This window comes from Quadrisphaera setariae (assembly GCF_008041935.1).
In the GTDB taxonomy this organism is placed as follows: Bacteria; Actinomycetota; Actinomycetes; order Actinomycetales; family Quadrisphaeraceae; genus Quadrisphaera; species Quadrisphaera setariae.
The window spans coordinates 1-115,343 of record NZ_VKAC01000005.1; the positions used below are offsets into that span (position 1 = coordinate 1).

Consider the following 115,343-nt stretch of genomic DNA (forward strand, 5'->3'; position numbering starts at 1 on the left):
GCCCCCGCGGTGAGCAGGGCCAGGGCCCCCAGCCGGCGGCGTCTGCCTCGGTGGCGCGCGCAGTCCGCAGGCCGGGTGGTCGCGGGGGTGGGCACGGGGGCGGGGTGTGGTGCGGAGGGCATCTGCTTTGTCCTTCGACGCATGTGAGCGGCACCTTGCTCCACCGCTCAGCAGATGCATCGGCTGGTTTCTAGAAGTTGTTGAGTCCCCTTCTAGGGGTACCCCTTCCTCGGGGAAGGGCGTCCGGCCGCGGGGAGGTGGTGGGCGGGAGTGGGGTGGCGCAGCAGGGCGGCGCCGCGCAGGGTGGGCTGGTGGGGGAGCACCAGTGAGCCGCGTCGTCTCCGTGGCGCCCGTGCTGCCCGAGCGCAGCTACCCGCAGGAGCAGATCACCGAGGCCCTCGTCGACCTCGTCTGCCCGCCCGGCTCGCCCGCGGCCGCGAAGGCCCCGCTGCTGCGCCGCCTGCACCGCTCCGGCGGGGTCCAGCGCCGCCACCTCGTCATGCCTCCCGAGGACTACGCCCGTCTCGACGGCTTCACCGCCGCCAACGACGCGTGGCTCCACCACGGCGCCGACCTGGGCCTGCGCGCCGCCCGCGCCGCCCTGGAGCGGGCGGGCCTGGCCGCCGACGACGTCGACCTCGTCCTGTTCACCACCGTCACCGGGGTGTCCGCGCCGTCCCTCGACGCTCGGATCGCCGCCCCGCTGGGCCTGCGGCCCGACGTCAAGCGGCTGCCGCTGTTCGGCCTGGGCTGCGTGGCCGGGGCCTCCGGGCTGGCGCGCCTGCACGACCACCTCACCGGCCACCCCGACGACGTCGCCCTGCTGCTGTCCGTGGAGCTGTGCTCCCTGACGGTCCAGCGCGACGACCCCTCCACCGCCAACCTCGTGGCCTCCGGCCTGTTCGGCGACGGCGCGGCCGCCGCCGTCCTGGTCGGGGAGCGCAGGGCCGCGGCGATGGGGCTCGACGGCCCAGCCGGTCGGTCGAGTCCCCGCATCACGGCGACCCGCAGCCACCTCTACCCGGGCACCACCGACGTGCTGGGCTGGGACGTCGGCGGGACGGGCTTCCGCATCGTGCTGTCGGCGTCCCTGGCCGACGTCGTCGAGGCCCACCTGGCCGAGGACGTCAAGCGCCTGCTCGCGCCGCTCGGCCTCGACCGCGGCGACGTCACCCGCTGGGTGGCCCACCCCGGCGGACCGAAGGTGCTCGAGGCGGCCTCCCGGGCGCTGGCCCTGGAGCCGGAGGCGCTCGCGCCCTCGTGGGCCTCGCTGGCGCAGGCGGGCAACCTCAGCTCCGCGTCCGTCCTGCACGTGCTCGCCGACGTCCTCGCAGCCGGTCGGGGAGAGCAGGACGACGACGGCGGGGCGCCGCAGCGCTGCGTGCTCTTCGCCCTCGGGCCGGGCTTCAGCGCGGAGCTGGTGCTGCTGGAGTGGGGGCTGCCCGACGCGGGGGAGGAGGCGCCGTGAGCAGCGTCGGCTGGTACGCCCTGCTGCTGCTCGCCGTGGGGCTGTGGCGGCTGGTGGAGCTGGTCGTCAGCGCCCGCAACCGCGCCTGGGCGCTGCAGCGCGGCGGCGTGGAGACCGGGCAGGGCCACTTCCCCGCCATGGCCGCCCTGCACACGGCGCTGCTCGTCGGCGCCCTGGTGGAGGTGGTCGTGGCCGACCGGCCGTTCGTGCCGGTGCTCGGCTGGGCGATGGTCGCGGTGCTCGTGGCCACGCAGGCGCTGCGGATGTGGTGCATGCACGCCCTCGGGCGGCAGTGGAACACCCGGGTGGTGGTGGTGCCGGGCATGCCGCGGGTGACCTCGGGGCCGTACCGGCTGCGGTGGCTGCCGCACCCCAACTACCTCGTGGTGGTGGTGGAGGGCGTCGCGCTGCCGCTGGTGCACACGGCCTGGGTGACGGCGGTGGTGTTCACGGTGCTCAACGCGGTGCTGCTGCTGCGCTTCCGGATCCCCGCCGAGGAGGCCGCGCTGGCCCGGCTGCACGACGCCCGGGCCTGACCCGTGGACGGCCACGGCGTCCTGGGGCGGGTGGTGGACCTGGCCGTGGTGGGCGGTGGCCCCGTGGGCCTGGCCACGGCCCTGCGGGCCGTCGCCGCCGGGCTGGACGTGGTGGTGGTGGAGCCCCGGGCCCTGTCCGACACGGCTGCGGGCAGCGGAGGGCGTGCCGCGCTCCCCCCGGTGGACAAGGCCTGCGGAGAGGGGCTGCTGCCCGGCGCGCTGGCGGAGGTGCTGGCCCTGGGGGTCGACCCGCCCGGGGCGCCGCTGACGGGGGTCACCTACGTGCTCGACGACGGCCGGACCGCCCGCGGTGGGCGTCCGCTGGAGGTCGGGCACGACTTTTCCGCCGGCGCCGGCCGCGGGGTGCGCCGCACCGCGCTGCACGCCGCGCTGGTGCAGCGGGCCGCGGCGGCGGGCGTGCCGCTGCTGTCCGGGCGCGCGGTCGACCTGGCCCAGGACGGCGCTCGCGTGCGGCTCGACGTCGTCGTCCCCGGCGGCGGCGGGGGGCCGGCGGTGGTGCGGCCGCTGCTGGCCCGCTGGGTGGTGGGGGCCGACGGCCTGCACTCGGTGGTGCGGCGGGCCGCGGGGCTGGAGGTGCGCGGGACCCGCCCGGCGGCGGGGCGCTTCGGGGTGCGCCGGCACGCGGCCGTGGCGCCGTGGAGCGGCCACGTGGAGGTGCACTGGGGGCGCGGCGTGGAGGGGTACGTCACGCCCGTCAGCGCCAGCGAGGTGGGTGTCGCGGTGCTCGGGCCGCGCGGGACCACCTTCTCCGAGGGTCTCGCCCAGCTGCCGCTGCTGGCGGAGCGGCTCGCCGGAGCGGCGTGGACGAGCTCGGCGCGGGGTGCCGGACCGCTGCGCCAGCGCGTGCGGGCCGTGACCTCGGGACGGGTGCTGCTGGCGGGGGACGCGGCCGGGTACGTCGACGCGCTGACGGGGGAGGGGCTGCGGGTGGGGCTCGCGGCGGCGCGGGCGGCGGTGGACGCGGTGACGGGCGAGCGTCCGCGGTGGGTGGCCCGGGGGTACGCCGAGGCGTGGGGGCGCCAGACGCGGACCCACCGGCTGCTGACCGTCGGGCTCCTGGCGGCCTCCGGGCCCCGGTGGGTGCGCGCGGGGCTGGTGCCGGCTGCTGCGGCGGCACCCCCGGTGTTCGCGGCGGTGGTGGAACGGCTCGCTCGGTGACGACCGGAAGGGCTGGAGGTGTTGTCGCGAAAACGCAGCGGTGAACGAAAGGGGTTGGTGTGATTGATGTGACTCATGGGGCTGATGGGTTTTTGATAACGGATCGGTCACGAAGCGGGCAGAGCACGCATGACGGACGCCGGATCGGGGCATCCGCACAGCCATGATGTGGATGGCTCTGGCGCTTCCCCCGCTGCTCCTGCCGGCGCTCCTCGGCTTCTCGCGGTTCGAGTCGAAGATGATGACCGGCCCCACGCGGGCCGACCGCGCGGCGGCACCCGCCGCCAGCGCGGACTGACACCGCTCCTCGGCGGTGCCCCAGGCGGGACTCGAACCCGCGACCTACCGCTTAGGAGGCGGTTGCTCTTCCGCTGAGCTACCAGGGCGCACGCCCAGGGTAGCCGGGAGGAGCCCCCGGCCCGCACCCGCCGACACCCGGCGGCTCCCACCACCGGCCGTCGGCCACCTCGTCAGCGCGGCGCGGTGGCTCGGCCGTGCTGCCCCCCGGTCAGGCGCACTAGCCTTTCCAGGTGACTCAAGGGCTGATGGGCGTGGCGGGTGGGGCTGCTGGTGCCGGCGCGGCTGGGGGCCAGGGGCGCCCGCCGTCGGCGACCACCGGCTCTCCCGGTGCCTCCGGCGGCCCTGGCACCCCCGGGGGCGCCAGCGCCCCGAGGACCGGCGGTGCGCCCGAGGCTCCCCAGGGGCAGCAGCCGACCGCGCAGCCGACCCCGGCGGCGGGTCAGCCCACCCGGCCCGCAGGTGAGCCGTCTCCGGCGCCGGGCCAGCCCGCCGCGCCGGCCGCTGGCCGCCGTCCCGCCGCGGCACCCGCCCGTCCCCGCGGACTGGAGGCGGCCCTGGCCGGGTGGCGCACCGAGCTCGCCTCCCTGGGCGGGCCCGAGCCGCTCATGACCGCCGAGGACCTGCGCGACGGCTCCCTGGAGCTGGCCTCGGCGCACCCCTCCGGCGTCGCCCTGCTCCTCGCCGGCCGCCCCACGCGCCTGTCGCACCTCTTCCGCGAGGCCGGTGCCCTCGAGGAGGCGCGCCGACGAGCCCGCACCATCCGCGGCGAGGCCTCGGCCCTCGCCGACGAGCACGGCCTGCAGGCCTGCGTGCTGGCCGTGGGCCTGGCCTCCTGGCACGACGAGGCCAGCGGCACCACCGTCAGCACCCCGCTGCTGCTGCGCCCCGCGGAGCTGCACGCCCGCGGCTCCGGCCCGGTCGACTACGAGATCGGCCTGGGCGGCCCGGTGCGCACCAACCCGGCCCTCGTGCGCGAGCTGCAGCGCCGCGGCGTCCCGGTGGACCCGGCCGGGCTGGCGGCGCTGTCCGTGCACGCCCACGGCTTCGACCCCGCCCCCGCCCTGGAGCGGCTGCGCTCGCTCACCCGCGTGTCGGCTCCGGACATCCAGGTCAAGCCCGGCCTCCTCGTGACCGTGCTGGTGGACGTCGCCAGGTCGCTCGTCGCCGAGCTCGACCGCGCCGCCGACGACCTCGCCGGCTCCGACGTGGCCCTGGCGCTGTCGGGCGACACCGCGGCGCGCACCCGGCTGCAGCGGCCGACCACCGCCGTCGAGCTGCCCGAGGGCGCTCGCGGCGTCGACCCCGACGACGTCCAGGTGCTCCCGCTGGACGCGTCCCAGCGCCGCGTCCTCGACACCGTGCTCGCGGGCAGGTCGGTGCGCGTGGAGGCCGGCCCCGGCACCGGGGCCACGCAGGTGGCGGCCACGGCGGTGGCGGCGCTCGCCGCCACCGGCCGCAGCGTGCTGCTCGTGGCCGGCCAGCAGCAGGAGGCCGAGGACGTCGCCCGCCGGCTGGCGGCGCGCGGCCTCGGCGACCTCCTCGTCGACGCGACCGGCTCGGTGGACCCCAACAGCACCGGCCCGCTGCCGGTGATCCCCGTCGAGGGCACCTCGCCCCTGGGCGCGGGCGGCACGGGTGGACAGGGAGGCCCCGGCGGTGAGGCCGACGTCGTGGCGGCCCTGGGCCGGCACCGCGCCGCGCTGCACACCCGCCGGGGGCCGTGGGGCGTCTCCGCGCTGGAGGCCATGGCCGCCCTCGCGGTGCTCCCGCCCGGGCCCGACCCGGTGCGCCTGGCCCCCGCGGCGCTGCGCGCCATGGACGCCGCCGAGCGCGAGAAGGCCGCGGCGGAGCTGCGCGAGGCCGTGGACCTGGGCGCGCTGTCGGCGCGCGTCGGAGACACCGCCTGGTCCGGAGCGGCGCTGGCCAACCGCGACGAGGCCGCCGAGGCCCTCGACGAGGCGCGGGCGCTGCGCGACGACCTGCTGCCCGCCCTGCGGCGCCAGGCGACGGTGCTGGCCGGCGGGAGCGGCCTGCGCGTGCCGGGCTGCGTGTCCGACGCGCAGGCCCAGCTCGACCTGCTGGCGCGCGTGCGCGACTGCCTCGACTCCTTCCTGCCCGCGGTCTTCGACAGGCCGCTGACCCCCCTCATCGACGCCACCGCCCCGCCGTCGCAGCGCACGTCCGGGCCGCGCTACGGCGTCTTCGAGAGGCGCCGCCTGGAGCGCGCCGCGCGCGAGCTGGTGCGCCCCGGCGTGGTGCTCGACGACCTGCACGGGGCGCTGCTGGAGGCGGAGCGGTCCCGGCTCGACTGGGAGGCGTGGCGAGCGGAGGACGCCGCCGGCGCCCCGCCCCGCGTGCCGCAGGGCGTGCCCGCCGCCGAGGTGGTGCTCGACCAGGTGGTGGCGCAGGTCAGCGCCCTGTCCGCGGTTCTCGCGCCGACCACTGGCGGGGGAGCCCTCGCCGACGAGCCCTGGCACGCGCTCACCGAGCGCCTCGGTGCGCTCGTGGCCGACTCCGGCACCCTCGCCGACCTGCCCCAGCGCGCCCAGCTGCTCGCGGTGCTCGAGCGCCGCGGCCTGGTCCCGCTGCTGGAGGAGGCCCGCCGCCGCGGCCTCGACCCCGACCAGGCCGTGGTGGAGCTGCGCCGCTCCTGGTGGCGCTCGGTGCTGGACACCCTCGTGGCCTCCGACCCCGCGCTGGGCGCCCTCGACGCGGTCGGCCACGCGGAGGCGAGCGCCGCCCTCGCGGCGCGCGAGAAGCACCGCCGCGCCGCGGCCGTGCACCGCGTGCGCGGTGCCACGGCCCTGTCCGCCAGCGCGCCGTGCCGCGTCAGCGGGCCGCTGGCGCTGTCGGTGGAGCTCGCCACCCAGCGCCGCTACGACGTCGTCCTCGTGCTGGCCGCCCACCGCGTGGGCGTGCCGGAGGCCCTGCTCGCGGCCTCTGCCGGGCGCCAGCTGGTGGTGGTCGGAGACCCGGGCGGCCCCACGCCGGTGCGCGTGGCGCCGCGTCGCGCCGACGAGGCGCCGCTGCCGCGCGGCACCCGCCGCAGCGTCTTCGACGCCCTCGAGCAGGTGCTGCCCACCGTGCGCCTGGCCTGGCAGCACCGGATGCCGCTGCAGCTGGCCGCCCTCGCCGCCGCGGTGCCCGGCACCACCACCGGTGAGAACGCGGTCCCCTGCCCGCCCGGGCGGCAGCCCGTCCGGCTGCGCCGCGTCAGCGACGTCACCGGCCGCCCCGACGCCGACGGCGTGGTCAACAGTCCCGACGGCGAGGTCGCGGCGGTGGTGGACCTCGTGCTCAGCCACGTGCGCGACCACCCCAACGAGTCGCTCGCGGTGGTCGCGCTGACCCGGCCGCACGCGCGCCGCATCGCGGACGCGATCCGCTCCGCGCTGCCCGCCCGCCCCGAGCTCGCGGCCTTCCTGCGCCGCCGGCGCCGCGAGAGCTTCGTGGTGACCGACGTCGAGCGCTGCGCCGACACCGTCCGCGACGCCGTCGTCTTCTCGGTGGGGCTGGGCGTCACGCCCCTGGGACGGTTCGTGCACCGCTTCGGCCCCCTCGACGACGCCGACGGCCACCGTTGGCTCGCGTCGGTGCTCACCCGCGCCCGCAAGCGCCTCACCGTGGTCAGCTGCGTGGCGGGGGAGGTGCTGGAGGCCTCCCAGTGCACCTCCACGGGCGCCTCCTCCCTGCGCCAGCTGCTGCTCTCCCTGGAGGAGCCGCCGGCCGCCGACCCGCTGGAGCCGCTGCGCGCCCACGGCCAGCGGCGGGCGCCGCTGACCGAGCCCCCGGCCCCCGACCCGCTGCTGGCGCGCCTGTCCGACCGGCTCGCCGGCCGCGGTGCGCGAGCGCTGGTCACCGGGACCGTGCCCGACGTCGTGGTGCTCCCCGCGGGGGCCGACGGACCCGCGGTGGCCGTCCTCACCGACATCCCCGCCGGCACCGACGACGATCCCGTGGGCGACCTCGTCCAGCGCGAGCTGGTGGTGCCCGAGCAGCTCGGCCACCTCGGCTGGGGCGTGGTCCGCGTCAGCGCGCGGGAGCTCTTCGACGACCCGACCGGCCCCGTCGCGGCGGTCCTGCGGGAGCTGTCCAGCGGTGCCTGAGCCCGGCTCGTCCGTGGGTGGGCGCCGCCCGGGGCGCGCTCGGCGCCGCGTGGTGGCCCCTCCGACCGGCGCCCCCGGCGAGGAGGTCGAGGTGCCGGCGCTGCGCGAGCCGGGCCCCCGCGCCGCGGGGTCCGAGGACGCGCGGCGCTGGGCCGCTGAGGCCGAGCGCCTGCTCGCCGACCGCCCGCCCCACTGGGGCTGACGGCGAGACGCGCCGCCAGCCCCTTCTCCTCGCGATCACCGCGGGTCACCGTGCCGCGATCGCGACGACGACGTCGGCGCTCCCTCGAGCACAGGGTGGTGTCATGAGGACGAGGCGCTTCCGAGGACGACTGGCGGCGGCGGCGGCGGTGGTGGCGCTCGCCGCCGTCGGGCTGACCCCCGCGGCGGCCCAGGCCGCGGAGGGTGACAAGAACGACCGCGTCGTCGAGCAGTGGTACGTCGACTTCCTCCAGCGCCCCGCCGGCCAGTCGCAGGCGCAGGCCGGACGGCAGTTCTGGACCGACAGGCTCAACGCTGGGGACTCGCGCCTGCGCATCCTCGAGTCCATCCAGAGCTCGCAGGAGTTCGCCGACGTCACCGTCGGCGGCTACTACCGCAAGTACCTGGCCCGAGCCGCCGACGACCGCGGCGCCGACTTCTGGAAGAACGGCGTGCGGGCCGACATGGAGCCCGAGTGGGTGGAGCAGAACATCCTGGCCTCCCAGGAGTTCGCCGACAGGTCGGGCCGCAACCCCGTCGACGAGTGGTACGCCGCCGTCCTCGACACGTCCGGCACCGACCCGGCGAACGCCGGCGAGGAGGAGTACTGGGTGGCCCGCGCCAAGCAGGTCGGCTCCCTGACCGCGGTCCGGGAGATCTGGTACTCCGGCGAGGCGGTGGACGAGCGGGTGCGCGCCGCCTACGCGGGTCTGCTGGGACGCACCGGCGGCTCGGTCAGCACCAACGAGGTCGACTACTGGGACAAGACGGCGGTCGCCGGGCGGCTGGCCTTCCAGGACCAGATCGCGACGTCGGACGAGTACGCGGCCCGGGCCCAGACCCGCTGAGCCCGACGCCCTCGGTCAGGCGGCCCGGGCGAGCACCACGCCCCCGTTCGCCGTGGCGGCGGCCACGCGGGCGGCGGCGTGGTCGTCCAGGGCCAGCACCACCGCGGTGCCGCCGCCCCCGCTGGCGAGCAGCCCCGTGGTGAGCGGGTCGCTGCTGACCACGAGGACCGTCGCGCTGCGCACGAGCACGCCGTCGGGCTGCGGCGCGCCCTCGTCGTCGTCCTCAGCGGGCAGCGGCGGGCCCTCCGGAGAGGCCGCGAGCACCGCCACCCGCGCGCCCGGCACCACCAGGCCGTCCGGCAGCGGTGAGCTGACAGCCACTGGCACGGCCACCTGACCGGGGGCGAGGGAGGCGAGCAGGTCGCCACCGGAGAGCCTCACGTCCGTGATGACCTCACCCCGGCGCACCGGGGCGGCCAGGCGTGCGTCCGCCGCGCGGCCGTCGGCGCCCGCGTCGGCGGGGGCCAGCGCGCCGGACGGCACCGCCGAGGACGGCAGCGTCGCCGCTCGCGAGCCCGCCGCGACCGGCGACCCGGCCGGCAGGTCGTCGGTGGCCACGAGCACCTGCACCCCGTCGACGGCGTCGTCCTGGGGCACCAGCGCCATCGCCACCAGACCCGTCGCGCAGGCCAGCAGCAGCGCGGCCAGCGGCCTGCGCGAGCGGCGCAGCACCCGCCGGAGCCGACGCCGGCCCGCGCCCTGCGCGCGCGGGGACGGGGTGGCGTGCTGGCGCTGGGGCGGTGGCCAGGTGGCGGTGGTCATCACCGGAGCGTCACGGCTGCTCAGCACGCGCCGCTGGGACCGCCGCCGAGCCTGTGGACAGCGCGGCTGCTCCAGCCCCCTGTGGGCGCGCGACAGCACGAGGTCGTCTGCGTGCGACAGCACGAGGTCGTCTGCGTGCGACAGCACGACGCCCCGCCCGGTGGGTCACCGGGCGGGGCGTCGCAGGAGCGTCAGGACGACGAGGAGCTGCTGCTCGCCGGGGTCGAGCTGCTCGAGGAGGTCGAGCTGGAGGACCCGCCGCTCGCGGGCGTCGAGGACGAGCTCGAGGAGCTGTCGCTGGAGGACGAGCTGGAGCCGGCCGAGCTGGAGCTGCTCGAGGAGGAGCCGGAGGAGCTCGACGAGCCGCCCTTGCCCTCCGAGCGGGAGTCGGTGCGGTAGAAGCCGCTGCCCTTGAAGACCACGCCCACGGCGTCGAAGCGCTTGCGCAGGCGGCCGGAGCACTCCGGGCACTCCGTCAGCGCGGCGTCGGAGAACGACTGCCGCACCTCGAGGCTGTGGTCGCAGGCGGTGCAGGTGTAGGCGTACGTGGGCACGCTGGGGCTCCTCGGTTCACGACGACGACGGGCCACCGGGGGTGCGGCCCGCGCGAGGCGCTGGCACTCCGGCTGTCCGAGTGCCAATGCTAGCGCCGCGGGGCCGTCCGCGATTCCCTCACCGCCCACCCGGCCCACGGCGCCGTCCCGCTCGACCGACGCGCTCAGGACCCCGTGCGCTCCCGGCCCGGCGCGGGGCGCAGCTCCGGCACGCGCGCGGCCCCGGGCGCCCGCCACGCGGCCAGCCGGCCGCGCTCGGACAGGGCGAAGAGGCGCTCCTCGGTGAGCTCGCGCACCCCGGAGACCGCCACGACCAGCAGGTCGTCACCGCGCTGCAGAGTGGTGGTGCGGGTCGGCACGCGGGCGCGCCCGTCGCGCACGATCAGGGAGACCTCGGCGCCCTCGGGCAGGCGCAGCTCGAAGACCTCCAGGCCGTGCAGGTGCGAGCCAGGGCCGACCTTGACCTGCAGCACGTCGGCGCCGATCTCCTCCAGCGGGCTCGACTCCACCTCGAGGTCGCGCACGGCAGGCTCGCTGATCCCCAGGCGGCGCGCCACCCACGGCAGCGTGGGGGCCTGCACCAGCGTGAAGGCCACCACCAGCACGAACACCATCTCCACCACGCCCTCGGTGCCGGGCACGCCGGCCGCGGCGGGCACCGTGGCCAGCACGATGGGCACCGCGCCGCGCAGGCCGCCCCAGCTCAGCAGCACCTGGTCGCGCAGGGGCACCTTGAACCACGACACCGACACGAGCACCGACAGCGGCCGGGCCACGAGCAGCAGGGCGAACCCCACCACGAGGGCGGGCACCACCTGGTCGGGGATGTCGGAGGGGGAGACGAGCAGCCCCAGCAGCACGAACAGCCCGATCTGCGCCAGCCAGCCGACGCCCTCGGCGAAGCCGCGGGTGGCCGGGCGGTGCGGCAGCTCGGCGTTGCCGAGCACCAGCCCGGCGAGGTAGACGGCGATGAAGCCGGAGGTGTGCAGCTCCGCGCTCAGCCCGTAGGCGAGGGCGCACACGGCCAGCACGGTGATGGGGTAGAGGCCGGAGGCGGGCAGCGCCACGCGCCGCAGGCCCAGCGCCCCCAGCCAGCCCAGCGCCAGGCCGATGGCCGCGCCGCCCACCAGCTCCGCACCGGCCTCGAAGACCAGGAAGCCCCACCCGTGGGAGGACTCCCCGCCCAGCACGGCGGTGAGGGAGACGACGGCGATGACCACGGGCGCGTCGTTGAAGCCCGACTCCGCCTCCAGCAGGCCCCCCAGCCGGCTGGGCAGCGGCGCGCGGCGCAGCACGGAGAACACGGCGGCGGCGTCGGTGGAGGAGACCACCGCCCCCAGGAGCATCCCGGTGGCCCAGTCGACGTCGAGCAGCCAGTGCGCGACGGTGCCGATGACGACGATCGAGACCACCGTGCCGAGGGTCGCCAGCAGCGCCGCCGGGGCGATCGCCTGCCGGACCGAGGCCCACCGGGTGGTCAGGCCGCCTTCGGCGAGGATCAGCACGAGCGCGGCGTAGCCGAGCACCTGCGTGAGGTCGTAGTCGTCGAACTGGATGCCCAGCCCGTCCTCGCCGAGCGCCACGCCGAGCGCGAGGTAGAGCAGCAGCGACGGGGTGCCGGTGCCCACCGACAGCCGCACCGCGAAGACGGCGACCACCAGCACGAGGGCGCCGACGAGCACGGCGACGTTGAGGTCGTCGACCGTCATGGGGCCTCCCGTCGAGGTTCCGGCGGCGGCCGTGCGGCGCGCGAGGTGGGGTTGGGCGAACCGTACCGGCGCGCGGCCCCCTGATCGCGACGATCACGCCAGATCGGTCAGCCGTCGGTCAGCCGTCGGTCGGCTCGTCGGTCAGCGCAGGCGCGTCCACCCCGCTGGCGTGAGGGCGGCGTCCACGAGGACGTCGTGGGGCTCGCGCGGCAGCGCGCCCGCCGGCAGCAGCTCGGGCTCGCGCACGACCGCGGCGAGCCACGGCCTCTCCGGTGCGCCCTCCGGCGGCAGCAGGGCCAGCGTCCGGTCGTAGTGGCCGCCGCCCTGTCCCAGCCGCGTGCCGCTGCGGTCCACCGCGAGCGCCGGCAGCAGCACCACCGCCGCGCCCTCCAGCCCCTCGGGGCGCGACCCGCTGCCGGCAGCGCTGTCGACGCCGTCGACCTCCCACGCCAGCGGGGCGTCGCCCACGACCACCGGGAGGAGGACGACGACGCCCCGCGCGGCCAGCGCCGCCCGCAGGCCGCGGGTGCCCGGCTCGGTGGGCAGGGAGTCGTACAGCGCCACGACGGCGCCGGGCGCCAGCGCCACCAGCGGCGACCCCTCGGCCAGCGCTGCGGCGGCGACAGCGGCGTCGAGGCCGCAGCGCTCGTCGTCGTCGAGGCGGCGCCGGGCTGCGCGGACCTCGGCGCGCAGCGCCGGCTTCCCGGCCGTCGTCCGGGTGGCCCTGTCCACCGGGTGGCCCTGCGGCGCGTCGTCCACGGTCGCCGATCCTGCCTCGTGTGGCGCCGCCCCGATAGCCTCGACGCATGAGTCCTGCTGGCACGCCTGCTGGTCCGCGTCCGATCCGCAAGGCGGTCATCCCCGCCGCGGGCCTGGGCACGCGCTTCCTGCCCTTCACCAAGTCGACGCCCAAGGAGATGCTGCCGGTCGTCGACAAGCCGGCCATCCAGTACGTGGTGGAGGAGGCCGTCTCCGCGGGCCTGACCGACGTGCTGCTCGTGGTGGGCCGCACCAAGCGGCCCCTGGAGGACCACTTCGACGTGGTCCCCGAGCTGGAGCAGAACCTCGCGGCCAAGGGCGATGAGAAGAAGCTCGCGCTGGTGCACGAGACCACCGAGCTGGCCGACGTGCACTACGTGCGCCAGCACCAGGCCAAGGGCCTCGGCCACGCCGTGCTCACCGCCAAGGCGCACGTGGGCTCCGAGCCCTTCGCGGTGCTCCTGGGCGACGACCTCATCGACGAGCGCGACCCGCTGCTCGCCCGCCTCGTGGAGGTCCAGGGCCAGCACGGCGGCTCCGTGGTGGCGCTGCTGGAGGTGCCGCGCGAGAACGTGGGCATGTACGGCTGCGCCGAGCTCCTCGACGACCCGTCCACGCAGGGCGAGGACGACGTCGTGACCCTCAAGGGCATGGTCGAGAAGCCGGACCCGGCCGACGCGCCCAGCAACCTCGCGGTGATCGGCCGCTACGTGCTCCACCCGGCCGTCTTCGAGGTGCTCGAGCAGACCGCGCCCGGCAAGGGCGGCGAGATCCAGCTGACCGACGCCCTCGAGGCGCTCGCCGGGATGCCCGCGGAGGCCGGCGGCGGCCTGCGCGGCGTCGTCTTCCGCGGCCGCCGCTACGACACCGGCGACAAGCTCGACTACCTCAAGGCCGTGGTGCGCCTGGCCTCGGGCCGCGAGGACCTCGGCGGGGAGTTCAACTCCTGGCTGTCGGAGTGGGTGGCGTCGGGCTTCGACACCGAGCAGCCCACCCACGCCGCCGGCGACGCCCCGAGCCAGCAGGCCTGATCTCCGATGCGCACGGTCGAGGAGCACCTGGCTGCCTGCCTGGCTGCTGTCTCCCCCCTCGCCCCCGTCGAGCTGGGCCTGCTGGACGCCGTGGACTGCGTGCTCGCGGAGGACGTCGTCGCGACGTCCTCGCTGCCCGCGTTCGACGGCTCCGCGATGGACGGCTACGCCGTCCGCCACGCCGACGTCGCCTCGGCGGGCCCTGACGCGCCCGTCTCCCTGCCCGTGGTGGCCGACCTGCCCGCGGGGGTGCGCGAGGTCGCGCCCCTGGCGGCGGGCGCCGCCGCGCGCATCATGACCGGCGCGCCCGTCCCGCCCGGGGCGACCGCCGTGGTGCCCGTGGAGGACACCGACGGCGGCGTGGCCACCGTCCTCGTGCGCCGCGCCGTGCGCGAGGGGCTCCACGTGCGCCGCGCCGGGGAGGACGTGCGCCCCGGTACCACGCTGGTCACGGCCGGCACGCGCCTGTCGGTGCGCCACGTGGCCCTGCTCGCCGCTGTCGGCCGCGAGCGCGCGCGGGTGCTGCCCGCGCCGCGCGTGGCGGTGCTCAGCACCGGCAGCGAGCTGGTCGAGCCGGGCCGCCCCGCGGGCTTCGGCCAGGTGGTCGACGCCAACTCCACCGCCCTGACCGCCGCCGCGCTCGACGTCGGCGCCCGCGCCACCCGCGTGGGCATCGTCGACGACGACCCCCAGCGCCTCATGTCCGTGCTGGAGGGCCAGCTGGAGGGCGCCGACGTGCTCATCACCTCCGGCGGTGTCAGCGCCGGCGCGTACGACGTGGTCAAGGAGGTGCTCAGCCGCCTGGGCACGGTGGAGTTCCACAAGGTGGCCATGCAGCCCGGCATGCCCCAGGGGCTCGGCCTGCTGACGCGCGGAGGCCACAGCGTGCCGATCTTCACCCTGCCCGGCAACCCCGTCAGCGCCTACGTCTCCTTCGAGGTGTTCGTGCGGCCGGCGCTGCGGCGGATGCTCGGCGAGGCCGAGCTGCACCGGCCCACCGTCGTCGCCACCGCCACGCAGGGCTGGTCCAGCCCGCCCGGCAAGCGCCAGTTCACCCGCGCCCTGGTCACCACCGACGACGACGGCCGCCCCCGCGTCCGCCCCGCGTCGGGCCCCGGCTCCCACCTGGTGTTCGGCCTCGCCGGCGCCAACGCCCTCGCCGTGACCGGCGAGGACACCACCTCGGTGGAGCCCGGGGACGTCGTGCGGTGCGTGCTGCTCGAGCGCGGACGACGATGAGCCGGTGATGACGCGATGACGCAGCAGCAGCCGAGCCAGAAGGGGTTCCCCCACCTCGACACCGGCGGCAACGCCCGCATGGTCGACGTGACCGGCAAGGACGTCACCGTCCGGGAGGCCCGCGCCGAGGGGTTCGTCGTCTGCTCCGCGGAGGTCGTGGCGGCGCTGCTCGACGGGACCGTGCCCAAGGGCGACGCGCTCGCGGTGGCGCGCATCGCCGGCATCCAGGCGGCCAAGCGCACCCCCGAGCTCGTGCCGCTGGCGCACCCGGTGGCGGTGCACGCCGTGGACGTCGTCGCCGAGGTGGTCCCGGACGTCGGCGCGGCCGGTGGTCGGCAGGGCGTCGCGCTCATGGCGACCGTGCGCACCGCCGACCGCACCGGCGTGGAGATGGAGGCCCTCACCGCCGTGGCGGTGGCCGGCCTGGCCCTGGTGGACATGGTCAAGGGCCTCGACCGGCGCGCGGAGATCACCGACGTCCGCGTGGTGGCCAAGAGCGGAGGGCGCTCCGGTGACTGGCACCGCTGAGGGCGCCGCTGCGCCGGCGGCCCGGGCGCTGGTCGTCACGGTGAGCAACCGCGCGGCGGATGGCGTCTACGCCGACACCGCCGGCCCTGTGCTCGTCGAGGGGCTGCGCGCCGCCGGGCTGGCGGTGGAGGGCCCGCAGGTGGTCCACGACGGCGAGCCCGTGGGCGCTGCCCTGCGGGCGGCGGTGGCCGCGGGCTTCGACGTCGTCGTCACCACCGGCGGCACGGGGCTGAACCCGCACGACGAGACCCCCGAGCAGACCGCGCCCCTGCTCGACCGGCTGGTGCCCGGCATCGCCGAGGCGCTGCGCGCCACCGGCCTGGCCAAGGGCGTGCCGACGGCGGTGCTCTCCCGCGGGCTGGCCGGGATGGCGGGCCGCACGCTGGTGGTCAACGTGGCCGGCTCGCCCGGGGCCTGCCGCGACGCCGTCGAGGTGCTCGCCGCGGTGCTGCCGCACGCCGTCGACCAGCGCCGCGGCGGAGACCACCCCCGGTCATGACAGGGGCGGGCTGGCCGGCGGTCCTGCACGACGGCGAGGTGGTGCTGCGGCCGCTGCGCGTGCGCGACAGCTCCGCCTGGCGCGAGGTCCGCGCCGCCAACGGCGCCTGGCTGCGCCCGTGGGAGGCCACCAACCCCGACGGCGCCCCACCCGTGCGCACCTTCGCGGGCCTGGTGTGGGAGCTGTCCCGCCAGGGGCGCAGCGGCACGGCGATGCCGTTCGCCCTCGAGGTGGACGGCGCCTTCGCCGGGCAGGTCACCGCCGGGGGCATCGCCTGGGGGGCGATGCGGTCCGCGCACGTCGGGTACTGGATCGACGGGCGCCTCGCCGGCCGGGGGGTCGTGCCGCGGGCGGTGGCGCTCGTCGTCGACCACTGCCTGCGGGTGGGGCTGCACCGCGTCGAGGTGAACATCAGGCCGGAGAACGCCGCCAGCCTGCGCGTGGTGGAGAAGCTCGGCTTCCGCGACGAGGGGCTGCGGGAGCGGTTCCTGCACATCGACGGCGCCTGGCGCGACCACCGCACGTTCGCGCTGACCCGCGAGGATGTGCCCGAGGGCCTCATGGCCCGCTACCGCGCCACCCACCCCTGAACTGCGCCCTTTCCGCACTTTCCGCGGCAAGTGCGCTGCTGCGCCCCCTCCATGTCGCACTTTCCGCGGAAAGTGCGCCTCGCAGGGGCGCGGTCAGCCGAAGACCGTGCGCAGCAGGCCCACCACCCGGGGCTCGTCCCCACCGGCGCCGTCGGCGCTGTCGAGCACGGGCAGCAGCCCCCACCTGTCGAACGCCGTGCACGGGTGCGACAGTCCGAGGCGCACGACGTCGCCCACCGCCAGGTGGTCCGCGCCACCGGTCAGCCGCAGGAAGGTGTGCTGGTCGTTGAGCGCGGTCGTGGTCACCTCCTCGGGCGCCAGCGGCCGCGCCGGTCCGCGGCCGCCCCGGCGCACGGCCTGCGCCACGGGCAGGCCCTCGTCGAAGGGGAGGTCGCGCTTGCCGGCGTCCAGCAGCGCCAGCCCCGGCTCGGGGCGGGAGATGACGCGCGCCCAGCCGTGCAGGCCCGCCCGCAGCGCGGGTCCGGTGCCGCGGGAGGCGGGGGTGACCGAGGCGTAGAAGCCGTCGTCGTGGGCGACGCTCGCGCCGGCGCGCACCACCACGCGCGTCGGGGGCCCGCTCTCGCCGAGCGGGTCGTGCAGGTCGGCCAGCTCCTCGGCCACCAGGTCGAAGTAGGCGCTGCCGCCCGCCGAGAGCACGGCTCCGCCGGGCAGGCGCTCGGAGAGCAGACCCTCCTCGCGCATCCGGGCGTGCAGGGTGCGCAGCTCGCGCAGCCAGGAGCGCACCACGCCCAGCGAGGCCGCCGAGGCGTCGTGCACGAGCGCACCTTCGTACCCGGTGGCGCCGGCGAGCCGCAGCCCGGGCGCTGCCGCCACCGCGCGGGCCACCCCGAGGGCCGCCTCCACCGAGCGCGCTCCGGTGCGCCGGCCGGGAGCCCCCAGCTCCACGAGGACGTCGAGCGGCGGCGAGCCCTCCACGGCGGTCCCGGCGCCGCTGCCCGCACGCGCCGCGGCGGTCGCGGCGACCACGTCCGCGCCGTCGGCCCACACCAGCACCTGGCGGTCGCTGCCGCCGGCCAGCGCCTGCGCCGCCAGCGCGTGGACGCGCGCGTCGAGCAGCGGTCCCGCCACGAGCACCCGGGGCACCCCGGCGTCCAGGGCGACCGCCAGCTGCCACGGCGTCGCCACCGTGACCGCCCACGCCCCCGCCGCCAGCTGGGCCCGCCACAGGGCCGGCGCCATGCTCGTCTTGCCGTGCGGGGCCAGGTCCACCCCCCTGCCCGCAGGGCCTCCGGCGCCGCGCGCCCAGGCGGCCATCGCCGCGGTGTTGTGCGCCACGGCGCTCGCGTCGAGGGTGAGCACGGGCGTGGGCAGGTCGGACAGCACCGGGGGAGCCCCGTCGACGGCGCCGACCCCGTCGACCCAGTCGGCGCCGGTGGCGCCCCACGCCGAGACGGGCACGGCCTTGGCCCACGGCCCCAGCACGCCGACCGCGTCCGCGTCGAAGCGCCCACCGCTCACAGGGCTGCTCACCGGGCCGCTCACAGGGCCACCGCCACCGCGGGGGAGCCGAGGCGCGCGGCGCTGTGCGCCACCACGCGCGGCGGCCCCTCGTCGTCGTCACCCTCGCCCAGTCCGGCGAGCTCCAGGTGGAGGAGGAGGTCGGAGTCCTGGGCGCAGACGTACAGGTGCCGTCCGAGCGCGAGCACGTGCCGGGGGTTCCGGGCGCCGAAGGGGGCCAGGGGCAGGTCGACCAGCGCCCGCGGGGTGCCGTCGTCGTCCACCGCGTGGACCGTGACGGCCGGGTGCTCGCCCCGCGTCGCGACGACGAGGTGGCGCCCCCCGACAGCGGCGACCTCCGACGGCGGGCCCACTGGGCCCGGACCCGCCAGCGCGGGGGAGGAGCGCAGCGCGCCGAGGCGGCCGGCGGTGACGTCGGCGGTGAGGAGGGTCCCGTCGAGCTCTCCGGTGACGTGGAGCCGCCCCTCCCGCACGAGCGCCGTGCGAGGTCCGCTGCCCGGCGGGGTGCGCACCACCTGCACCGGCTCGGGGTCGAGGTGGTCCGGAGCGCCGCTGGAGAGGACCACGGCGTGGACGCGCAGCTCGTCGGTGCCGAGGTCGGCCACCACCACGTGCCGCTCGTCGAGGAAGGCCGCCGAGTGCGGGTGCGGCCCGGCCTGGCGGTCGGCCACCGGGCCGGGTGCTCCGCCGGGCGGCTGCGGCCTGATGACCTGCGCCGGACCCCCGGCGGAGGCCACGGGGCGGCCCCGGACGGGGACCGCGCTGACGACCCCGTCGTAGCCGCTGACCACGAGCAGCAGGCTCGACGGGTGCACCGCCAGGTGGCAGGGGGAGCCGCCCCCGCTGCTCACCCGCGTGAGCTGCCGGAGGTTCCCGGTGCTGCCGAGGTGCCAGGTGGAGACCAGGCCGTCGGGCAGCTCGTGCGCCGCGTGCACCACGCGCAGCGGCCCCTCGCGCGAGGCGACCAGGAACGACGGCGAGGGCGCGGGGTGGACGGCGGCGACGCCGCCCAGGCGCCCGGTGGCGCTGTCGCGCTCGACGAGGGCGATGCCCCGGCCCCGTCCGCCCGTCTCGGCGGTGTAGCAGCCCACGGCGAGGAGGTCGCTCACCCCGGCGACCCTAGGCCGCCCGAGGTGGTGCGAGCGCTTGAGGGCTCGCGGGTTGCGGTTCGGTCACGACGACGACGAGAAGGGGGTGCGAACCGGGTGGATCCGGACTTTCGTCACTCCAGTCACACAAGACACACGAGCAACGTGGTTCACGAGAGTCCCTTGAGCCTCTAGAGTATCGACGTGGGCAGCAGCGGACTCCTCCTCCTGGGGATCGTGGTGCTGTGGGCGTTCGGGGCCGTCCCTCACTGGGTGCAGCGCCGTGAACAGCTCGCCGCCGCCTGGCGCGCCGAGGCGACCGAGGAGGAGCTGCGGCTGCTGGAGCGCCGCGAGCTCTCCCGGACCACCTCGGCCCCCCTCCGCAGCAGCGGGCGCCTCCTGGCCGCCCCCCGCGCCACCGCGCCGGCGCCGGCCGTGTCGGCTGCACCGCCGCTGGCCGCGCCCTCGCACGCCGCCACCGGCTCGGCTCCCTCGGGGAAGGGGAGCCGGCCGGTGGCCCAGCCGGCAGCGGCACGCACCGCTCGGACCGCCGGGGCCGCGCCGGCCCTGGCGCTGCTCGCCGCCACCGGCCTGGTCGCGGCCCTGCCGGCGGTCCTCGCCGTGCTGGGCGTGGTGCCGCTGTCCGCGGCTCCCGCGGGCCTGGCCGTGCTCGGCGCCGCCGTGCTGGTGGCCCGTCGCCGCTCGGTGGTCCGGCAGCGCGCCGCCGAGCGCGCCGCCGCCCTCGAGGCGCAGGCGCGCACCCGCGCCGCCCAGCAGCGCGCCGCCGTCCGCCGGGACGCGCAGGGCCGCGCCGCCGTCGCCGCCCGCGCGGCGTCGGCCAGCGCCGCCGCTGCCGCCGCGACCTTCGCCGCCGAGCGCGCCGTCGCCAACGCCGAGGCAGCACGGCGCGCCGAGCGCGCCCGTGAGCGGGCCGCCGCGGCCGCGGCCGCCGCACCTCGCCGCCGCGCCGTCGGTGAGTGAGCGGCGAGTGAGCGGTGCGCCACCGGCGGGTCAGCCGGTGGCGGCGGGGACCGGGTGGTAACGTTCTTCCGTCCTACGGGGCTGTGGCGCAATTGGTAGCGCACCTCGGTCGCATCGAGGGGGTTAGGGGTTCGAGTCCCCTCAGCTCCACCAGCAGGACGAAGGGCCGGCACCGCGAGGTGCCGGCCCTTCGTGCGTCCCGGCGGGGGATGCCACGGGGGACGGTGCTGCGCCGACGGGGTGACGCAGTCCCCACGACCCCTCCTGGTCCGCCCCGGGGCGCCGATGGAGGGGAGTGACCTCTCGCGCTGCGCACCGGGGCCGTCGCCGCTCCGGTGACCGCTGGCGCTCGCGCCTGTGGCTGCTCGCAGCCCTGCCGGTGCTGCTCGTCGCGCTCGCGGACCCCCTCCAGCGCCTCTTCGACCTGCCACCCACCCTCGGCACGGCGGTGGTCGGCGTCACCGAGGCGGGCGTCGCCGCGGCCGCCGCGGTGCTGGCCGGTCTCCGGGCCCGCCGCGAGAGCGCCGCGTCCCGACCGGGCCGCCGCGCCCGGGGGTGGTGGCTGCTCGCCGCCGCGACCGGCTCCTGGGCCGCCGGGCAGGTGGTGTGGGTGGTCTACGAGACGGTGCTGCGCGTGGAGGTGCCCTCGCCGTCGTTCGCCGACCTCGGGTTCCTCGGGTTCGGCCTGCTCGCGCCGCTGGCCGTGCTGGCCCTCAGCCGCGGCGCGGTGCGCACCACCTCGCGGGTGCGCAGCCTGCTCGACGGCGTGATCGTGGCGGGGGCGCTGTTCCTGCTCAGCTGGACCCTCGTGCTGGGTCCGGTGGTCCACCATGAGGCGCCGTCCGCGCTCGCGCTCGTGACCTTCGCCGCCTACCCGGTCTCCGACATCATCACCCTCACCGCGGCGATCGCGGTGCTCTCGCGCACCCGCGCCGACACCGCCCTGGTGGGCATCGGCGCCGGTGTGGGCCTCATGGCCGTCAGCGACTCGATGTTCGTCTACCTGAGCACCGCGGGGGAGTTCTCCACCGGCGGCCTCCTCGACGTGCTGTGGACCGCGGCGTTCTCCACCCTCGCCGCCTCCACCCTCCTCGTGTCCCGCGAGCGCCGCACCGGGCACGAGCCGGGCGGTCCGGTGCGGGGAGCCGCGCACCTCTGGGGGCGCGGCTCGGTGCACGGCTCGGCGGCGGTGCGGGCGCTGCCGTACGTGCCGTTCGCCATCGCCACCGCCGTGGTGGTGCTGGAGGCCACCCGCCACCCGATGCCCGGGACCACGCTCGCCGTGCTCGTCGTCCTCATGACCCTGGTGTTCGTGCGCCAGGCCCTCGTGGTGCTCGACAACGTCCAGCTGACCCACGAGCTGCAGGAGAGGTCACTGGCGCTGGCGCAGATGGCCTACAGCGACCCGCTCACCGGCGTCGCCAACCGGGCCGCGTTCACCGCGGCCCTCGAGGACGCCCTGGAGGCCGGTGCGCCGCTGGTCACCGCCTTCTGCGACCTCGACTCCTTCAAGGCCGTCAACGACGCCTGCGGCCACTCCACCGGGGACGCGCTGCTCGTGGCCGTCGCCACCCGCCTGCGCGAGGTGGTCAGGTCCCACGACGTCGTCGCCCGCCTCGGCGGCGACGAGTTCGCGATCCTCGTCCGCGACGACGACGACGCCGCCGGCAGCGACGCCGCCGCCGCCGCGCTGCGCTCGCGGCTGGCCACGGCGCTGTCGGTGCCCTTCTCCCTGGACCCCCAGCTCGCCAGCGCCGCCGCGGACCCTCGCGGCCTGCAGGTGCTCGAGGCCGTGTCGGTCAGCCTGGGCGTGGTGTCCACCGCGGAGCTGGGCGGCTCACCGACGGCCGAGGAGCTGCTGCACGAGGCCGACCAGCGCATGTACTCCACCAAGCGCGCCCGCCAGACCGTCCGCTGAGCTCCCCGGCCGCCAGGGCCGGGACACCCGTCACACCTCGGCTCACACCTCGACGAGCACCCTCACGTCCCACGCCCCGAGCTGGACCGCCTCGGACAGGGGCGCCACCGGTCCGCTGGTGAGCAGGTCGCGGACCGCCACGGGCGGGTGCACCGACGCCGGCTCCCAGGACCAGTTGTGGACCACGTGCACGCGGGAGCCGTCCGCCGCCGTGGCCGAGCTCACCGTCACGGACGCGGGGCCGTCCCAGCGCCGTGCCGACACCGACGCCGCAGGCGGGGCTGACGCCGCAGACGGGGCCGACCGGGGGGCGCTCGCGGTGAACGCCCAGTCGACCAGGGCCGCTGCCGTGGCGGGGTCGGGCTCGGTGCCCACCACCGTGACCCGGCCGGCACCTCGCGCGGCCGTCGTCACCGCCGCGAAGCGGCCGAAGTGCGGGTGGTCGTAGCCGAGCAGCACCTCGGCCTCGCCGTGCGCTCCGCCGGTGCGCAGGCAGTCGACCCACGTGGTGGCGACCGCGCCGCCGGGCAGGTCCAGCGCGGGCACCCCGGCCGCGCCCGCAGCGCCGGGACCCGGGACGAGCGGGACCGGCCCCGCCAGGCCGGAGAACTCCTGGTAGGTGGTGCCGGCCGCCTCGGCGAGCCGGCCGGGCTTGGTCTCCAGCCGGGCGCGGGCGAGGGGGTCGGCGTAGCCGGTGCGGATGCCCAGCACGAGGTGCCCACCGGCCTCCGCGTAGGCGACCAGCCAGTCGAGCAGCTCGTCGGAGGCGACGTACAGGCCGGGCACCAGCAGCACCGGGAGCTCCGCGGCCACCGTCGCGGGGTCGAGCGCCTCGCCGTCGCCGTCGCCGTCGCCGTGCGCGGTGCCGGGGACCACCTGGCGGTCGTGGAGCAGGCGCGTGCTCAGCGCCGCGTCGAAGGCGCCGCGGGCCCACGTGCCGACCAGGGAGTCGTAGGCGCCCTCCACCACCGGGTAGGGACCCGGGGCGCTGGACGGGGCGGTGGGCGGCTGGAAGGACAGCCCCCACTTGCTCGGCACCGAGTACAGCAGCCCCACCTGCGCGTCGGGGTGCAGCCCGGCGACGGTCGCGCCCGCCGTGCCCAGCTCCGCGCCCAGCTGCGCCAGCTGCTCGTACACCCGGCCCGGCTGCTGGTCGTGGGGGAGCACGCCGCCCCAGTAGGTCTCCGTGCCGGCGTGCAGCGTGTGCCAGTGCCAGTACTCGACCATGCGCGCGCCGCGGGCCACGAAGGCCCACGCCGCCTGGCGCCACTGCCCGTCCCAGGCGGGGAAGTTGACCGCAGAGCCGCCGATCGGCCCGGCGTTGGTCTCGGTGATGAGGAACGGGGCCTGCTGCGAGCCGAACATCCGGTCCGCGGAGTGCACCAGCGTCCACGTGCCCGAGGAGGTCCACCCCTGCGCGGGGAGGTCGGTGGGAGCGGGCAGGGCCAGCGCGTCCTGCATGGCGTAGTAGGGGTTGCCCGCCGCCACGTCCAGGGAGGAGTTGACCTCGAGCTCGTCGACGGCGGGCCGGGTGTACGACACGCACGTCATGACGAACTGGTCGTCCCGGCCCGCCGCCGCCGCCACCTCGCGCACGATCCCCGCCTGCCAGGAGATCAGGTCGCTGGTGGCGCGGGTCTGGAACTCGCGCCAGGCGAGGTCGTACTGGGGCTGGGCGTTGCCGTGCGGCGTCCACAGGTCCGCCCAGCGGGAGAGGCGGTGCGACCAGTAGGTCAGGCCCCACGCCTCGTTCAGCGCGTCGACGGTGCCGTAGCGGGCGCGCAGGTCGTCGACGAACGCCTCGAAGGTGCCGGCGTTGTGGATGAGGTGGAGGCCCGGCTCGTTGTCGACCTGGTAGCCGATGACGGCGGGGTGCGCGGCGTAGCGCTCGACCACCTTGCGGATGACGCGCTCGGCGTGGAAGCGGAACGCGGGCGCGGTGAAGTCGACCTCCTGGCGGCTGCCCCAGCGCATCGGGGTGCCGGTGCCCGGGTCGAGGGCCAGCTCGGGGTGCTTGCGGGCCAGCCACATGGGGACGGCGTACGTGGGGGTGCCGAGGACCACCGAGATCCCGCGCTCGTGGCAGCCGTCCAGGGCCTCGGCCAGCCACTCCAGGTCGAAGACCCCGTCGCTGGGCTCCCACGTCGACCAGACGGACTCCCCGACGCGCACCACGGTCATCGACGCCTCGACCATCAGGTCGAGGTCGGTCTTCACGCGCGGCGACGGCGTGTACTCGGGGTAGTAGGCCGCCCCGAAGAGCACCCTCGGAGGCAGCCCCCGCTGGTCGTGCTGCGGGTCGAACAGGGTCATCCCTTGACTCCTCCGGTGGACAGGCCCGCCTGCCAGTACTTCTGCAGGTACAGGAAGGCGACGACGAGCGGCACGATCGAGACGAGCGAGCCGGTGATGACGCTGGAGAAGAGCACCTGCCCGCCGGACCCGGCCGCGGCGGCCGACTGCCACTGCGCGAGGCCCACCGTGAGCGGGTACTTCTCCGGGGTGCTCAGCATGATCAGCGGAAGGAAGTAGTTGTTCCAGGTGGCGACCAGCGTGAACAGCAGCACCGTGATGAAGCCCGGCGCGAGCAGGCGCAGCGCGACCGAGAAGAAGATCCGCAGCTCCCCGGCGCCGTCCACGCGGGCGGCCTCCAGCAGCTGGGTGTCGACGGCGTCCGCGGCGTAGACCCGCATGAGGTAGACGCCGAACGGGCTCACGAGGCTGGGCAGGACCACCGACCAGCGGGTGTCGGTGAGGTTGACCCCGGCGAACAGCAGGTACGTGGGGATGGCCAGCGCCGTCGTCGGCACCATGATCGACCCGAGCACCACCGAGAACAGCGCCGTGCCCGCCGGGAAGGTGTACTTGGCGAAGGCGTACCCGGCGGCGGTGGCCAGGAAGGCCGCCCCGACCGCGGAGACCACCGAGTACAGCAGGGTGTTGCCGATCCAGGTCCAGAAGATCCCGCCCTGGGCGGTGAACACCTGCTGCAGGTTGCTGACGAGGTTGATCTGGTCGAACCACAGGCCGAAGGTGGAGAACAGCTGGCCGTTGTCCTTCGTGGAGGCCACCACCAGCCAGTACAGCGGCAGCAGGAAGTACGGCAGCACGAGGATCACGAGCACCGTGAGCAGCGGGCTGCGGCGGTCGGTGGAGCCGCGCCGCCTCCGGGTGCTCGCTGCCGCCGCGAGCGGGGCGGCAGCGGCGCCGGTGGCGGTGCCCGCCGTGGTGGGTGCGGTGCTCACGAGCGGCGCTCCTTCCGCTGGGCCGACAGCTGGACGACGTAGGAGAGGACGGCGATGACCAGGGCCAGGAGGAAGGCGACGGCCGCCGAGTAGTTCACGTTCTGGTTGGTGAACGCGAGGTTGTAGGCGTAGAGGTTCGGGGTGTACGCGGTGTCGATGACCGACGGCGCCAGCGTGCGGAGCAGCTGCGGCTCGTTGAACAGCTGGAAGCTGCCGATCACGGAGAAGATCAGCGTCAGCAGGATGGCGCTGCGGATGGCGGGGATCTTCACCGACCACGCGATGCGCAGCTCGCTGGCGCCGTCCACGCGGGCCGCCTCGTAGAGCTCGGTCGGGATGCCGCGCAGCGCGGCGAACATGATGATCATGTTGTAGCCGACGAACGACCACGTGACGATGTTCATGATCGAGCCGAGCATCCAGCTGGACAGGAACGGCGGCTTGGGCAGGCCGAGTCCCGTGGCCATCTGCGCGAACGGCCCGAAGTCGGGCCCGTAGAGGTAGCCCCACATGAGGGTGGCCACCACGCCGGGCACGGCGTAGGGCAGGAAGACGGCCAGGCGGATGAAGCGCTGGGCGTAGAGCACCCCGGAGTCGAGCAGCAGCGCGATGACCAGCGCCACGCCCAGCATGATCGGCACCTGGACGACGAGGAACAGCGCCACGCGCACCAGGCCCGACAGGAACGCCGGGTCGGACAGCGCGTCGACGTAGTTCTGCACGCCGACGAACGAGACCCCGCCGATGAGCTGCTCGCGGTACAGCGACAGGTAGGCGGCGTACCCCAGGGGCACCACGAGCATGGCGGTGAAGACCACCATGAACGGGAGCACCAGCAGGTACGCGGCGCGGTGCTGGCGGCGCAGCGCCGGGGAGGCGCCGCGCCGCCGCGGCGCCGGCGAGCCCGCCGGCGCCGCCGCGGTGCGGACGGAGGTGGTCACTTGACCGTGAAGCCCTGCGAGGTCGCGAAGTCCTTGATCTTCGTCTCCCACTGGGCCAGGGCGCCGACCATGTCGCCGCGGTTGGTGATCGCCGGGCCCATGACGTCGGTGTAGCTGGAGTAGACGGTGTCCATGAACGGCAGCCACTCGAAGTCGGTGTTGACGTTCTGGGACGCCTCCACGAAGACCTCGTTGACCTTCTGGCCCCCGTAGAACTCCGGCGTCTGGCCGACGAAGGACGAGTCCTGCAGGACCGAGTTCAGCGGCGGGAAGAGGAACTGCTCGGTGGCCAGCTTCATGGCCGGCTCCCTCTCCACGTTGATCCAGCGGGCCAGCTCGGCGGCGGCCACGGGGTTCTTCGTGGTGGAGATGACGGCGTCGGTCGAGCCTCCCCAGTTGCCGGTGGCCTTGCCGCCGGCGGTGAACTGCGGCAGCTGAGCCGCGCGCCAGTTCCCCGAGGTGTTCTTGGCAGTGCCCTGCAGGAACACCGGGCCCCAGGCCGCGGTGAGCCAGGAGGCGTAGGTCCCGGCCGACAGGCCCTGGTACCACTGGTCGGTGAAGTCGGGGTCGACGGCCACGAGGTCCTTCTGCACCAGGCCCTGCCAGAACTCGACCACCTGCTTCGCCTCGGTGCCGGTGAGGTCGACCGTCACGGTCTTGTCGCCGTCGTAGGCGAACGGCTTGGCGCCGTTGGCCCACATGAAGCCGATCATCTGGCCGGCCTGGTTGGGGGGCAGGTCGGTGAGGTAGCTGTTCGTGCTGGCGGTGCGGTAGGTCTGCGCAGCGGTGGCGAACTCGTCCCACGTGGTGGGCGCCTGCACGCCGGCGGCCTTGAGGAGGTCGTCGCGGTAGAGCATGCCCATCGGCCCGGTGTCCTGGGGGACGGCGTAGACCGCGGCGTCGCGGGCCACCTGGTTCCACACCCACTCGGGGTACTGGCTCTCGAGGTCGCCGAAGCCGTTCATGCCGGACAGGTCCAGCAGGTTCTTCCCGATGAGGAAGGAGGAGATGTACTGGTACTCGATCTGGCAGACGTCCGGGGCCCCCTTGCCGGCCTTGAGGGCCGTGCGCAGCGCGGTGTACTGGTCCAGGCCCTGGCCGGCGTTGACGACCTTGACCTTGACCTTGGGGTACTTCGCCTGGAACAGGTCGACCTCCTTCTGGATGTCGGGCACCCAGGTCCAGAAGGTCAGCTCGGTGTCGGTGTCCATCGCCTTGGCGAAGTCGTCGGAGGAGACGGGGGTCGCCGAGGCGCCGTTCCCACCCCCACCGCTGTTGCTGCCGGCGCAGGCGGCGAGGCCCAGGGCTGAGACGCCGAAGAGGCCGGCCAGGGCGGCGCGGCGGGACAGGGGCGTGCTGGCGATCTCGAACAAGGGAACTCCTTCGTCCTGGTGTTCGTGCGGGGCATCGGGTGGTGCTGGTCGGTGGTGGCGGTCGGTGGTGGCGTGCAGCGGGGGCGGGTCTGGTCAGGGGGCGGGCGCGTCTCCCGGCGCCTCGCGCCGGTCGCCGGAGCTGGCGCGGACCACGAGCGACGCGCGGACGTCGACCCTGCGCCGCTCCACCGGCTGCCCCTCCAGGGCGCAGACGATGTGCTCGACGGAGAGCCGGGCCATGGCCTGGAAGTCCTGCCGGACGCTGCTGAGCGGGACCACCTGGAACTCCGACTCCGGCAGGTCGTCGAACCCGACGACGGCGACGTCGCGGGGGACGCCCAGCCCGCGCTCGACCAGCGCCCGCACGGCCCCCACGGCCATCGCGTCGTTGGCGGCGAACAGGGCGGTGAAGCTCTCCCCGCGGTCGAGCAGCTCCTGCGCGGCCTGGTACCCGCTGCGGGCCGACCAGTCGCCGCGCACCGGCTCGACGACGGGGGCGCCCGCGCCCTCCAGGGCGCTGCGCCAGCCCAGCTCGCGCAGCTCGGCGGGCTGCCAGGCCCTCGGCCCCGCGAGGTGCGCCACGCGGCGGTGCCCCAGGTCCAGCAGGTGCTCGGCGGCGAGGCGGCCGCCGTGCTCCTCGTCAGTGGTGACGTGGGAGTGCAGGGGCGAGCGGTCGGCGTCGGGCGCGTCCCCGTGCTGCGGCGAGACCACGGGCACGTCCGCGTAGGGCACCAGCAGCGCCGGGTCGCGGCGGAAGGGCTCGACCAGCAGCAGGCCCTCCGCGCCGAGCGCCAGCGCCCGGTCGATGGCGCGGCGGACCTCGGAGTCGTCTCCGTCCTCCCCGGTGGCGACGACGACGGTCGAGTACCCGCGCTCGCGGGCTGCGCGCTCGGCGCCGATGACGTGCTCGGAGATGCCGTAGAGGGGCGAGCCCATGGCCACGATCGCGATGAGGTGGGTCCGCCCCGCGGCGAGGGCCCGCGCTGCGCCGTTGCGCCGGTAGCCCAGCCTGTCGATGGCGGCCAGGACGCGCTCGCGGACCTCGGGCCGCACCTGGGGGGAGTCGTTGACGACGCGGGAGACGGTCTTCTGGCTCACGCCGGCCTCGCGGGCCACGTCGACCATGACGACGCTGCCGGTGGGGCGCGCGGGGCGGTCGTGCGTGGTGGACACCGGGCACCTCCTCCATGACTGCGCTGTCATCCCTGGGGGTGCTCGAACCGTAGGGGGCCGATGACAGCGCAGTCAAGCAACGATCTGGTCACGCCGGGTAGTCGTGCGTCCGCCGTCCTGCAGACGCGGCGAGGCCCCGCCGGGCGTCCTCCGGCGGGGCCTCGTCAGCGCAGCGCTGGCTGGCCGGTCAGGCGGCCGGGCGGTCAGGCGGCCGCGGCGGCGCGGACCGCGGGGGCCACCTCGGTGCCCAGCAGCTCGATGGCCCGCAGCACCTCGCGGTGCGGCATCGAGCCGGGGGAGACGTGCAGCATGAACCTGTCGATCCCGAGCACCTCGGCGTTGAAGAGGATCTTCTCGGTGACCTCCGCCGGGCTGCCCACGAACAGCGCCCCGCGCTTGGTGCGCCCCGCCTCGAAGTGGGGGCGGTTCAGCGGCGGCCAGCCGCGCTCGCGCCCCAGCTGGTCCATGACCACCTTGTACGGCCCGTAGAACGTCTCGACGGCGGCCTGGGAGGTCTGCGCGACGAAGCCGTGGCTGTGCGAGGCCACCGGGATGCGCATCGGGTCGTGCCCGCCCTGCACCGCCGCGCGGTGGAACAGGTCGACCAGGGGCGCGAACCGCTCCGGCTGCCCGCCGATGATCGCCAGCGCCAGCGGCAGCCCCCGCACCCCGGCGCGCACCACCGACTCCGGGTTGCCGCCCACGCCCACCCACACCGGCAGCGGCTGCTGCAGCGCCCTCGGCTGCACCACGACGCCGTCGAGCCCGGCGCGGTGCTTCCCGCTCCAGGTGACGGGCCCCTCCTCGCGCAGCGCGAGCAGCAGGTCGAGCTTCTCGGTGAACAGCTCGTCGTAGTCGGCGAGGTCGTAGCCGAACAGCGGGAAGGACTCGATGAACGACCCCCGCCCGGCGAGCACCTCCGCACGGCCGGAGGAGAGCAGGTCGAGGGTGGCGTACTGCTGGTACACGCGCACCGGGTCCTCGCTGGACAGCACGGTGACGGCGCTGGTCAGGCGGATCCGCTCCGTGCGGGCCGCGGCGGCCGCCAGCACCACGGCGGGCGCCGAGGAGGCGTAGTCGGGACGGTGGTGCTCTCCCAGGCCGTACACGTCCAGGCCCACCTGCTCGGCCAGCACCACCTCCTCCACCACCTCCAGCAGGCGCTGGTGGGCGCTGGGCGCGACTCCCGTGGCGGGGTCGGGGGTGGTCTCCGCGAACGAGCTGATGCCGATCTCCACCCCCTGACGCTAGGTCACGGACCGGGAAGATCACCCGCAGATCGGCCACGGCGCGCGCCGCGGACCGAGAAGATGGCCCCGTGCTTCCCCTCACGCGCGCTCGTCGGGTCCAGATCGCCGCGACCGGCGTCCTGACCGTCCTCGCCCTCGCGCTGGTCGGCTGGCTCCTGCTGCGTCCGGCGGCCCCCGTGGCGGGCGCCGGCTCCTCGCCGGAGGCCGCAGCGGCCGGGCTGACCACGTCGCTGGAGCAGACGGGCGCCAGCGCTGCGCCCACCGACGCGCCCACCGACGCCGCTCCGTCCGCGGCGCCCGCCTCCCTGGCCCCGGCCCCCGAGCCGTCGGTGACGCTCACCGCCACGACGCCCACCAGCACCACGGCGGGCCCCGAGGCGTCCGTCCCGGGCGGCGCGCCGGTCGCGTTCGTCGGCGACGGCCTCGACCCCGCCGGAGCCGCCAACGACTGGTCCGCGCTGGCCGCGTCGGCGCTGACCGGTGCGGGGGCGCCGGTGGCGCGCAGCGTGGCGGCCGCCGACGGCGCCGGCTGGGCCTCCCGCTCCGCCGACGGCCGCACCTTCGCCGACCTCCTCGACCAGGTCACGGGCGACCAGACGCGCGTCATCGTGCTGCTCGGCAGCCGCAACGATCTCGCCAACCCCGCGGCCGTCGGCCCCGGTGCCCAGCAGGCCATCCGCGTGGCCAAGGCCAAGGCGCCGCAGGCCCAGGTGGTCGTCGTCGGACCCCCGGCCCTCGGGGACGAGGGGTCCGCGGCCCTGACCGCCACCCGCCGCGCGCTGAGCGCCGCGACCGCCGAGGCCGGCGTCATCTACCTCGACCCGGCCGCCACCGGCTCCGAGCTCACCAGCGCCGCCACCACCACCTCTGACGGGTCCGTGCGCCTCACCACCACGGGGCAGGTGGAGCTGGCCGACCAGGTGCTGCCGGTGCTGCAGCGCCTCCTCGTGGTCCCGACCGCCGGCTGACCGGCGTTCTCAGGGTCTTGCCAGGCGGCGGGGCTGAAGGCGGGGGCCCGCCGCGCCGATGCCCTGGGTGTGACCGACGAGAAGGACCTGGCAGGAGCCACCACCGCGACCGCCGCCCGGCCCGCGCCCGCCGCCCGGCCCAGCACCCGCTCGGGAGCACCGTCCGTCAGCCTGTCCACGGCCTCGGCGGAGCTGTCGGTCACGCCCTCCGCGGACGCCGACGGCGCCACGCGCACCGCCGCGCAGCTCGTGCCGACCCGTGACGCCTTCACCTTCACCGCGCCGCCCGTCCACGTGCGGACGGCCCCGGCGTCGTCGTCCGTCCCGACCGCCTCACCGCGGCTCGTGTGGCTGGCGACGGCCGTCGCCGTCGTCGTCCTGACGGGGTTCTTCGTGCTCATCGTGTCCGGGCGCGTGGTCACCGAGGGGCCCGTGGTGATGGTGCTGTCGCGCACCCACGGCATCCACCTCGGCGACCTGTTCGCGCTGGGCGGCTGGTGCGCGGCCGTCGGCGGCCTGCTCGCCGCCGCGCCCGGTGCGCCGCTGCGCCGCCGCTAGATCCAGGAGGCGAACCACATCCGCGCCCGCCAGGCGTCGTAGGGGATCAGCTCGGCCGTCCACACCGGCCAGAAGTACGACGCCGCCACCACGGCCAGCACCACCACGCACCCGCTGACCACCACACCGGCCAGCCGGCGCCCGGTCAGCACGCCCCCCGGCGGTGACCCCGCACCCGCCGGCGCAGGTGGCCCGGTCATCAGCCCGAAGCAGTACACGACCGCCATCACCACGAACGGCGCGAAGACCACCGCGTAGAACTGGAAGATCGTCCGGTCGCCCACGGTGAACCACGGCAGCCAGCCCGCCGCGACCCCCGCGAGCACCGCGCCCGCGCGCCAGTCGCGCTTGAGCGCCCAGCAGAAGAGCACCACGAGCAGCGCGAGGCACCCGGTCCACCACACCACCGGGTTGCCCAGGGACGTGATGGCCTCGGTGCACGAGTCGGTGCCGCAGCCCGTCACGCCCTGGGCCTGGCCCTGGTAGTAGAAGGACGTCGGCCGGCCCTGCACCATCCACGCCCACGGCGAGGACTTGTACGCGTGAGGGGAGTCGAGCGTGGTGTGGAACTGCCACATGTCCTGGTGGTACTTCCACAGCGACCGCAGGGCCGGCGGCAGCCACTGCACGCCCTGGCCGGGGTTCTCGGCCGCCCAGTTCCGCAGGTGGCCGGTGGTGGAGGCGAACCAGCCCGCCCACGTGGCCGTGTAGACGACGACGAGGGTCGGCAGCGCGATGACGGCGGCGGGCACGCCGTCGCGAAGCAGGGCCGTCCACCAGCCCGGCTGGCCCGCGCGGCGCCGCGCGGCCACGTCCCACAGCACGCTCATCAGCAGGAACGCCGCCGTGAAGTACAGCCCCGACCACTTCACGCCGCACGAGAGCGCCAGAGCCAGCACGGCTGCCAGGCGCCACGGCCGCCACCACAGCCGCGGCCAGGCCACCGGTCCTGCGGCGCCCGCGCGGGCGGCCACCGCGGCGACGGCCAGGCGCCGCCGCATCCAGTCCCTGTCGAGGAGCAGCAGCGAGAACGCCACGAGCACCCAGAAGGTCAGGAAGATGTCGAGGATGCCGGTGCGGCTCATGACCAGCGACAGCCCGTCCACCGCGAGCAGCAGCCCGGCGGTGGTGCCCAGCAGCGTCGAGCCGAGCAGCCGGCGCGTGGTGCGCGCGACGACGAGCACGCACAGGGTGCCCACCAGGGCTGCGGAGAAGCGCCAGCCGAAGGAGCTCTGCACGCCGAACAGCTGCTCGCCGACGGCGATCATCCACTTGCCCACCGGCGGGTGCACCACGTAGTCGCCCGTGGAGCTGTACACGTTGACATCGCCGGCCACGAAGCTCTTGTCGGTGTCCGCCGGCCAGCTCATCTCGATGCCGGTGGCCAGCATCGTCCAGGCGTTGCGCACGTAGTAGGTCTCGTCGAACACGAGCGCGTGCGGACGGGCCAGGTCCCAGAAGCGCAGCAGCCCGGCGACGGCGGTGACCAGCAGCGGGCCCAGCCAGCCCCACAGGCGCTCGCGCGGCGTGGTGTCCAGCGGCGGGCCGACCAGCCGCTCGACCTCCGCGGCCAGCGCCGCGTCGTCGACGCGGGCGCGCGCGGAGGAGCGCGGCCGCTGCGCGGGCCGCTCGGCGGTGACGGTCACGGGCCCATCCTCACCCGAGCGCGGCCAGGCGGGGGCCCGCGGCGGCGAGGCGCTCCACCGCGGCGTGGAGCACGTCGTCGCGCTTGCAGAACGCGAACCGCAGCAGCGACGGCGCAGCGGACGGGTCGTCGCAGAACACCTGCACGGGGATCGCCGCCACGCCGACCTCCTCCGGCATCCGCCAGGCCAGCGCCGAGGCGTCGGTCAGGCCCAGCGGGCGCACGTCGGCGGTGACGAAGTACGTCCCCTCGCAGCGGTTCACGGCGAAGCCCGCCGCGGCCAGCCCCTCGGAGAGCAGGTCGCGCTTGGCCTCCAGCTGCGCCGCGAACCCGGTGAAGACCTCCTCGGGCAGCCGCAGCGCCGCCGCCACCGCCGGCTGGAACGGCGCGCCGGAGACGTACGTGAGGAACTGCTTGACCGCCCGCACCGCCCCCACCAGCTCAGCCGGCCCGTGGACCCACCCGACCTTCCAGCCGGTCACGGAGAACGTCTTGCCCGCCGAGGACACCACCAGCGTCCGCTCGGCCATCCCCGGCAGCGACGCGAGCGGCACGTGCCGCGCCCCGGAGAGGACCAGGTGCTCGTACACCTCGTCGGACAGGACGACGGCGTCGTGCTGCACCGCCAGGCGCGCCACCAGCTCGAGCTCGGCGCGCGAGAGCACCCGCCCGGTGGGGTTGTGCGGTGAGTTGAGCAGCACCAGGCGCGTGCGGTCGGTGAAGGCCGCGCGCAGCGCCTCCTCGGTGAGCTCGAAGTCGGGCGCCCGCAGCGGCACCGTGCGGCGGGTGGCGCCGGACAGGGCGATGGTGGCGGCGTAGGAGTCGTAGTACGGCTCGAGCACCACCACCTCGTCGCCGGGGCCGGTGAGCGCCAGCACGGCGGCGGCGATGGCCTCGGTGGCGCCGGTGGTGACGAGCACGTCCGCGGGGGAGACGTCCAGCCCCCAGAACCTCGCCTGGTGCTCGGCGACGGCCTCGCGCAGCTCCGGGATCCCCGGGCCCGGCGGGTACTGGTTGCGCCCGCTGCGCAGCGCGGCCGCTGCGTCGGACAGGAGCGAGGCGGGCCCGTCGGTGTCGGGGAAGCCCTGCCCGAGGTTCACCGCGCCGGTCCGCAGCGCCAGCGCGCTCATCTCGGCGAAGACGGTGGTGGTGAAGGGGCGCATGCGCTCGACCAGCCGCGGCGAGGGGGCGGGCTGGGCGGCAGGCGCTCCTGGTGCTGCTGGACCTCGGGTCACCCGGGGAGTGTGCCAGCGGCTCGGGGCACCACGATGGGGGCGTGAGCGTTCCGGAGCCCGTGCGCGGGCGCGTCGTCCTGGCGGGCACCCCCATCGGCAACGCGGAGGACGCCCCGCCGCGCCTCGTGGCGGCCCTGGCGAGCGCCGACGTCATCGCGGCCGAGGACACCCGCCGGCTGCGCCGGCTGTGCGCCGCGCTCGGCGTGGAGCCGCGCGGCCGGGTGGTGAGCTCCCACGAGCACAACGAGGACTCCCGCGGCGAGGACCTCGTGGCCGCGGCCGCCGCCGGCGCGACGGTGCTGGTGGTCACCGACGCGGGCATGCCGACCGTCTCCGACCCGGGCTACCGGGTGGTGGTCGCCGCTGCCGCGGCGGGCGTGCCGGTGACCACCGTGCCCGGCCCGTCCGCGGTGCTCGCGGCGCTGGCGGTCTCGGGGCTGGCCACGGACCGGTTCTGCTTCGAGGGGTTCCTGCCGCGCAAGGGGGGCGAGCGGGCCTCGGTGCTCGCCGAGCTGGCCCGCGAGCGGCGCACGATGGTGTTCTTCGAGGCCCCGCACCGGCTGGCGGCGTCCCTGGAGGCGATGGCCGAGGCCCTCGGCGCCGACCGGCGCGCGGCCGTCTGCCGCGAGCTCACCAAGACCCACGAGGAGGTCCGGCGCGGCACGCTGCCCGAGCTGGCCGCGTGGGCCGGCGAGCTCGCCAAGATCGGCGAGGTGACGCTCGTGGTGGCCGGTGCTCCCGCCGCGGCGACCGACCCCGCCACCGCCCTGGCCGAGGTGCTGGCCCGCGTGGCCGCCGGCGAGCGCCTCAAGGACGCCGCCGCGGAGGTCGCCGAGGCCACCGGCACCTCCAAGCGCGAGCTCTACCAGGCGGCCCTGGAGGCGCGCCAGCAGCGCTGACGAGCGCTCGTCAGCGCGGACCAGGGCAGGTCAGCGCTCCACCTCCAGCACCACCGCGTCCTCGTCGGCGAAGACGTCCGCGCTGGCTGCGCCGGAGCCCGTGAGCCGCTCGGCGTGGGCGGCCACCGCGGCGTGCACCGCCCGCATCGACGCCGGCGAGCCGACGTGCACGACCGTCAGCACCGGTCCGTGCGGCGGGCGCCGGGCGGTGATCTCACCGTCGGTGCAGCTGTGCAGCGCGGCCGCCACCAGCGCGCGCAGCGGGGGGAGCAGCTCCAGGTCGGCGGCCGGGGCGGCGTGGTCGACCACGTCCACCCGCACCCCCCTCGACCGCGCGGTCGCCGCGCACCGGCGCACCTCGGGGTCCAGGAGCTCCCGACCGCGCAGCTCCGCGCGCAGGTCCTTCTCCACGGCGGTCAGCTGGACCTGCACGTCCAGGTCGGGAGGGCCGTCCGCGTTCGCCACGGTCTCCAGCAGCGGCACCGCCGCCACCTCCAGCAGCGCCCGCCGCCGCTCGTGGGCCTCGGCGCGCTGGCGGGTGCGGCGGCGGCGCTCCCGGGCCAGCGCGTAGGCGCTGTCGCTGCGGAGCAGGTCGATGCGGGTGGTCCTGACGAGGTGGGCCGCCACCTGGCCCCAGACCCACCACACGACCACCGGCCCCAGGACCAGCGCGGTCTCGGGCGCCCACAGGGGGCCCTCGCCGGCCCCGAGGCGCAGCCCGAGCAGCACGGCGACCACCGTGACGCCGCTGGCGTGCGCCAGCCCCCGCCGGTCGCGCACCGCGAGCAGCGCCAGCGCGGGGCTCAGCAGCCCCGGCGCCGACGGCTGGTCGGTGAAGCGCGCGCCAGGGGCGATGGCGTAGGCGTTGACCAGCACCGCGACCGGCAGGAGCACCGCAGCCGCAGCGGCGGGGAGCGCGCCCAGGGCCGCGCCGTGCGGGGTGCTGCTCGTGCCGCCGCGGCGGCGCCCCGGCAGCACGAGCAGCGCCCCGAGCACCGCCGCCGCGCCCAGGGAGGAGGCCAGCGCCAGCAGCGGGGCGTTCGCCTGCGGCAGCGAGGACAGGCACAGCAGCGCCTGCACGGCCACCCAGATGACGCCGGACAGGACGAGCGGCTGCAGCCGCAGCTGCAGGGCCCCGGGGACGGCGCCCCTCACCGCGGCCACCGCAGCTCCACGGTGGTGCCGCGCCGAGAGCTGGAGACGTCGGCCTCCCCGCCGACGCTGCGCATGCGCCCCACCACCGACACGCGGATGCCCAGGCGTCCCGTGGGCAGGGCGTCGGCGTCGAACCCGCCGCCGTCGTCGCTGACCACCACCCGGGCCCGCTGCTGGCCCAGCTGGCCGTGCACGCGGGCCCGCACGCCAGGGGGGTTGTGGTGGACGGTGTTGCGCATGAGCTCGGCGGTGGCGTCGGCCAGGGCCTCCACCACGCGGCCGGGCAGCGAGCCCGGCTCGCTGGTCACGTCCACCACGGCGGCGTCGAAGGCCCCGCGCGCGGCGGCGCCCACCTGCTGCGCCGCCAGCGCCGTCCCCACGGTCAGCGTGGTGGGGGCGGCCGCGATGCTCCGCAGCGCGGCCGCCGCGGCGGCCGAGGCGGCGCGCACCTCCTCGTCGGTGCGCGCGGCGGCGCCCGCGCGCAGGGCGGTGAGGACGTCGTCGTGGACGGCGGCCTCCCAGCGCCCCCGCTCGGCCTCGGCCAGGGCCAGCGCCTCGGCCTCCGCGTCGGCGCGCAGGGCGGCGCCGCGGACGGCGCCCACGCGACCCGTGGTCTGCTCCAGCCCGCGCGCGAGGTAGTACATGGACGCGGCGACGAGGGCGAGGACCGTCCCGTAGAGCACCTGGGCCGTCACGTCCTGCTGGGGGAGCGGGGGCGGGGGTGGGGCGGTGGCGGCCACGAGCGCGCTGAGGGCCGTGGGCAGCGCCACCCCCCAGCCGCGGGGCGCGTTGCGGGCGAGGACCGCGCTGGCCTGCACGGACGCGGCCAGCACGTAGGCGGACCACGCGCCGTGCGTGGGCGCCGGGTCCGTCTGCACGAGCCCGGCGCTCAGCAGCGCTGCCTGCGACAGCGTCGTCACCGCGCCGACCGCCACCAGCGCGGCCGCCGGGGGGTCGGGGGAGGTGCCGCGCACGAGGGCGAGGACCGCGGCGCCGAGCGCCCCCGCGAAGGCGGCGAGCAGGGGCACCGCCCACCACAGCGGTCCGGCCGGCCCGTCGAGGGCGACGGCGCCGGCCGCGGCGGCCAGCGGAGTCGCGCTGGTCAGCACCACGACCACCCCCACCAGCCGCCGCGCGGTCGTGCGTGCGGCGGCGGGGCTCACCGGCGCCGCCCGGAGCGGGCAGGGGCGTCAGCGGGACGGCGCGGCACCGCTCGTCTCGTCGTCGTCGAGCAGGCCCATGGTCTCCGCGACGTTGCGCAGCTCGAGCTTGCTCGACGCCCGCACGTCCACGGCGGCCAGCTTGCTGCGGATGCGCTTGAGGTACTCCTTGACGGTGCCCTCGCCGATGCCCAGGCGGCGGGCCACGGACTTGGCGGGCAGGTCCGCGGCGTACAGGCGCAGCACCTGGCGCTCCTGCGGGGAGAGCAGGTCGTCGAGGTGCGGGGCGGTCTCCAGGGCGCGCGCCATGCGCACCGAGACCACGGCCTCGCCGCGGTGGGCGGCGCGCACGGCCTCCACGAGCACGGGCAGCGGCTCGTCCTTGAGCACCACGCCCAGGGCCCCGCGGGCCACGGCCGAGTACACCTGCGCGGGCTTGGCGCCGTCGGTGTAGACGACCACCTGCGCGCCGGCGGCCAGCAGCCTGCCGGTGTTGGTGCCCGGGGTCGAGGCGTCACCCAGGCGCAGGTCGAGCAGCACCACGTCGAGGTCGTCCCGCTCGGCGAGCAGCTCCTCCACGGTGGGCGCGTGGGCGACCAGGCGCACCTCGGGCGCCGCCTCCTCGATGACCGCCTTCAGCCCCGCCAGCACCACGGGGTGGTCGTCGACAGCTCCCACCAGCACCACTGCGCTCTCCTCCACAGCCGTCCTCCCCCCAGGGGTCATGAGCGTCCGCACGAGGCGTCGCTGGAAGGACTATCGCTCCTGATCCTCTCAGTCCGCTTACCCGATAAGGCGACGTCTGCCTGAGGGGATACCGCTGGGGTCCCTCCTGAGGGGGGACGGTACGCCCTTGAGGCGCATCGCCGGGGCCTCGACGAGGTGCCAGCTGGCCAGGGCCACGAGCGCGGTGGCCGCCAGCACCGCCAGGACGACGACGACGACCGGCGCGCCGGCCAGCGGCGTGCTCAGCACGATCAGCGCCACCGGCCAGTGCCAGACGTAGGCGCCGTAGGACAGGTCGCGCCGCAGGCGCGGGCGCCACGGCAGCCGGGCCGCCGTCGCGAGCAGCAGCAGCGCGAAGCCGGGGGCCCCCAGCGCGCGGTAGTCGTCCAGGAGGAGCAGCCCCGCCACCACCGAGGCCCCCGCGGCGGCCAGGACGACCGGCGTCACCGGCACCCGGTCGGCCACGAGGTGGGCGGCCGCGCCGAGGGCGAACAGGAGCAGCAGCCGGGACAGGTTCTCGCCGGGCAGCAGCTGCGCACCGGTGGCCTCCTGCGCGGCGGTGGCCAGCTGCAGCGCGGCGACCCCGGCCACCACGAGCAGCGGGCGGTGCCGCAGCAGGCCGAGCACTCCCAGCCCGGCGACGGCGGCGTAGCACAGCGCCTCGTAGAAGAGGGTCCACAGGGAGCCGTTGACCACCGGGTCCGGGGTGGAGGCCGGCAGCCCGGCGATGCCGAACTGGGCCATGAACAGACCGGCGTTGTGCAGCACGTAGGTCGTGGCCGAGCCGGGACCGGTCAGCACCGCGGCCGGGCTGCCGCCGCCGAGCACGGCCAGCAGGGGCGCGACGACGACAGCGGTGACCAGCAGGCACGCCCAGAAGCCCGGGAGGATCCGCAGCGCCCGGTGCCAGGCGAAGCGGCCGGGGGAGCGCAGGCGCAGCCAGCTGGCGGTGATGAGGAACCCCGACAGCACGAAGAACCCGTCCACGGCGAGCCCGCCGACCTCGGTCCGGCCGATGGTCGGCTGCCAGCCGAGGGCCAGCTGCATGACGTGGGTGACGGCGACGGTGCCCGCCAGCACGAGGCGCAGCAGGTCGAACGCGTTGCTGCGCGGGTCGTAGGCCTGCGCCAGCGTGCGGGGTCGCCCGGCGGGGGCTCCGGCAGGGGCGCCGGCGGTGCTGGCGGTGCTGGCGCGCGGCGCGGCGGGTGCGGTCACCCCTCCACCGTCCGTCAACCTTCCCCTTACGTCAAGGTGAAGGTGCGACCTTCACGTGAAGGGAAGGTTGCGAGCGCATGACGCAGCCCGCTGCGCGGACAGCGGGGCGGCGAGCCGAGGAGGGGGTGGGGGAGCGGGTGCTCAGGGGAGCAGCGGGCGCAGCGAGGCCAGCAGCTCGTCGGCGCCCGCCAGCTGCTCCACCAGCTTGTCGCGGCGCCGGCGCACGTCGGCCTCCAGCTCCACCAGCCGCTCGAGCCGCTCGGCGCGGTCGGGGTCGTCCCCGGCGGTGGAGGAGGAGACGGCGTCGAGCAGGGCCAGCACCTCGCGCATCTCGTCCAGCGTGAAGCCCAGCGGCTTCAGCCGGCGGATGGTCAGCATCTTGGCCAGGGCGTCCTCGCCGTACAGGCGGTAGTTGCCCGGGGAGCGGCGCGCGGGCAGCAGGCCCTCGTCGTCGTAGTAGCGGACCGTGCGGTGCGACAGGGCCACCCGCTCGGCCATCTCGCCGACCGTCATGAGCCCCGGCGGGAGCCCGGTGGCGGGGATCCCGCCGGCGGGTGTGGTGGCGCCGGTGTCGGCACCGCCGGACGCGGCGTGCGAGGTGGACGGCGTGCTCACGGTGGCCTCCTCACCTCTGCAGCGGTCGGGCGTCCATCCTGCCACCAGGTCAGCGGCGCGCGGCCACCGTCGTCGTCGTGCTCGTCGTGGTGGTGGTCGTGGTGGTGCCGCTGCCGTCGGTGCTGGCGGGGTCCCACGCCTGGAACTCGTCGGCGTGCTCCGGGCAGAGCGAGGCGGTGGCGGACCACTCGACGTCGTAGGCGGCGTTGAGGTCGAGGTCCTCGTCCGCCCAGCGGGACACCAGCGCGGCGTCGGCCTCCGCCGGGGCCTGCCCGGCGTCGAGGTCGGAGCAGAAGCCGTAGGCCATGTCGAGCAGCGTCGCGTCGTCGAAGGCCTGGTAGGTCTCCTCGTACAGGTCGTCGATGTACGCCTGCTCCGGAGCCGACAGCGACGCGACCGTCCCGTCGGCCGACCGGTCCGACCCCGCGGACCCGTCGGCCAGCTCCGCCAGGGCCGCCGCGGCCCCCACCGCCAACCCGACCGAGCCCACGAGCAGGACGACGGCGGACAGCGCCGTCCCCACCACCGCGTGCGCCAGCCCCGCCCCGCCGCGGCGCCGGGAGCGCACCAGGCCGAGGATCCCCAGCACCAGGCCCAGCACCGCGCACGGCACGGCCACCACCCACGACCACACGGCCACCGGGTTGCCCTGCGGCTGGGCGAGCCACGGCGCGGGCTGCGGCAGCGGACCGCGGCCCGGCGGGGGAGCGGCGTACGGCTGGACCTGCTGCCACGGCTGCGGCTGCGGCTGCGGCGGTGCGCCCGGCGGGCCGTAGGCGGGCTGGGGCGCCGCGTAGGGCTGGGGCGTCTGCTGCGGCTGCGTCGCCGCGGACCGCCACGCGGGCGCCGGGTCCACGGGCTGCTGCTGCCCGTCCTGCCCGGGGGCGCGCCACGGGGAGCCGCCCTGGTGCGGCTGGCCGCTCGGCGAGCCCTGCTCGTCCACCTGCTCCACGTCGTCCTCCCCGCCGCGCGCAGGGGAGGCGGCGCGACCAGCGTCGCGACGGTAGGCGCCGTCGCGACCGCCCGGTACCCCGAGCGCGGCCCCACCACCCGGGCGGGTGCAGCGGGCCAGCCGCCCGGAGGAGGCACCCCCGGAGGCACCTCCGACACCGTCCCAGCGCCGTCCCGGCGCCGTCCGCGGGTGGAGGGCGACGAGCTGCGCGGAACCGCCTCCCCGCGGCGACCGCCCGTCCCATACTGCTCGCATCCGGCTCCGGGAGGACCATGGACGTGCAGCGCGCCGAGGCGCTGGGACCGCGCGCAGCGCTCAGGGCGCTCGTGGTGGCCAGCCGCGACCCTCGCGCGCGCTTCCTCGTGGTCGGGGTCGGCTCGACGCTGGTGCACCTGGCCGTCATGACGTCCCTGCTGCCGCTCGTGGTGGCCGAGGCCGCCAACGCCACGGCGTTCGTGGTGGCCACCCAGGCCAACTTCGCCGCCAGCTACTGCTGGACCTGGGCCTCCCGCCGCAGCGGCAGCGAGGGCCGCGCCCACCTGCTCCGCCGCCTGGCGCTGTTCAACGCCGCAGCCGTGCTCGGCTTCGGGGTGAACTCCGCCTGCTTCAGCTCCGCGCACCGCCTGCTCGACGCACCGCCCGTGCTCAGCGCGCTGATGGCCACCGCCGTCTCCGCCGTCGTGTCCTTCGCGGTGACGTCGCGGCTGGTCTTCGCCCAGCGCGCGGCTCGCCCAGCCGGTGCCGAAGGCTCCGCGAGCGCCGCCGTGGCGCCGCTCGCCGTGCGCCGTTCCGCCGCAGCCGCAGCTGGCGCGCCCGCTGCGGGACCGCTGTTCGTGCTGGTCCCGGCCCCGCGCGGAGCTGTGCTGTCCGAGGCGCTCCGGCCCGCGCCGTCGTCACTGCCGGTGCTCTCGCCGGTGCTCTCGCCGGTGTTCTCGGTGGAGGTCGCGCCCGTCGCGTCGGCCCTGACCGCTCTCGCGCCCCGCTCGGTGGTCACCGCCTCCTGAGGCCCGCTCGGTCCGTCGGTCGGCGGACGCCGATGCGACTCCGAGCCAGCCGTGCAGATCTTGGCGATCGGTCGGTCGTGGACGCCGCAGCGCCCCATCGATCGCCAAGATCTGCGCAGTCGGACGCCTCGGCGGCGCAGCCGACAGCGCCTGGCCCGTGCTCGTCGTCGTCCTGAGTCCTCTCAGGCCGGCGGTGGGGGGAACTGGCCCTGTTCCTCGTTGGTGCAGGGTGGCCCTGGTCCCGCAGGAGTGGGCCAGGGCCACCCTGCACCAACGAGGGGGAAGACGGGCGGGCAGCGCCGGAGACCAGCGGCGACCTCAGCGGTGGCGGCTCGGCTCCGCCCGGCGCAGCAGCAGCCGCGCCGCCACGAGGGCCACCGCCGCGACGACCACCGTCATGCCCAGCGCCAGCCACCACTCGCCGGGCGTGGTCGCCCACAGCGGGTCCACGAGGTCCATGCCCGGCACGAGCGCCGGCAGGTCCACCGTGCCGGCCGCCATGTTGAAGCCCCACCGCGCCGGCACCAGCCACGCCAGCTGCTCCAGCGCGAAGCGCCCGTCCACGGGGAACAGCGCGCCGGTGAACACCAGCTGCGCCATGACCAGCAGCACCATGAGCGGCATCGCCTGGTCGGCGGTGGTGGCCGCCGCGGAGATCGCCAGGCCCAGGCAGGCCGACGCCACCGCCACCACGGCCACCGCGAGCACCACCTCGGGGAACGCCCACGGCAGCACCACGCCGGACGACGGCAGGTCCCGGCCCACCAGCGCCAGCACCACGAGCACCACGGACTGCACCACCACCACCGAGCCCAGCACCAGCGCCTTGGACGCCAGGTACGCCACCGGTGACAGGCCGATGGCCCGCTCGCGGCGGTAGATGGGCCGCTCCTCGACCACCTCGCGCACCGACGCCGCCGCGCCGACCAGCGCACCGGACAGCACGAGTATCATGAGCAGCGTCACGGTCTCGGTGTTGAGCCGCTGCACCTCGCCCGGCCCGGGCAGCGGGGGCGGCAGCAGGCCCAGCGGCGTCGGCGCGATCCGCGCGAGCACCGCGAGCGCCAGCGGCAGCCCCACGAGCAGCCCGACGTACTGCCGGTCGGCGGCGATGACGGCCAGGTAGCGGCGCACGAGCACCGCCGTCTGCTTCCACACCGGCTGCCTCTTGGGCGGAGCGCCCCACGCGCCCCCAGCGGCCCCAGCGGCACCGTCGGCGCCGGCCTGCACCGCCGGCACGGCCGACGTCGGCGGCGCCACCTCCTCGGCGTGCGGCCGGAACCTCTCCTTCCACGTGCGCCCGTCGGCGTCCCGCGGAGAGCTCGACAGCGCGAGGAACACGTCGGAGTGGTCGGGCAGCCCGAAGTGCTCCAGCAGCCCCTGCGGCGGCCCGAAGTAGGCCACCGAACCGCCGGGGGCGAGCAGCAGCACCCGGTCGCAGACCTCGAGGTTGGCGGTGGAGTGGGTGACGACGACGACGGTGCGCCCGTCGTCCGCCAGCCCCCGCAGCGTGCGCATCACCGACTTGTCGAGCCCCGGGTCGAGCCCGGAGGTCGGCTCGTCCAGGAACAGCAGCGACGGCTTGGTGAGCAGCTCGAGCGCCACCGAGGTGCGCTTGCGCTGCCCGCCGGACAGCTTCTCCACCGCCAGGTCGGCCTGGGCGGTCAGCCCCAGCTCGACGATGACCTCCTCCACCCGTGCGGCGCGCTCGTCGGCGGAGGTGTCGGCGGGGAAGCGCAGCTGGGCGGCGTACGTCAGCGCGGTGCGGACGGTCAGCTGGGTGTGCAGCACGTCGTCCTGGGGGACCAGCCCGATGCGGTGCCGCAGGTCGGCGTAGTCGCGGTAGAGGTCGCGGCCGTCGTACAGCACCTCGCCGTGCTGGGCGGGGCGGAAGCCGGTCAGGGCGCCCAGCAGCGTCGACTTGCCCGCCCCGGACGGGCCGACCACCGCCAGCAGCGACCTCTCCTCCAGGGAGAAGGACACCCCGTCGAGGAGCACCCTGCGGGCGCCCTTCGGCGCGTCCCGGCCGGGCACGGGGGCGCTGACCTCCAGGCCGCGGGCCTCGAAGGAGACGCGCCCGTCGTCGACGTGCTCGTGCAGGTCGCCCCCGCGCAGCACGAACCGGGTGTGCCCGACGGAGAGCAGGCCGCCCTCCGGCAGCACGGCGCTGCCGCCCCGGGGCACCGGGGAGCCGTCCACGAAGGTGCCGTTGGCGCTGCCGAGGTCGCGGACGAGGTAGCCCGTGCCGCCGGGGGAGCCGTCGGGCACCAGCTCGGCGTGGTGGCGGCTGACCAGCAGGTCGGGCACCACGATGGTGTTGTCGGTGGCTCGCCCGATGCGCACCACCACCGTGGTGGGGGAGTGGACGGCGGTCGGCGGCCTGAAGACGGCTGACGCGCCCCAGCGCCACCGGTCGCCGCTGCCGTCCGCCGGCAGCCCGTCCACCAGCCCGGCCGCCGCACCGGCCGTCAGCCCCGGGCCGGCCACCGACGCCGGCGCGGCCGCTCTCTTCGGTGCGGCGGGAGCTGCGGTGAGCAGCTGCAGCGCCGGGCCGGTGTCGGGGTCGCCCAGGCGCACCTCGACCTCGCCCTCCAGCAGCACCCTGCTGATGCGCTCCCCGCGCCGGTAGGTGCCGTTGCGGCTGGCCAGGTCGGTGAGGAGCCATCCCTGGTCGGTCAGCTCCAGCACGGCGTGGTCGCGCGAGACGAGGGGGTGGTCCACCGGCACGTCGCTGGCGGCCGTGCGCCCCACGGTGAGGCGCCTCCCGACGGCGGCGTGGGAGGGCTCGGACCAGGTGCGGCCGTCCTGGCGGACCAGGAGGGCGCGCGTCGGAGCAGCGCTGACCACGAGCTCCCCTTCCCGGGAGCCGGCGGCGCCCGTGCTTGTGGCAGTGGGCGCTGACGCTAGCGCGTCGCGGGGGCGCCGCGGGAGCTGCGCGGGAGGCCTCGCGAGACCACCGGCGCCGCCCCCACCACGGCGGTCACCCCGACGACCACTGCTACGAGCGCCGTGGCTACCCGGCCACCTCACGCAGCGTGCGCAGGTCCACGGCGGGCGTCCCGGTGCCGCAGCGCTGCGCGGGGCTGAGCAGGCCGAGCTCCTCGGCGAGCACGCGCAGGTCGACCTTGGTGCTCACCGCGATGCCGCGGCTGGCGAGCTTGGCCCGCAGCCGCTTGAGGTACTCCTTGGCGGTGCCGACGGTGATGCCCATGCGCCGCGCGACGGTCTTCACGGGCAGGTCGGCGCCGTAGAGGCGCAGCACCTCCTGCTCCTGGCGGGAGAGCAGGCCCCTGACCTCCCGCACGCGGGCGCTGGCCGCCCTGACCGCCGCGGTGCTGCACGGCTCGCCCGCGGCGGCGGAGCGCACGACGCGCCGCAGCTCCGCGACGGGCTCCCACGCCCCGACCGCGGCGAGGGCACCGCGCACCACGGCCTCCTCGGCCAGGCCCAGGGTCCCCTGGCCGACCAGCAGCACGAGCTGGTGGTCCCGCGCGAGCTGGGCGAGCTCGTCGGCCGTGGGGGCGCAGCCGGCGCAGCTGAGGTCGGCGATGACCACCCCGCGCGGCGTGGAGGCGCTCAGGCGCGAGAGCTGGTGGGTGCCGGCCAGCGCCCCGCACAGCCCCAGCATCCCCACGGGGTGCCCTCCGACCACCGCGAGCTGCTGCACCGCTGCCGGTGCGGGATGCCTGCCGGCTGCTGCGGGCGACTCCTGGCCGACCTGGCGGACGAGCATCCTCCGGTCCGCCTGGACCGTCCCCCGGCCGCCTCTGTCTTCGTGCACGTGTGGTTCCCCCCGAGTGTTGCGCCCTGTCATGGGCAGTGAGATGGTCCGCGACCGCTCCCGCGCGGGCCAGGTCTGGCGCTGACTTCCACGAGCGTTCGAGGAGGTCGACGTCGTGATCTCGAGCGGCGCGGAGCAGCCGGGCGCGCCAAGGTGACCTCCGCCGCTGAGCAGCGGGAACGGCGTGGGCGCGAGAGGGGCGGCCGTGGGTGGGGGCGCTGACGAGGAGGGGCTGGCGCAGGTGCTGGGCAGGCTGACCGACCCGGCCACCTCCACCCGGCGCACCGAGCAGGCGCGCCGCCGCCTCGCCGACGACCCGGTCACCCTGGCGCTGCTCGAGGCCGGGGTGCTCGTGCTGCAGCGCGAGCTGGGCACCCTGGTGCCCTCGGACGGCGACGGCGACGGCGACGGCGACGGCGAGCGCCGGTCGCTGCGCTTCCTCGAGCTCCTCTCGGCCAGCCGCGTGTGCGCCGCCGCCAGCGCGGTCGGCCCGCTGCGCGTGACCCCCAGCCACCTGCGCGACCGGTGGGCGCGCCAGCGCGACTACGGCGAGGACCTGCTGGCGCTGCTGCTGTGGCGCCGCCACTGGGACGACCTGCTCGACCAGCGGCTGCGCCACCTCCCGGCGCCCCGGACCGCGCAGGACCTCGCGGTGACCGGCGAGGCGCTGGCGCGGGCCCACCTGGTGACGGGGGCGCTGCCGGTCAGCACGCGCCTGGAGCTGGTGGCCTCGGCCCTGGCCTCGGAGCACCCCGCGCTGAGGCGCTCCCGCGAGGAGCACTACCGCACCGTGGCCGCGCGCTACGGGCAGGTGTGGAGGCGCTGCTACGAGATGGTCGGCCAGCGGCCGCGCGCGGGCGCCGACCTGGACCGCACGAGCCTCGCGCTGGGCGCGGTCAACGAGGGCGCCAACCTGAGGACGCTGGCCACGGGGGAGGCGCCCGAGCGCGTCGAGGAGGCCGTGAGGCTGCTCCGGGTGGGAGGTGGTGCGCTCACCCGGCGCGCCTTCGAGCCCGACCCCGCGCGGGCCGCCGGTGCCGCTCCTGCTCCTGCCGGGGCGCTCGACGGGCGCCCGCTGTGGCCCGGCCCCGGCTCCGGTGACCTCGCCGACGTGCTCGTGCACCTGACCGACCCGGTCACGGGCTCACGACGGACCTCGGCCGCGCGCCGGCGGCTCGCCCACGACGAGATCACCGCGCAGCTGCTGCACGGCGGCACCGGGGTGCTCGGGCAGGAGCTGGGCGTGGTGGCCAGCGGCCCCGGGCGGCGGGTCAGCACCGCCCTCGCCGCCCCGTCGGCCTTCTTCGGCCTGCTCTCGGCGGCCGCGGTGGAGGCCGCCGGACGGACCCTGCCGGCGGGGTCCCCGCGGCCCACGGCGGCTCAGCTGCGGGACCGCTGGCGCACCCAGGACCACTATGTGGACGACCTGCTGGCCTACGCCGCCCACCGGGTGCGCCGGGTGCGGCGCGCGGTCCTGGGACGGATCAGCGCCGCGGCGCTGGAGCCCTTCGCCGACGGCGGCGGCGGGTGGGAGCGCCTCCGGGCGTCGCTGGAGGCCGCGGCGGCCAGCGTGCTGGCCGACGTCGACCGCGACGGCCACGACCGGCTGCGGCTGCTGCTCACCGCCCTCGCGGCGGCGCGCCCCGTCGTCTCCCAGCGCCTGGCCGAGCTGGGAGCCCAGGAGGAGCACCTCACGGCCGGGCTGCTGGCGGAGCTGCTCGCCCGCGCCGGGGTGGGGCTGCGCCCCGGGGTGGCCGTCGAGGACCTCGCGCGGGCGCTGGTGGCCCTGCGCGACGGCGTGGTGCTGCGCGCCCTGGCCACCGGCCAGCGCCCCGACGAGCACGCCAGTGCCGTGCCGCCGCTGGGGTGGGCCCTGGTCGAGGTGGTGGCCGGCTCCCTCGCCGACCCACCGGGGGCTCAGACGAGGGTCCGCTCGCGCCCGCACCGCTCGCAGTAGTAGGGCGACTCACCGGCCTCGCGGCGCAGCGGCTCGGGCCACAGCACCCAGCGGTGCAGGCCCAGGCGGCAGCGCCACGGCATGGCGCAGATGGTGCTCGCTCCGCCCCGAGATCGCAGTCCGAGCCGGGGTGGCGCCGTCGGGCCGACCTCGCGGTCGGGGCCGCCCGGTCCGTCCTGGAGCGCCCGATCTGCCGGAAACCTCCGCTGTTCCGTCATTCGCCTGTGCGGGGGCGCCCCGGACGACACGATGGGGACACCGGATGCCGTCGTCCACCGGAAGGCCTCCCCATGTCCCCCGCGCCTCGCGTCACGATCGTCCACGAGCGCTTCACCGAGCACGGAGGCTCGGAGGCGGTGGTGGAGGCCATGGCGCGCCACTGGCGCGACGCGCCCGTCCTCGCGCCCGTCGCACGCCGCGGCGTCATCGCCGCGGACCTCGAGCACCGCGTGCGCAGCACCCCGCTGTCGCGGCTGCTGCGCGGCAGCTCGTACTCCCACCTCCTGCCCGCGCTGCCGGTGGCGATGCGGTCGCTGCGGCTGCCGGACACCGACGTCGTCGTCGCCTCCCACCACGCGTTCGCCACGCAGGTGGCGCTGAGCAGCAGCGCACCCGTGGTCGCCTACGTGCACACGCCCGCCCGCTGGGTCTGGGACGCCGCGCTGCGCTCCAGCGAGGGCCGCGGTCCCGGCACCGCGGCGCTCGCGGCGTTCTCGGCGGCGTTCAAGCGCCACGACGTCGCCGCGGCGCAGCGGGTGCACACGCTGCTGGCCAACTCCACGTGCGTGGCCGAGCGGATCCGCCGCTGGTGGGGCCGTGACGCGCACGTGGTGGCCCCGCCGGTGGACACCGGCTTCTACTCGCCCGACCCCCGCGTGCCCCGGGAGGACTTCTTCCTCCTGGCCGGGCGGATGGTGCCCTACAAGCGGCCCGACCTGGCCGTGAAGGCCGCCGCCCGCGCCGGCGTGCGGCTGGTGGTGGCCGGCGAGGGCCGCGCCCGCCACGACGTGGAGGAGCTGGCCGGACCGCGGACCACCTTCCTGGGCCGCGTCAGCGACGCCGAGCTGCGCGACCTGTTCCGCCGCTGCCGCGCCCTGCTCATGCCGGGCGTGGAGGACTTCGGGATCGTGCCGGTGGAGGCCATGGCCTGCGGAGCGCCCGTCATCGCCGCCGGCGAGGGCGGCGCGCTCGACACGGTGCTGCCGGGCCTGTCCGGTGCGCTGGTCGAGCAGGCCGGGCCCGACGGCGAGGTGGACGCCTGGGCGCAGGCGCTGGCCGCGTTCGACCCGGCCGCCTTCGACCCGGTGCGCGTGCGCCGCCACGCCGAGGGCTTCTCCCGGGCGAGCTTCGACCGGCGCGTGGGGGCGGTCGTCGAGGCCGTGGCCAGCGGTGCCGCCGTGCCCCGCCCCCGCGAGAACGCCGAGGACGAGCTGCTGGCCCGCCGCACCGCCGCAGCGGGAGCGGGCCGCGAGCGCATCGTGCTGCCCGAGACCGCGGCCCGCCCCGAGGGGCAGGCCGCGGCCCGGGGTCCCCTGGCCCGCTGAGGTCAGCGGTCGCCGGCGCGGACCTCCGCCTCGCGCTGGGCGTGCTCGAGCTGCAGCACGCGCTCGGCCTCGGCCACGGCCCGCACGGCCTTGACCGAGCTGTGCAGCGCGGGGGCCACGGACTCGCGCAGGTCGATGACGAGGGCCTCGCGGGCGGCTGCTCCGCCGGCGCCGGCGAGCAGGCGGGTGCGGCCGAGCGCCGGGACCGCTGAGGCCGTGGCGCGCAGCGCCGTGGCCCACTGCGCCACGGCGACGCGCAGCGCCAGCCGCGTCCGCGCGGGCGCCTCGGCGATGAGGATCGCGAGCATCGCCAGCGTGGTGAACACCGCCCACGCGAGCATCGCCCACGCGGTGCGGCCCTCGAGCAGGCCGATGGTGATGGCCGTGATCATGCCCAGCGCCAGGTACAGGTGGGTGCGGTAGACGCCCACCGGGGTGATGGTGGCGGTGTGGTCGCCCTTGGGGGTGACGTGGAAGGTGAGGTGGCGGCCCAGCACGGAGCCGACCATCGCCACGGCGTACAGCGGCTGCACCACCGTGCCGACCACGCGGCCCGCCCACAGCCAGCCGCTCTCCTCGCGGGGCCGGACGTTGTAGCGCTGCATGGCGAACCAGTGCAGCTGGCGCCAGACGAGGTAGGGCGCGTAGGCGGCGGCCAGGGGCAGCAGGGGCAGCTGCCCCGGGGAGCGGCCGGTGAGGAAGTAGGCGGCGATGAGCGCGCCGCCGGCCATGAAGGCCACGCCGCTGAAGTAGTTGAGCTGCAGCCACAGGTAGAGCAGCCCGCGCTCCCACCCGAGCCTGGTGAGCAGGCGCGGGGTGACGCGGAAGAGGATGGCGTAGCAGCCGTACGCCCAGCGGAACTGCTGCTTGAAGTACGCCTGCCAGGTGGTCGGTCCCTCGCCGACGGCGAGCGGCTCGGGCACGTAGCGGCTCTTCCAGCCCGCGGCGTGCAGCTTGATGCCGGTGGCCAGGTCCTCGGTGAGGTGGCCCTCGTACCAGCCGACGGACTCCAGGGCCGAGACGCGGACCACGTGGTTGGCGCCCAGCATCAGCGCCGAGCCGCGGCCCGACAGCCCGCGCAGCACGGGGCCGTAGAAGGAGAACTGCTGCTGGGCGGCCCCGGCGGCCACGAGGTTGACGTGGTCGTTGCCGTAGACCTGCGGGGTGACCACCCAGGCGACCTCCGGGTCGCGGAAGTGCCCGAGGGTCGCGGTGAGGAAGTCGCGGCGGACCACGAAGTCGGTGTCGATCTGCGCGACGACGTCGTACGCGTGGCCGTGGGCGACGTACCAGGCGTTGTGGTTGCCGCCCTTGGTGCGCGCGGCGAACGTGCCCTCGTGGGTGTTCCACTCGGCCACGCCCTTGCGGCTGAAGTGGTGCACCCCGAGGCGGCGGCACAGGGTGCGCGCCTCGGGGTCGTCGCCCTCGTCGAGCACCCACGTCTCGTGCGGGTAGTCGGCGGCGAGCATGGCGCGCAGGGTCCGCTCGAGCATGTCGAGGGGCTCGCTGCCGGGCACGTACGTGGTGATGAAGGCCACCGACAGGCCGGCCTCCGGCGGCGGTGGCGGCGCGTCGCGGCTGATGGAGGCGCTGAGCACGTGGGCGAGCGCGTCCATGGCGATGCGGTGCCACACCACGGCGGTGAGCACGGCGAACGTCGCCAGCCCCAGCCACGACCCGGTCCCGCCGACCACGCGCGCGCCGTCGAACCAGAAGTGCGCGAAGACGGCGAGCAGCGCGGCGCCCAGGGTGGTGGAGAGCGCCCAGAAGACGCGGTCGTGCGGCTGCATCGGGACGGAGGACGGCGGCAGTCGCAGCGACTGGCCCTCCGGGGCGGCGGGAGCGGGGTCGCGGGGCGCCGCTGGGCGCGCGCGACCGACGTCGGTGGCGGACAAGCCGGGTCTCCTCGGGTCGAGCGAGGGGCCCGGTTTCGCCTCTGGCTCCACCCCGGCTGCGGCGACCAGGTGATCGCCGGGGTCTCAGTGCCTGCCCCGGCTCGCCGTCGAGCCACCGGTCTTCTGCGCCGGCGGTCGAACGGTAATCACGCAGCGTGATCGAAGACAAGCCTCCCGTGGATGCCGTGCCCGGTTCGTCCGCTTTCCGAGCGTTCTCTGGGGGTGATCCGTGACGGTGAGTCACTGATCCGGTGCTCTCGGGTCACGCGGGGCGCGAGAGCCTGACCCAGTCGACGAGCATCGTGGCCGCGGTCGGGGTGCTCGCGTCCGTCGGGCCGGGCAGCTGACCGCCCACCGCCACGTTGAGCAGCAGGTACTGCGGCCCGCCGAAGGGCCATCGGCGCCCGTCGGCGAGGGCCGAGCGCTCCACGGACCCGGTCACCACGCCGTCGAGCGCGAAGAGCACCCGCTCGTCGTCGACGTCGGCGGCAAAGGTGTGGAACGCCTCCGACAGCGGCGCGGGCTGCGGCGTGCTGACCGTCTCGTACCAGCGCTGCCCCGTCGCGTCGGGTCCGTGCACGGTCTGCAGGCACTGGCCCGCGTCGTTGACGGCCTCGATGACGTCGACCTCCCCGCAGGCCGGCCAGCCCACCGTCTGGATGTCCTGGCCCAGCGTCCACGCCGCCGGCCAGATCCCGCGCCCGGAGGCGACCTTCGCCCGCACCTCCACCCTGCCGGCGCTCAGCGTGTGCAGCCCGAAGGTGGTGACGCGCGCCGACGTCCAGCGCTGGTCGGACCCCCCGGCGGTGCCGGAGACCAGCCGGGCGGTGATGGCGAGGTTCCCCTGCCCGTCCAGGGCGGCGTTGGCGACGTCGTCGGTGTAGGTCTGCAGCTCGCCGTTGCCCCACCCGCCGCCGCCGAGGTCGTAGGCCCAGTCCCGGCGGTCCAGGGCGGTGCCCGCCGCGCCGTCGAAGTCGTCGGACCAGACCAGCTCCCCGGCCTCCGGCAGGGCGGTGCTGGTGGGGGTCGAGGACGACGGCGGCGAGCCGCCGCCCGTCGGCCTACCGCTCCCGCCTCCGTCGTCCTGCCCGGAGCAGGCCGCGGCGCCGGCGAGCAGCGGCAGCGCGGCCGTCGCGCGGGCGGCGCTGACCAGCACGGAGCGCCGTGAGGGGGTGCGGCGGGCGTCCGCCGGGCCGCTCACGACCCGCCGCTGTCGGGGGTGCGCTCGGCGGTGAGCGCCGCGTGGCGCTCCACCAGGCGCGCCCGCACCTGTTCGGGGGTGAGCTGCTGGCGCCTGCGGGTGTCGCGCGCCACCACGGCGCCGGTGGCCACGACGCCGGCCAGCCCGGCCACCCCCAGCAGCTTGAACAGCCTGGCGCGCCGCGAGGTGCGGCCGGCTCGACGTCCGGTGCGGAGTGCTGCACGGTCCTGTGCGCTCGGGTCCACGGCAGGATCCTGCCGTGGACCCGACGAGCCGCGCAGCCAGCAGCCCAGCCAGCAGCCCAGCCAGCAGCCCAGCCAGCAGCCGCCTCCCGCTCGACGAGGCGGTCGAGCTGACCCGCACCGGAGACCTGTGGCTGTTCCGCGGTCGCAGCCCCGCCGACCACGCGATCCGCGCGCTGACCAACGCCCCGGTCAACCACGTGGGCATGGCGGTGGTGCTCGACGACCTGCCGCCGCTGATGTGGCACGCCGAGCTGGGCCGCGGCCTGACCGACGTGTGGACCGGCACCAAGCACCGCGGGGTGCAGCTGCACGACCTGCGCGAGGCGGTCGACCAGTGGCGCGGCCGGTACGCGCAGCGGGCCTGGCTGCGCCAGCTGGAGGTGCCCGGCGGGCTGGGCCGGTTCGCCGAGGACGCGCTGCTGCAGGAGGTCGCGAGGATGGACGGCACGCCGTTCCCGGCGACGGCGGCCCTGGCGGGGCGGTGGCTGCGCGGACGCGCGCGCGTGCGGGCCAGCGCGGCCGAGGCGTACTGCGCGGAGGTGGTGGCGAGCGCCTACCAGGCGATGGGCCTGCTGCCCCGCGACCGGCCGGTGAACGCGTACGACCCCGGCGCGTTCTGGAGCGGTGACCAGCTGCAGCTGCTCCGCGGGGCCCGGCTGGGGGCCGAGGTCGGGGTCGGTGAGTAGCGGCGCACGGCACCGCATGGTGGTACAAATGTGACTCATGGGGCTCATGGGTTGGGTGATGATGGCAGTGACGCCGTCCGCCACGCCGACGCCCAGCCCCAGCGGTGACACCGACTACGGCAGCACCCGCGAGTTCCTCCAGCGGATGCTCTCGGAGGCCTCCCCGACGCCGGGTCCGTTCAGCGGCTTCGCCGGCCCCGCCGGGCGCCTGCTCGGCGTCGTCCTCTTCCTCGTGCTCGTCGCCGCCGTCCTCGGGCTGGCGGTCTCCCTCGTCGCCGCCGTCGGGAGCCTGCGCAAGGGCGGGCGGGCCACCGGGCACCTGCTGTCCGCGGTCGGCTGCGCCCTCGTGATCCTCATCATCGGGACCTTCTCGACCTTCACCCTCGGCTGGTTCGACCTGCTCTCATGAGCCCCAGCGCCGCAGGCACTCCCAGCGCCGTCGGCAGCGCGGGCGCCGCTGCGCGGACGGCCGGCGGCGCCCTGGAGCCCTCCGGCCCCGGGGAGGGGCCGCGCGCTCCCGGGAGCGCCACCGCGTCGCTGCTCGTGGCGCTGCTGCTGGTGCTGGTGCCCACGGGCGCGGCCATCGCCTCGGTGGCGCTGCCGCTGCCCAGCCCCTCCGCGGGCGCCGCGCAGCAGGAGCAGCAGGTGGCGCCCGCCCCCGGCGACACCATCCCCGTGCCCGACCAGAGCCCGAGCCCCGGCCCGACCGAGGCGCCGACCTCGCCGTCGTCTCCCGCGGACCCCGGCGCCCCGGCCACCCCGGGCTCGCCGGCGACGACGGCGGCCGCGTGCCCCAGCGGCCTCCTGGGCTGGCTCACCTCGCCCTACGCCGCTGACGACTGCCTCGCCGCCACCCTCGCCCAGTCCGTGAGCTGGCTGTTCACCTACACGATCACCGCGGTGACCACCTACGCGGCGTTCAACCCGCTGCGGGGGAACTACTGGCAGGTGTACCTGTGGCACTGGGCGCTGCTCAGCGCCGTCGCGCTGGTGGTGGCGGTGGTGCGCTGGCTGGTGAGCCTCGTGCTGGAGGGCGCCGTGGAGGGCGTGAGGTCCGCGGGGCGCTCGTTCGCGCTGCTCGCGGTGGGCCTGCCCGCGGCGTTCTCCGTCCCGTTCTTCCTGCTCCTCGTGGACGCGGGCGTGCTGGCGGTGACCGGCGCGTTCGCCGGCGTCTTCGCCGCCCGCGTCACCGAGCTGACGGCGCAGCTGTCCCACGGCCTGCTCCTGGGCGACTCCCCGGGCGCCCTGCTGGCCACGCTGCTGCTCGCGGCGTTCCTCTTCCCGCTGCTGCTCGTGGTGCTGTTCACCTTCGTGCTGCGGCAGATCGCCGTGTACGCCATCCCCGTCTTCGGGCAGTTCGGGCTGCTCCCCGCGATCGCCGGCGACGGCGGCCACGCCCTGCGCTCCTACGTGCGGGTCATGGCGAGCACGCTGCTGTTCCCGCTGCAGGTGGTGGACCTGCTGGTGGTCGGGGTGTCCTTCATGGACTTCACCACCTACGGCGAGGGCTTCGTCACGCTGCTGTACCTCATCGGCATCGTGCTGTTCGCCCTCATCGGCGGCTCTCTGCTGTCGCTGCTGTTCGGCACCGCGGCGGGCAACGCCGCCTACGCGGGGGCCCGCGCGCGGGCCCGGGGCCGCGGCCGGGGCCGGCTGCGCCTGCGACCGGCCCGCGAGCAGCGCCGCGACCGGCCCTCGCGCCTGGAGGGCACCCGCCTGGGCGCCCTGGTGGGCGGCCGCTGGGAGGCGCGCCGCCGCGACCGGGAGGCCCAGCGCGCCGAGCGCGAGGCCCGCCGCTCGCCGGTGAACCCCCTGTACTGGGTGGGCCGCTCCGCCAGCAGCACCAGCAACGCCGCGGGCACGGGGCCCGCGGCCCGCGACGACGGCGGCAGCCCCGACCGCACCCACGGAGACCGCGCCCGCGAGCGCCGCGGCCGGCGCATCGCCGGGGCGGGCTCCAGCAGCACCAGCAGGACGCCGCCGGCGTCTCGGGGGAGGAGGCCTCGTGGCCCGCGCGCCTGAGGAGCACGTCATCGGCGAGAGGTCGGTGACCTACGCGGCGTTCGCCCGCGGCCGCACGGCGCGCGAGGCGCTGCTGCCGTGGTTCTTCGCCGGGGTGTTCGTGCTCAGCGTGCCGCTGGGCGTGCTGGCCCGCAGCCCCGAGCTGATGCTCACCGGCCTGGTGGTGGCGGTGGTGGGCGTGGCGCTGTTCGCGGCGCCGTTCGGGGTGCGGCCGCTGCACCAGCGCCTGCTGGACGTGGTGCGCTGGCGGGGCCTGGAGCGCACGGGGGAGCTGCGGTACGCCTCGGCCAGCGGGTTCGCGGGCCTGGAGGCGGGCCGTCACGCGCCGGGCCGCCTGCCCGCGGCGTTCGGCACGATCACCTGGCGGGACGTCCCCTTCTCCGACGACGGCGACGTGTGCGTCTTCTTCCAGCCCAGCTCCGCCTCGGGGGGCACGGTCCTGTCCGGCGCGGTGGGCGGGCACTACGGGGTGTGCGTGCAGGTGGACGCCGCGTGGGGCGGCCTGCCCGACGTGCTCCGCCACGACCGGCTGCGCGGTGAGCTGGGGCGGGCGCTGGGGCAGCTGTCGGACTCCTTCGACAGGGTGGCCATGTACTCGGTGTGCTCGTACAGCGACGGTCCGACCGGCCCGACCGGTCCGACCGGCTCGACCGCCGCCGCTGCGGCGCCGCGGGCGTTCCGGGAGGTGGCCGACGCCGTCCGCGAGGACGCCGCCGAGCACCCCCGCTACGAGCACTTCCTCACCCTGTGGGCCACCTCCGGCCCGCAGCTGCGCGCCGCCGCCCGCGCCGGCCGGAGCCGCGGCGAGAGCGACCCGCACCTGGCGGCCGCCCGCGTGGTGGCCGACCGGCTGCGCGCAGCGGTGCCGGCGCTGGAGGCCGCGTCGGTGGCGGTGCGACGCCCGCTGGACGCCCAGCTGCTGGCGGGGGTGAACCGGGGCCTGCTCGACAGGTCCGTGTCGCTGTGGGACCCCGAGCCGACCGACCCCTCCCGCATGGTCCCCGCCCTCGACGTGCGGCCCACGCACGTCGGCGTGCTCGGCCGCCACGGCGACGGCTTCCTGCGCGGCTACGAGGTGACGGGCTTCAGCGACGAGGCGAAGAGCTCGGTGGACCTCGTGCCGCTGCACACCCTCGGCGGCGCCGTGCGCGGGCGGGTGCTGGAGCACGTCGTCGCCGTCGTCGTCGACCTGCGCGACCGGGTGTCCACGCTGGCCGAGGCCCAGCGCCACGACCAGGGGGACGAGCTGCGCCGGCAGGTCCGCGAGTCGACCTCGCACCTGCGCAGCACCCTCGAGCGCCCCGCCGACGAGCGCCGCCTCAACGTCTCCGCCGCCGGCGGCGGGTGGCACGGCGGGTACGGGGCGGTGTTCTTCGTGCTCAACGCGCCGTCCCTGGAGGAGCTCGACGACGACGGCGACGCGCTCGTCGCGGCCGCCCGCGCCTGCGGCGTGCACCTGGCCCCGGTGGCGCCCCGGCGCCAGGACCAGGCCGTGGTGGCCGGCACGCTGCTCGGGCGGGGGCTGGCCCGTGTCCTCTGACGCACCGGTCCGCGTGCACGTCGGCTCCGCCGTGCGCCGGCCAGCGGCGCCCGTGTCCCGGGCCACCCCGCCCCGGCCGTCCGCCGCGGGGACGGCGGACGAGGCCGCTGCGCCACCGCCGCTGCCGACCTGGGACGAGATCGTCACCGGCGGCGCCGCGGGGCCCGCGGCCCCACCGCGCCACGCGCGGCGCCACCCCACCCCGGTGTCACGGGCGGTCGCCGCCGCGGCCCGGGCGGTCGACGCCGCGTGGGACGGCGTCGCCCGCGCCGCCGCCGCCGCGGCCTACCGGCGCCGCGAGCCCGGCGACGGCACCCCGCCCCGCCCACCGGTGCCCGCGGGGACCTCGCTGCCGCCGACCCTCGAGGAGGACCGCCGGGCCCGCCGCGCCTCCGCCGTCCTCGGCTTCGGCGACTACGCCGCCCCGCCCGTCCGCAGCGACCTGTACGGGCTGAAGCCCCTGTTCCCCTACGCCCACGCGCGGGCGTGGGACTCACCGCGCGGGGTGCTCGTCGGGTACGACGTCCACACCGGCGAGCCCGTCCGCCACAGCGGCCGCGCCTGGTTCGACCACGGCACGTCGGGCTCGTCCACGCTGGTGCTGGGCTCGAAGTTCGCCGGCAAGTCCGCCCTGCTCAAGAGCTACCTCGTGCGCGCCGTCGCCGAGCACGGCTTCCGCGCGTGGGTCTACGACACCCGTGCCGTCAACCACGTCGACGGTGAGCGCCGGGTCTCCGAGGGGGAGTTCTGCGCCCTCGGCCGCGAGGCCGGGGGAGCGGTGCACCGCTTCGCCGCGGGCGGCCCGCTGCGCCTCAACCTCCTGGACGCCCGCCTGCACGGCGGTGACGGCGGTGACGTCGGCGAGCGGGCGGGCCGCGAGGGCCTGGTGCGGTCCGTGCTGCAGTTCCTCGCGGGGCGCCGCCTCACCCCGGCCGAGGGCTACGCGCTGCGCGTCCAGCTGGACCGCACGCTGCGCTCGCCCGCGCTCGCGGGGCGGCAGGCCACGGTCGTCGACCTGCGCGAGGCGCTGCTGTCGGCCCCCGCCGACCCCGACGAGCCCGTCGTCGAGGCCCCTGGCGCTCCCGGGCCCACCGGGCGCGCAGGCACCTCGCTCACCGAGGGCGAGCTCCACGCCTGGGGCCGCGACCTCGGGCTGCTGCTGGACCGGCTCGTCTTCGGGGACCTCGCCGGCTTCGTGGACGGACCCACCTCGCCCGAGCTCGACCTCGACGCCGACGTCGTGGTCTGGGACCTCTCCGGCGTGCAGGCCACCCACCCCGACGTCGTCCCCGTGCTCATGGCCGCCTCCGCCGCGCTCATGCTCACCACCTGGACCGCCCCCGGACGGGGCTGGGGGGTGGTGGTGGTCGACGAGCTGTGGAACGCCGTCCGCGTGCCCGAGCTCGGCGCCGTGGTGCAGGAGGTGGTGAAGAAGGCCCGCACGCTGGGCGTGGAGCTGCTCGGCGCCACCCAGCACCTCACCGACGTGCTCGCCGCGCAGGAGTCGGGCCGCTCGTTCGTGCACGACGCCGACGTCGTCGTCTCGTTCCGCCAGGAGCCCGTCAACGCCCGCGTCTTCGGCGAGCAGCTGGGCTTCACCGAGGTGGAGGTGGCCGCGCTGGAGGCCCTCGGCGCCCACCAGGCCGTGTGGAAGGTGCCCGGGGAGCCCGCCCGCGCCGTGCAGCACGTGCTCTACGGCGTGGAGCGGCGGCTCACGGACACCGCCCAGCGGCTGCGCTGACGGTGGTCAGCCGCAGGGCCCTGTGGTGGTTCGCCGGCGCGGTCGCCGCGGTGGTCGCCTCCGTGGCGGTGGTGGCCGTGGTGCTCGTGGCCGTGGTGGTGGTCGTCGCGGTGACCGCCGGGCGCGACGCCGGGGACCGGTGGCGGGCGCCGACGTCGTCGTCGGTGGCCGTGGGCTCGGGAGGCGTGCCCGACCGGTACCGCGAGGCGTTCGACTACGCCCTCACGCTGTGCCCGCAGCTGCCCGCGCCGGTGTTCGCCGCGCAGATCACCCAGGAGTCGGGGTGGAAGCCCGACGCCGTCAGCCCCGTCGGCGCTCGCGGGCTGGGGCAGTTCATGCCCGGCACCTGGGCCGAGCACGCCGTGGACGCCAACGGCGGTGGCGCGGTCATCACCGACCCCGCCGACTCCCTCGCGTCGGCGGCCTCCTACGACTGCTACCTGCTCGAGCAGGTCACCGGCCGCGGGTACCGCGAGGACCCGGTCTCGCTGATGCTCGCCGCCTACAACGCCGGGCCGGGCACCGTGCACCGCTACCGGGGGGTGCCCCCGCCGTCGTTCTCCCGCGGGGAGACGCACGGGTACGTGCAGGCCATCACCGCCCTCGCCGACCGGCTCACCGTTCCCGCCACACCGGGCCTCGTGGTGGCGGGGTCCGTGCCCGACGAGCCGCTGCCGGCGTGGCCGCTCAGCGCCGAGGGCGTGGCGCCCAACGCGGAGTTCGCCCGCCGCTGGGTCGACGCGTCGTACGGCACCCGCACGCCCGTCGCGGCGTGCGCGGCCGGGTCGGGGCACACCTGCGACGTCTCGGTCATGAGCGGGGGCAGCGAGGGTGGCGGGGGCACCGGCTCGGGCGGGGAGGGTCCCGACGCCGCCGAGGTGCAGCTGGGCTGGGCGGTGGCGAACGGGCTGGTCGAGGCCCACCGTGGCCTGGGCGTGGAGCGCGTGCTGTGGGCCGGCCAGGAGTGGACCGCCGACCGCCCCACGTGGCGCCCCGCCGCCCAGAGCACCGGCGTCCAGGGCACCGGCGTCCAGGGCGACCCGGTGCCGGCCGGCGTCGTGCGGGTCGCGCTGGCCTCTGCCCCGTGATCGTCACCGCACGTCCGTGATCGTCACCGCGTGTGGGCGGGTGCGGCCGATCCTGGCCGGTCAGGGGCCCCGACTCGCGAGTTGATCTCTGCGCGGGGGACGATGAGCGGATGCTCCTGCGGCGCCTGCGAGACCCGGGGACGTCCACGCGACGCACCCCCGCGGCCCGCGAGCGCCTCGCGTCGCACCCCATGACCACCGCCCTGCTCGACGCGGGCGTCCGCCTGCTGCTGGCGGAGCTCGAGCCCCCTGCTGCGACCACCGCCGACCCGCGGCACCCGCCGGCGCTGTTCTTCGGCTGCCTGTCCGCGGCGCGCGTCTGCGCGGCGGCCACGCGGGTGGGGCCGCTGCGGGTGACGGCGGCGCACCTGCGCGACCGGTGGCCGCGCCAGGACGACGTCGTCGACGACGTCCTCAGCTACTCCCTGTGGTTCGAGCACCACTTCGCCGGCGCCATCGCGCAGGCCGCCCGGCTGCCCCAGGAGCTGCCGGAGGGCGCGTCGCTGGACGAGGCCGTCGCCGTCCTGGTCCGCAGCGAGCTCCACACGCTGGCGGAGCCGGTGACCTCGCGGATGGAGGTGCTCTCGTGCGCGCTGGCGGCGTCGCAGCCGTGGCTGCGGGAGGTGCAGCGGCGCAACTACGCCGTCTACGACGCCGCGTGGGACACCGCGTTGAGCGGTGTGCTGCGCCGCTGCGGCCGGCGCCTGCGCGACGGGGTGCCCGCGTCCGACCTCGCCCGCGCCGTCGGGGGCCTGGGGGAGGGGGTGTCGCTGCGGCTCCTGGCGCACGGCGAGCGGCCCGAGGAGCAGCGCGCCGCCGACGCCGACTTCGCCCGCGGCGTCGGCGCGCTGCTGCGCAGCTGGACCGTCCCCGTCGGCACCGGCGGTGAGGGGGAGGACGACGACGAGCGCGCTCCCGGCCCCGCCCTGCTGGCCCCGCCGCCGCGCACCCACGTCGCCGACGTGCTGCCGCGCCTGGGCGACCCGGCCTCCGGCACGCGCACCACGGCGGGCGCGCGGCGCCGACTCGCCGAGGACCGCATCACCGCGCAGCTGCTCGACGGGGCGCTGGTGGTGCTGGCGGAGGAGTTCGGCGTGGACGCCGGGTCGGTGTGCGGCCCCTCGTGCGCCGGCTGCTGGTCTCCGGCGCCCGATGCGGTGCCGAGGTTCTTCGCGTCGGTCTCGGCGGCGCGCGTGGTGGCCGAGGCGCGCCGCGCGGGGCACCCCGCCACGGACGCGCAGCTGCGCGACCGGTGGGCGCTGCAGGAGCACTACGTGGACGACCTCGTCGGCTACGCCCTCGCGCAGGTCGGCCTGCTGTACCGCACCGCGGGCACGGCCAGCGGCGGGCCGTCGTCGCCGGAGGCCCTCGAGCGCGACGAGCGCGAGGTGCACGGGCGCCTGCGCAGCCCCGACGGCAGCGCGGACTTCCGCCTGCGGCTGCTGCTCACCACGATGGCCGCGCGCACGAGCATCGTCGACGACTTCGTCGAGCAGCACCGCCTCGCCGACACCGCCGTGCTCGCCCACGCCGAGGGCGTGCTCGCGGCCACCGGCCGGCGCTGGGCGGACGGCGTGGTGCCCCTGGACGCGGCGCGGACGATCCTCGCCGTCACGCACGGCGAGATCATGCGGGTGCTCGCCACCGGCCAGGACGACGTCCGCGGGGACCAGCCGGCCCTCGCCCGCGGCACCACCGCCGTCATGACGGCCCTCCTGGCCCCCTGACCCGAGTCCCCCTGGACCGCAGTCGGGCGCCCGGCTGCGGTGGGGACGCCCTGACCACTTCCCGAGAGGGGACGCCGACCACCGGCCTCACGGGCGCCGCCGGACCTACGATCGCCTGTGCTCTCGGCGGACAGGAACCCGGTGGGTGAGCGTGCTCGCATCGCCCACCGCGCTCCCGACGCCCCGTGGGGGCAGCGCGTGGCCCGTTCCCTCTCGGCGATGGGCATGCGCCGCGAGGACCTCGCCAAGGCCCTGACCGACCCCGAGGACCCGACCCGCCACGTCGGCCTGTCCACCCTGCGCACGTGGATGAAGGGCACCACGGAGCCGCCGCGCGAGCGCGTCTCGCAGATCGCCCGGCTGCTGGAGATCGACGAGGCGCTGCTCTACGCCGACCTCGGCTGGCTCGACGTCCACCAGGTCACCGCCGCGCGCGACGGCGTCGGGACCGCCGCGCGCGCCCTGGAGCTGCTCCACAGCCCCACCGGTGAGCTGCAGGCCGGCGCGCGGGCCGTGGTGGAGCGGGCCTTCGAGCTGGGGCACGACGTGTTCTGCTGGACGCGCACCTGGACGCCCTCACCCCGTCAGCTGGACGACGAGGACGGGCACGACGGGCACGACGACGACGGCGGCCAGCCACCGGCGCCCGTGCCGCTGCGCCAGTACATCGGCATCACGGCCGACCGCGCGGCGCCCCGCACCGGCTGGATGCGGCCGACCCGCCCGGCCCCCGGCGAGCGCCGCCACCGGTTCGAGTACCAGCAGGACGTCACCGAGGCGTACGAGACGGCCATGCGCCTGGCGCCGGCCCTCGTGGAGGACCGTCCCCTGGAGCTGGCGCTGTGCCAGGCGCGCTACCCCGCCCAGCTGTGGTTCTGGGTGCCGCTCCTGCTCCGCAGCCGCCCGCCGGGGCACCCGGACCTCCCTTCGCTCACGCACCTGCGCCACCAGCACGACGTCGTCGTCGTCGTCGGAGCGCGGGGGAGCGGACCCGAGGCGGTGGGGGCGTGGCTGGCCCGGGACGCGGGGTTCGGCTTCTTCAGCACGTCGCTGGAGGCGCAGCGGGTGTACGGCCGCAGCTTTCCGCCCACCGAGCGGCAGCGGTTCCTCCACGCGCGGCAGGCGCGGTGGGTGGGGGCCGCGGCGCTGCGCCCGTCGCGCTGGCACGGGTACGTGGTGGCGCACGCGCCGGCGCAGTCCGCGCACGACCTCGTGCACGACGTCCACGTGGAGCCACCGGGCAGCCGCGTGCTGCTGGTGCACCTGCGCGCCGGCGCGGAGCTGGGGGAGTTCGTGCGCGACCACTTCCCCCACGACGCCGACACCCAGGTGGAGCGGCCGGGCGCCGGCGGTCGCACCAAGTGGGCCCTCAACCGCGACAGCACCGCCGGCGGCGTCGCCGAGGTGCTGCAGGCCACCACCGCCGGTGGCGCCGCGCCGGGAGGGGCGGCGTCGGTGCGGGTGGTGGAGGTGCAGGTGGACCTGTCGGTGCTCGCCGGGCTGGTCCGCACGCGCCTGGCGCGGCGCGCCACGCCCAGCGACGACCTGCTGGCCCTCAACGAGCACACCTACCGGCAGCTGCGCCGGGAGCTGGCGGCCGAGCCGGAGCGAGCCGCGCCCTGACCGCCAGCCGCGCTGGCGGTGGTGACCCCCGTGTCGCGTGGACCGCTTCCGCGGGCGGGTGCCACCCTCCACGAGGTCACACGCTCACCTGGGGAGGGGGGTCGCGTGGAGCACGGGAACGACGCGGTGGTGCACCTGCGACGAAGTGCTGCGACGGTCCTCGAGGACCGTCCGGTCGTGGCGCTGGGTCTGGAGACCGCCATGGCGGACGTGCCCGACACCGCGGGCGTGGTGCTGGTCGGACGGGTGCCGCAGCAGCTGGAGGCCGTCTCGGCCGCCGCCGCGCGCGGGCAGCACGTGGTGGTGCTCCTCGACGACGCCGACAGGACCGCTGACGCGGCTGCCGCCCTCGACGCCGGCGCTCGCGGCATCGCGCTCACCAGCGGGACCATCGCGGAGCTGACGGACGTGGTCAGGTCCGCGGTGCACGGGCGCGTGGCGGTGGCGTCCGCCGTGGCGACGCGGCTCGAGGCGCTGCAGCAGCTGCGGTCGGCGTTCACCGGGCGGGAGCTGGAGGTGCTCGCGCTGTACGCGACGGGGCTGCCGGCGAAGTCGGTGGCGCGGCGGATGGGCGTGGGCCTGGAGACGGTGAAGACGTACGTGAAGCGGCTGCGCACCAAGGCCGAGCCGCTGGGCATCCCCACGACCACCCGCATGGAGCTGGTGGACCTCGCGCGTCGCCTCGACCTCCTCTGACCTCCTCTGACCTCCCATCGTGATCATGGGCGTTGCGTACACCACCCGCCGTGATCATGGGCGTTGCGTACGCCACCCTCGTTGATGACGATCAAGCGCCTGCGCGTCACTCCTCCGTGACGACGCGGGGTCCTCGTGCCGCGTACAGGCGCCATGCCGGCGTCGGCGGCGCGAGCGGGGGCAGGTCTTCTGTCGTGTCCACTCAGGTGGACATGTGTGTACTCCGGTGGACGCGCCCCTGGTGGTCGAGGAGGTGCAACGCCTGCTGGGGGTGTGAGACCGCCCCTCAGCCGCCGCGGGCCACCACGGTCATCGTCGGCCGGTGCCGTGCGCCCGACCAGTCCTCGTTGCTCAGCACGGTGAAGCTCGTGACCGTCCCGACTGACGGCGTCACCATCACGTGGTCGATCGGCATGGCCACCAGCGACGGCAGGTGCGTCCGCCACGTGCCCACCCCCGCGCTGCGCCGCAGCGTCGCGGCGTCCTCGCACTGACCGAGAGAGGGACCGCCGAAGTCGTCGGTGCTCGCGTTGAAGTCACCCGCCACCAGCACCGGGTCTCCGGAGGAGCACTCCGAGGCCACCCAGTCGACGTCCTCGCGCCACCCCGCGAGCCGCCCGCCGACCGGCCACGGCGCGTGCAGCGCCAGCACCGTCGGCAGCGACGGGGTGTCCGAGTGCAGCTCCACGGTCTTCACCGGGTCCGGGCCCGGCTCCGACGCGTAGTGCCTGGCCAGCTGCGGGGCCATCCACACCGCCACCTGCGTGGTGGCCGAGTGCCGGTTGACGCGCATGAGCGTCACGCCCGCCGCGGCGAACGCGCGCCGGTAGTCGCTGCCGGAGTGCAGCTCGACCTGGGGCAGGACGACGACGTCGGCCGCCTGCTCCGCGGCCAGCTGCGCCACGACGTCCGGGGTGACCAGGTCTCCGTTGGTGTTCCACTCCAGCACCCGCAGCTGCCCTGTGGCCGGCGCCGCGACCGGCTCGCCGACCACCCCGCGCTCCAGCATCACCGGCAGGTGCAGGCCCGTGGCCACGGCGAGGGCCACCGCCACCGGCACGGCCACCCGCGGTGACCAGGTGCGCCTGACCAGCAGCACCACGACGACGACGAGCGCCAGCGCGAACGCCACCCCCAGCGCGCCGCGCGCCGGCAGCGCGGCGGCGATGACCTGCCACCTCTCGGCGCCCACCCGCGGCGCCGCGAACAGCGCGGCCGCGACGACCACGACGGCGACCGAGGAGGCCCACGCCCAGGTCGTCGCTCTCCGCATCCGGCGATCGTGGGGCGCGCACCTGGGGGAGACCTGGACGGCAGACCCGTTCGGCCGCACCTCCTGGCGCTGCTGGCTCCTGCGACTAGGTCGCGCGCGTCACGCAGAGGGGGCGGATGCCGGTCCTCGGGGAGCACCGCTCGTGACACGCCTCATGAAACTATCATTGAGGTAACTATCATTCATGTTACTTTGTGCTCGTGGGTCAAGCAGGGGCGTTCATCGGTCGGCGTGGACAGCTCGACGAGCTGCAGCACCTCCTGGACGTCGTCAGGGCCGGAGGAGAACGGCCCGGGCGAGCGCTGCTGGTGCGAGGGCGTCGTCGCGTGGGCAAGTCACGGCTGGTGGAGGAGTTCCTCCAGAGGACCGGGGTGCCCCACATCTACTTCACCGCCTCCCAGCAGCGCCCTGACCTGGAGCTGCGGCTCTTCGCGGAGGAGGTGGCGGCGTCGTCGTTGCCTGGCGCTGAGCTCTTCGCCGATGTGACGCCCGGGTCGTGGGAAGCCGCGCTCGGCCTGGTGGCCGGGGCGTTGCCGACCGACGGCCCCGCCGTCGTCGTCATCGACGAGCTGCCGTACCTGACCGGCGCGGAGCCGGCGCTGGAGGGCACGCTGCAGAAGGTCTTCGACAGGGTGCTGTCCCGGCGGCAGGTGCTGCTCGTGGGGATCGGGTCCGACCTGGCGATGATGGAGGCGCTCAACGCCTACGGACGCCCGTTCCACCAGCGGGCCACGGAGCTGGTGGTGCCGCCGCTGAGCCCGGCGGAGGTCGGCGAGATGCTCGGCCTCGAGGCCGCAGACGCGATCGACGCGCAGCTGATGACGGGTGGGCTGCCGATGGTCTGCGAGGAGTGGCGATCGGGCCTGACGCTGTGGGAGCACCTCGAGGAGGCGCTGGCCAGGTCGACGTCGGCGCTGGTGGTCAGCGGGGAGAGGTCGCTCGCGGCTGAGTTCCCCTCCGACGTCCAGGCTCGCAGGGTGCTCAGCACGATCGGTGCGGGGGAGCGGACCTTCTCGGCGATCGGCCAGAAGGCAGGAGGTCTGCAGGCGGCGTCGTTGCAGCGCTCGCTGGAGCTGCTGCAGGACAAGCGCGTGGTCGCTGCGGACGTACCGCTGTCCACGAAGGCGTCGCGGGAGAAGCGCTACCGCGTGGCCGATCCCCACCTGCGGTTCTGGCTCGCCTTCCTCGGGCCCCACCTGGCGGAGGTCGAGAGGGGCAGGGGAGACCTGGTGATCGAACGCATCCGGTCGTCGTGGCCGTCGTGGCGCGGCCGTGCGGTGGAACCGCTGGTCAGGGAGTCCCTGGCGCGCCTGGACGTCGAGCACCGCGGCGGCGCTGACGGGGTGGTCGGTGGCTACTGGACGCGCAGCAACGACGTCGAGGTGGACCTGGTGCTGGCTGACCGCGCTCCGGTTGCAGAGCGCGTCATGGCTGTGGGGTCGGTGAAGTGGCTGGAGCGGCAACCCTTCGACGATCACGACCTCGCTGAGCTGGTCCGCGCACGCGAGCGCGTGCCGGGGGCGTCCAGCGCCACCCCGCTGCTCGTGGTGAGCCGGGCCGGCAACCGCGTGCCGGGGGTGGCGACGACGATCGGGCCTGAGCAGCTGGTCGACGCCTGGCGCTGACGGCCAGTGGCCGCGACGACGGACCGCCCGTCAAGCGGTGCTGTCGAGCGCGAGGACGAGCTACCTCCGCCTCTCCTGCGTGATCGTCACGTCCGTCAAGCCTGTGTGGAAGTGACGCGCGAGTGCCGCCTTGTCCGTCTCGCGCCACCGCGTCTGCAGGTCCGCTGCACTCGTGGGCGAGAGCAGCTGGACGACGTGCAGATCGGGGAGGGTCGTGGCTGCGAGCTCAGCGAGCGGTGCTTGACCTCGTCGCCATTGCGGCGCGTGAGCAGCGGTCGTCCGCGCTGGTGCGGTGCGCCAGCCCCTCGGTCAGGCCAGCGTGAGCCTCTCGCGGCGATAGATACTCCGGTAGACATGTATCAACTCCGATGAACATGCGACAGGGTGATCGCACTGGTGTCAGTGCTTGATGTGGAGGTGGTCGTGGACTGGCGCTCGCCGTTGTCAGTGCTCTTCCCGCCCGTGCAGGGGGCAGTCCTGTTCGCGCTGTGGAGCCGGCCGGTCCCGCTGACAGGACGTGCGGTGCACCTGCAGGCCGGTGTGGGTTCCTACCCAGGAACGCTCAACGCGCTGGCGAGGCTCGTCGAGCACGGGCTCGTCTCTGCGCGCGACGTCGGGCGCGCTACGGAGTACGTGTTGAACACCGAGCACGTCCTCTACCCCGTGGTCGACGCAGCGATGGGCACGTACCGGCCCAGGGCTGAGCTCGACCGTCGACTTCTCGACCTCCTCCGCAGCGCTCTGGGGTCGGGGGCCCGCGCGACCACGGTCGCCTACTTCGGTTCCTACGCCCGGGGGGAGGCCACGGCCAGCAGCGACATCGACCTGCTCCTGGTGCTGCCTGAGGCGTTCGGGCCCGCTGAGGAAGATGCGCTGCTGGAGGACCTCGAGGCGGCGGTCCGGCGGTGGACGGGCAACCAGCTGCAGGTGTACGCCACCCGGCCATCAGGTCTCGCGCGGGCCGTCGAGGCAGGTGATCCGATCATCGACAGCTGGGACACTGAGGCCCAGATGCTGGCTGGGCCTGACCTGAGGCGCCGGCTGAGGGCGCTGAGGAGCGCGGTCTCGTGAGTCCGCGAGGAGCGCCGGCGATGCGGGACATGACCGCGGGTGAGGTGCGGGCCCGGGCTGAGGTCGCCCGCAGCTTCTTCGAGGTGGCTCAACTCATCGCTGAGGAGGAACCGGAGAGCTACGCCTCGGTGGCGGGTTCCCTGTGCGTGCTGGCCGGCATCGCTGCCAGCGATGCCATCTGCGGGCACGTGCTCGGTAAGCGGCCGCGAGGTCAGGACCACGGGCAGGCGGCCGAGGTCCTCGGAACCATCCGAGGAGCGGGGGACAGCACGAGGGCCCTGAAGCGGCTGCTGGAGGAGAAGGACACGGCGCAGTACGGCACCAGCTACCTGAGCCGGGACAAGGTGCGTCAGATGCTCAGGCGCGTCACCGTCATGCTCGACGGCATGGATGCCGTGCTGAGCCGATGACATCGAGGTGGGCTGTAGTGCCCCGTCCGGTGGCGTCGTGGTTGTCCGGTGCGTGGTCGACGGATGTCGTCACCGGCGGCAGAATTCCTCTGCACACGCGACGGTCTTCGCGCGGAGAATCCGTGGCCGAAGGCGTCGTGCTTCACAGGTAGGCCACGAGAGCCTTCAACGCGCGCCCGCGTGGAAGCCGCGATGTCAGAGAGGACCTCCATTCTGCCGCTATGACCAGACCTGCGGAGCGCGACGACCTACTGCTGGAACATCTGCTGGCGCGTGATGAACCGCGCGCACAGGCCCCGCGAAGAGATCTGGCGGCCATGATCTCGATGATCGTCAGCCTCTCGGGGCTGGCTGCAGCCATCTTCCTCGGGGCGGTGAGGTCTCAGCTGGCTGAGTTCTACCGTCCCCTCGGTGTGAGTCTCGAGGACGTGCAGCTCGCGGCGCCCTACGGCGGCGCCTCCTTCTGGAGCCTCGGCGTGTTCCTCGGACTGCTCGCCCTCTTCGCAGCGTTCGCCTCGCTCGGTGTCGTCGTGAGGAGGTCTCGCCCAGGCCGCTGGGCGGCAGTCGAGGTGCGCCGATCCCGTCGAGCCTCGTGGCTTGCCTGATTCACTGTCGGGCTTCCCGTGACGGCGCTCATCTCAGCGCCACGGCTCGGTGTCCAGCCGTTCGTCTGGGGCCTCCTCGCTTCGGTGGTGTTGGGACTCTGGCAGGGCCCCGGCAAAGTCGTCATGTCAGCCCGAAGGTGACCAGCGTCCGGAGTGGATCTCGCGCATGACGGCGTAGCTCTGCGGCGATATTCACCGCCCCCTCCAGCCTCAACGCGCTGATCGCCAGGTTCGCCAACGCCGACAGCACCTGCGGACCGGACCCGACGCGGACCTGACTGGTGTCCTCCCCAAAGGTCACGTCACGCACCCAGTGCAGGCTGTTCTCGATGCGCCAGTGCCCACGGATCCAGGCCGCCAGCAACCCAGGGTGAGCGTCTCGGTATGTCAAGGACGGGATCGCATACACCGTCTCGGTGTGCCAGCGCCCATCACGACGACGGACCCGGCGGATCAGCTTGATCGCCTGGGCGGCGTGGGGGAAGAACTCGACCACGCCGTAGCGGTCGCGGTCGGGGATGTTCTCGATGCTCATCACGTACACCGTGCGGGTCTCGCGGCGGCCGTGGCCGACGTCGCGGATCCGGTCCCCGACGGGCACATCAGCCCAGTTCAGCGCCTTCAGTCGAGCCTGCAGGGTGGGCTGGTTCCCCTTCACAGTGAAGATCCAGTCCGCGCCTGCGTCGTGCAGGTAGTCGGCTTGAGAGCGCTGGGTGTGGAGGGCGTCCATCGTCACGACCGCACCGGCGAGCAGTCCTCGTTGGCGCAGGTCGCTCAGGACCGACGCGGCGGTGGCGATCTCTTCGCCCTTGCCCGCGACCATGTCGCAGGCGGCCTGGCCCAGGACGACACCGGCTTCCACGTCCAGAGCCGCGACCAGGTGCACGCGTCCGCCGCCTGCGGCGGCGATGGCGTCGGCTTCGGGGGCGCCGCGCTGCGCTGAGCCTCGGCGGGTCTTGCCGTCCAACGCGATGACGCGGGTCCGTTCGGCGCGAGGCAGGAGGCGCCGTGTGGGGTCCAGGCGGCGCTGACCCGCCAGGCGTCGGGCGGCCCAGGAGCACAGCGCGGCTTCCAGCGCGGGGGCATCGATGCTGTTCAGGAGCCTGCGGATCGTGGACTCGCACGGCAGAGGCCGCCCGGTGGCGAGCGTGCCCCAGCCCACGGCGTCCAGGACCGCCGGGCCGCTGTCGGTGACCCACTCGGCGATGGCGACGTAGGAGGAGTTCCCGGCCAGGACCGCGCAGCACGCCAGCACCAGGACGACGAGCAGCTCGTGGCGAACCCCGCGAGCACGCCGTGGGTCAGGTAGAGCGGCCAACGCTTCGCGTAGGCAGGGCAGCTGTTCAGCGCGGCCTGGTGGCGTTGCGGATGAGAGGTGGTCGGTGACGGCGGCGGCGAGACGGCCAGGCAGCGAAGGTGAGACTGGCTGGTCGCTCGGCGCCGTGGCAGGGGAAGATGCCAAGGCGGGCACAGGCTTTCGGTGGGTGGACTGGCGTAGACACCCACATCCTCACGCCGGGGTCTGTGTCCGCCTGCATCGGCGTTGATGCTGGTCAGAACCGCAGGTCACGCACCGTATTCACGACTTTGCCGGGGCCCTGGGGAGGACGGCGACGCGCCTCCCGTGTCCCAGGCATCCGCGTCATTACCGTGCCTTCTCGGACTGCACGCACGTGACGAGGGGTTGCTCAGTGCCAGAGCCACACGAGATCGAAGGACCCTTCGCGGGAATCGCGGCTGACGTGGTCGCGGGGGCGGTCTTCGCAGCCGTCGCGGGTGGCGGCGTTGCTGGAGTCCTGGCGGGAGCGTTCCAGCCGATCGCTACGCGGGCTCTTGAGCTCAGCTCCCGGGAGATGGTGGGGCACCAGCAACGAGGCGTCGCCGTGTACGTCGTGGGCGCTGCACAGGCGGGTGTCGAGCCCCAGGAGCTGCTCGACAAGGCTGCTGAAGGCCCTGACCGGCTCCACCTCGCATGCAGCGCCGCCCAGGCGGCAGGGGAGAGCCGGTATCCCGAGCGCATCATCGCTCTCGGGCGTGCACTGGCTCGAGGTCTGCTCGCTGAGGACGACGCAGTTTTGGACCACGAGCAGCTCGTCGTCGAAGCCCTCTCGCGCCTCGACCGGCCGCACCTCGTCGTCTTGTGGGCGCTCCTGGAGGACGAGCCTGGACGTAGTCCGGGATCGTGGCGTCAGCTGACGTTGAGCTGGGTCGAGCTCCAGGAGAGGATCCCCGGCTACGGGGCGGCGTCGCTGACCCGGCTCGTGGCGGCGCTGGACCGGGAAGGTCTGCTGGACACTCCGACGATGTCGACGGTGGCTCCTGACGACGGTCGCCCCGACGATCTCCACCCGGGAGAGTTCCTGGCAGTCAGCGACTTCGGTATCGACGTCATGACCGAGCTCCTCCAGGCCGGGTTGCAGCGACCTTCCTGAGAGGTGTCGCTGCCCTGGGGTCAGTTGTGGGGCGCGCCTGTGGGTGACGGGTGGCTGCGGGCGTCACAGTCGCTGACGCGCCCGAAGGGCAGACGTCTGTGGTGAAGCCTCGCCGATCTCTGCCGCGCATGCCTCGTCCTCGAAGGGGTGACACGCCCTTTCGTCACAGAGCGTGGTTGTGGCCTTAGATTCCGACGCTCGCACCACCCTCTCGAGCACGGATGGTGAGCCATCGATGGCTTTTTTGACGCACCGCACCTCGGGGGCTGGCTGGACGTCGGCCTGGGCTCCCGACCACCCCGTGCTGGAGGTCCTTCGAGCACGCCGTCAGTCGAGCAGCAAACCGGGTAGCCGGACCGACGGCTTCCGCGTCGCGCTCGCCCTTGAGGGCGGTGGCATGCGGGGGGCGATCTCCGCCGCCATGGTCAGCGCGATCGAGGAGTGCGGCTTCCGAGACGCGGTCGACGTGGTCTACGGCACGTCGTCAGGGGCGGTCAACGCCGCCTATTTCGTGGCTGGCACCACCTGGCTCCCCCTGTCGATCTACTTCGACGACCTTCCGTCACGCACCTTCGTCGACTTCCGCCGGGCCCTGGTCCGCCGCCCCATCATGAACATCGACTACGCCTACGAGGAGGTCGTGAGGACGAGGAAGCCCCTCGACCACGGGGCGGTCGTCCGATCTCCGATCAAGCTGGTGGTCACCGTCTCCGACGTCGATGCGCTGACGACCCTGGCTGCGACCGACTTCACCTCCACCGAGGACCTACACGCCGCGCTGAGGGCGAGCGCCTGGCTGCCGATCGCCGTGCGCGGCACGACCGACTTCCGGGGACGGCGCAGCGTGGACGGGGGAGTGCTCATGGCCCATCCGCGGACGCAGGCGCTGAGGGACGGCGCGACGCACGTCCTGTCGTGCAGCACCAAGCCCATGGGATCGCCGCGGGGCGGGGTCCGACCGGGCACCCGGTTGGTGATCCGCTACATGGACCGGCTCGAGCCGGGGCTCGGGGCCGGCTACCGCCGTGCCCTGGAGGCCTTGAAGGACGACCAGGGCGACCTGGCGCGGCAGAGGGTTTCGCCTGCTCCCCGGGGACCGTGGGTGCTCGACGCCGCCCCGTTGCCGGGCACCGAGCCGCTCGGGCGCCAGGAGATGCGGCCGTGGAAGATCCTCCAGGCCTGCCGGGACTCGTTCACGCTCATGGCCAGCATGTTGGAGGGGGTGCCCGAAGCGGCGGTACGGAGCGGAGAGGTGTCTTCCGTGCCCCGGCTCGCCCTCGTGAAGGGCGGTCGGCCGTGGGCGTGACGCTGCCGGAGCTCATCGCCGGCGTCCAGGCCGCTGTGCACCCCGGTGCCACCACCGGTGCGGAGGTCGCGCGGGTCGGTGGCCAGGTGGGCCTGGCGCTGGTCGACCAGATCAAGCGTGATGCGCTCGTCGCGGCACACGCCCTCCCGGCCTCGAGGAGGCCGCTGCGAGGTGCCGGTGCCCTCGTCTCTGTGTGGGCCGGAGCAGCCAGCATGCCCACGACCGCGGCGGATGCCGCGCTCGTGGAGCCGGCGGTCGACTGGAACGAGCTCTGCGCCGCGGTGCTCCGGCCGCTTCCGGCGGGGAGCGAGGGCTGGCGCCGAGGGCTGCGCGCTGTCGGGGGACTCCTCTGCCTGACGTGGTTCGGGCTGCGGGCCTCTGAGCACATCAGGACGAGGTCGGAGGCCCGGTGGGTGAGCGACGCGGGACACGACTGCTCCCGCCTCTGCACTCCCTTGGTGGCTGACCGAGATGTCGCCGCTCTGCTCAGAGCGCTGCTCCAGCCCAGCGAGGAGGGTGCTCGGGGCGTCTACCGCGCGTCCGTCATGGGCACGAGCCTCGCCTTCCACCGGCACGGTACGACGTCGACGATCCTGCGCGTCGACAGGCTCCACGAAGAACCACTGGCCATGAAGGTGCTCCTGCCGCCCTTCCAGAAGGTGCCAGCGATCGCCCAGTCCGCGCGGACGCACTTCGCCACCTACGGAGGGCTGGTGAAGAAGGGCGGCGCAGCCGACCTCGTCGACGTCCGCGGGAGCAGCGAGCGCTGGGTGCTGATGGACTTCGTACCGGGTATCACCTTGGCCGAGTACCTCAGGCTGCCCGAGCTGATCCGCCACAGGGCGACCGTCCGGGGCAACCGCGAGTCGGTCAGCATCCTCGACGCGCTGACAGCTGAGGTGCGATCTGCCGAGGCCGTCCCTGCCGCGCGTCGACTCGTGGAGCGTCTCGGACGGCCGCCGGAGGACATGACCCTCGACGAGCTGCTCGGTGTCGTCCGGGTCGCGTGGCTGTCAGCTGACCTGCCTCGGGTGAGGGGCTGGGCGGAGTCCATCGTCACGTCGGCTCGCCAGCGCCAGCTGGGCGCCTCGAGCCGTCTGCTCCGCTTCGAGGAGTTCGGAGGCGGCCTGGCGGCGGGCCGCACCAAGGTGCAGCTGCTGGTCGACGAGCTGCGCACAGCGGCGAAGGACGCCCCCGACATGGTCCAGGTGGTGCTGGACTCCTGTCCCGAGCATCTCGATGACGGCTCCTGGCGCTATGTCAGCTTGCAGGACCTGAAGGCGGACCTCCCCGCGGGGGCTGAGCTGATGTCGCTCGCCACAGCCCAGCGCGCCGTGCGACTCCTGTGGCGCGCTGAGCGCTTCCAGGAGGAGCAACCTTCGGCGGACCTGATGATGGTCAGACTCAACCACATGGCTCCGGCACTCTTCGCCGTCCTGGAACGCCTCAGGGCGGCCAGGGCCGAGGGCCAGGAGGCGGGCGACGGCACGACCGGGTTCATCCACGCCGACCTCACCCCGTCCAACCTCATCGTGGCGGTGGAGGAGTCCGCGATGAAGCTGACTGTGGTCGACTTCGGCCGGAACTACCTGCACACACGGTCGGTCTCGGGCCAGCAGGGCCGCGACGCGCTGTTCGTGGCACCCGAGGTGCTCGAGAACGAGTCCGACGTCGAGTCGGCGGACTTCTACTCGCTGGGGCAGCTCCTGATAGCCGCCGCGGGGGCGGAGGTGGTGCCCGGTGGTGTGGTGCCGGACGCTCTCTACCCGTACACACCGATCATCGCTCGCTTCTGCGAGGACCTCGTGCAGGTCAGTCCAGAGCAGCGGCTCCTGCTCTACGGGGGTGCGCAGCGCGCTGATGTGTCGATCCCTGACCTCCGGGCCGTCTTCATCCACGAGGTGGACGTCGTTCAGGGGGCGCTGACGTTTGAGTCGTCACTGGAGAAGTCGAAGCCCAGCTACCTGGTCAGGCGCATCCCGCGGCCCTTCGCCGCTCCGGTGCTCCAGGCCCGTCTCCTGCGAGGGCTTCAGGAGGCGGTATCTCCGGGCACGCGCACCGGCCGTGACCCGCTGCTGCGGAACGCTCGAGACCTCATGGCCTGGTCGGTGATCAGTGCGGCGCTGACGGTGTTCGTGGGTGCAGCGGCGACAGACGCCGTGCTGGGGCTGTTCAAGATCGGCGGCGGCACCTCGCCGTTGCAGTGGCTCGTGGCACGGATCGGCGAGGCGGTCGGATGGCAAGAACCCGGGTGGCTCGCCCACCTGACTCACCGGGACTTCACCCGCGACGACATCCCCGCCCTCCTCGTCGGCTTCAGCTACCTGCTGGTCGGCTCGCAGTACTACCAGGCGCTCTTCTCGGGGACGTCTCCGCTGTTGGGAGCCCACAGGAGCGCAGCTGGCTGGCGCAGCTGGCTGGCGGCCGTGGTCGTCCGGGTGCAGATCTTCTCGGCGCCGATCCTGGTGGGCCTCGTCGTCTTCGGGGACACGGAGTGGTGGCCGCAGGCAGTGGTCGCCGGGCAGGTGTTCGTCTTCGTCTGCAACGTCGCCGTCGCCACCTTCTTGAGGGCGACCTTCCGAGCCGCTCGGGTGGCTGAGCTCTCGACTGTGCCGTCGGACGAGAGCCAGATCACCGGCTGGTACAGCTTCCGCCGCTGGTGGCCGAGCTCGCTCGTCTACGCCCTGGTCACCGCCCTGGTCGCCTACTTCCTGCTGACGGAGCGGTGGCAGGACCGGGACTTCTACACGACCGTCGTGGCGGGCTTGAACGTGGTGCTCTTCTACTTCGTCAAGTGCGGCCTGGACGCGCCGATCGTCCGCATCGCCATCACCCGCGGCTGTCTGGCGGCCGAGCGTCTGCGCGCCTGGCACGGCGCCCCTGCTGCCGGCACTGCTCGCGGAACCGATGCGCTGGACGCGCCGAACACCATCATCGAGCTGCCCGAGACTGCGGACCTCTCAAGGCGAGTCAGAACGCGACTGCTACGAGCCCGGCTCGGCGTTCGGCGTGATGCGTAGCTGACGTCGCGGGCGCACCGAACGCTGTGGCGACGATCCGGAACTCCGTGTCTGCGCTCTCCACGGGTCCTGCTGAGGACGACGCCGGCCGGTCGTCAGGCGTCGGTCTCCGGGCGGGCGTAGTCGTCCTCGAGGCGCACGATGTCCTGCTCGTCGAAGTGGCCGAAGGCCACCTCGAGGATGCGGCCGGCCCGGGTGCCGGAGTTGCCCAGGCGGTGCAGGGACCCGGCGGGGGTGTAGATGCGCTCCCCGACCTGCGCGGTCCACCGGCGCTCGCCGACCTGCACGTCCAGGGGGACGTCGAGCACCTGCCACAGCTCGTCGCGCAGGGCGTGCTTCTGCAGGGACAGGCGGCAGCCGGGCTCGACCGTGATGAGCTTGACCGTGCAGTGCTGGTTCAGCACGAACTGCTGGAACTGGCCCCAGGGCCGCTCAGCGACGAAGACCGCGCTGCGGCGCTGGTCCTCCAGGTGCTGGGCCTCGGGGGACTGGTCGGTCGAGAGCTGTGCCGTCACCGCCCAGACGGTAGTGGTTCTCATCTGCACTCGGGGTGCTTTCGTCCCGTTCCGTGCCGGTCACACCTCGTCGTCCCACTCCTCGTCGTCGTCGACCTCGTCGAAGGCGATCTCCTCCAGGAGGTCCAGCACCGGGCCGGCCAGCACCTTCTCCAGGCCCGGCGTGACCACCACGCTGCCCGGGGAGGTGCCTTCGCGGAGCACGCCGAGGTCGCTCAGCTCAGCGATGAGCGCGCCGGTGTCCGCGAGCTCGTCGGCAGCGGCCAGCACCTCTGCGGAGACCTCCCCACCGCACGCCGCGGCTCCCAGCAGGGGCAGCACCGCGACCGCCGTGGCGCTGGGCGGGGCGAGGTCGTCGTCGTCGAGCTGGTCCTCGTCGAACGCGGTGTCGTCGATCTCGTCGTCGGCGGCGTCCTGGAGCAGCTCGGAGATCACAGCCCCGACGGCGTCGCGCAGCTGCTCAGCGGGGATCGGCGCGTCGCTGGCGAGGGCGTCGGACCCGAGGGCGGTGGTCACGCGCCCGTCCTCGTGGCGGAGGAGGTCTGCGGCATCGAGCGCCACCCACGCCGCCCACAGCCGCGGGACGTCGGCGAGGGTCTGCGGGGGCTGCGCCGGGTCCACGGTCACGCCGATGGCGGCGGCCGCCTCGGGCAGGTCCTGGGGGCGCGGCTCGAGGTCCCCCGTCTCCTCCCGGCCCGGCTCGACCCAGCGCAGCAGCGACACCAGGTGCTTCGCCAGCGGCAGCTCGGTGAGCGCCGCGGCCTCGGCGGCCTGCGCGGCGGGGTCGTCGGGGCGGTCGAGCACCTCGGCGAGCGCCCGTGCCTGCACGGCCGCGGGGGAGAGGTGGTCGAGCAGGGAGTGCACGTCGTCGAGGTCTTCCTGGGTGCCGGTCCAGCGGTCCGTGCTCACGAGGAACACCGTGAGCGGCCCCAGCGCAGCGACGACGCGCTCGGTGAGGTCGGCGACCGCGGGGTCGACGCCGCCAGCGTCACCGGCGTCCTCGATGAGCCGCCCCTCCACGTGAGAGGCCGCCGCGACCAGGGCCTGGACGTGCTCGATGGTCCACGCGCCGAGGTGGGTCAGCCCCGCGGCCTCATGAGCCATCCTGACGGTGATGGCCATGTCCCGGTGGATCGACTGCAGCTCGTCGGCGCCCAGGTCGGGCGCCGTCTCGGCCAGCCAGGCCTCCACCTCGTCGTGCAGGGACGTGAACTTCTCCAGCGGGGTGACCACCGAGGAGGCGCGCACCGGCGCGGTGCGACGGCGGTTCGGGGCCGGGCGGTGAGAGCGCTTCGCAGGCACGGCTCCACCCTGCCCGACGGCTCGAGGCGGGGTGATGACGCTCCCCGCCGCAGGCACGGCGTCCGTCCCTCGCGGAGGTGGAGGAGGACGACGACGAGCGGCTCAGCGCGGGCCGCTGCGCGCCACCTGAGCCCTACCGTGGGGGAGGAGCCGGCGGCCGTGCAGGTCGCGGCGTGCGAGGGGGAGCACATGAGCGACGACGACGCCTACGGCCGGCCGCCCACAGGGCCCGGCCAGCCAGGTCAGGTGCAGCCCTACGCCGGGTACGGCGGTCAGCCGCTGCCCCCGCCGGGCTACGGCCCGGGGCTGACGATGTTCCCCCAGCAGTACAAGGACACGACCGCGGCGTGGTTGCTGTGGTTCTTCCTCGGGCACCTGGGTGGGCACGACTTCTACCTGCGCCGCACCGGTGCCGCTATCGCCAAGATCGTGCTGACGCTCATCGGGTGGGTCACGGTGTGGGTCTTCATCGGCATCGTCCCGCTGGCAGCGGTGCTCGTGTGGTGGATCGTCGACGCAGCGACCATGAGCGGGCGCCTGCAGCACGTCAACGCCCAGGTCTACGCGCACAACCGGGCCCTCGGCGCCGCGCACTGACCAGCGCCCCGGAGGGCTCGGTCGACGACGACGCAGCCCCGTCGAGCGTCCGCACCGCAGGGAGGTCCGTCCTGGAACGTCGAGCAGCTCGTCCGGTCGGTGTCATCGGCCCAGGTGCCGATGACGCCACCGAGGCGCAGGTCCGTGAGGCGGAGCTGGTGGGGCTGGGTCTGGCGCGCGCCGGTGTGCCGGTGATCTGCGGTGGGCTGTTCGGGGTGATGGATGGCGTCGCCCGCGGGGTGCGCGCTGGTGGCGGTGACGTCACCGGGGTGGTGCCGGGCACTGACGTGTCGGTCGCCAATCCTGCGCTAACGCACATCATCGCTGGTTTGGAGGGGCACCCCGGCGGACATCCCCGTCGATGTCATACGCCTCCCGGGGCGTAGATTGTGAGGCATTGGCGTGCCCGCTCCTACTTGCCCGCTCCATTGCCTCCAGACCTCCCGCGCCATCAGTCAGCAGTGCGGCGCGGAGCCGGTTGCGCACCCGGGCCGCTCTAACTGCTTCCAGGGTGTAACGCCGCCAGAGCCTCTGTGGCTCACGCGCCACCCGAATCAGCCAGTTGAGGCGATACTTATAGGCAAAGGATGGATAGTACGTCGGCTGCGTGATCTGGTCGAGCCAGCCGCCACAAGTGATGATCAGGCGGACACTAGCGCAGGTGTCCTTGAGGATCAGTGCCCACTCGTCCTGTAGAGGCGCACCTAGGCCCAGTACGAGGATGTCTAGGTGAGCGTCATCGACCTGTTGGATCACAGCCTTGCGGTCAGCCAGCCCTGAGAAGCCGTCGATGGTCAAGGCGACGTCCGGACTGTTCGGCCCGGCCTTGATAATCTCGGCGGCCGCCTCCAGCTGCTGGCTGGTGCTGCCAATCAGCCCGATGCGGCAGCCGGGCCCCATCTGATCGAGAATCTTGGGCAGCATCAGGTCGGCGCTAGTTCGCGCCATATTGGGAGCAATGAGGCGACGGAGAAAACTCCCATCCAAACCAATGTAGTCGAATTTTGAGAGTTCAGTTCCCGCGTCCATGGTGACTTGCAATGTGTGGTGGTTAAACCACGTCACCGTTCTCGGCGCGTCAGCGCGCCTGAGGTCGACCAAAGTTCTAGCCGCATTCTCGCTCCACTGCTGTTCCACAGACAAGCCCTTCGTGCGCCGGGGAAGCTGCCGGATCGGGCGACAAGACCCATGTCCACGCAGGCCAAACAACCGGCCGACCCCTTGGGCGTTGGCCAGTATGCTCCGAGCCTAGGGAACGGTGGGACGCTTTGGGTGGGTTCTGCCAAATCTGGGCGCGACCCATCCATCCTGGCCGGCGCCCTGGTACGACAGGCTTTCGGCGCGTACCTGGGACCAACGAGCGACTTGGGTCAGCGAGTCGCCCCGGCATGGCGCCCTCGCCCACGGCGCGGACGAGAGTTCAGCCCGAGGAGGAGGGACACCAGTGAGGCAATCTCCCACCGGGGAGGCGACCCAACAGGCCTCGTCTTGTTCGGTGGTTCCGCGACACAAGCAGCGTTAGCCGGGAAAGGTGCCTATGCCGCACTGATGTTCCATCTAAAGCTGCGGTTCTTCTATGAGGGTGCAGCAAATGGAGGCGGCCGAATGTAGATTCCGCCAGTATGTATCTGCCGCAAGAGGGTACTTTCGCGGAGATGGGGCGATTGCAAAAAGTCCGACACGCTGCCGTTCCGACCTGAAAGACGTAAAAAGTCCTGCCAGCAGGGAACTAGAAGCGTTTCAGAGCCCGAGGTTGCTGAGTCGCGCTTCCCGACAACCAACCGCTGATGGACCACGCTAAAGTGATAGACGCAAGACCACTGACTTTACGAGACCTACAACGATTGGTGGAAAATGGCGACTCCCAATGCGACAGGAACGCGCACGTCGCTCCCGCGAGTTCTCACTATCGGAGCTTACGACCGATTCAACTACGGAGACCTACTCTTTCCCTTAATCCTTGACGAGCTGCTTGTCAAGAATGGTTACAGTCCGCGTCACTTGTCGATGAGGCTTCGCATCGACGGAGTGGCTGGCGCACCTCCTACGTACAAGTCCGCTCCGGTGCTCTCGCATAGGGAGAACAGTCATGTTCCCCTGATCATAGGTGGCGGCGAAGTTCTGGGCGCCACGTGGACACACACACTTGGGTATCTACTCCCGAATTTTCTCGGGGATCCCCTAGCGCGAGTGTACAATCGGGGCTTTCGGCGCCCTCTTGATTTCGCTTCAAGACGGGTCCTTGGCGATAAATCCCCCGGGCCCTATGTGCCTAAGAAAGATTGGCTCGAAAAACGACTATGGTCGACGAACGCCATTGGCGCTTCATCATTGAAGGTGCTTAACGCAAAAGACCAAATGCGTATCACCGAGACTCTCAGATCAGCAAACTATGTCGGAGTTAGAGACCAGTCAAGTGTAGACATCCTTGCCAGTCGCGGCATTGAGGCCCATCTGCACCCCGACAGCGCAGCCGTGATGACCAGCCTCTACTCATCTAGTCTCGAGAAGTCTGGAAAAAATGCAACCTTCCAGTGCTCAATGCCGTGGTTGCGAGAGCATGGACTCGCTAACGCCACTTACGCCGTTCAGGCAATGGCCGCACGCTTTGAGAACGTCCTCTTGATTCCGATTGGCTTGGCGGGGGCTCACTCTGATCAATTCGCCCTCCGAAGCATTCTTGAACAAAGTGACGAGCGATTAAAGAGACAACTGACACTGGTAAACCCTGCTGATGTACATGAGGTTCGTAGAAGAATCAGCACATCCGAGCTATTCGTTGGAAGCAGTCTCCACGGGCACATCACGTCGATGGCATACGGAGTTCCAGCTGTCGCGCTTCAGGGGATACCAAAATTGGACCAATACATTGGCACATGGGGAGGAGACCTAACCCCCCTCGAGGGCCAGTACCCCAGCATTGGCGAGGCTATTGACAAGGCAGTCCAGCAACCCGTGGATGCGTTGCAAAAGCGGGCACAAGAGTTGGATGGTCTCGCGATGGAGGGGATAAGAAGGGCAGCTTCCGCCGTAGGGAGGGGGCTCCGCTGATGTCGCATGCCAACACATCTTCAGCACAGTTGTCAGAAGGTCACACGACCCTGGCAGTATTAGCCGCTACTTCAGACGGGGGCCATCCCGAGTACGTCAACAAGTTTTTGCGGGGGGCGCTAGACGCCTCCAGCGGACGACTGCACATCGAATGGCCGATACAGCGCAACGCAACCCCGTTCAGTCAACTTCCACGGACAACCTTTCCTAAGCAGATCTCCCATCCCGGGTCTGGACGTCAGGATGGCTGGTTAAAATGGGTGACCAGCCGAGTGAATCCTGCCAGACGCCACGACCTCTCCTACATTCGTTACCTTCTGGGCGCCTCTGCTCGTATTGACGTCGTCCTTGTCGAAGAGCTGCAGCGCTTTACTTTACCGCTAGTTGTATGGGCCGCGAAAGCACGAAAAAGGCGACCGGTGATTACTCACCTGCATAATGTTCGCCGGCATGATTACCGAGGTTCAATCGTCGATCGCCTCGACATAATCGCGACTGGCTATGGCCTACGCAGCAGCGACGCTGTTGTAGTGCATGGTGAAGCGTCAGCCAGGCTTGCAATAAAAACATACAGCTTGCATGAACCGCCAGTCGTGATTCCTCATGGGCTCGAGAGCAGGGTGGCGAGGGCATACCCCACGCCAGCTCAACCAACTGTTCTTTTCTACGGGGTGAACCGTCGCAACAAAGGCCTCAGGCATCTCATTGATGCCTTAAAGCAGATGGAGGATCCTCCTACACTAGTTGTGGCCGGCCAGACCCCGGCGGATATGCGTGAGGAGACGTTAGCGCTACTCGAGACCTATCCAAACGCGCAGTGGCATGATGGGTTTGTATCCCCGGATGCAACCGAGAAGCTGTTCTCCGAAGCCACCTGTGTAGTCCTTCCCTACGAAGGATTTGAGGCCCAAAGTGGTGTTCTTCACCTCGCAATCGAATATGCCGTTCCTGTCGTAGTCTCCGATGCGGGGGACATGGGGGAGACCGTTGCCAAACACCGTCTGGGGCGCGTGGTCAGCCTTAAAGAGCCGGGGGAGCTCCGGGCCGGACTCACTCACGTTATGGATGCCACGATCAACGCAGAGTTGCGTCAAAACTGTCTGAGCGCGCAGGCAAATCTGGCCTGGGGCAATAGCGGCGGGAAACTCTACGAACTGGTGGTCGACTCGTTAAAGAGGAAGGTCTGCCAAAGTGCTTAAGAAACTTCTTAGAGCCGTTGTCATGAAAACTGGGAAAGGTGCGCAGGTCTGGCGCTATTGGGCTCACCCCAACGGAACTGAGTGGACGGCGTACGTGAAGAAGTGGGGCGGCCTCCAGCATATCGGGGAACATTGCAGCATAATTCCAGGCACAAAAATCTTAGATCCAGCCTATGTCTGGTTGGGTGACAACGTTCATTTCTCGGCATGCGCTCTGATTGGTCATGATGGATCCATCGCAATGTTGAACAGAGCGTTCAACACGTCGCTGGAAGCAGTCGGTCCGATTATTATCCATGACAACGTCTTCATCGGCTATGGTGCCGTCATCCTGCCTGGCGTAACAATCGGTGCGAACAGCATCATCGCCGCAGGCGCGGTTGTTTCGAAGGATGTGCTAGAGAACTCCGTTGTAGGTGGGGTCCCCGCCCGAAAAATCCGAGGTACGGATGAGCTAGTCAAGCAGTATGAGTCAGACTTGGAGTCCCTTCCTTGGTCCGGTCTGATTCGTGAACGCGGAGTGAAGGGGTATGACGAAAGGTTAGAAGCAGAACTCATCTCGCAAAGAGTCGCTCATTTTTTTGGGAAGGACAAGAGCTCAAGGGAGACCCCGTGATGGCTTGGCGGGGAGTCACGCTGAGCGAGTGCGGACAGACGGGTCGGCGGTGACGGGGACGCGCCGCGCCGTCTGGCGCTTTACTGACTCGCCGGCGATCTTAGTAGTAGCGCGTGTCAGTGGCCTAGCACTGGGCTTATTGTCCGCACCCTTGTTGGCCAGAGGTCTGTCGGTTGATGACCGTGGCACTTTCGCTGCAACGGCAGCCTGCCTGGCCGTTATCCCCGTTCTTGTAGGTTTGGGCCTCCCGACTGCAGTGCGACGCCTTGTTGCGGGAGGAGCTGAGGCGGCAGCTGTTTTGGGTTCCGCGCGTATCTTGATAGCCATCGCGAGTGTCTTTAGTATCCTCCTAGGATGGCTTGCGGGGAGAACCTTGCTACCTGGCTTAACGGGCGCCGAGCATTGGGCGCTACTGGGTGCTTCCGCCTTAAGCGTTTTTCAAATCTCTTGGGTATGCGAGGCCACGTCGCTTTCCGCCCAACAGAAATTTCGCAAGCTGGCAATCGTGAACCTTCTCCAACAGATCGTATTCGTATCAAGCGTGGCGACGCTATTTTGCTTCGGGGAGTTGTCGCTACTGAGGGCAATTTTGTCGTTCAGTTTTGCTACGGTGATTACCGCGGCGGCGGCGCCCTCGATCGCACGGACTGGCCTTCGCCTGTCGCCCAGATTCGCTAAGCAACTTGCGCGTGACGGGCTTCGCTACACCGGGAGCGAAATTGTTGAGGTCGCGAACAATCGACTCGACCAAGTGTTGATGCTGCCCGTGATCGGGGCTATCCAGGCGGGGTACTACGCGGTGGCAGTAACTCTGTCATCTCTACTAGTTGGTGTCGGGCAGAGCTTTGCTGCCGGATCTTTTAAGCAGTTTATGCAGGACCCCTTTGGCACAGCGGAGATTAGGCGTACGTTGAGCACTGCAACCCTAGTGAGTCTTCTTGGCGCGGCCATGCTCACCTGCATCGCGCCGTTCGCAATCCCCTTGGTTTTCTCGAGTGCTTATCGAGAGGCAACGCCGGTTAGCCTTGTATCTCTGATTGGAGCCTTCACTGTGGTGCCCTCCTCCGTAGGCGCAGCGCTCATGCTCGCAAGGGATCGCGCGCGAGCTTTGATGCTTTGTCAGTCAACCGGACTCGCCTGCGGGATTGGAACACTTTATGTTCTAGGGCCTCCGTTTGGAGCAACGGGAGCCGCCGCGGCTTCGACCCTGGGGTACATAGCCGCTGCCATTGCCATATTCTGGAGTCTTCGGGTTCCAGTGCGATGTTGGATCCCGTCGCCGGCGACGTTCAGATCGGGAATATCCGTGTTCGTCTACGGAAGGTAGATCCTAAAAATGGTGGGGCAAGCAAGTAGCGGAGTCACTACCGTTTGTATCGTTGTCAATTACTTCTCTTCGACAATGATTGAGCGCTGCCTTGAGGCGATGCTGACAGAACTCCCGAACCGCATAGTCATCTACGACAATAGTTGTGACGAGTCAGAGTACCAAAATCTTGAAAGACTCAAACTCGGGTATCATAACCTGGAGGTTTTGCGTGGTGCGAAGAATCTGGGATTCGGGGCGGGCGTTAACGCTGCGATAGGCCACACCGCGCAATACGAACCATGCATCTTCTGGGTGCTTAATCCAGACGCTGTCCCACAACCTGGTTGCCTGAATGCGTTGCAAGAAGCGGTCGAGGCAAATGAGATGTGCCTTGTGTCATCAGTCGTATCATTTGGAGAAACCCCAACCGCGGATCAGAGTATTTGGTTTTATCGTGGCGGCTATGATCTGATCGCTGGAAAGGTATGGCACGACGATTTCCGCGCTCCTCTTAACAAAATGCTCGAAAGTCAACCCAAAACCTGGACGACGCCTTTCCTCCCAGGAACTTCGTTCGCTACCAATCTTGAGACGTGGGAGCGTCTTGGAGGTTTTCGGGAAGACCTATTTCTTTACTGGGAAGATGTCGAGCTGTGCGAAAGAGCGCAGAAGTCGAGTATCAAGACGCTTGTAGCCCGTGATGCTCTCGTATGGCACGGAGAGGGTGGGACAACAAATTTTGGCGAGGATGGCCACAGTAAGACTTACTATTACTGGATGAACAAGAATAGGTATGTGATTTCAGGTACACACAGCGGGCGCAAGTTTGTCGGCAACCCTGCGGTTGCATGGGAGACTTTCAAATGTATCTCCCGCCCCCTTTTGACTCCGCAGAAAGATCGATTAGGGAAGACCTGGTCGGCCATTCGCGGCACCAAAGACGGAATAATGGCACTGCTGTGGCCGCCAAGGCCATCCGAAGTAAGCAAGTAATTACGGAGGAGATCGCGCGAGTTGGGACTGGATCATATGAAGATACTGCAGATTGTGACTCAACTTGAGCGGGCAGGGGCTCAGACTTTCGCTGCCTGGCTGGAAAAGACCTTATCTGAGCCCGGTGCGGGGGTTTCCGCACAAACAAGATTCTTTTACCTTAAGCAAGAGAGCGATCTCTTCTCGGCCGTCAACTGCTATGTTAAAGGGAAGCCATCGAAGCCGGGTCAATTAATAGAAATGTTGCGGCTGTTTCGTCGAGATGTGAGCAGCTGCGATATTACCATTTGCCACACTCATTACTCGATAGCCCTTACGTATTTAATCTTAATGACCATACCTCGCAAGCGTCGGCCCAGTGTAATTTCCGTTCATCATTGGCCGCTTGACAGGTATCCTAATTGGGTGCAAGCGCTTCTAAGGTTCCGTTGGCTGCGTCCAAGAAGAGTTATCGAGGTGTCCGTCGCCGACGACCTAGTCGAAGGAAGCACGGTGATCTACAACCCGGTCCCTCGCGGCGAGAGCTTGCGTGACAGCGGTGCTGGGGTACTCGGCCCCAGTTTTGACCTTATTGCTGTCGCTCGCCACAGCCATGAGAAGGGTCTAGATACGCTCATCAATGCACTTGGGCGTCTACCGGATCGTCACCTGACGCTCTTCGGATCGGGAGCATTGACTGAGGACCTCGTAAAGCTCGCGCAGAACACTGGCGTCGCTTCTAGGGTGACTTTCGCTGGGTCACGACCGCGCCCCGATGTCCTGGGGGCAATGTCGCGATGCCGCACTCTCGTCATGCCTTCAAGATGGGAGGCCATGCCGATGTCTCTCTTGGAGGCGGTTTCCGTTGACTCCCCCATAGTATTAAGCGATATTGCCGCCCACCAGCGATTTATTGAATTTGGTGCAGGCGTGCCATTCAGAGTTGACGATGACGTCGACCTCGCCAATGCGATAGAAGCGTGTGGCCGGGCGGTGGTCCAGGCGCAACTGGTTAATGGTCGGAGCAGGCTTCGGGCGGAGCAGTCAGAGTCTGTAATTGGGCGGTCCTGGCTGTCACTGGTGAAGTCGCAAGGTGGGGTGGCGTGATGTCCCTCCAAAGAGGTCCCAAGTATCTGTACTACACTTTCGTGGCAATCGCCGTTTTCCTTGTGGGCATTCTTGTAGGAAGAAGTGCGCTTGGAGTTGTTCTCTTCGTACTGCTTGGCGCAGTGTTTCTGCTGTTGCTATTGCGGCCGATGCTCTGGTTCCACGTCACTCTCGTCTCGGCGTTCTTGGCGAGCCCGACATTGTTCCCGTATGGCTTACCCATTGGGGTCACCGTCTATGTATATGAACTGACCTTGGCGGGCAGTCTCATATTCGGGCTGCTTCTGCTGCGGCGACCTAAACATGCAAGCACATCTATGCCATGGGTGATTGAAAACAAACAGGTCACTACTTCTTTGAAGCTCTACTGGACGCCAATGGTTGCAGTGGTAATATTTGGCGTACTAAGTGGACTAATTAGAGGCTACGACAAGTTTGAAGTGCTAGGCGATATGCGCACCACATATGATGTTGCTGGCGGTGCTGCATTCGTTGTTTTAGCCGCAAGGTTGGGCTTCCTCAGGAAGCTAGGCCAGACCTGGCTGTACGTCATGATTGCTTCTGCCCTCCTGATTACTCTTTCGAGCGCGACGGGGTTCCCTCTGAATGGCCGTTCGCTGAGCGCCCAACTCTATCGGGCTGGAGGTGGGATGCTTGGTGCCCAAGCAAGTGCCAATCGTATTCTTACACCTACGACCGCCGCAGCCCTCGCAACTCTAGCTTTTATTGTTGCCGCCTCTGTGCGAGGTGTGCGCATTCCATATTCACAGAGCCTTCTGCGAGTGGCGACGATTGCTTGCATTTTGATTTCATTCTTCAGTTTCTCGCGGAATGCTCTTCTTGCGCTTGGGGCGTCACTGCTGACGGCTACTCTAGTGTGTCTCATTTCAGGTAAGTTCAAGATCGTCTTGAGGGCCAGCATGCGGGTGACGCTCATTGCCGTCGGAACGCTGGCAACATTTGCTGCGTTTGCTTTTTTGCCCCTGGGAAACTCTTTCGTTGGTGCTCAGATCTCCGCCTACTCAGAGAGAGTGGTAGATGGTCTGTCGCCTTCGTCGCGGGCTGATGACTCATCTACCCAGGATCGCTTGCAGGAGGATCGTTACATGGCAGCAGGTATCCGACAGCATTCGATTGTTGGATCAGGCTTCGGGTTTGCCTACAAACCTGCCATGGGTCCTGCAAATGAGTTTGCTGCCGACCAAGGCCGTTTCTATGCTCATAATTTCCATCTGTGGGTTCTACTCAAGACGGGAGTATTAGGTCTCGGCGCGTGGACTTTGCTGAACCTAGGTCTGACCGTTAGAGCGATGATGGGTTGGGATAGCGGACTTGGTGTTGCGCTGGCGGGAACCTCGGTGGCCTTTCTTGCCGTTATGGCAGTTTCTCCCACGCCTTTGGACTTCCCGGGATCGCTGTTATATGGGCTTCTTGTTGGCCTCCTCTTGATAGTTGGGAATCGAGGGAAGTCGACGCTTCCAATGGTTCGTGCTCGTTCGTCGCAGCTGGCTAGGTTGTAGAACTTCTTTTGAAATGATGTGCCGTGTGTTGGCTCTTCGTGTTCGGGAGTCCAAGCGGTGTTGCCCCGGTAATGAGGCAGAGGTCGAGGTCTGCGGGAGCGGGTAAGTCTCACGCCAGCCGCCGAGAGGACCTCGACGTCTTCGACGCTTAGTACTGCAGCCGTAGATCGTTACTGAGCGTGGGACCCGATGACCAGCAGGAACGGTCGCCGCGCCAGCATCGGTAGGTGTGTGGACTACTGACGAAAACGCGACGACCGCATGGCCAGCGTAGGAGTGGCCGCCTTCGCGCGGCACCTGGACGACCTCGGGAGGCGGATCGCTGAGCATGCTGCGCGGCCCGAGACCCGTGAGCGGATCCCGAAGGTCATCGCCGCACTCGCCGCGGACCTGCCGACCAAGAACGCCTGGACGATCGCCGAGCACGCCGGGGAAGACGACCCCCACGGAGTGCAGCACCTGCTGAACCGGGCCTCCTGGGATGAGGACGTCGCCAGCGAACAGCTGGCCGGCTTCATCGCCGACTACCTCGCCGACCCAGACGCGATCCTGATCGGCGATGAGACCGGGGACATCAAGAAGGGCACGGCCACCGTCGGGGTACAGCGCCAGTACACCGGCACCGCGGGTAGGACCGAGAACGCCCAGGTCGCGGTGTACCTGGCCTACGCCACACCTCGCGGTCACGCCCTGGTCGACCGGGAGGTGTACCTGCCGGCCTCCTGGACCGAGGACCGGGGACGGTGTGAGCGGGCCGGTGTGCCGCAGGAGGTGGATTTCGCCACCAAGCCGACGCTGCTGGGCGACATGGTCGAACGCGCCCTGGCCGGCGGCCTGCCGGCCTCGTGGGTGACGGCCGATGAGGCCTACGGCGGGGACCCGAAGCTGGCCAGGCGCCTGGAAACCCTGTCCGATGCGCGCGTCCAGGACGACGAGCAGGGCCTGGGGTACGTGCTGGCGATCTCCGCCACGCGCAAGGTGCCGATCACCGCGACGACGTCGCGGCCCGCGTCGCGGGTGGCAGCTGACCTGCCCAAGCGGTCCTGGCAGAGGCGCTCGGCCGGCGCTGGTGCGCACGGTCAGCGGGTGTACGAGTGGGCCCAGGTGGACCTGCACCCGCGGATCACCGAGAAGCCGAACTCCGCGCCACGGGTCGGTGGCAAGGACGGGCGGCCGACGCACTCGAAGGCGTGGGCGGCGATGCTGGAACGCACCACCGAGCGTGCCCGGGCCCGCGGGCATCGGTGGTGGCTGCTGGTGCGCCGCAACCCCAGAACCGGCGAGATGGCGTACTACTTGGCCTTCGCGCCGAGGCCGGTGCCGCTGGCGGCGTTGGTGGCGGTGGCGGGGCGGCGCTGGGCGATCGAGGAGTCCTTCCAGGCGTCCAAGGGTCTGACCGGCCTGGATGAGCACCAGGTGCGCCGGTGGACTTCCTGGCGGAGGTGGACGTTGCTGGTGATGGCCGCCCACGCGGTGCTGGCGATCGCGACGCTGACCGCCAGGGCCCGCGACCGTGACGTCGCTCGACGTGAGGGACTGATCCCGTTGACGTGCGCGGAGATCCGCCGGCTGGTCGTCGCTGCGGCACATCGCGTGGTCGAGGTGGCCTTCATCGAGGCCTGGTCCTACTGGAGACGCCGGCACCAAGACAGAGCCCGGACCAGCCACTACGCCGCCCGGGGGCAGGTCCCGCCGACGAAATGATCTACGGCTGCAGTACTAAGAACGTCGAAAGTCAGCGGACGGTGTCGCCGAGGGCGGCCGCGGGGTTCTGCGCCAGCCAGGTCGCGGCATCGTCGTCCTTGAGAGAGGCCCATAGGGGCGCACCGGCGGCCTGGTCCAGGTAGACGACGGACGCGGAGCCCTCCCTGCCCGTGGCGGGGTTGGCCAGGGGAGCGGTGAGGAAGGCGACCTTGTCTCGCTGGAGGCCGCGCATGTCCCATGCGAGGGAGACGAGCTGGGTGTCGCCGAGGCCGTCGTCGGTGCGCACCCAGGCGGCGACCTCGCGGACCACGGAGGCAGCGCGGATCGGGTCCTGCAGCAGCCCCTTGCCCGCGACTCCCTTGAGCACCGCGCGGATCCAGTTCTGCTGGCGGTGCATCCTGTCGAAGTCTCCGCTGGGCAGGGTCTTGCGCTGGCGCACGTACTCCAGGGCCTGCTCGCCGGTCATGGTGGAGCAGCCGGCGGGCACGGTGCCGATGCCGTCCGTGACGGTCTGCGGCACGCAGATGTCCACGCCGCCCAGGGCGTCGGTGATGTGGGCGAAGCCGACGAAGTCGATGGCGACCACGTGGTCGATGCGCAGCCCGGTGAGCTGCTCCACGGTGTGCACCGCCAGCGGGGCGCCGCCGTAGCTGTACGCCGCGTTGATCTTCGTGGTGCCGTAGCCGGGCACCGGTACCCAGGAGTCGCGGGGGATCGAGATGAACTGGGCGTTGGTGCGGTCGGCGGACAGGTGCAGCACCGCGAGGACGTCGGAGCGCTGGCCGCCGCGCGTCCAGTCGTCGGTGTCGCCGTCGGAGGCGCGGCTGTCCGAGCCGATCACCAGGATGTTCATCGGGCTGGCGGGCGCACTGGGAGCAGATGGTGCGGCGGTGGGGCGGTCGGCGGCGGGGATCGCCGCGAAGGGGTCGCCGAGGTGCTGGACGGTCGTCGCCGACCGTGCGAGCTGGACGGCGGTGACCGCTCCGGTGACGACCAGCACGAGCGCCATGAGCATGACCATGACGCGACCACGGGTGCGGCCTCGCGGCTTCGGCGTGGGCGGCCTGGACTCGAAGAGGTCGTCGAGGTCCGGGCGTGGTCCGAGGACCCCGTTCATGCGTCCCCCGCGCGGTGACTGGTCTGTGGTGGTTCATCCGGTGTGCCGGACCGTGTCGATGGTGCCGCATCGCGGGTGCGCCTGACCGGGATCTGATCGAAGTCGTCGCGTGGGTTGGCCGGTGGTTCGGTTGGCAGGATGCCCCGATGCCCGCAGAGTTCCGCCCCTCGCTCCTGGTCGCGCTGCTCGTAGGGCTCGCCCTCCTCGCGCTCGCTCTCCAGTGCGCCGCGGTGCTGGTGCAGCACCCCGTGCCGCACGGGGCGTGGCGGGTGGGGCTCAGCGCCGTCGTCGTCACCGGGGTGTGGTGGTTGCTGAACGGACCGTTGGAAGGCCCGACGCTCGTCTTCATCACCTACGGGCACGGACTGACGCTCGGAGACGTCATTGGTGTGCCCGCGCTCCTGCTCGGTGGAGTCGTACTCGCCCTCTCCGTCCCTGCGCCGGCCTGACGTCCGGCAGGGCGGCGTCAGCGACGCTGTTGCGAGGCCAGCAGGGCCACCGTGAAGGCGGTCGCGCCCTGCAGCGTGGTCGGGTCCGTGCCGGTCAGCTCCCGGATGCGCGACAGGCGGTGCCGCACCGAGTTGACGTGCAGGTACTGAGACCTGGCGACGCTCACCAGCGAGCCGTCGGCGGCGAGGAAGGCGCGCAGGGTGTCGAGCAGGCCGGAGTCGCGGCGGCGGTCCGCCTCGGCGAGGGGACGCAGCAGCGCGTCGACGAACGGCGCGAGCACCTCCGGCGGCTGCCCCGCCACGAGCGCGGCGAGCGTGGCCCTGCCGCGGGCCGCGCCGATGGCCTCGGCGGCCTGCGCGGTGAGCGCGGCGGCCAGCTCGGCGCGGGCGCGCCGCAGGGCGGCGCCCAGCTCGCGCCACGGCGTGGGCCCGACCGCACCCCACGGCACGTCGAGCTCGTCAGCGATGGTGGCGAGGTCGAGGTCGTCGGAGGTCACCAGCAGCACCGCCTCGCCCTCGGTGGCCAGGAGGTGCGGCGCGGCGGCCACGGCCAGCGCCAGGTCGCGCGCGGCGCCGAGCGGCCACGCGGAGGCCCTCAGGTGGGCGCGCCCCAGGCCGGCGTCCACGAGCGCCGGCAGCATCGCCTCGGGCGCCAGCTGCCCCTCGGTGAGCAGCTCCAGCAGCTGCCCGGCCCGGCCACCCGCCACCGCGGCCCGCACCCGCAGCGAGGCCAGGTGCTCGGTGAGCCCCATGAACGGGGTGCCCGGCCCGGCCACCAGCAGCGCCAGGCCGTGCGCGGCGCACCCGGCGAGGAGGGCCGGCGGCACCTCGGCGTGCACGTCACCCACCCCGAAGCAGACCCCCACCGACCCCGCACCGCCCACGGCGGCGGTGAAGGCGGCGCACGCGTCGTCGTCGTCCAGCGCCTGGCCGACGGTGCAGACCAGCTCCCCACCGCGCAGGTAGGGGGAGGGGTCCACCAGCTCGGTGGCGTGCGCCCAGCGCACCGCCGCGCCCGCGACGCCCGGCAGCAGCGCGGTGAGCCCCAGCGACGGCTCGGCCACCAGCTCCGCGACGGTCGGCCCGGTGTCCTCCGCGGCCTGCCCGCCGGCGCCGGCACTCCTCAGCACCCGCAGCACGCTACGGCCCGTCCGGGCTGATCAGAGCGCACCCGTTGGAGGTTCCTCCAACCGCCGCCACCGCGCTGGGGGTGGGCACGACGTCAGCGGCCAGGGGGTGTCGCTGCGGCGGGTGTCGGGCCACGGTGACCACACACCCCGCCCGACCAGCACGTGCAGGAGGTCACCGTGAGCACCACCGCCACGCCCCCCATCGGCTCAGCTCCTGCCACCGAGCTCAAGCGCGAGTTCACGCTGTGGAGCTCGTTCGCCTTCGCCTTCGCCTTCATCAGCCCGATCGTGGCGCTGTACGGCATCTTCGGCCTGGCCATCAGCACCGCCGGGCCTGCCTTCTGGTGGACCTTCCTCATCGTCTTCGGCGGGCAGCTGCTCGTGGCCCTCGTCTTCGCGGTGCTGGTCTCCCGCTGGCCCCTGGAGGGCTCGATCTACCAGTGGTCGCGCGGCCTGCTCGGCACCGGGTACGGCTGGTTCGCCGGCTGGGCCTACCTGCTGACCCTGGTCATCGCCATGACCACCGTCGCCCTCGGCGCCGCCGGCTTCGTGGCGGACATCGTCGGGCTGCCCTCGGCCACCAGCGGCCAGAAGGCGCTCATCGCCCTCGCCATCCTCGTGGCCGGCACCCTGCTCAACCTCGTCGGCCGGGTGGCGCTGAAGGTGTTCCTCACCGCCTCCATCGCCGCCGAGGTCGTCGGCTCGCTCGGCCTGGGCACCTGGCTGCTGCTCTTCCACCGCGAGCAGCCGGTCAGCGCGCTGCTGCACGGCATCAGCACCGACGGCGGGGGACCGGCCTACCTGGCCCTGTCCGGCCCGTTCCTCGTGGCCATGGGCTACGTCGCCTTCTCCTTCGTCGGCTTCGAGAGCGCGGGCTCCATCGCCGAGGAGGTCCGCGAGCCCCGGCGCGACGTCCCCCGCGCGGTGATCCTCAGCCTGACGCTCATCGCCGCCGTCGTCATGTACTCCGCCGCCGCGATCATCCTGGCCATCCCCGACCTCGACGCCGTGCTCGACGGCACCGACGGAGACCCGGTCTCCTCCACGCTCACCACGCAGCTCGGCGCGGGGGTCGCCACCCCGGTGGAGGTCCTCTTCGTCATCGGCTTCCTCGCTTCCTTCCTCGCGCTGCAGACCTCCGCCAGCCGCGTGGTGTGGGCCTACGCCCGCGATCGCGCCCTGCCCGGCGGCCGGGTGCTCTCCCGCCTCTCGCCCGGCACGGCGCAGCCCTCGGTGGCGCTGCTGCTGGTCTCCGGCGTCGGCGCGCTCCTGCTGCTGCTCAGCCTCGTGGCCGGCGACGTCTACACCCTGATGATCAACTTCACGACCGGCGGGTTCTACGTCGCCTTCCTCTTCCCCCTGCTCGGCTTCGTGGTGGTGCAGCTGCGCGGCCGCTGGCGCGCCGGGCCCTTCACCCTCGGGCGCGGCACGCTGCCGGTCTCGGTGGTCGCGGCGGTGTGGGCGCTGTTCCAGCTCTTCAACATCGCCTGGCCGCGCCCGGTCAACGAGCAGCGCTGGCTCGACTGGTCGGTGTGGATCGCCGTGGGGATCTTCGCCGTCATCGGCGCCGCCCTCTACGCATCCGTGCGCCGCCACGTGGCCCCCGCGGCCACCCCTGACGAGGAGGCCGCCGCGGTCGCCCACGAGGGGGCGGGACGATGACCGGCGTGGACGGACGCGTCGCCCTGGTCACCGGAGCGGCCTCCGGCATCGGCGCCGCCTGCGCAGCGTCGCTCAGCGCCCGCGGGTGGCGCGTGGCGGGCCTCGACCTCGCGGCGCTGCCCGACGGGTCGCCCTGCGCGGTCGGCGTCGCCGTCGACATCGCCGACCCCGCCGCCGTCCGCGCCGCCGTCGACCACGTCGTGCTGCAGCTGGGACCGGTGGAGGCCGCCGTGCACGCCGCCGGCCACTACGCCGAGATCCCCTTCGAGCAGACCACCACCGAGCAGCTGCACCGCATGCTGCGCGTGCACCTCGGCGGCGCGCTGCACGTGCTGCAGGCCGTGCTGCCCGGCATGGTCGAGCGGGGCGACGGCGCCGTCGTGGCCATCAGCAGCGAGCTCGCCGTCGGCGGGGGCGGCGCCGGAGACGCCGCGTACTCCGCCGCCAAGGGCGCCGTGCTCGGCCTGGTCCGCAGCACCGCCGCCGAGGTGGCACCGCACGGGGTGCGCGTCAACGCCGTCGCTCCCGGCCCCACCGACACCCCGCTGCTCGCCCCCGACTCCCCGTGGCGCGCCCCCGACTACCTCGCCACCCTCCCCACCCGGCGCCTCACGACACCGCAGGAGGTGGCGCGCTGCGCCGTGTGGCTCCTCGAGGAGGGCACCTACGCCGTCGGCGAGGTCCTCAACCCCAACTCCGGAGCGGTGATCTGACGTGACCGCCACCAGCAGCCCCAGCGCCCCGGCCGACAGCCGCGGCAGGGTCGCCCTCGTCACCGGCGCCGCCGGCGGCATGGGCGGCGCGCACGCCCGGCGCCTGGCCGCCGACGGCTGCACCCTCGCCGTCGCCGACCGCACCCTCACGCCCGCGCTGCAGGCGCTCGCCGACGAGGTCGGGGGAGCGGCCTTCGCCGCCGACCTCGCCGACCCCACCGCCCCGGCGGCCCTCGTCGCGCAGGTGCGCGAGCGCCTCGGCGACGTCGACGTGCTCGTCGCCAACCACGCCCACATGACCATGGGGCCCACCGCCACCGTGGCGCCCGCGGACTTCTGGTCCGTGGTCGACGTCAACCTCGCCGCCACCTTCGCCCTCGTCCAGGCCGTGCTGCCGGGCATGGAGCGGCGCGGGGGCGGGCGCGTCATCGTCGTCGCCAGCGAGTGGGGCCTGACCGGCTGGCCGGAGGCCGCCGCCTACGCCGCCTCCAAGGCCGGCCTCGTGGCGCTGGTGAAGACCCTCGGGCGCGAGCTCGGCCCGCGCGGGGTGCTGGTCAACGCCGTCGCGCCCGGCGTCATCGACACCCCGCAGCTGTCCGTCGACGCCGCCGCGGCGGGGGTGAGCGACGAGCAGGTCCGCGCCGACTACGCCGCCGTGACGCCGCTGCGCCGCATCGGCGCGCCCGAGGAGGTGGCGGCAGCGGTGTCGCTGCTGGCCGACCCCGCCCTCGGCGCGGTGGTCGGGCAGGTGCTGCAGGTCAACGGCGGGACGACGAGGGGACGAGCATGAGCGCAGACGCACCGGGGACGACGGCGGCTGCACGGCCAGCGGAGCAGCCGCCCGTGGGGCAGGTCGACGCCACGGTGGTGCCCCGCTACGCCGGGCTCACCACCTTCGCGCGGCTGCCGCGCCGCGAGGACGTGCCCGCCCACGACGTCGCCGTGCTGGGCGTGCCCTTCGACGCCGGCGTCACCTACCGGCCCGGCGCCCGGTTCGGCCCGAGCGCCATCCGCGAGGCCAGCCGCCTGCTCAAGCCGTACAACCCCGCGCAGGACGCCGCCCCCTTCGCGCTGGCGCAGGTGGTGGACGCCGGCGACGTCGCCGCCAACCCCTTCGACCTCACCGAGGCGCTGGCGTCGGTCGAGGCCGCGGTGCACGACCTCACCGACGACGGTCGCTCCGTGGTGCTGCTCGGCGGTGACCACACCATCGCCCTGCCGTCGCTGCGGGCCCTGGCCCGGCGCCACGGCCCGCTCGCGCTGGTGCACTTCGACGCCCACCTCGACACCTGGGACACCTACTTCGGCGCGCCGTGCACCCACGGCACCCCGTTTCGCCGGGCCTCGGAGGAGGGCCTGCTGGTCAAGGACCGCTCCGCCCACGTGGGCATCCGCGGCTCCCTGTACGACCGCGCCGACCTCCTCGACGACGCCGTGCTCGGCTTCACCGCCATCCACTCCCGCGACGTCGACGACATCGGCGTGCGTGGCATCGTCGAGCGGGTGCGCCAGCGCGTGGGCGACCACCCCGTCTACATCAGCGTGGACATCGACGTGCTCGACCCGGCCTTCGCGCCCGGCACCGGCACCCCCGAGGCGGGCGGCCTGACCAGCCGCGAGCTGCTGGCCGTGCTGCGCGGCCTCGCCGACCTGCCGCTGGTCGGCGCGGACGTGGTGGAGGTGTCCCCGGCCTACGACCACGCCGAGGTCACCGCCGTGGCGGCGGCGAACGTCGCGTACGAGCTGGTCACCGCTCTGGCCCTGAGGTCTGCGGCCCTGCAGAAGGCGGCCCGGCGGTGAGCCGGCTGCCCCCGCCGCTGCCCTGGCCCGGTGGGGCACGCGCCGCGGCGTCGTTCACCTTCGACCTCGACGCGGAGTCGGGCCTGCTGTGGGAGTCCTCCGCGGTGGCCGCGCGCGCCAGCGTCATCACCCACCAGTCCTACGGCCCGCTGGTGGGGCTGCCGCGCCTGCTCGACCTGCTGGAGCGCCACCGCGTCCGCTCCACGTTCTTCGTGCCGGGGTGGACGGCCGAGCGCTACCCCGGCGCCGTGCGCGACGTCGTGGCCGCCGGCCACGAGGTCGGCCACCACGGCTACCTCCACGAGCAGCCCTCCGCCCTCACCGCCGAGCAGGAGGCGACCGCGCTCGACAGGGGCCTGGAGGCGCTGGAGGCCGTGGCCGGGGTCCGGCCCGTCGGCTACCGCGCGCCCATGTGGGACGCCTCCTGGCGGACGGCCTCGCTGCTGGCCGAGCGCGGCTTCCTCTACGACTCCTCCCTCATGGACGCCGACACCCCCTACGAGCTGGCGGTGCCGGCTGGCGACGGGGACGACGACGGCCAGCCGACGTCGTCGTCCATCGTCGAGGTGCCGATCCACTGGGCCCTGGACGACTGGGAGCGCTACGCCTACCTGCCCGACCTCGTGGGCAGCGGCCTCATCGAGGCGCCGGCCGTGGCGCGGGCGGTCTGGGAGGCCGAGCTGGACGGGCTGCGCGACGCGGGCGGGTGCTGGGTGCTGACCTGCCACCCCTTCCTGTCGGGGCGTCCGGGCCGGGCGATGGAGCTGGGGCGGCTCATCGAGCGGGTGGTCGGCATGGACGACGTGTGGCTGGCGCCGCTGGAGGACGTCGCGCGGCACGTGCGGTCGCTGGGCCTGCCGCCGCGGACGCTCACCCCGCCGCAGGTCTGAGCGGGGAAGCTCTCTCGCCGGCGCCACTCACTGCTACCGCGGGCCGGTACTGCGTCGGCACCGTGCAGGGGCCGGCAACCTTCGACCGCCAGGTCGCTCGTGGACGCGGACTACTCCGTTCGGGTGAACTTCGAGTCGCGAGAAACGCTGCCTTGTGCAGGGGCTCTGCACGCGCGTTCGACTGTCGGTGGTGGTCTCTAGCGTCAGCTGCATGACCTGGACCGGCTCCGAGGCGCCCCATGGAGGCGCCTCCGACGCTGCCGGTCTGGGCGGCGGAGGTGGCTGGATCCCCGAGCGGCTGCCGCCCGGGGCACTCGGCGCCGACACCCGCTCCGCGGACCACGGCGACGTCGATGGCGCGCTCTTCGCCGACCTGCCCCCGCTGCCGCTGACCGGCCCACTGGCCGACGCCCTGTCCGCCGCCCGCACCGCGGCGGAGAGCGCCGCGCAGGCTTCGTGCTACCTGGCCTCCACTGAGCCCGATCAGCGCCTCGATGCTCTGCGTCAGACCGCCACCACCCGCGACCTGCTCGACGCGACGCTGCTGCGGCTGGTCAGCTCCTTCACCCCCGAGCAGGTCCGTGCCGTCGGGGCGACGTCGCTGACCGATCTCGTGCTCACCCACACCGGAGCAGACCCGAAGCGAGCAGCCACCGAGGTCAGGCTCGCCACCGCACTCACCGCCCCCGTGACACCCGTCTCCGCAGACGACGGCCCTGACGGTGTCGATGGCCATGGCGCACCCGACGGCGCTGGCGGCCCCTCGGCCGGGTCCTCCGCCGTGGCCCTGGGACGGGTGGGAGCCGCCCATGCTGCGGGGGAGCTGTCCACCGACGTCGCGGCCCTGGCCCAGCGCACCGTCGCAGACCTGCCCGCTCGCGTGCGCCGCGAGCAGGGCACCCACGCTGACGCCTCCCTGGCTGAGCTGCTGCCGGGCCTGACCCACGCGCAGGCGCGCATCGTGTGCACCACCCTGGCCCACCGGCTCGACCCGGACCGCGCCGACCGCGGCTTCGACCCCGACGACATCGACAAGCGCAACCTGACCATCACCGTCCACGCCGACGGCAGCGTCGACATCCGCGGCCACTTCGACCCCGTTGCCGGCGCGGCGATCAAGGCCGCCATCGACCACCACTCCAAGCCCGACCCCACCGTGCACGCGCCCCTCGCCGACCAGCAGGAGCCGCTGCCCGGCCTGGACACCGACCGCACCGCAGGACGTGGCGACGGCGACGGCGATGCCGGCACCCGGGAGACCACCGAGCGAGTGCCGCCGAAGGCCGGCGTGCCCGTGCGTGATCCGCGCACCGCAGGGCAGCGCCGCGCCGATGCGCTGAGTCACCTGGTCCGCTCCGGGGTCGCCGGTGACCACACCCGCTCCACCGAGGGCGCCCGCGTCATCGTCACCACCACCGATGCCGCCCTGCGCGGAGAGGCGGGCGCCGAGCCCGCCCACTGCGAAACCACTGATCGGCCGCTGACCACCGCCCAGCTGCGGGTGGTGGCCTGCTCCGGAACCCTTCAGGCCGTCCGCCTCTCGTGCGAGGGTGCCGACGCGTCGGCGCTGTCGCTGGGGCGGGCAGTGCGCCTGTTCAGCGCCGGTCAGCGCCGGGCGATGCTCGCCCGTGACGGCGGGTGCGCGATCCCCGGCTGCACCGCCCCGCCCGGGTGGCTCGAGGCCCACCACGTGCACGAGTGGGTGGCGGGTGGGCCCACCGACGTGGACTGGGGCGTGCTGCTGTGCACCCGCCACCACGTGCTCGTCACCCTGGGCATCTGGGCGGTCCGCATGGTGGACGGGGTCCCGCACGTCCGACCACCACGCGCCGTCGACCCCTTGCAGCGGTGGGTGCTCAACCCTCGCCGGGGGCTACGGCAGCGGACGCTCGACCGCGTCGGTGCATCCGGCTGCGGATCTCCGCCGCCCGGGCGATCGTCATCGCCACCGGGCGCGGCGCCTTCACCACCTGGAGTGCCGCTCGGTCTGTTCGATCCACCGGAGCCGCCCGTCGACGCGGGCTGCCCCGACATCCCCTCGCGCCACGGCACCTGCGGCTGCTGACGGACGCCGTCCCGACTCCCCACCGCTCTCTCCCCGCCGGGGGACACGGTCGAGGCCCTCCCCAGCGGGGAGCGGGTCCCCGTCGGTGTGCGCCAACGGCCCGCTGCCGCGACACCGGCCGTGTTCGCCGGGCTCGCCGTGGAGAGGGACGGCGAGCGGGTGGTCGTGCCAGGTGAGCTGCTCGCCGTGGTGCAGGCGGGCGTCGAGATGGCGGTCATCGTCTCGCGGAAGCACCGCTGATCTCCGAGGCGCCAGCTGTGGCAGGCGTGACGCAGCAACCCGTGCGGGACGCGAGGGGCCGGACCTGACCCGAGTTCCACGTTGCTGCTGGTCGCGCTGAGAAACCGAGCGTGTCGAACGCGTTTCATCCTGCCCCGGACGGGGGATCATGGAGGTGTGCTCGTCGTCGCGCTCATCGCCGCTTGGTGTCTCCTCGCTGGGATCTTCGCGCTGGTGATCGGACGGGCCCTCGCCGTCTCGGGCAAGAGCGACAGGTGGCGCCACGGCCACCGCGAGACCCGCGACCTCCGCAAGCTGCACCCCGTCCCTCTGATGGTGCCGCGGCAGGCGACCTCCGATGAGGAGCGCACCGCGGCGTGACCGGCCGCCGGGCCCGCGCACAGGGTCTGGCGCGAAAGCCCCGCGACACGCGTCGCTCTGAGTGGCTGAGCGCTCACTGCGGGTGCATCGTTGGCGCATGGTCGCTGGCGCCCTGGTCATGGCGTGGATCGTCGTGTCCGCGCTGGCTGCTGTCCTCGTCGGAGCGGCCATCCACGTGGCGGACGCGAACGCCCGCCGGCAGCGGAGCGCGGAGCCCTTCCACCTGCCCTGACGGGCTCGCAGCGAGCTCCCAGCCCGATGGGAGTGTGCGCTGGGCCGCCGGGGGAAACCTCCTCGCATGGTCACGTGGATCGCTTCTGCTGCACTGGTCTGGCTCGTCGTCGCGGCAGCGGCTGCCGTGCTCATCGGGCGTGGGCTCACCACCTGCGAGGCGCGCGAGCGCCTGGCGGAGCCGGCAGCGGAGCCGCAGCCGGTGACCCACCGCCCGGCCCCGCGCCCGCGGCCCCGTGGCAGCCACCACCTGACGGGAGTGAGCCGCGTCGTCGTCCCCCAGCCGGTGTACAGCCACCGCTGAGCCGTTCAGCCGCCTCCCAGGCGGTGTTCACCGAGTGTTGGAGATCGACCCCTAGGAATGGCCTCGTGGACATCTGGTTGCTCGCCGTGCTGATCGCCTGGCTCCCCGTCTCCGTCGCGCTGGCGCTGCTGGTCGGCCGCAGCCTTGCGCACGCCGAGCGGCGGGAGCGGGTGCTCCACAAGCCCCGCGCCGGCCACCGCGCGCCGGTGGTCACCATCACCACCGCGCCCCGCCACCCCCACGTGCACGTCCAGCACGGGCACGCCCACAGCGCCCGCCGGCACGACGACCAGCGCCTCGCCTCCTGAGCACCGCTCCTACCGGCTCGACCTGCTGCCGGTGGTGACGGCCCCCGCGCCCTCGGAGGCCCGCCGGGCTGGTTGAGTGATCCGCGTGCGGGTGAGCGTGGTGATCACGAACTTCGACTACGCGCACTTCCTCCCCGACGCCCTCGACAGCGCCCTGGCCCTCGACTGGCCCGACGTCGAGGTGGTCGTCGTCGACAACGGCTCCACCGACCGCTCCTGGGACGTCATCTCCCGCTACGGAGACCGCGTCATCGCTCTGAGCACCGCTCATGGTCAGCAGCGGGAGGCTGCCAACGCCGGCTTCGCCAAGAGCTCCGGTGACGTGGTGGTGTTCCTCGACGCCGACGACGTCCTCCCACCCGAGACCGCACGCCGCGTGGTCACCGCCCTGGGACCCCGCACCAGCAAGGTGCAGCTGCAGATGCAGCGCTTCGACGCCACCGGCCGCCGCACCGGCGGCCCCTTCCCGCGCTACCGCCCGCCGCCGTCGCCCTCCGCGGTCCGCCACTGGACGACGACGACGTCGGCCTACCCGACCCCGCCCGGCTCCGGCAACGCCTACGCCCGCTGGTTCCTCGAGCGGATCCTGCCCGCGGGCCCCGAGGCCGGCGACTTCCTCGACTCCGCCTGCCTGGCCAGCGCCCCGCTCCACGGCGACGTGGTCAGCCTGCCCGGGGTGCTGGTCGGCTACCGGCAGCACCCCGGGCAGGACAGCGCCCTGCTGGCCGACCCCACCCGCGTCTCCCGCGAGGTCGAGCGGGCGCGGGTGCGCTGGAGGTTCGCGCAGCGCTCCGCCGGGCTGGCGGCCCCCGACGGACCCGTCGACGAGGCGCCGCTGTTCCGCAGCCGCGAGCTGCTGCAGTTCCGCTCCGCCGCCGCCCGCCTCACCCCGGCCGAGCCCGGCCTGCCGGGCGACTCGCGCCGACGGCGCCTGGCCGACGCGCTGCGGTCGCCGGCGTGGCCCGGACCCGAGCCCCTGGGTGACCGGCTGGCCATCGCCGCGTGGGCGCTGCTCGTGCAGACCGTGCCGGACGCACTGGTCAGGCCGCTGCTGCGGCTGCGCTACGCCCCGGCGGTCCGCCGCGCGACGGGCACCTGGTTCGGCCGCTGACCCTCAGCTGGCGAGCCTCAGGTGGTGGGCCACGGCGCGACCGGCTGCCACGCGCGCCACGAGCCGACCACCTGCTTGAGGTCGCTGACGTCCTCCACGCCGTAGCGGCGCGTGAACGCCCGGCACCGCTCCCACTCGGCCACGGCGTCATAGCTGCCGCCCATCGGCACGAGGTGGTCCACCGCCACCGCGTCGACGATGGCCGAGCGCAGCCCCTCCTGCGTGCGGGAGGACCAGTGCGCCTCCATGCCCCACCCCGCCGCCGACCCCTCCGGGAACGGCAGCACCCGCCCCTGGGCCCGCGGGGAGAACGCCAGCACCGGCCCGGTCTCCACGAACAGCGAGCTGCGCGCCACCGTGAACGGGCGCGCCAGGGTGAACGAGTGGTTCCACTCGCTCGTCGCGGCGTGCGCCGGCCCGGCGACGTCGATGCGGCCCTTCTCCATGAGCGCCACGAGCTGGCCCACGGACCCGCGCGAGTAGCGGACGTCGTCGTCGGAGATGACCCAGTACGGGAGCTCCCCGGACTCCCCGGACCCGACGGCGTGCTCGCGCATGCGCTCGTGCAGGGACAGCCGCGCGCCGGGGCCGTGGCCCAGCGTCCACGGAGCGAGCTGCGGCGCCGGCTCGTCGAGGGCCCACAGCACCGCGCGGGCGCTGCTGCCGGCGGCCCGGGCCTCGGCGAGCAGGTCGCGGACCAGCCCCTCCACGAGCGCCGCACCGGCCCGCCGGTAGACGAGCGTCATGAGCACCGGCGGCCTCGGACCACGGGTGAGGCGGGCGGAGAGCGCCGCGGTGATGCCGAGCCTCTGGCCGGCAGCGCGCACGGTGAGCACCGCGCGCGCAGCGGGGGAGCCGGCGCGGGGGAGGACGCGCACGCTCGTCACCCTAGGTGAGCGGATGGTCGCTCAGGGGTCGGTCGTGTCGAGGTCGTGGCGGTCCGTCACGGATCGTGCCCGGGGCGCGCCTGGTTACAGTGCCGAGGCCACCCCAGCGCCACCGGCGTCGCGCCGCCACGGACGGAGAGACAGCGTGCCCTCACCCCAGGACGCCCGCGTCGCCGTGATCCTCGCCTCCGCAGGACGCCCCGACCTGCTGGGCGAGCTGGTCGCCGACCTCGCCCGCCAGACCCTCACCGGCTTCGACGTGGTGGTCTCCGTGCCCGACGCCGCCAGCCTGCCGAGCGCGCCGCTGCCGGAGCACGTGCGCGTGGTGCACGCCCGCGGGCTCACCACCCAGCGCAACGCCGGCCTCGACGCCGCGCCCGAGGCCACCCACGTCTTCTTCTTCGACGACGACGCCGTGGTCCGCCCCGACTACCTCGAGCAGGCGATGGCCTTCTTCGAGCACCACCCCGACGTCGTCGCCCTCACCGGCCGCGTGCTGCTCGACGGAGCCGTCGGAGACGCCATCAGCGTCTCAGCGGCCGCGGAGGCGCTCGCCGCGTCGGAGACCGGACCGCTGGGCGGGCAGTGGACGCCCAGCCAGACCCTCTACGGCTGCAACTTCGCGGTGAGGCGCGCCGGCGTGCCGCACGAGCGCTTCGACGAGCGGCTCCCGCTGTACGGCTGGCTCGAAGACCACGACTACGCCCGCCGCATGCTCCGCCACGGCGCCATGGCCAAGGTCGACGACTGCGTCATCGTGCACCGCGGCGTGAAGTCCGGCGGGCGCACCGCCCACGCCCGCCTCGGGTACGCGCAGGTGATGAACCCCGCCTACTTCCACCACAAGGGCAGCTTCCCCACGGCGCTCGCCTGGGACGAGACCATGCGCCGCGTCTCCAAGAACGCCGTGCTCTCCCTCGGCGGCCCCGAGCGGGAGTGGCGCCGGCTGCGGCTGCGCGGCAACCTCCTGGCCGCCGGCGACCTGCTGCGACGGCGCTTCACGCCCGAGCGCATGGCGCAGCTGCCGCCCGACGGCCGCTGACGTCGTCGTCCTGCTCTCAGGTGTAGACGCGGACCCAGTCGACGTAGAGGTCCGACGTGCCACCGGTCGGGTCCAGCGCCACCGGCCAGCCGCCGCCGAGGGCCATGTCGAGCAGGAAGAAGAACGGCTCCCCGGAACGGCCCAGACCGCGCTTGTCGGCCACGAGCTGGCCGTCGATGGAGAACTGCGCGCCGTCAGGGGTGACGCGCACGCCGTAGTCGTGCCAGCCCAGCGCCCAGTCCTGCACCTGCTCGGGGGAGAGGCACTTCGAGCCGGTGCTGCCGGCGTCGTCCGGGGCGCCCCAGTCGTGCAGCGTGTGGCACGTGAAGGACGTGTCGTGGCCGTACAGCTCCACGGCGTCGACCTCGCCGGCGGTCTTGTTGTCCGTGGTCGCGGCCTGGGAGTTGAGCATCCAGAACGCCGGCCACGTGCCCTTGCCCGCCCCGGCCAGCATCCGCGCCTCGAAGTAGCCGTACTGCGCGCTGAACCCGCCCGCGCCCACGCGCGCCGAGGAGAGCAGCCCGCCGACGTGCTGCTGGCCGTACGGGGCGTCCACCGGCAGGTCGCCCTTCGGCTCCGCCCGCAGGCGCAGGTAGCCGCCGGGGATGGTGGCCACCGTGCCGGCGCCCGTGGCCGGGTCGGCGAAGACCGCGTCGCCGAACTGCGACGTGCCCCAGCTCTCCGGCTTGCCCGCCGCGTAGACCGCGCCCGCGCCGGTGCCGCTGACCGACAGCGGGGTGTCGAAGCCGTCCTGCCACTGCAGGGTCATGCCCTTCGGCGCGTGCCCGGCGTCGGTGACGGGCTGGCCGGTGGCCTTGACCAGCTGCAGGTGCAGCGGGTCAGGTGAGGCGGCGGAGCCGCCGCTGGCCTGCGCGACCTCCAGGGCGAACGGGCCCGCCGGGAAGGTCGACGTGTCGACCGTGAGCGTGGCGCGCCCGTCGCCGCCGGCCGTGGCCGTGCCGACGGTCTGGACGTCGCCGCCCTGCTGGGGCTGCGTCGTCGCCGTGACCTGGGCCCCGGGCTCGGCCTGGACGACGACGGTGGCGTCCGACCCGGTGACCTCCGTGCCCACGGCCGGGCAGACCAGCGCCAGCTGGCCCGCGGGGGCGGACCCGACGGGCGAGCTGCTCGCGCTGCAGTCCGACGCGGTGGGCGGGGTGACCTCGTAGGTGGTGCCGGTGGTCTTCCACGGCACGGGCGTGGAGCCGGCGGTGTAGACGGCCACCTCGCGCAGGGCCGCGCTGGCGCTGGCGAAGTTCTCCTTCAGGCTCAGCCGCACCGACGTGGCCGTGCGCGGGGCGACGGCCACGGTGGTCGGCAGCGCCCCGCCGCCCTCGATGCCGGAGACCACCACGGAGCTGCCGTCGGAGAACTCCAGCGTCCCCGACAGCGGGCTCGAGCCCGAGGACGCGGCGTCGGCCATGCGCTCGCTGGGGCCGAACACCTGCACGGCCGTGACCAGCTGCGGCTGCGACCACGCCAGCTGCACCCACGGCGTGCTGTCCGAGGAGGCGGCGCGCCACTCGCGGCCGGTCTGCTGGGCGGGCAGGTCGCCGTCGACGAGCGCCTCCGGGGACGAGCCGGAGCGGGAGGAGGACGCGGTGGCGGTGACGCCCGCGAGGGGCGTGCTGGCGGCGGCGTCCCCGGAGGCGGACGCGGCGGTGGCGGGCGGGTCGCCGTCGTCGTCGAGGAGCAGCCGGGCCAGCCCCGCGCCGGCCTCGCCCGAGGCCACCGTGAAGCGCGCCGACGTCACCGTCTGCTGCGGGAAGCTGACCTCGGTGCTGCCGGAGGGGCCGGCGGTCACCATGACGCCCGCGCCGCCGTCCAGCGTGAGCAGGCCCGAGGTGACCGCGGGGGAGCCGTCGGCGGCCACCAGGCGCACCCGGTCGACCGCGGTGGGGGAGTCGAAGGAGACCTGCACCCACGCGCCGACCGGGTCGTCGCCGGCGGTCCAGGCGGCGGGCGCGCGGCCGCCGTCGGTGATGAGGCCCTGCTCGTCACTGACGTCGCTGCCCTCGGAGGCGGTCACGCGGTCACCGACGGGCGGGTGCGGCCGGCCCAGCAGCCACCACGCGCCACCGGCGATGACCAGGGCGGCCGCCACGATGCTCGCCACCACGGCCGTGCGGCGCCGGCTGGTGCGCTGGCGGTCGCGGGGGCGCAGCGGGGCGTCGTCCTCGGTGGGGGCTGCGGAGGCCTCGGAGGGCGCGGAGCCGTCGGGGGACTCGGGTGACGCGGAGCGGGGCGGCACAGGAGGTCTCCGGCGGGGAAGGGGGCCTCGGGCGTCGGTGACGGTAGCACCGGGCCCTGTGCACGCAGCGCCTCGCGGACCTCCACCGGCACCGCTCGGGGCGGGACGAACCGGGACGAAGCGGCGTCCACAGGCCTTCGGCGAACCCCGGTCCGGCGCGAGCGCCGTGTGCCAAACTGCGAGACGCCGGCGCCCGCCGAGCACTTCCCCGTCGCCGGAGGGCACATGTCCCGCACGTCTGATGCGGACGACGCCGTCCCGAGCGCACCCGGCCCGAGCGGCCCGCACCAGCCCGTCGTCGCCGTGGTCGTCGCCTCCGCGGGGCGCCCCGAGCTGCTCGGCCGCCTCGTCGCCGACCTCGCCCAGCAGACGCACCACGACCACACCCTCGTCATCTGCACGCCGACCCCTGACGACCTGCCCGCCGGCGGGCTGCCGTCCGACGTCGTCGTCGTCCACGCCCGGGGAGCCGCCGCCCAGCGCAACGCGGGCCTGGACGCCGTGCCGGACGCCACCCACGTCTTCTTCTTCGACGACGACGCCGTGGTCCGCCCCGACTACCTCCAGCGCGCGCTGGCGTACTTCGCCGCGCACCCGGAGGTGGTGGGCGTCACCGGCCGCGTGCTGCTGGACGGCTCCGGCGCCTCCGCCCCCGAGGTCACCCGCTCCGCTGCGGAGGAGGCGCTCACCGGCTCGCTCGCCGACCCGCTGCGCGGCGCCGGCAAGCCCGTCGACGAGCTGTACGGCTGCAACTTCGGCTACCGCGCCGACGTCGACCCGGCCCTCCGCTTCGACGACCGCCTGCCCCTGTACTCCTGGCTGGAGGACCTCGACTTCGCCGGGCGCCTCCTGCGCCACGGGTCCCTCGCCAAGCTCGACGACGCCGTCGTCGTGCACCTCGGCGTGAAGTCCGGAGGGCGCGTCGCCCACCAGCGCCTCGGCTACTCGCAGGTCATGAACCCGTTCTACCTGCGCCGCAAGGGCACCATCAGCTGGCAGCGCCTCGCCTACGAGGTGGGCCCGCGCCTGGTGGGCAACTCGATCCGCTCCGTGCGCCACCCCGAGCGCGCGTGGCGGCGACGTCGGCTGCTGGGCAACACCCGGGCCTTCGGCGACCTCGCCCGCGGGCGCTTCACGCCCGAGCGCATCCTCGACCTGCCCCCTGCCTGAGGCCTGATCCTTGACGCCCCAGCACTCCCGCGGCCGCCACGTCGCCGAGGACGCCGTGGTCGACGCGGTGCCCGCCCCGCTGGCTGCCCCGCCGGCCGACCCGGCCACCGATCCGGTCACCGAGCCCCACGTGCCCGGTGAGACGGGCGTCCCCACCGAGAACGCCGTACCCACCGAGAAGCCGGCCGTCTCGATGCGCCGGGCCATGGCGTTCACGACGACGACGAGCATGCTCGTGCCCGTCATCGGCGTGGTCACCGCGCCCGTGCTCGCCCGCGCCCTCGGCGTGGAGGGCCGCGGCGAGGTGGCCACCGCCATGGCGCCCGCCGCGCTCGTCGCCGCCGTCGCCACCCTCGGGCTGCCCGAGGCGCTGACCTACCACCTCGCCCGCAGGCCCGACCAGACCCGCCGCGCCCTCGTGCCCGCGGCGCTGGTCAGCCTGCTGCTCGGCGCGCTGTGCTGGGGGCTGTCGTGGGCGTTCGCGTCGCTGCTCACCAAGGACGACGTCCAGCTCATCCCCATCATGCTCATCGGCACCGCCCTCGCCCTGCCGCAGATGCTCGTCGGGCTGCTCCGCGGCGCCGCCGTGGGCCTGCAGATGTGGGGTGCCGTCGCCGCCGACCGGGCCCTGTCCTCCCTGCTGCGCCTGGTGGTGCTGCTGGCCCTGGCGCTCGCAGGCGTGCTCGACGTGCGCGTGGCGGTCATCGCGATGTCCGTCATCCCCGTCGTGACGGGGGTCGTCTACTGGAAGGTGCTGCTGCGCCGGCCGCCCGCTGAGGCTGCTGCGGGCGCGAGCGCTGGTGGGCCGCCGTCGTCGGCCTCGATCACGCGGGACGTGCTCTCGTTCGGGTCGAGCACCTGGCTGGGCGCGGTCGCGAGCATGGCCACGGGGCGCGTGGCGCAGCTCATGACCACGCCGCTGTCCGACGCGACCCAGCTCGGTCTGCTCGTGGTGGCGATCACCATCTCCGACGTGCTGTTCATCCTCATCACGGCCGTGCGCGACACCCTCTTCGGCGTCAACGCGCGCTTCGACGACCGCGAGCAGCTGATGGCCATCTCCCGCTCGGCGCTGCTGGTCGGCGCGGTCGGGGCGCTGGTGCTCGGGGCGACGGTGCCGCTGTGGATCGGGCCGGTGTTCGGGGCGCAGTTCGCGCCCGCCACCGAGCCGACGTGGTGGCTGCTCATCGCCGCGGTGACGAACATCCCCGGGCTGATGGCGGGCGCCGGGCTCGGGGCGTGGGGGCGGCCGGGGCTGCGGTCGGCGTCGTTCGTGGTGGCGCTGGTGGTGCTCGTCGGGGCGTTCCTGCTGCTCGTGCCGACGATGGGCGCCGTCGGCGCGGGGCTGGCGGCCATCGCCAGCGGGACGGCGATGTCGGTGTTCGCGGTGGTGCTCGCCGCGCGCGTGAACCGCAGCTCGCCGTGGGCGTTCGTGGTGCCGCGGGGCAGCGACGTGGTGGCGCTCGGCCACGAGGGTGCGCGCCTGGTGCGGGCCGTCCGCGCCCGCCTCCCGCGCCGCCGCTCCTGACCCCACATCCCTCCGTGATCATGGGCTTCCGCCACCCTCGGGTCCCACCTCCCCGGTGACGACCAAGGACGTTCCGTCCGCCCAGTGACTGCGCCGGTGCAGTGACGTGCAGATCGTGGCGATCCATCGGGCGCTGGTGCGTGAGGAGCCGATCGATCGCCACGATCTGCACGCTCGAAGGCTGGGCAGGGCCCGCTAGGGGGCGTTCGGGCGCGGAACTGCTCGATCGTCGCGGTCGGGGTGGCGGACGCCCATGATCACGGTCGGAGGGTGCTCCGGAGGTCCATGATCACGAGGGGGAGGGGGAGGGGGCTTCCTCGTCGTCGGGGGAGGCCGAGGCCGCGCGCCCGTGCAGGCCGCGCGGGGACTGCTCCAGCGCCTCCTCCTGCTGCCGCACCGCCGCGCCGTGCGCGAGCACCCCGAGGCACAGCCACAGCAGGCCGGACGTGTCGTTGAGGTCGGGCCCGCTGATGAGCTTGGTCAGCAGCGCCGCCGCCAGCGCCCAGACCACGGGCCGGTACTGCCGCAGCGTCCACGTGCGCGTCACCAGCAGCACCACGGCCGCCGCGAACAGCACCGTGCCCACCAGCCCGACCGTGCTGAGCATCGACGCGAGGAACGAGCTCGGCCGGTTGGACCCGAGCCCCACCCCGAAGCCGAAGGTGTCGAAGAGGATCCGGTAGGAGTCGCCGTCGGCGCCGGAGCGGTCCCGGTAGGACGACGTGCCGACCTTCGCCGACACCTCCCCGGTGAGGAACGCCAGCACCAGCGGCACCACGAACGGCAGCGCCGCCAGCGCCGCCGCCGCCCCGGACACGCCGCCCAGCGTCAGCTCGCGCCGCGCGATGACCACCTCCACCAGCCACACGCCCACGGCCATCGCCACGAGCAGCGCGATGGACACGATGAACGTGGTGGACGTGGAGATCGACCCCAGGAACACCGCCATCGCCAGCACCACGCCCACGCCCACGCGGCGCAGGCCGCGCACCTGCGGCAGCCGCGCCGTCATGTACGCGATGGTCACGAGGCACGCGACGGCCAGGCCCGCCGGCTCGGAGAAGATGCCGCGGAAGCGCACCACCCCGCCGGGCGCCCCGTCGATGTAGGCGAACGCGGGGGAGTTGTCGAAGAACCCGACCGGGAACGGCACGCCGAACGTCTTGCCGGCGTACGCCCACAGGCTCAGCACCATCGTCAGGCCCGCGGCCAGACCGACCACCTGCGTGCGCGCCCCGGCGCCGCGGGCCAGCAGCACCACCACCGCCACCGACAGCACCGCGTAGATGAGCTGCGCCTGGTTGGACGCCGTCAGCGACCCCGCGCGCAGCTGGTTGGGCACGCCGCCGGCGGCGTACACGGTCATCCCGTCGAACAGCAGCGGCGCCGCCACCGTCACGACGACCGCCCACACCGCCAGCAGCAGCAGCGGCGTGGTGCCCGGCGTCACCGGGTGCTCGAGCCGGCGGCGCGTGCGGGAGCGGTGCACCAGCTGCACGAACAGCACCACCAGCGCGCCCAGCGCCACGAAGTAGAAGGTCGGCACCGCCGTGCCGCCGGCCACCAGCGCGGCACCGGCCGGTGTCGCGCCGCCCAGGGCCAGCGCCGTGGCGTAGCGGTGCGGCTTCCACAGGCCGTACGCCACCACCGCCAGCGCGAGGAGCGTCAGCGTGGTCATGGGGTGGTCACGAGCTCGTCGGCAGCGGCCTCAGACGGCCCAGGCCTCGTCGGTGCGCGCGCCGACCAGCACCACGCCCACCGTGGTGACCCCGGCCGAGGTCAGCGACCCCGCCGCCCGCTGCAGCCCCGACCGCGACGTGCGCCCGGCGTCGGCCACGAGCAGCGTGGCGGTGGCGCGGCCGGCCACCACGCTGATCTCGGACCTGTCGAGCGCGGGCGGGCACAGCAGGACGCGGTGGTCGTAGCCGCCGGTGAGCTGGTCCAGGGCGGCGCGCCCGTCGGCGGTGCCCACCAGCGCGCCGGGCGTGGTGCCGAGGTTCTCCGGCACCAGCCAGGACACGTCGTCGACCTCACCGGCCATCACCGGCAGCCTGCCGCCCGCGCGGCCCCCGGTCAGCGCCTCGCCCCGCGCACCCAGCGGGCGGCTCGGTGCCGTCAGGTCGATGACCAGCACGGACGCACCCGTCTCGGACAGCGCCTGCGCCAGCCCGACGGCCACCTCCTCGGCGTCCTTCTCCGACGACGACGACACGCTCGCCACCGCCACCACGGACCGGTCGCCGCCCGGCCCGGCGGTCAGCACGGCGCGCAGGCGGCGCAGGCCCTCGCTGCGCGCCTCGTCCTGCTTGCCGCGGCGGCCGTACGGCAGCACCGAGACCACGCGCAGGCTGCGGCTGCGGGGGACGTCGGCGGCGGCGCGGATCTTGTCGTCCAGGGCCTGCCACAGCGCCAGCGCCACCACGCCGAGGGCCAGGCCCACCACGGCGCCGGCGATGACGTCGTTGCGGGGGCGGGGGGCGTCGGCCACCTCGGGCACCTGCGCGACCTGCACGGGCGTGATGACCACCGCGGAGCCGTCCAGGGAGGGCGCCACCCGCGCCAGGGCGGTGGCCACGGCGTTGGCGCGGGCCGCGGCGTCCTCACCCGTAGACGCCTCGGCGTCGATGTCGATGAGCGCGGTGTCGGTGCGCACCGTGACGTTCACGGCCTCCGCCAGCACCTGCGCGGTCAGGCCACCGCCCAGCGAGGACGCCGCCTGCGTCAGCACGGTCGAGGACCCGGCCACCCCCGCGTACGTCGGGGCCCGCTGCACGCCGTAGGAGCTCACCTGCGCGAGGTCGCCGGGGGTGTCGTCGCCGCCGGCGCTCACCACCACGGTCGCCCGGGAGAAGTACGTGGGCGCGGTCAGCGCCGCCACGCCGAGGCCGCCGGCGGCTCCCAGCATGACCATCGCGATGAGCAGCCACGCGCCGCGGCGCGCGAGGCGCACGTAGTCCTGGAGGATCAAGGTCACGTCCTGGGGTCGGGGCCGGGGAGGCCGGGGCCGACCGGAGGGGCTCCTCGCGGCGGCCTGCACCGGCCGGTGTCGGCGCTGGGGCGTGCTCCGGCGACCATAGCAACGCCGACTGAGCACGGAGGGTGATCTCCGCAGAGGCTCAGCAGAGATCGATCAGGGGCTCGCAGTGGTGGTCAGGGCGGCAGGTCGAGCACCCGCTCCGGGGTGAAGCGGCGCCGTGCGGCGTCGGCCAGGGCGAGGGCGTTGCCGTGCAGCCGTCGTCGTCGCCAGGCCCCTTGCGGGCTCCTGACCAGCGACAGCGCCGCGTTCTTCGCGAGGCGAGGCACCACCTGCAGCAGCACCATGCTCACCGCGAAGCTGCCCGCGTGGTGCAGGTACACCGGGTTCATGACCTGGGAGTAGCCGAGCCGCAGGTGCGCGGTGCGCCCGCCGGAGCGGACCCCCCGGTGGACCACCGCGCAGTCGTCCACCTGCGCCAGCGCCCCGTGCCGCTTGAGGCGCTCGGACAGGTCGCGGTCCTCCATCCACGCGTACAGCGGCAGCCGCTCGTCGAAGCGCTCGGCGTGCCCGTCCAGCCTGATGGCGAAGTTGCAGCCGTACAGGCCGCTGATCGGGTTCCACGCACCGGTCGGCCCCGCGGCCTCGCGCGCGGCCAGCGCCGCCTCGGCGCGCTCGCGGCTGACCTCCTCGCCCTGGGCGCCGTCGAGCAGCACCTTCCCGGTCACGCCGACGACGGCGGGGTGCGCGTCCAGGAAGGCCAGCGCCGCTTCCACGTACCCGGCGCCGACCACGGAGTCGTCGTCGAAGAAGAACGCCGTGCGGGCCTGCGGCGCCGCGGCCAGGGCGGCCGCCAGGCCGGCGTTGCGCTGGGCGGGCAGCCCGCGCGCGTGTGCCAGCACCACCCCGTCCGGCAGGCCGCCGGCGGGCAGGCTCGCGGCGTCGGGCACGCACACCGCCACCACGAAGCGCGCCCCGTGCTGGGCGGCCAGGTCGCGCACGGCCTGGCCGACGAGCTCCGGGCGCCCCGCAGAGGCCAGGACGACGACGGCGACCGCACCCCTCGTCGCAGCCGGTCGCCCGGTTGCGGTTCCGGAGGGGCCGCTCACCGCTCCACCCGCCGGCGTCCCCCGTCGCGCCCTGCGCCGTCGCGCAGGTCCACCACGGGCGGACTCGAGCTGCGCCGCGGGCTCGGCACCGGGGCAGAGCCCAGCACCTGCCGGTACACGTCCGCCGTGAGCGCCGCCGTCCGCTCCCAGGAGAAGCCCGCTGCGCGGGACAGGCCCAGCGCGCCCAGCCGGGTGCGCAGCGCCTCGTCGGCGACGAGGGCGTCGACGGCGTCGCGCAGGGCGTCCACCCGCAGCGGGTCCACCGCGAGCGCGGCCCCCGCGGTCAGCTCGGCCAGCGCGCCCGCCGTCGAGGTCACCACCGGCGCCCCCGCCGCCATCGCCTCCAGCACCGGGATGCCGAACCCCTCGTAGAGGGAGGGGTAGACGAAGGCGGTGCAGCGGCGCAGCAGCTCGTGCTTGGTGGCCGCGTCGACGAACCCCAGCGGCACCACCGAGCCGCCCGCCGCGGCGAGCTCCGCCTGCAGGTCCGCGGCGTGCGCCAGGGCGGTGCCGGCGAGGACGAGGTCGTGGGAGGAGCGCGCGTCGCTGCCCGCCCAGGCCCGCAGCAGCCGGGCGAGGTTCTTGCGCGGCTCGACGTTGCCCAGGTAGAGCACGAACGGGCGCTCCCGCAGCGGCCGCGGGTCGGCGCGGCCGGCCGGGCCCTCGGCCGCCCCGACGGCCTCGGTGACCGCCAGCGGCGTCACCACCACCTTCTCCGGGGGCACGTCGCACAGCGCCACCAGCTCGTCCTTGGTGAACTGCGACGGCGTCAGCAGCACGTCCGAGCGCGCCACCTGCCAGCGCAGCGCCCGCCGCGACGCCGCGAGGTTGATCCGCGAGAACACCTGCGGCAGCCGCAGGAACGCCACGTCGTGCACGGTGCTGACCACGCGGGTGCCCCGCGGCAGCGCCGGCAGCCGCTCGAAGTACGTGCAGTGCACGAGGTCGGCCCGGAGCCCGAACGCGCTCGCCGGAACCAGCGGCGCGTACGCCGCCAGCCCGTTGAACGCCTTGCGGGGCACCGGCCCGGCGCCCCGCACGCCCACACCCGCGGGGGACGCCGCGAGCCCGTCGGGTCCGTCGCCGATGACCAGCACCTGCACCTCGAGGTCCCCGGTCTCGGGGTGGCCGGCGGTCGCGGCGAGCGCGGCGGCCAGGTGCCACACGTACTGCCCGACGCCCGACAGGTGCCCGCGCAGCGGGCGCCCGTCGACCAGCACGCGGGGCCGCCCCGCCGCAGCGCTCACCGGGCGATCACCGCAGCGCGGTGGAGCGGGGACGCCTCGGCGACGGTGCCGCGGGGAGCGACCGGTACACGCGGGAGTACGCCTCCGCCACGCCCGCGGGGGCGAAGCGGTGCAGGCCGTCGCGGCCGCGGCGGACGAGGTCGGCGCGGTGGGCGTCGTCGTCGAGCACCCGGCGCAGCGCGCTCGCCCACGCGTCGACGTCCCCGGCGGGCACCACGTCCCCGGCGCGGCCGTCGTCCAGGGCCTCCCGCAGGCCGCCCAGGTCGGAGGCCACCACGGGGGCGCCGGCGGCGCGCGCCTCCACCGCCACCAGCCCGAACGGCTCGTCGCGGGAGGGGATGGCCACCACGCGGCCCGCGGCCATCGCCGCGCGCGGGGAGCGGGTGAACCCGCACAGGTGCACGTGCCCGGAGGCCACCAGCGGGGCCGCCAGCTCCTCCAGCCACGGCTGGTCGCGGTTGCCGTACGCGAACAGCTGCACCGGGTCGCCGTCCTCGACGAGCCTCCCGACGGCCTCCACCAGCACGTCCACGCCCTTGCGGTGGTGGAGCCCGCCCACGTAGACCACCGAGCGCTCCGGCAGCACCGGGCCGGGGCCCGAGGGCGCCACGTCGAGGTCGACCGCGTTGTGGATGACCCGCAGCCGCCGCGCCGCCCACGGCGCGGTCCGGCGGAAGCGCTCGCGGGCGGCGCCGGAGATGCACACCACCGCCGCGCACGAGCCCATGAGCGCGCTCGAGCGCTGGAAGACGTTGTGCACCGTCGCGACGCTGCGACGGCGCAGCTCCCGCGGGCCGAGCGCCACCGCGAGGGCCGCGCGCCCGGTGTGCACGTGCACGACGTCCGCGTCGCCTGCCGCCAGGCGGGCGGCCAGCCGGACGCCCGTCCGGCGGGCCTCCAGCGGCGTGGCCACCCTGTCGATGCGCTCGAAGCGCACGCCGAGGGCGGAGAGCTCGTCGTGGTAGCTGGAGGCGGCGACCTCCGAGGCGATGCTCACCTCCAGCCCGGCGGCGCGCTGCGCCACGGCGAGCACCCGCAGCATGTTGGTGATGCCGGTGCCGTTGTCCTGGAAGTCGTTGGTGACGTGGAGGACGCGCATCCTCACCTCGACGGGGTGGCGCTGGCTGGGGTGGCGCAGGCCGCGCCCGACGGCGCCGCGCGCAGCGGGGTGGCGGGTCGCGCGGCGGCGCTGGGCGGGAGGTGGACCTGCTGGCGCTGGGCCGGCACGGGCGCCGTGCCGAGCACGCCGTCCACCACGGCCTGCATCTGGAAGGCGAAGCTGGTCCGCGAGAACCCCTCGGCGTGCCGGCGCACTCGCGCCGGGTCGAAGGCGGCCGGGTCGAACGCCGCCAGCGCCTGCGCCCAGGCGTCCACCTCCCCGTCCGGCCCCGCGGGCGGCACGAGCACGCCGGACAGGCCCGGCACCACGGTGTCGAGCGCGCCGCCCTCGCCGGCGGCGATGACGGGCGCGCCGCAGGCCATGGCC

102 protein-coding genes and 2 tRNA genes (1 of these 104 running past the window's edge) are annotated in these 115,343 nt (G+C 73.8%); 62 read left to right on the top strand and 42 right to left on the bottom strand.

All coding sequences use genetic code 11. The features are described from left to right. Nucleotides 1-325 precede the first annotated feature (325 nt). From FMM08_RS09005 to FMM08_RS23595, 4 genes are all read left to right on the top strand, one after another. Nucleotides 326-1,468, top strand: coding sequence for a type III polyketide synthase (locus tag FMM08_RS09005; RefSeq protein ID WP_147926053.1), 1,143 nt, complete (start codon nucleotides 326-328; stop codon nucleotides 1,466-1,468). After that, nucleotides 1,465-2,004 carry an isoprenylcysteine carboxyl methyltransferase family protein gene (locus tag FMM08_RS09010; protein WP_147926054.1) on the top strand — a complete coding sequence of 180 codons (540 nt, stop codon included), beginning with the start codon at nucleotides 1,465-1,467 and terminating at the stop codon, nucleotides 2,002-2,004. The genes FMM08_RS09005 and FMM08_RS09010 overlap by 4 nt, the downstream gene beginning before the upstream one ends. Before the next feature lie 3 nt (nucleotides 2,005-2,007). Continuing rightward, nucleotides 2,008-3,183: an NAD(P)/FAD-dependent oxidoreductase gene (locus FMM08_RS09015; RefSeq protein ID WP_222710589.1), complete on the top strand. Its 1,176-nt coding sequence runs from the start codon at nucleotides 2,008-2,010 to the stop codon at nucleotides 3,181-3,183. A gap of 163 nt (nucleotides 3,184-3,346) precedes the next feature. Next, the gene (locus FMM08_RS23595; protein ID WP_255472205.1) at nucleotides 3,347-3,481 is read left to right on the top strand and encodes a hypothetical protein; all 135 of its coding nucleotides are present in this window, start codon (nucleotides 3,347-3,349) and stop codon (nucleotides 3,479-3,481) included. 16 nt (nucleotides 3,482-3,497) lie between these two features. On the opposite strand, the gene FMM08_RS09020 is transcribed toward FMM08_RS23595, so the two are convergent. After that, a tRNA-Arg gene (locus tag FMM08_RS09020) sits at nucleotides 3,498-3,569 on the bottom strand. Between the two features lie 144 nt (nucleotides 3,570-3,713). On the opposite strand from FMM08_RS09020, the gene FMM08_RS09025 reads away from it, so the two are divergent. From FMM08_RS09025 to FMM08_RS09030, 3 genes are all read left to right on the top strand, one after another. Continuing rightward, a complete protein-coding gene (locus FMM08_RS09025; RefSeq protein WP_147926055.1) occupies nucleotides 3,714-7,589 on the top strand; it encodes a DUF4011 domain-containing protein in 3,876 nt (1,291 codons plus the stop codon). Between the two features lie 52 nt (nucleotides 7,590-7,641). Continuing rightward, nucleotides 7,642-7,791, top strand: coding sequence for a hypothetical protein (locus FMM08_RS22960; RefSeq protein WP_187279645.1), 150 nt, complete (start codon nucleotides 7,642-7,644; stop codon nucleotides 7,789-7,791). A 103-nt stretch (nucleotides 7,792-7,894) separates the two neighbouring features. Further along, nucleotides 7,895-8,638 (top strand): hypothetical protein, encoded by a 744-nt coding sequence (locus tag FMM08_RS09030; RefSeq protein WP_147926056.1) that lies wholly within the window; start codon nucleotides 7,895-7,897, stop codon nucleotides 8,636-8,638. Nucleotides 8,639-8,653: 15 nt separating this feature from the next. On the opposite strand, the gene FMM08_RS09035 is transcribed toward FMM08_RS09030, so the two are convergent. The 4 genes from FMM08_RS09035 to FMM08_RS09050 form a co-directional block, all read right to left on the bottom strand. Then, entirely contained in the window at nucleotides 8,654-9,400 is a 747-nt protein-coding gene (locus FMM08_RS09035) for an RcpC/CpaB family pilus assembly protein (protein WP_147926057.1), read from the bottom strand. Between the two features lie 191 nt (nucleotides 9,401-9,591). Further along, on the bottom strand, nucleotides 9,592-9,954 hold the full coding sequence (locus FMM08_RS09040; protein ID WP_147926058.1) for an FmdB family zinc ribbon protein: 363 nt from the start codon (nucleotides 9,952-9,954) through the stop codon (nucleotides 9,592-9,594). A gap of 164 nt (nucleotides 9,955-10,118) precedes the next feature. After that, a complete protein-coding gene (locus FMM08_RS09045; protein WP_147926059.1) occupies nucleotides 10,119-11,663 on the bottom strand; it encodes a potassium/proton antiporter in 1,545 nt (514 codons plus the stop codon). 141 nt (nucleotides 11,664-11,804) lie between these two features. Then, complete coding sequence (locus FMM08_RS09050) at nucleotides 11,805-12,422, bottom strand: 5-formyltetrahydrofolate cyclo-ligase (protein ID WP_222710590.1); 618 nt, start codon at nucleotides 12,420-12,422, stop codon at nucleotides 11,805-11,807. Nucleotides 12,423-12,469: 47 nt separating this feature from the next. Between FMM08_RS09050 and FMM08_RS09055 the strand changes: the two genes are divergently transcribed. The 5 genes from FMM08_RS09055 to FMM08_RS09075 are packed head-to-tail and all read left to right on the top strand — an operon-like array spanning nucleotide 12,470 to nucleotide 16,309. Then, nucleotides 12,470-13,453, top strand: coding sequence for a UTP--glucose-1-phosphate uridylyltransferase (locus tag FMM08_RS09055; protein ID WP_147926060.1), 984 nt, complete (start codon nucleotides 12,470-12,472; stop codon nucleotides 13,451-13,453). A gap of 6 nt (nucleotides 13,454-13,459) precedes the next feature. Further along, complete coding sequence (gene glp / locus FMM08_RS09060; protein ID WP_147926061.1) at nucleotides 13,460-14,692, top strand: molybdotransferase-like divisome protein Glp; 1,233 nt, start codon at nucleotides 13,460-13,462, stop codon at nucleotides 14,690-14,692. A 15-nt stretch (nucleotides 14,693-14,707) separates the two neighbouring features. Then, on the top strand, nucleotides 14,708-15,220 hold the full coding sequence (gene moaC / locus FMM08_RS09065) for a cyclic pyranopterin monophosphate synthase MoaC (RefSeq protein ID WP_147926062.1): 513 nt from the start codon (nucleotides 14,708-14,710) through the stop codon (nucleotides 15,218-15,220). Further along, on the top strand, nucleotides 15,204-15,719 hold the full coding sequence (locus FMM08_RS09070; RefSeq protein WP_147926063.1) for a MogA/MoaB family molybdenum cofactor biosynthesis protein: 516 nt from the start codon (nucleotides 15,204-15,206) through the stop codon (nucleotides 15,717-15,719). Before moaC ends, FMM08_RS09070 begins: the two co-directional genes overlap by 17 nt. Next, on the top strand, nucleotides 15,716-16,309 hold the full coding sequence (locus tag FMM08_RS09075; protein WP_147926064.1) for a GNAT family N-acetyltransferase: 594 nt from the start codon (nucleotides 15,716-15,718) through the stop codon (nucleotides 16,307-16,309). Before FMM08_RS09070 ends, FMM08_RS09075 begins: the two co-directional genes overlap by 4 nt. A gap of 93 nt (nucleotides 16,310-16,402) precedes the next feature. Here FMM08_RS09075 and FMM08_RS23930 read toward each other — a convergent pair whose 3' ends face one another. Both FMM08_RS23930 and FMM08_RS09085 read right to left on the bottom strand, forming a co-directional pair. Next, entirely contained in the window at nucleotides 16,403-17,800 is a 1,398-nt protein-coding gene (locus FMM08_RS23930) for a type III PLP-dependent enzyme domain-containing protein (protein WP_304653975.1), read from the bottom strand. Between the two features lie 8 nt (nucleotides 17,801-17,808). After that, nucleotides 17,809-18,897, bottom strand: a complete 1,089-nt coding sequence (locus FMM08_RS09085) for a lactonase family protein (RefSeq protein ID WP_147926066.1) — start codon at nucleotides 18,895-18,897, stop codon at nucleotides 17,809-17,811. A 183-nt stretch (nucleotides 18,898-19,080) separates the two neighbouring features. Here FMM08_RS09085 and FMM08_RS09090 point away from each other — a divergent pair, with 183 nt between their 5' ends. The 3 genes from FMM08_RS09090 to FMM08_RS09100 all read left to right on the top strand — a co-directional run bounded on the left by FMM08_RS09090 (nucleotide 19,081) and on the right by FMM08_RS09100 (nucleotide 21,775). Next, entirely contained in the window at nucleotides 19,081-19,857 is a 777-nt protein-coding gene (locus FMM08_RS09090; protein WP_147926067.1) for a hypothetical protein, read from the top strand. Nucleotides 19,858-19,934: 77 nt separating this feature from the next. Next, nucleotides 19,935-20,010: transfer RNA gene (locus tag FMM08_RS09095), tRNA-Ala, on the top strand. A gap of 142 nt (nucleotides 20,011-20,152) precedes the next feature. Next, a complete protein-coding gene (locus FMM08_RS09100) occupies nucleotides 20,153-21,775 on the top strand; it encodes a GGDEF domain-containing protein (protein ID WP_147926068.1) in 1,623 nt (540 codons plus the stop codon). Nucleotides 21,776-21,817: 42 nt separating this feature from the next. Here the strand turns inward: FMM08_RS09100 and FMM08_RS09105 are convergent, their stop codons facing one another. The 6 genes from FMM08_RS09105 to FMM08_RS09130 form a co-directional block, all read right to left on the bottom strand. Further along, a complete protein-coding gene (locus tag FMM08_RS09105) occupies nucleotides 21,818-24,088 on the bottom strand; it encodes a beta-galactosidase (protein WP_147926069.1) in 2,271 nt (756 codons plus the stop codon). Then, entirely contained in the window at nucleotides 24,085-25,020 is a 936-nt protein-coding gene (locus FMM08_RS09110; RefSeq protein WP_222710591.1) for a carbohydrate ABC transporter permease, read from the bottom strand. The genes FMM08_RS09105 and FMM08_RS09110 overlap by 4 nt, the downstream gene beginning before the upstream one ends. Beyond that, the gene (locus FMM08_RS09115) at nucleotides 25,017-25,961 is read right to left on the bottom strand and encodes a carbohydrate ABC transporter permease (RefSeq protein ID WP_222710592.1); all 945 of its coding nucleotides are present in this window, start codon (nucleotides 25,959-25,961) and stop codon (nucleotides 25,017-25,019) included. The genes FMM08_RS09110 and FMM08_RS09115 overlap by 4 nt, the downstream gene beginning before the upstream one ends. After that, on the bottom strand, nucleotides 25,958-27,334 hold the full coding sequence (locus tag FMM08_RS09120; RefSeq protein WP_222710593.1) for an ABC transporter substrate-binding protein: 1,377 nt from the start codon (nucleotides 27,332-27,334) through the stop codon (nucleotides 25,958-25,960). The genes FMM08_RS09115 and FMM08_RS09120 overlap by 4 nt, the downstream gene beginning before the upstream one ends. A 93-nt stretch (nucleotides 27,335-27,427) precedes the next feature. Continuing rightward, nucleotides 27,428-28,507 (bottom strand): LacI family DNA-binding transcriptional regulator, encoded by a 1,080-nt coding sequence (locus FMM08_RS09125; RefSeq protein ID WP_187279646.1) that lies wholly within the window; start codon nucleotides 28,505-28,507, stop codon nucleotides 27,428-27,430. Between the two features lie 203 nt (nucleotides 28,508-28,710). After that, nucleotides 28,711-29,745, bottom strand: a complete 1,035-nt coding sequence (locus FMM08_RS09130) for an LLM class flavin-dependent oxidoreductase (protein WP_147926071.1) — start codon at nucleotides 29,743-29,745, stop codon at nucleotides 28,711-28,713. 80 nt (nucleotides 29,746-29,825) lie between these two features. Here FMM08_RS09130 and FMM08_RS09135 point away from each other — a divergent pair, with 80 nt between their 5' ends. Together FMM08_RS09135 and FMM08_RS22965 are read left to right on the top strand one after the other, a co-directional pair. Then, the gene (locus tag FMM08_RS09135) at nucleotides 29,826-30,725 is read left to right on the top strand and encodes an SGNH/GDSL hydrolase family protein (RefSeq protein ID WP_147926072.1); all 900 of its coding nucleotides are present in this window, start codon (nucleotides 29,826-29,828) and stop codon (nucleotides 30,723-30,725) included. 69 nt (nucleotides 30,726-30,794) lie between these two features. Beyond that, nucleotides 30,795-31,283, top strand: a complete 489-nt coding sequence (locus FMM08_RS22965; protein ID WP_187279647.1) for a hypothetical protein — start codon at nucleotides 30,795-30,797, stop codon at nucleotides 31,281-31,283. Here FMM08_RS22965 and FMM08_RS09150 read toward each other — a convergent pair. Then, nucleotides 31,280-32,929 carry a dolichyl-phosphate-mannose--protein mannosyltransferase gene (locus FMM08_RS09150; protein ID WP_222710594.1) on the bottom strand — a complete coding sequence of 550 codons (1,650 nt, stop codon included), beginning with the start codon at nucleotides 32,927-32,929 and terminating at the stop codon, nucleotides 31,280-31,282. The genes FMM08_RS22965 and FMM08_RS09150 overlap by 4 nt on opposite strands. Before the next feature lie 10 nt (nucleotides 32,930-32,939). Further along, complete coding sequence (locus tag FMM08_RS09155; RefSeq protein WP_147926075.1) at nucleotides 32,940-34,163, bottom strand: pyridoxal phosphate-dependent aminotransferase; 1,224 nt, start codon at nucleotides 34,161-34,163, stop codon at nucleotides 32,940-32,942. Between the two features lie 41 nt (nucleotides 34,164-34,204). Here FMM08_RS09155 and rsmI point away from each other — a divergent pair, with 41 nt between their 5' ends. Beyond that, nucleotides 34,205-35,062, top strand: coding sequence for a 16S rRNA (cytidine(1402)-2'-O)-methyltransferase (rsmI, locus tag FMM08_RS09160; protein WP_147926076.1), 858 nt, complete (start codon nucleotides 34,205-34,207; stop codon nucleotides 35,060-35,062). Between the two features lie 30 nt (nucleotides 35,063-35,092). Here rsmI and FMM08_RS09165 read toward each other — a convergent pair whose 3' ends face one another. The 6 genes from FMM08_RS09165 to FMM08_RS09190 form a co-directional block, all read right to left on the bottom strand. Then, nucleotides 35,093-36,226 carry a hypothetical protein gene (locus tag FMM08_RS09165; RefSeq protein ID WP_147926077.1) on the bottom strand — a complete coding sequence of 378 codons (1,134 nt, stop codon included), beginning with the start codon at nucleotides 36,224-36,226 and terminating at the stop codon, nucleotides 35,093-35,095. After that, complete coding sequence (locus FMM08_RS09170) at nucleotides 36,214-37,380, bottom strand: ATP-binding protein (protein WP_147926078.1); 1,167 nt, start codon at nucleotides 37,378-37,380, stop codon at nucleotides 36,214-36,216. Before FMM08_RS09170 ends, FMM08_RS09165 begins: the two co-directional genes overlap by 13 nt. A gap of 27 nt (nucleotides 37,381-37,407) precedes the next feature. Further along, nucleotides 37,408-38,079: a response regulator gene (locus FMM08_RS09175; RefSeq protein ID WP_187279648.1), complete on the bottom strand. Its 672-nt coding sequence runs from the start codon at nucleotides 38,077-38,079 to the stop codon at nucleotides 37,408-37,410. Between the two features lie 81 nt (nucleotides 38,080-38,160). After that, on the bottom strand, nucleotides 38,161-39,318 hold the full coding sequence (locus FMM08_RS09180) for an acyltransferase family protein (protein WP_147926080.1): 1,158 nt from the start codon (nucleotides 39,316-39,318) through the stop codon (nucleotides 38,161-38,163). A gap of 141 nt (nucleotides 39,319-39,459) precedes the next feature. Next, on the bottom strand, nucleotides 39,460-39,933 hold the full coding sequence (locus tag FMM08_RS09185) for a MerR family transcriptional regulator (RefSeq protein WP_222710595.1): 474 nt from the start codon (nucleotides 39,931-39,933) through the stop codon (nucleotides 39,460-39,462). A 49-nt stretch (nucleotides 39,934-39,982) separates the two neighbouring features. Further along, nucleotides 39,983-40,885 (bottom strand): DUF732 domain-containing protein, encoded by a 903-nt coding sequence (locus tag FMM08_RS09190; protein ID WP_147926081.1) that lies wholly within the window; start codon nucleotides 40,883-40,885, stop codon nucleotides 39,983-39,985. 272 nt (nucleotides 40,886-41,157) lie between these two features. Here FMM08_RS09190 and FMM08_RS09195 point away from each other — a divergent pair, with 272 nt between their 5' ends. Next, the gene (locus FMM08_RS09195) at nucleotides 41,158-41,889 is read left to right on the top strand and encodes a GtrA family protein (RefSeq protein ID WP_147926082.1); all 732 of its coding nucleotides are present in this window, start codon (nucleotides 41,158-41,160) and stop codon (nucleotides 41,887-41,889) included. Nucleotides 41,890-42,207: 318 nt separating this feature from the next. Here the strand turns inward: FMM08_RS09195 and FMM08_RS09200 are convergent, their stop codons facing one another. Both FMM08_RS09200 and FMM08_RS09205 read right to left on the bottom strand, forming a co-directional pair. Next, nucleotides 42,208-44,736 (bottom strand): FHA domain-containing protein, encoded by a 2,529-nt coding sequence (locus FMM08_RS09200; RefSeq protein WP_147926083.1) that lies wholly within the window; start codon nucleotides 44,734-44,736, stop codon nucleotides 42,208-42,210. Between the two features lie 166 nt (nucleotides 44,737-44,902). Then, complete coding sequence (locus FMM08_RS09205) at nucleotides 44,903-45,670, bottom strand: helix-turn-helix transcriptional regulator (RefSeq protein WP_222710596.1); 768 nt, start codon at nucleotides 45,668-45,670, stop codon at nucleotides 44,903-44,905. 205 nt (nucleotides 45,671-45,875) lie between these two features. On the opposite strand from FMM08_RS09205, the gene FMM08_RS09210 reads away from it, so the two are divergent. Then, nucleotides 45,876-47,627: a hypothetical protein gene (locus FMM08_RS09210; RefSeq protein WP_147926085.1), complete on the top strand. Its 1,752-nt coding sequence runs from the start codon at nucleotides 45,876-45,878 to the stop codon at nucleotides 47,625-47,627. On the opposite strand, the gene FMM08_RS23605 is transcribed toward FMM08_RS09210, so the two are convergent. Further along, entirely contained in the window at nucleotides 47,588-47,710 is a 123-nt protein-coding gene (locus FMM08_RS23605) for a hypothetical protein (protein ID WP_255472210.1), read from the bottom strand. The genes FMM08_RS09210 and FMM08_RS23605 overlap by 40 nt on opposite strands. 207 nt (nucleotides 47,711-47,917) lie before the next feature. Between FMM08_RS23605 and FMM08_RS09215 the strand changes: the two genes are divergently transcribed. Next, nucleotides 47,918-49,171 carry a glycosyltransferase gene (locus FMM08_RS09215; RefSeq protein WP_147926319.1) on the top strand — a complete coding sequence of 418 codons (1,254 nt, stop codon included), beginning with the start codon at nucleotides 47,918-47,920 and terminating at the stop codon, nucleotides 49,169-49,171. A gap of 2 nt (nucleotides 49,172-49,173) precedes the next feature. Here FMM08_RS09215 and FMM08_RS09220 read toward each other — a convergent pair whose 3' ends face one another. The 3 genes from FMM08_RS09220 to FMM08_RS09230 all read right to left on the bottom strand — a co-directional run bounded on the left by FMM08_RS09220 (nucleotide 49,174) and on the right by FMM08_RS09230 (nucleotide 52,512). Then, nucleotides 49,174-51,066, bottom strand: a complete 1,893-nt coding sequence (locus FMM08_RS09220) for a glycosyltransferase family 2 protein (RefSeq protein WP_147926086.1) — start codon at nucleotides 51,064-51,066, stop codon at nucleotides 49,174-49,176. A gap of 262 nt (nucleotides 51,067-51,328) precedes the next feature. Then, the gene (locus FMM08_RS09225; protein WP_147926087.1) at nucleotides 51,329-52,267 is read right to left on the bottom strand and encodes a glycoside hydrolase family 16 protein; all 939 of its coding nucleotides are present in this window, start codon (nucleotides 52,265-52,267) and stop codon (nucleotides 51,329-51,331) included. Continuing rightward, the gene (locus FMM08_RS09230; protein WP_147926088.1) at nucleotides 52,264-52,512 is read right to left on the bottom strand and encodes a hypothetical protein; all 249 of its coding nucleotides are present in this window, start codon (nucleotides 52,510-52,512) and stop codon (nucleotides 52,264-52,266) included. The genes FMM08_RS09225 and FMM08_RS09230 overlap by 4 nt, the downstream gene beginning before the upstream one ends. 107 nt (nucleotides 52,513-52,619) lie before the next feature. Here FMM08_RS09230 and FMM08_RS09235 point away from each other — a divergent pair, with 107 nt between their 5' ends. The 9 genes from FMM08_RS09235 (at nucleotide 52,620) to FMM08_RS09280 (ending at nucleotide 63,635) form a co-directional block, all read left to right on the top strand. Then, nucleotides 52,620-53,198 (top strand): hypothetical protein, encoded by a 579-nt coding sequence (locus FMM08_RS09235; protein WP_147926320.1) that lies wholly within the window; start codon nucleotides 52,620-52,622, stop codon nucleotides 53,196-53,198. Between the two features lie 37 nt (nucleotides 53,199-53,235). After that, complete coding sequence (locus FMM08_RS09240) at nucleotides 53,236-53,607, top strand: hypothetical protein (protein ID WP_147926089.1); 372 nt, start codon at nucleotides 53,236-53,238, stop codon at nucleotides 53,605-53,607. After that, entirely contained in the window at nucleotides 53,604-55,220 is a 1,617-nt protein-coding gene (locus tag FMM08_RS09245; RefSeq protein ID WP_147926090.1) for a hypothetical protein, read from the top strand. The genes FMM08_RS09240 and FMM08_RS09245 overlap by 4 nt, the downstream gene beginning before the upstream one ends. Beyond that, on the top strand, nucleotides 55,204-56,760 hold the full coding sequence (locus FMM08_RS09250) for a hypothetical protein (protein WP_147926091.1): 1,557 nt from the start codon (nucleotides 55,204-55,206) through the stop codon (nucleotides 56,758-56,760). The genes FMM08_RS09245 and FMM08_RS09250 overlap by 17 nt, the downstream gene beginning before the upstream one ends. Further along, nucleotides 56,750-58,501, top strand: a complete 1,752-nt coding sequence (locus FMM08_RS09255; protein ID WP_147926092.1) for a putative type IV secretion/conjugal transfer ATPase — start codon at nucleotides 56,750-56,752, stop codon at nucleotides 58,499-58,501. The genes FMM08_RS09250 and FMM08_RS09255 overlap by 11 nt, the downstream gene beginning before the upstream one ends. A 2-nt stretch (nucleotides 58,502-58,503) precedes the next feature. Further along, nucleotides 58,504-59,589 carry a lytic transglycosylase domain-containing protein gene (locus tag FMM08_RS23350; RefSeq protein ID WP_222710598.1) on the top strand — a complete coding sequence of 362 codons (1,086 nt, stop codon included), beginning with the start codon at nucleotides 58,504-58,506 and terminating at the stop codon, nucleotides 59,587-59,589. A gap of 110 nt (nucleotides 59,590-59,699) precedes the next feature. Next, complete coding sequence (locus tag FMM08_RS09270) at nucleotides 59,700-61,316, top strand: hypothetical protein (RefSeq protein WP_147926093.1); 1,617 nt, start codon at nucleotides 59,700-59,702, stop codon at nucleotides 61,314-61,316. Nucleotides 61,317-61,514: 198 nt separating this feature from the next. Beyond that, the gene (locus FMM08_RS09275; protein WP_187279650.1) at nucleotides 61,515-62,939 is read left to right on the top strand and encodes a helix-turn-helix domain-containing protein; all 1,425 of its coding nucleotides are present in this window, start codon (nucleotides 61,515-61,517) and stop codon (nucleotides 62,937-62,939) included. A 105-nt stretch (nucleotides 62,940-63,044) separates the two neighbouring features. Further along, entirely contained in the window at nucleotides 63,045-63,635 is a 591-nt protein-coding gene (locus FMM08_RS09280) for a response regulator transcription factor (protein ID WP_147926095.1), read from the top strand. 286 nt (nucleotides 63,636-63,921) lie between these two features. Here the strand turns inward: FMM08_RS09280 and FMM08_RS09285 are convergent, their stop codons facing one another. Then, nucleotides 63,922-64,908, bottom strand: coding sequence for an endonuclease/exonuclease/phosphatase family protein (locus FMM08_RS09285; RefSeq protein WP_147926096.1), 987 nt, complete (start codon nucleotides 64,906-64,908; stop codon nucleotides 63,922-63,924). Between the two features lie 200 nt (nucleotides 64,909-65,108). On the opposite strand from FMM08_RS09285, the gene FMM08_RS09290 reads away from it, so the two are divergent. From FMM08_RS09290 to FMM08_RS09305, 4 genes are all read left to right on the top strand, one after another. Beyond that, nucleotides 65,109-66,533 (top strand): ATP-binding protein, encoded by a 1,425-nt coding sequence (locus FMM08_RS09290; protein ID WP_222710599.1) that lies wholly within the window; start codon nucleotides 65,109-65,111, stop codon nucleotides 66,531-66,533. 396 nt (nucleotides 66,534-66,929) lie between these two features. Beyond that, nucleotides 66,930-67,604 (top strand): nucleotidyltransferase family protein, encoded by a 675-nt coding sequence (locus FMM08_RS09295; protein ID WP_147926097.1) that lies wholly within the window; start codon nucleotides 66,930-66,932, stop codon nucleotides 67,602-67,604. A 20-nt stretch (nucleotides 67,605-67,624) separates the two neighbouring features. Continuing rightward, a complete protein-coding gene (locus FMM08_RS09300) occupies nucleotides 67,625-68,014 on the top strand; it encodes a hypothetical protein (protein WP_147926098.1) in 390 nt (129 codons plus the stop codon). Nucleotides 68,015-68,235: 221 nt separating this feature from the next. Then, nucleotides 68,236-68,619 carry a hypothetical protein gene (locus FMM08_RS09305; RefSeq protein ID WP_147926099.1) on the top strand — a complete coding sequence of 128 codons (384 nt, stop codon included), beginning with the start codon at nucleotides 68,236-68,238 and terminating at the stop codon, nucleotides 68,617-68,619. Nucleotides 68,620-68,740: 121 nt separating this feature from the next. On the opposite strand, the gene FMM08_RS09310 is transcribed toward FMM08_RS09305, so the two are convergent. Further along, complete coding sequence (locus FMM08_RS09310) at nucleotides 68,741-70,030, bottom strand: ISAs1 family transposase (RefSeq protein ID WP_439653557.1); 1,290 nt, start codon at nucleotides 70,028-70,030, stop codon at nucleotides 68,741-68,743. A 280-nt stretch (nucleotides 70,031-70,310) separates the two neighbouring features. Here FMM08_RS09310 and FMM08_RS09315 point away from each other — a divergent pair, with 280 nt between their 5' ends. The 3 genes from FMM08_RS09315 to FMM08_RS09325 all read left to right on the top strand — a co-directional run bounded on the left by FMM08_RS09315 (nucleotide 70,311) and on the right by FMM08_RS09325 (nucleotide 75,377). Further along, a complete protein-coding gene (locus FMM08_RS09315; protein WP_147926100.1) occupies nucleotides 70,311-71,051 on the top strand; it encodes a hypothetical protein in 741 nt (246 codons plus the stop codon). A gap of 235 nt (nucleotides 71,052-71,286) precedes the next feature. Then, complete coding sequence (locus FMM08_RS09320; protein WP_255472212.1) at nucleotides 71,287-72,357, top strand: patatin-like phospholipase family protein; 1,071 nt, start codon at nucleotides 71,287-71,289, stop codon at nucleotides 72,355-72,357. A gap of 458 nt (nucleotides 72,358-72,815) precedes the next feature. After that, complete coding sequence (locus FMM08_RS09325; protein WP_147926102.1) at nucleotides 72,816-75,377, top strand: protein kinase family protein; 2,562 nt, start codon at nucleotides 72,816-72,818, stop codon at nucleotides 75,375-75,377. A gap of 95 nt (nucleotides 75,378-75,472) precedes the next feature. Here the strand turns inward: FMM08_RS09325 and FMM08_RS09330 are convergent, their stop codons facing one another. Together FMM08_RS09330 and FMM08_RS09335 are read right to left on the bottom strand one after the other, a co-directional pair. Continuing rightward, nucleotides 75,473-75,892, bottom strand: a complete 420-nt coding sequence (locus FMM08_RS09330) for a phosphomannose isomerase type II C-terminal cupin domain (RefSeq protein WP_222710601.1) — start codon at nucleotides 75,890-75,892, stop codon at nucleotides 75,473-75,475. A gap of 60 nt (nucleotides 75,893-75,952) precedes the next feature. Further along, nucleotides 75,953-77,194: a hypothetical protein gene (locus tag FMM08_RS09335; protein ID WP_187279652.1), complete on the bottom strand. Its 1,242-nt coding sequence runs from the start codon at nucleotides 77,192-77,194 to the stop codon at nucleotides 75,953-75,955. Between the two features lie 189 nt (nucleotides 77,195-77,383). Here FMM08_RS09335 and FMM08_RS22970 point away from each other — a divergent pair, with 189 nt between their 5' ends. Both FMM08_RS22970 and FMM08_RS22975 read left to right on the top strand, forming a co-directional pair. Further along, a complete protein-coding gene (locus tag FMM08_RS22970; RefSeq protein ID WP_187279653.1) occupies nucleotides 77,384-77,791 on the top strand; it encodes a TM2 domain-containing protein in 408 nt (135 codons plus the stop codon). Then, a complete protein-coding gene (locus FMM08_RS22975) occupies nucleotides 77,698-78,177 on the top strand; it encodes an SLOG cluster 4 domain-containing protein (protein ID WP_187279654.1) in 480 nt (159 codons plus the stop codon). The genes FMM08_RS22970 and FMM08_RS22975 overlap by 94 nt, the downstream gene beginning before the upstream one ends. On the opposite strand, the gene FMM08_RS09345 is transcribed toward FMM08_RS22975, so the two are convergent. Next, nucleotides 78,110-78,928 carry a WecB/TagA/CpsF family glycosyltransferase gene (locus FMM08_RS09345; RefSeq protein ID WP_147926106.1) on the bottom strand — a complete coding sequence of 273 codons (819 nt, stop codon included), beginning with the start codon at nucleotides 78,926-78,928 and terminating at the stop codon, nucleotides 78,110-78,112. The genes FMM08_RS22975 and FMM08_RS09345 overlap by 68 nt on opposite strands. Nucleotides 78,929-79,645: 717 nt before the next feature. Between FMM08_RS09345 and FMM08_RS09350 the strand changes: the two genes are divergently transcribed. The 8 genes from FMM08_RS09350 to FMM08_RS09385 all read left to right on the top strand — a co-directional run bounded on the left by FMM08_RS09350 (nucleotide 79,646) and on the right by FMM08_RS09385 (nucleotide 89,269). Then, nucleotides 79,646-80,842 carry a polysaccharide pyruvyl transferase family protein gene (locus tag FMM08_RS09350; RefSeq protein WP_147926107.1) on the top strand — a complete coding sequence of 399 codons (1,197 nt, stop codon included), beginning with the start codon at nucleotides 79,646-79,648 and terminating at the stop codon, nucleotides 80,840-80,842. Beyond that, the gene (locus tag FMM08_RS09355) at nucleotides 80,842-82,041 is read left to right on the top strand and encodes a glycosyltransferase family 4 protein (RefSeq protein WP_147926108.1); all 1,200 of its coding nucleotides are present in this window, start codon (nucleotides 80,842-80,844) and stop codon (nucleotides 82,039-82,041) included. Before FMM08_RS09350 ends, FMM08_RS09355 begins: the two co-directional genes overlap by 1 nt. A gap of 94 nt (nucleotides 82,042-82,135) precedes the next feature. Beyond that, complete coding sequence (locus FMM08_RS09360) at nucleotides 82,136-82,657, top strand: acyltransferase (RefSeq protein ID WP_255472214.1); 522 nt, start codon at nucleotides 82,136-82,138, stop codon at nucleotides 82,655-82,657. 49 nt (nucleotides 82,658-82,706) lie between these two features. After that, a complete protein-coding gene (locus tag FMM08_RS24085; protein ID WP_187279655.1) occupies nucleotides 82,707-83,984 on the top strand; it encodes a lipopolysaccharide biosynthesis protein in 1,278 nt (425 codons plus the stop codon). Nucleotides 83,985-83,996: 12 nt separating this feature from the next. Next, nucleotides 83,997-84,959 (top strand): glycosyltransferase family 2 protein, encoded by a 963-nt coding sequence (locus FMM08_RS09370; RefSeq protein WP_222710602.1) that lies wholly within the window; start codon nucleotides 83,997-83,999, stop codon nucleotides 84,957-84,959. A gap of 330 nt (nucleotides 84,960-85,289) precedes the next feature. After that, nucleotides 85,290-86,045 carry a glycosyltransferase gene (locus FMM08_RS24090; RefSeq protein ID WP_369431700.1) on the top strand — a complete coding sequence of 252 codons (756 nt, stop codon included), beginning with the start codon at nucleotides 85,290-85,292 and terminating at the stop codon, nucleotides 86,043-86,045. A 41-nt stretch (nucleotides 86,046-86,086) separates the two neighbouring features. Continuing rightward, on the top strand, nucleotides 86,087-87,565 hold the full coding sequence (locus FMM08_RS09380; RefSeq protein WP_187279657.1) for an O-antigen ligase family protein: 1,479 nt from the start codon (nucleotides 86,087-86,089) through the stop codon (nucleotides 87,563-87,565). A gap of 276 nt (nucleotides 87,566-87,841) precedes the next feature. Next, nucleotides 87,842-89,269, top strand: coding sequence for an IS701 family transposase (locus tag FMM08_RS09385; RefSeq protein ID WP_439653556.1), 1,428 nt, complete (start codon nucleotides 87,842-87,844; stop codon nucleotides 89,267-89,269). A 31-nt stretch (nucleotides 89,270-89,300) separates the two neighbouring features. Here FMM08_RS09385 and FMM08_RS09390 read toward each other — a convergent pair whose 3' ends face one another. After that, nucleotides 89,301-90,278 carry an LCP family protein gene (locus FMM08_RS09390; protein ID WP_187279658.1) on the bottom strand — a complete coding sequence of 326 codons (978 nt, stop codon included), beginning with the start codon at nucleotides 90,276-90,278 and terminating at the stop codon, nucleotides 89,301-89,303. A gap of 254 nt (nucleotides 90,279-90,532) precedes the next feature. Here FMM08_RS09390 and FMM08_RS09395 point away from each other — a divergent pair, with 254 nt between their 5' ends. Next, the gene (locus FMM08_RS09395) at nucleotides 90,533-90,835 is read left to right on the top strand and encodes a hypothetical protein (RefSeq protein ID WP_147926114.1); all 303 of its coding nucleotides are present in this window, start codon (nucleotides 90,533-90,535) and stop codon (nucleotides 90,833-90,835) included. Between the two features lie 17 nt (nucleotides 90,836-90,852). Here the strand turns inward: FMM08_RS09395 and FMM08_RS09400 are convergent, their stop codons facing one another. Then, the gene (locus FMM08_RS09400; RefSeq protein WP_187279659.1) at nucleotides 90,853-91,965 is read right to left on the bottom strand and encodes a PucR family transcriptional regulator ligand-binding domain-containing protein; all 1,113 of its coding nucleotides are present in this window, start codon (nucleotides 91,963-91,965) and stop codon (nucleotides 90,853-90,855) included. A 177-nt stretch (nucleotides 91,966-92,142) separates the two neighbouring features. Here FMM08_RS09400 and FMM08_RS09405 point away from each other — a divergent pair, with 177 nt between their 5' ends. The 11 genes from FMM08_RS09405 (at nucleotide 92,143) to FMM08_RS09450 (ending at nucleotide 101,649) form a co-directional block, all read left to right on the top strand. Continuing rightward, nucleotides 92,143-93,627 (top strand): amino acid permease, encoded by a 1,485-nt coding sequence (locus FMM08_RS09405; protein ID WP_222710604.1) that lies wholly within the window; start codon nucleotides 92,143-92,145, stop codon nucleotides 93,625-93,627. Further along, nucleotides 93,624-94,340, top strand: coding sequence for an SDR family NAD(P)-dependent oxidoreductase (locus FMM08_RS09410; protein WP_147926116.1), 717 nt, complete (start codon nucleotides 93,624-93,626; stop codon nucleotides 94,338-94,340). Before FMM08_RS09405 ends, FMM08_RS09410 begins: the two co-directional genes overlap by 4 nt. Before the next feature lies 1 nt (nucleotide 94,341). Next, entirely contained in the window at nucleotides 94,342-95,130 is a 789-nt protein-coding gene (locus FMM08_RS09415; protein ID WP_222710606.1) for an SDR family NAD(P)-dependent oxidoreductase, read from the top strand. Then, a complete protein-coding gene (gene speB / locus FMM08_RS09420) occupies nucleotides 95,127-96,140 on the top strand; it encodes an agmatinase (RefSeq protein WP_147926117.1) in 1,014 nt (337 codons plus the stop codon). The genes FMM08_RS09415 and speB overlap by 4 nt, the downstream gene beginning before the upstream one ends. Continuing rightward, a complete protein-coding gene (locus FMM08_RS09425; RefSeq protein ID WP_222710607.1) occupies nucleotides 96,137-97,030 on the top strand; it encodes a polysaccharide deacetylase family protein in 894 nt (297 codons plus the stop codon). Before speB ends, FMM08_RS09425 begins: the two co-directional genes overlap by 4 nt. Before the next feature lie 211 nt (nucleotides 97,031-97,241). Continuing rightward, nucleotides 97,242-99,095 carry an HNH endonuclease signature motif containing protein gene (locus FMM08_RS09430; RefSeq protein WP_147926118.1) on the top strand — a complete coding sequence of 618 codons (1,854 nt, stop codon included), beginning with the start codon at nucleotides 97,242-97,244 and terminating at the stop codon, nucleotides 99,093-99,095. A gap of 396 nt (nucleotides 99,096-99,491) precedes the next feature. Next, nucleotides 99,492-99,695: a hypothetical protein gene (locus FMM08_RS09435; protein WP_147926119.1), complete on the top strand. Its 204-nt coding sequence runs from the start codon at nucleotides 99,492-99,494 to the stop codon at nucleotides 99,693-99,695. 97 nt (nucleotides 99,696-99,792) lie between these two features. Next, a complete protein-coding gene (locus tag FMM08_RS23610; protein WP_255472217.1) occupies nucleotides 99,793-99,927 on the top strand; it encodes a hypothetical protein in 135 nt (44 codons plus the stop codon). 66 nt (nucleotides 99,928-99,993) lie between these two features. Beyond that, entirely contained in the window at nucleotides 99,994-100,230 is a 237-nt protein-coding gene (locus tag FMM08_RS09440; RefSeq protein ID WP_147926120.1) for a hypothetical protein, read from the top strand. Nucleotides 100,231-100,295: 65 nt separating this feature from the next. Then, nucleotides 100,296-100,538, top strand: a complete 243-nt coding sequence (locus FMM08_RS09445; RefSeq protein ID WP_147926121.1) for a hypothetical protein — start codon at nucleotides 100,296-100,298, stop codon at nucleotides 100,536-100,538. A gap of 91 nt (nucleotides 100,539-100,629) precedes the next feature. Beyond that, a complete protein-coding gene (locus tag FMM08_RS09450) occupies nucleotides 100,630-101,649 on the top strand; it encodes a glycosyltransferase family 2 protein (protein WP_222710608.1) in 1,020 nt (339 codons plus the stop codon). A gap of 17 nt (nucleotides 101,650-101,666) precedes the next feature. Here FMM08_RS09450 and FMM08_RS09455 read toward each other — a convergent pair whose 3' ends face one another. After that, entirely contained in the window at nucleotides 101,667-102,527 is an 861-nt protein-coding gene (locus FMM08_RS09455; protein WP_147926122.1) for a hypothetical protein, read from the bottom strand. Nucleotides 102,528-102,681: 154 nt separating this feature from the next. Here FMM08_RS09455 and FMM08_RS09460 point away from each other — a divergent pair, with 154 nt between their 5' ends. Beyond that, nucleotides 102,682-103,578: a glycosyltransferase family 2 protein gene (locus tag FMM08_RS09460; protein ID WP_222710609.1), complete on the top strand. Its 897-nt coding sequence runs from the start codon at nucleotides 102,682-102,684 to the stop codon at nucleotides 103,576-103,578. A 16-nt stretch (nucleotides 103,579-103,594) separates the two neighbouring features. Here the strand turns inward: FMM08_RS09460 and FMM08_RS09465 are convergent, their stop codons facing one another. Continuing rightward, the gene (locus tag FMM08_RS09465; RefSeq protein WP_147926124.1) at nucleotides 103,595-105,829 is read right to left on the bottom strand and encodes a glycoside hydrolase family 16 protein; all 2,235 of its coding nucleotides are present in this window, start codon (nucleotides 105,827-105,829) and stop codon (nucleotides 103,595-103,597) included. Between the two features lie 225 nt (nucleotides 105,830-106,054). Between FMM08_RS09465 and FMM08_RS09470 the strand changes: the two genes are divergently transcribed. Further along, entirely contained in the window at nucleotides 106,055-106,999 is a 945-nt protein-coding gene (locus FMM08_RS09470) for a glycosyltransferase family 2 protein (RefSeq protein ID WP_147926125.1), read from the top strand. Between the two features lie 10 nt (nucleotides 107,000-107,009). After that, entirely contained in the window at nucleotides 107,010-108,527 is a 1,518-nt protein-coding gene (locus tag FMM08_RS09475; RefSeq protein ID WP_147926126.1) for a lipopolysaccharide biosynthesis protein, read from the top strand. 289 nt (nucleotides 108,528-108,816) lie between these two features. On the opposite strand, the gene FMM08_RS09480 is transcribed toward FMM08_RS09475, so the two are convergent. The 6 genes from FMM08_RS09480 to FMM08_RS09505 form a co-directional block, all read right to left on the bottom strand. Next, nucleotides 108,817-110,205, bottom strand: coding sequence for a hypothetical protein (locus FMM08_RS09480; protein WP_147926127.1), 1,389 nt, complete (start codon nucleotides 110,203-110,205; stop codon nucleotides 108,817-108,819). A 30-nt stretch (nucleotides 110,206-110,235) separates the two neighbouring features. Continuing rightward, nucleotides 110,236-111,495, bottom strand: coding sequence for a hypothetical protein (locus FMM08_RS09485; protein WP_147926128.1), 1,260 nt, complete (start codon nucleotides 111,493-111,495; stop codon nucleotides 110,236-110,238). A 182-nt stretch (nucleotides 111,496-111,677) separates the two neighbouring features. Continuing rightward, complete coding sequence (locus tag FMM08_RS09490; RefSeq protein ID WP_222710610.1) at nucleotides 111,678-112,610, bottom strand: glycosyltransferase family 2 protein; 933 nt, start codon at nucleotides 112,608-112,610, stop codon at nucleotides 111,678-111,680. Next, on the bottom strand, nucleotides 112,607-113,857 hold the full coding sequence (locus FMM08_RS09495) for a glycosyltransferase family 4 protein (protein ID WP_147926129.1): 1,251 nt from the start codon (nucleotides 113,855-113,857) through the stop codon (nucleotides 112,607-112,609). Before FMM08_RS09495 ends, FMM08_RS09490 begins: the two co-directional genes overlap by 4 nt. A gap of 7 nt (nucleotides 113,858-113,864) precedes the next feature. Beyond that, entirely contained in the window at nucleotides 113,865-114,956 is a 1,092-nt protein-coding gene (locus tag FMM08_RS09500) for a glycosyltransferase family 4 protein (protein WP_147926130.1), read from the bottom strand. Between the two features lie 2 nt (nucleotides 114,957-114,958). Next, nucleotides 114,959-115,343: the 3' portion of a glycosyltransferase gene (locus tag FMM08_RS09505; RefSeq protein WP_147926131.1), read on the bottom strand. Its footprint extends 854 nt past the window's final position; only the last 385 of its 1,239 coding nucleotides appear in the window; its start codon lies off the right edge, out of view — the gene reads right to left on this strand; the stop codon is at nucleotides 114,959-114,961.

What these genes read in the sequence shown, in the direction of transcription:
- FMM08_RS09240 (WP_147926089.1), top strand. Translation starts at nt 53,236, where the DNA reads ATGGGGCTCATGGGTTGGGTGATGATGGCAGTGACGCCGTCCGCCACG.
- FMM08_RS09305 (WP_147926099.1), top strand. Translation starts at nt 68,236, where the DNA reads ATGACCAGACCTGCGGAGCGCGACGACCTACTGCTGGAACATCTGCTG.
- FMM08_RS09245 (WP_147926090.1), top strand. Translation starts at nt 53,604, where the DNA reads ATGAGCCCCAGCGCCGCAGGCACTCCCAGCGCCGTCGGCAGCGCGGGC.
- FMM08_RS09320 (WP_255472212.1), top strand. Translation starts at nt 71,287, where the DNA reads ATGGCTTTTTTGACGCACCGCACCTCGGGGGCTGGCTGGACGTCGGCC.
- FMM08_RS09390 (WP_187279658.1), bottom strand. Translation starts at nt 90,278, where the DNA reads ATGGCGCTCGTGCTGGTCGTCACCGGAGCGGTCACCGCCGTCCAGCTC.
- FMM08_RS09440 (WP_147926120.1), top strand. Translation starts at nt 99,994, where the DNA reads ATGGTCACGTGGATCGCTTCTGCTGCACTGGTCTGGCTCGTCGTCGCG.
- FMM08_RS09030 (WP_147926056.1), top strand. Translation starts at nt 7,895, where the DNA reads ATGAGGACGAGGCGCTTCCGAGGACGACTGGCGGCGGCGGCGGCGGTG.
- FMM08_RS09035 (WP_147926057.1), bottom strand. Translation starts at nt 9,400, where the DNA reads ATGACCACCGCCACCTGGCCACCGCCCCAGCGCCAGCACGCCACCCCG.
- FMM08_RS09410 (WP_147926116.1), top strand. Translation starts at nt 93,624, where the DNA reads ATGACCGGCGTGGACGGACGCGTCGCCCTGGTCACCGGAGCGGCCTCC.
- FMM08_RS09105 (WP_147926069.1), bottom strand. Translation starts at nt 24,088, where the DNA reads ATGACCCTGTTCGACCCGCAGCACGACCAGCGGGGGCTGCCTCCGAGG.
- FMM08_RS09480 (WP_147926127.1), bottom strand. Translation starts at nt 110,205, where the DNA reads ATGACCACGCTGACGCTCCTCGCGCTGGCGGTGGTGGCGTACGGCCTG.
- FMM08_RS09300 (WP_147926098.1), top strand. Translation starts at nt 67,625, where the DNA reads ATGCGGGACATGACCGCGGGTGAGGTGCGGGCCCGGGCTGAGGTCGCC.
- FMM08_RS09195 (WP_147926082.1), top strand. Translation starts at nt 41,158, where the DNA reads ATGGACGTGCAGCGCGCCGAGGCGCTGGGACCGCGCGCAGCGCTCAGG.
- FMM08_RS23605 (WP_255472210.1), bottom strand. Translation starts at nt 47,710, where the DNA reads ATGCCGTGGCGCTGCCGCCTGGGCCTGCACCGCTGGGTGCTGTGGCCC.
- moaC (WP_147926062.1), top strand. Translation starts at nt 14,708, where the DNA reads ATGACGCAGCAGCAGCCGAGCCAGAAGGGGTTCCCCCACCTCGACACC.
- FMM08_RS09395 (WP_147926114.1), top strand. Translation starts at nt 90,533, where the DNA reads ATGCCCGCAGAGTTCCGCCCCTCGCTCCTGGTCGCGCTGCTCGTAGGG.
- FMM08_RS23610 (WP_255472217.1), top strand. Translation starts at nt 99,793, where the DNA reads ATGGTCGCTGGCGCCCTGGTCATGGCGTGGATCGTCGTGTCCGCGCTG.
- FMM08_RS09055 (WP_147926060.1), top strand. Translation starts at nt 12,470, where the DNA reads ATGAGTCCTGCTGGCACGCCTGCTGGTCCGCGTCCGATCCGCAAGGCG.
- FMM08_RS23595 (WP_255472205.1), top strand. Translation starts at nt 3,347, where the DNA reads ATGATGTGGATGGCTCTGGCGCTTCCCCCGCTGCTCCTGCCGGCGCTC.
- FMM08_RS09045 (WP_147926059.1), bottom strand. Translation starts at nt 11,663, where the DNA reads ATGACGGTCGACGACCTCAACGTCGCCGTGCTCGTCGGCGCCCTCGTG.
- FMM08_RS09270 (WP_147926093.1), top strand. Translation starts at nt 59,700, where the DNA reads ATGCTCCTGCGGCGCCTGCGAGACCCGGGGACGTCCACGCGACGCACC.
- FMM08_RS24090 (WP_369431700.1), top strand. Translation starts at nt 85,290, where the DNA reads ATGACCATACCTCGCAAGCGTCGGCCCAGTGTAATTTCCGTTCATCAT.
- FMM08_RS09500 (WP_147926130.1), bottom strand. Translation starts at nt 114,956, where the DNA reads ATGCGCGTCCTCCACGTCACCAACGACTTCCAGGACAACGGCACCGGC.
- FMM08_RS09285 (WP_147926096.1), bottom strand. Translation starts at nt 64,908, where the DNA reads ATGCGGAGAGCGACGACCTGGGCGTGGGCCTCCTCGGTCGCCGTCGTG.
- FMM08_RS09075 (WP_147926064.1), top strand. Translation starts at nt 15,716, where the DNA reads ATGACAGGGGCGGGCTGGCCGGCGGTCCTGCACGACGGCGAGGTGGTG.
- FMM08_RS09470 (WP_147926125.1), top strand. Translation starts at nt 106,055, where the DNA reads ATGTCCCGCACGTCTGATGCGGACGACGCCGTCCCGAGCGCACCCGGC.
- glp (WP_147926061.1), top strand. Translation starts at nt 13,460, where the DNA reads ATGCGCACGGTCGAGGAGCACCTGGCTGCCTGCCTGGCTGCTGTCTCC.
- FMM08_RS09430 (WP_147926118.1), top strand. Translation starts at nt 97,242, where the DNA reads ATGACCTGGACCGGCTCCGAGGCGCCCCATGGAGGCGCCTCCGACGCT.
- FMM08_RS22970 (WP_187279653.1), top strand. Translation starts at nt 77,384, where the DNA reads ATGAGCGACGACGACGCCTACGGCCGGCCGCCCACAGGGCCCGGCCAG.
- FMM08_RS09355 (WP_147926108.1), top strand. Translation starts at nt 80,842, where the DNA reads ATGTCGCATGCCAACACATCTTCAGCACAGTTGTCAGAAGGTCACACG.
- FMM08_RS09215 (WP_147926319.1), top strand. Translation starts at nt 47,918, where the DNA reads ATGTCCCCCGCGCCTCGCGTCACGATCGTCCACGAGCGCTTCACCGAG.
- FMM08_RS09350 (WP_147926107.1), top strand. Translation starts at nt 79,646, where the DNA reads ATGGCGACTCCCAATGCGACAGGAACGCGCACGTCGCTCCCGCGAGTT.
- speB (WP_147926117.1), top strand. Translation starts at nt 95,127, where the DNA reads ATGAGCGCAGACGCACCGGGGACGACGGCGGCTGCACGGCCAGCGGAG.